Raw genomic sequence first — 85,044 nt, forward strand, 5'->3', positions numbered from 1 at the left:
CTCGCCGCCGAGGCCGCGTCCAAGAAGCTGACGCAGGGCCTGGCCCAGTTCGAGGACCAGTGGCAGGCGGCCCTGCGCAAGAGCACCGTAGCCACCGTCGTCTGCCCCGCCTGGATGGCCGGCCAGATCTCCACGTACGCCGGTGACGCCAACAAGGGCAAGTGGGACATCACCAGCGCCCCCGGCGCCACCGCCGCCAACTGGGGCGGCTCGTTCCTCGCCGTACCGAAGTCGGGGAAGAACGTCGAGGAGGCCGCCAAGCTCGTCAAGTGGCTGACCGCCCCCGAGCAGCAGGCCGCCGTCTTCAAGGCGATCGGGGTGTTCCCGTCCAACCAGGGCGCCTACGAGCTGCCCGACGTGAAGAGCGCCACCCTGCCGTACTTCAACAACGCGCCCATCGGCCAGATCTACGCGGACGGGGCGAAGTCCATCCCCGAGGCGGTGCTCGGCCCGAAGGACGGCGTGATCAAGGACTCGATCTCCACGCAGATCAACAACATGGAGCAGCGCGGCACGAAGCCGGACGCGGCCTGGGACGTCGCGGTCCGGACGATCGACAAGGCGATCGGCTGAGCTGAACGGGTCCCGGGCCGGGGCGGGCGGGTGACTCCGGGCGTGCCCGCCCCGGCCGGTCCCTGCCGCACCCGCCCGCCCCGGCCGGTCCCTGCCGCACCCGCCCGCCCCGGCCGGTCCCTGCCGCATCCGCCCGCCCCGGCCGGTCCCTGCCGCATCCGCCCGCCCCGGCCGGTCCCTGCCGCACCCGCCCGCCCCGGCCGGTCCCTGCCGCACCCGCCCGCCCCGGCCGGCCATGCGCCCGTACCGCCGCCCGATCACCCAGCCGCCCGCCCGACGCCCCCAGGGAAGGACTCCCGCCCGTGGCAACCTCGACCCCCACCCGGGACACGTACATCCCGCCGCCCCGCGAACCGCAGAAGGAACCACCGTCCGAGCGGCGGCAGTTGTGGCGCAGCCGGCTGTGGCGGTTCGACGACAAGGCGTCCCCGTACGCGTACATCGCGCCGTTCTTCCTGGTCTTCGGCGCCTTCGGCCTCTACCCGCTCCTCTACACCGGCTGGATCGCCCTGCATCGGGTGGAGATGACCGGCCTGGACACCATGGAGTGGGTGGGCTGGGAGAACTTCGACAAGATCCTGCACGACCCGGAGTTCTGGACCTCGGTCAGCAACACCTTCCTGATCGGCGTGATCTCCACCGTCCCGCAGCTCCTGGTGGCCCTCGGCCTCGCGCATCTGCTCAACTACCGCCTGCGCGCCAGCACGTTCTGGCGGACGATCATCCTCACGCCGTACGCGACCTCCGTCGCCTCCGCCGCCCTCGTCTTCGCGCTGGTCTTCCGGGCGGACGGCGGACTGCTCAACTGGACGCTCAGCCTGGTCGGCTTCGACCCCGTCAACTGGGCCAACGGGCACTGGACGTCGAAGCTCGCCATCTCCGTCATCGTGATCTGGCGCTGGACCGGCTACAACGCGCTGATCTACCTGGCGGCGATGCAGGCGGTACCCGACGACCTCTACGAAGCGGCCTCGTTGGACGGCGCGTCACGCTGGCAGCAGTTCCGCAAGGTGACCATCCCTTCGCTGCGACCGACGATCCTCTTCACGATCGTCATCTCGACGATCGGCTCCATGCAGCTGTTCGGTGAGCCGCTGCTGCTGGAAGGTGGCGCGCTCGGCGCCACCGGCGGCAACGAGAACCAGTACGAGACGCTCAGCATCTACCTCTACAACTACGGCTGGAACCTCGGCCATCTCGGCCCGGCCGCCGCCGTGGCGTGGGCGATGCTCGCGCTCCTGCTCCTCATCGCCGGCGCCAACTGGCTCATCGGCCGCTACGTCCGCACCTCCGATTCCGCGGTCCGACCGGGAGCGACGCCATGACCATGACCAGCCCCACCCCCACCGCCCCCGCGCGGCTCGCACCGGCCCCGAAGGCCGGCGCCCCGCAGCGCCCCGGCCGCTTCAGGATGGGCGCCGGCCAGCAGCTGAAGGGCGGCCCGTTCGCGTACATCGCGCTCGCCGTCGTCGGCTTCGGCTCGCTGCTCCCGTTGTACTGGACCCTGGTGGCGGCCTCCCGCACCCAGGACGAGGTCCTCGCCTCCACCCCGCCGTTCCTGCCGGGCGGCAGGCTGGTGGAGAACCTCCAGACGGCCTGGGAGCAGGCCAACCTCGGCAAGGCGATCCTCAACAGCGTCATCGTCTCGTCGTCCATCACGGCCGCGACGCTCTTCTTCTGCACGCTCGCCGGGTACGCGTTCGCCAAGATGCGCTTCCGGGGCCGGGGCTGGCTGATGACCGCCGTCATCGCCACGCTCACGATCCCGCCGCAGCTCAGCGTGGTCCCGCTCTTCATGATGATGTCCGGCCTGGGCTGGGGCGGGCAGCTCGAATCGGTGATCTTCCCGACGCTGGTGAGCGCGTTCGGCGTGTTCTTCATGCGCCAGTACCTGATCGAGGCGCTGCCGTACGAGCTCGTCGAGGCGGCCAAGATCGACGGGGCGAACAACTTCCGCATCGTGGTGAGCGTGGTGCTGCCGGTGGCCCGCCCCGCGATGATGGTGCTCGGGATGCTCACCTTCGTCCAGGCGTGGAACGACTTCTTCTGGCCCTACCTCGCCCTCAACCAGCAGAACCCGACCCTTCAGGTGGCCCTCGGCCAGCTCAGCGCCTCGTACACCCCCGACCAGTCCATCGTCATGGCGGGCGCGCTGATCAGCACGCTGCCGCTGCTGGCGGTGTTCGTGGTCTTCGGCAAGAAGATCGTGGGCGGGATCATGTCGGGCGCGGTCAAGGGCTGACCGCGCGAGCAGCTTGCCGGCCACCGCTCCACGCACCCCCCGCAGCGGAATCCGCTCGGCGGCCGGCGCGGCCATGCCTCTCCGGGCCGGGTGCGGCCGGAACCGGGCCGCACCCTCCCTCTCCTTCTCCGCCTTTCCCCTACCCCTCTCTGGGAGCGCTCCCACATGACACTCGTACGATCCGACACCGCCCCGCAGCAGGCCCCCACGGCCCCCGCGCCCTTCCCGACGGGCTTCGTCTGGGGCGCCGCCACGGCCGCGTACCAGGTGGAGGGCGCGGCCACCGAGAACGGCCGCACCCCCTCCATCTGGGACACCTTCAGCCACACCCCCGGCAAGGTCCTGAACGGCGACACCGGAGACGTGGCCGCCGACCACGTCCACCGCTACCGGGACGACGTGGCCCTGATGAAGCGGCTCGGCCTCAAGGCGTACCGCTTCTCCGTCTCCTGGTCCCGCGTCCAGCCCACCGGCCGGGGCCCCGCCGTCGAACGCGGCCTGGACTTCTACCGCTCGCTCGTCGACGAGCTGCTGGCGGCCGGCATCACGCCCGTCGCCACGCTCTACCACTGGGACCTGCCCCAGGAGCTGGAGGACTTGGGCGGCTGGCCCGAGCGCGCGACGGCTGAACGGTTCGCCGACTACGCGGCCATCATGGCCCGTGCGCTCGGTGACCGAGTCGGGCTGTGGACGACGCTGAACGAGCCCTGGTGCTCGGCCTTCCTCGGTTACGGTTCCGGGGTCCACGCCCCCGGCCGCACCGAACCGGCCGCCGCGCTGCGGGCCGCCCACCACCTCAACCTGGCGCACGGCCGGGCGACCGAGGCGCTGCGCGCCAACCTCCCCGCCACCACGCAGACCTCGGTCACCCTCAACCTCCACCAGGTGCGCCCGCTGACCGGCAGCGAGGCGGACGCGGACGCGGCGCGCCGGATCGACGCGGTGGGCAACCGGATCTTCACGGGCCCGATGCTGCGGGGCGCGTACCCGGCGGACCTGCTGACCGACACCGAACGCATCGTGAACTGGCGGGAGTTGGTCCGCGATGGAGACCTCGCGGCCATCGCCGCTCCGATCGACGTGCTCGGCGTCAACTACTACACGCCCACGATCGTCTCCACGCCCGCCGACGGCGCCGGCGGAGACACCCGCAACGACGGCCACGGCAGCAGCGACCACTCACCGTGGCCCGGCTCGGAGCACGTCGCCTTCCACCTCGCCGAAGGCAAGCCGCGCACGGCCATGAACTGGTCGGTCGACCCGAACGGCCTGTACGCCCTCCTGATGGACGTGGCCCGCGAGAACCCGGGCCTGCCGCTGATGGTCACCGAGAACGGCGCGGCCTTCGAGGACGTCCCGGACGCCGACGGCCAGGTCCACGACCCGGAGCGGATCGCCTACCTGCACGGGCACCTGGCCGCCGTACAGCGGGCGGTGGCCGACGGGGCCGACGTGCGCGGCTACTTCCTCTGGTCGCTGATGGACAACTTCGAGTGGGGATACGGCTACGCGAAGCGGTTCGGCGCGGTCCACATCGACTACGAGACCCAGCTCCGCACCCCGAAGGCGAGCGCGCACTGGTACAGCGAGGTGATCGCCCGCCACGGACTGCCGCCGGAGGCGTGACGCTTTGAGCGCTATGGGCCCCGGTGGCGGCATACCGGGGCCCATGCCTTCATCCGGCCTTGGGAGCGCTCCCAATACACTGTTCGTACGCTCGTCGGAGTGATCGATCCAGGACTTGGATTGACCGTACGGCTGTGAGAAATTGACCGGGAACGGGGAGGCAGCCATGGCGGCAGCGCGGGTACGGAACGGCGGGCGGCCCACGCTCGAAGAGGTCGCGGCCCGGGCCGGAGTCGGCCGCGGTACCGCCTCCCGGGTCATCAACGGCTCGCCCCGGGTCAGCGAGGCGACCCGCACGGCGGTCGAGACGGCCGTCGCCGAGCTGGGCTACGTCCCCAACCGCGCCGCCCGCGCCCTGGCCGGCAACCGCACCGACGCCATCGCGCTCGTGGTGCCGGAGCCGGAGACCCGCTTCTTCGCCGAACCGTACTTCTCCGCCATAGTGCGTGGCGTGGGAGCGGCCCTCGCCGACACCGAGATGCAGCTGCTCCTCACCCTCGCGGGCAACGACCGCGAGCGCCGCCGGCTCGCGCAGTACCTGACCGCGCACCGGGTCGACGGGGTCCTGCTGGTGGCGGTGCACGCGGACGACCCGCTGCCGGAGCTGCTGGAACAGCTCGGCATGCCCTGCGTGATCAGCGGCGCCCGGCACGCGTCCGAACCGCTGGCCTCGGTCGACTCGGACAACTTCGAGGGCGCGCGGGCCGCCGTGGACCATCTGATCTCCCGAGGCCGCCGCTCGGTCGCCACGATCACCGGCCGCCTGGAGGTCTACGGTGCCCAGCGCCGCCTGGACGGCTACCGCGCCGCCCTCGCCGCCGCGGGCCTGCCCCCGGACGAGCGCCTGATCGCCCCCGCCGACTTCACCGAGGAGGGCGGCGCGCGGGCGATGCGCGAACTCCTGGCCCGCCGCCCCGACCTGGACGCGGTCTTCGCCGCCTCCGACGTGATGGCGGCCGGCGCCCGCCAGGTCCTCCGCGAGGCGGACCGCCGCATCCCCGAGGACGTGGCCCTGATCGGCTTCGACGACTCGGTGGTCGCCCGCCACATGCACCCGGCCCTCACCAGCGTCCGCCAGCCGATCGAGGAGATGGGCCGCCGGATGGCCGAGCTGCTCCTGGAGGAGATCGCGGGGCGGGTGGGGGAGGAGAGACCTGCGGTGGTGCTTCCGACGGAGCTGGTGGTACGGGACTCGTCGTGAAGGCGCTGGGGCGGTCTGTCCGGCGGTTGTCCTTGCTGAGGTACAGGTCTGAAAGCATGTGCTCATGATGAGCGGGTCCGAGAGTCAAGGAATGGCAAACCTGCTCTGATGTCGCAGGTCAGGAGGAGTCCTCCCCGCGCGAGCGGGGGTGTTCCAGCCACTCGCCGCTGTCGCCGATGCCGGGGAGCGTCCTCCCCGCGCGAGCGGGGGTGTTCCAGACTCTGCGGACACCTCGCGGCGGTGGCGGCAGTCTTCCCTGTGCGAGCGGGGGTGTTCCGTCGATGGCCTGGGCTGTGACGGTCGTGCCGCGGTCTTCCCCGCGCGAGCGGGGGTGTTCCGCTCCACGAGGTCGGCCCGTGCCTCGTCGGCGCGTCTTCCCCGCGCGAGCGGGGGTGTTCCGCCGGTCCCCCCGCCCAAGCAGACGATGCCGTCGTCTTCCCCGCGCGGGCGGAGTATCCCCCGGCGTACGGCTATGCGGCGCTCGTCGGATGGCTCTACCAGGACGCCGGTGATATGGACGGTGCCGCGTTCTGGCGGGGCGTGACGCAGGAGATCGCGGTGCGGTCCCGCGACCCGCACCTCATCGGGTACTCACTGGTGAACCAGGCGCACGTTCGTACCGACCTGGGTGACGGGCACGCGGTCGTCGAGTTGTGCGAGGCCGTCCTCGACGACGCCGACCGGCTCGTGCCGAAAGTACGGGTCATGGCGATGCAGCAGCAGGCGCACGGGGCCAGTCTCACCGGAGAACGTCGCGCCGTCGATCAGCTCCTGGACCGGGCCGACCGCCTTCTGCCGAGCGTCGACGACGACCTGCCGTGGGGCAACGCGTGCCGTCGGACACCTGGATACCTGGAGGTGCAGCGGGCCACCTGCTACGGGCGGCTCGGCCCCGGTGCCGAGGCCGGTTCCCTGTGGACGCAGGTGCTCGCGGGGGTGCCGGAGACGGCCCGCCGTGATCGCGGGGTGTACATGGCCCGGCAGGCGACCGCCGCCGCAGCAGCTCGGGAGCCGGATCAGGCGGTGGATATCGCCCGCACCGCAGCCACCATCGCCGTCGAGACCCGTTCCGCCCGTATGCGCCGGGAACTCGCCACGCTGGAAAGGGCGATGCGCCCGTGGCACGATGCCCCGGTCGGCCGGGACCTTGCAGAGATCCTGGCGCCGGTGACCGAGGGGAGCTGACGATGGGCAAGGATCCGCTGTCGGACGGGGAGATCGCCGCGAAGCTGGCCGAGCTACCGGGCTGGGCACGGGAAGGGGACACGATCACCCGAACGTTCGGGATCCGATACCACGGTGGCGTCGCGTTGATCATGAACGTCGCAGACGTGGAACGGCTCATCGGACACCACGCGGATATCGACCTGCGATGGGACCACGTACGGTTCGGCATCACGACGCACGACGCCGGGCACCGGCTCACCGCAGCCGACTTCGATCTGGCCGCGCGGATCGACCGGATCGCTGCGGCACACCAGGCACAGTCTCACAACACGTGACCGGGCCATATGGATGTGTATACGCCCGACGGTGACGGGATACGCGCCCCACCCCTCTGCTCATGGGTGCTTGCAGTAGGTGGGCCAGGCCCACGGCTCGGGCGTGCTCTGTTCTATGGGGATGGGTGCGCAGGAGCACCGCGAGCCCTTGCTAATCGAACACCTGGTTGACTGCGGGCTGTACCTGGCGGGGTAGGTCTGACCGTCACGGCTGGGAGCACCGCACCGGCGGTCCCCATGGCGGGCTGATCTGTGCCGGAGGCAACCAGCGGTTCGCCGAGCTGGACGACCCGCGCGGCGGGAACTGGCCCGCCACCGCCGTTCAGGCCGGGCAGAGCCACACGTTCCGGTGGCGGATCACCGCCCGGCACGCCACCACCGACTTCCGGTACTACGTCACCAAGGACGGGTGCAACCCCGCGAAGCCGCTCACCCGCCCCGACCTGGAGCCGCAGCCCTTCCTGACCGTGCCGTTCGGCGGCCGGCAGCCGGGCGCCACGGTCACGCACGCGGGCGCCCTGCCGCAGAAGTCGGGCAAGCACCTGATTCTCGGATTCTGGACCATCTCGGACACCGGCAACGCCTTCTACGCCTGCTCCGACGTCACGTTCTGATCTGACCGGGGGAGCAGGCATGAAGAAGGGCCCCGGTCCGAAGACCGGGGCCCTTCCATCAGGGTGAGTAACGGGACTTGAACCCGCGACATCCTGGACCACAACCAGGTGCTCTGCCAGCTGAGCTATACCCACCATGTCGCCCGGTCGTTTCCGACCGGCCGAGAAAAAGTGTACAGGGTCCGGGAGGGTGCTCGCGCCCCCGTTTCCCGGAGCTCGGTCGCGGGCGTCGGAACGCCCGTGACCAGGGCTTTTCTACGGTGTGGTGCGGACCACGTGGCGCGCCGCGATCTCCTTGGCGCGCTCCGAGTCCGGGCCGGGCTGCGGGACGAAGACCGCTTCCCGGTAGTAGCGCAGCTCCGCGATGGATTCGCGGATGTCCGCCAGCGCCCGGTGGTTGCCGCTCTTGTCGGGGCTGTTGAAGTACGCCCGCGGGTACCAGCGGCGGGCCAGCTCCTTGACCGAGGACACGTCCACGATCCGGTAGTGGAGGTAGCTCTCCAGCTTCTGCATGTCCCGCGCCAGGAAACCGCGGTCGGTGGAGACCGAGTTTCCGCAGAGCGGGGCCTTGCCCGGCTCCTTCACGTGCTCGCGGACGTAGGCCAGGACCTGCTCCTCGGCGTCGGCCAGGGTGGTGCCCCCGGCCAGCTCGTCGAGGAGGCCCGAGGTGGTGTGCATCTGCCGCACCACCTCGGGCATGGTCTCCAGGGCCGCGTCCGGCGGGCGGATCACGATGTCCACCCCTTCGCCGAGCACGTTCAACTCCGAGTCGGTGACCAGGGCGGCCACCTCGATGAGTGCGTCGTCCGTCAACGAGAGCCCGGTCATCTCGCAGTCGATCCACACCATGCGGTCGTTCATACGCCCCACCCTACGGGGCGCTCCGCTGTCCCGGCAGGGCCGGGCGCCCGGGAACGTACGCGTCGGGGACCGGCAGCGAGTGCTCCGAGGAGCCCCCCGACGCCGATACGGAGACCGGGGCGCCGGACGGCACCGGGGTGCCCCTGCGGCCGGACGGCGAACCCTGGCTGGGCACGACCGTCTCCAGCACCGTCGCGGCGCTCTCCGCCACCCCCTGCGGACGACGGGCCCGGTAGGCGGCCCGGTACGCGGCGGGGGAGGAGCCGAGCTGGCGGCGGAAGTGCCCACGCAGCGCGACCGGTGAGCGGAAGCCGCAGCGGCCGGCGACCTCGTCGACCGAGTAGTCGGAGGTCTCCAACAGCCTCTGTGCCTGAAGCACCCGCTGGGTGATCAGCCACTGGAGCGGTGCGCTCCCCGTGAGCGAGCGGAACCTGCGGTCGAAGGTCCGCCTGCTCATGTAGGCGCGCGCCGCGAGCGTCTCCACGTCGAACTGCTCATGCAGATGCTCCAGCGCCCAGGCCACGACCTCGGCGAGCGGGTCGGAGCCGATCTCTTCAGGTAAAGACCTGTCCAGGTAGCGCTCCTGCCCGCCACTGCGCCGCGGCGGCACGACGAGCCTGCGGGCGAGCGCGCCCGCCGCCTCCGTGCCGTGGTCGGTGCGGACTATATGGAGGCAGAGGTCGATACCTGCCGCCGTACCGGCGGAGGTGAGCACATCGCCGTCGTCCACGAAGAGTTCACGCGGATCGACGTGCACCGACGGATAGCGCTTGGCCAGCGTCGGCGCGTACATCCAGTGGGTGGTGGCCGGCCGGCCGTCCAGCAGGCCGGCCGCCGCGAGCACGAAGGCTCCCGTGCACAGGCCGACGATGCGGGCCCCCTCCTCATGGGCGCGCCGCAGCGCGTCCAGTGCCTCGGCGGGCGGCGGCGAGGTGATCGACCGCCAGGCGGGCACCACCACGGTGCCTGCCCTGCTGATCGCCTCCAAGCCGTACGGCGTGGTCAGTTCCAGTCCACCCGTCGTGCGCAGCGGTCCGTCCTCGCCGCCGCAGACCAGCAGGCGGTAGCGGGGAACTCCCGCGTCCTGCCGGTCGATTCCGAAAACCGAGAGCGGGATGGAGCTCTCGAAGATAGGGCCGCCGCTGAAGAGCAGCACGGCAACGACTTCCCGGCGTCGCCGCCCGGTCAGCTTGCGTGCGGCCTCCGTCGCGGTGGCGGAGTCCTGGCTCATGACGCTAAGCCCCCCTCGGTGTTCGCGTCTCCCTGGTCCCTACGGGCCTGCCGCTCCTGCACGTTTCCCCTCGGTTTCGCACGGTTCCCCAGCCCCCGATTTTCAAGATCGAATCTACTGCGTCGCGTGGTCCCGCCGTGACACCTTCCCCCACCGGCGCTATGTCGATAAGGAAACGTGGCGTGAAGCGTTCGATCACGAAGCGTTTCACCCGCGAAGCGCACAGGGAAGTGCCCTTCACGAACGTGGCCCGTCCGCGTCGGGTGAAAGCGTACCGCGCGGTCTCTTCCTGCCAGGTGGGCGGTGGGTTGTCCGGCCATTCTGCGAAGGGTTCGGCCGAGATGTGAAGTTGGCTGAAAAGCAACGGTTGTGTGCGCCGGTTCCAGTCACGCCGGGCGCACAACTTCCGCCTGACGCCCGCCCCGATGCGCTCCCTCGGCCCGGTGAGACGTGGCGCGTTCGGGCCGCCGGGGCGCGGTACGGCGGGTCGTCGGGAGGCGTGCGGGACCCGGGGCGATGGCAACCGGATTACCGACCGATGGACCGCCGGTGCCGAGAACCGGCGGTACGGCCCGCCGGACGCGCCCCGCCCGGCCGGGCCGCTCCCGGTGGCCCGTACGTCCGCCGCGCGTCCCGGAAAACAGGGCGGTCACCCTCGTCCGGCCCCGTCCAGGCCCGTGTACGACACAACCGGCATTGCCATACCGGGCCGCCTCGGGCATGCTCCCTCCAACGTCCACGCGGGCTTTTGCGGGGGTCTGGGCAGTGGGGGAGTGACGCCGTACCCTTAGGGGTATGGGGTTGGGAAGATGATTCCCGGACAGAGCTCACCACCTGCAGACGCACCTCTCGAAACCGCTCCCTCCTCACGAGGACTCTCTTCGCCGAGACATCGATGGCCGGTCACGAAATCCCTGAACCCGCAGACCGCAAGCAGGTAGCCGACCCCCGGTCGGAGCCGCGGCCGGTCGAAGAAGCGCGCCCCGCGTGCGATCCCGCCTTCCGGCACGGAGTCGTGGTCGGTTTCGACGGCTCCACCTCCAGTGAGCGGGCCCTGGCCTACGCGATCGGCATGGCCGGCAGATCGGGCTCGGGCCTGATCATCGTCCACGTGGCCAACCGGCTCCCGACGACGGTCTGGGCGGGCTGTGAGCCCCCCGTCTTCGTGGACGTCCCCGATCACCGCACCGAGGTCCTGGGCCTGGAGCTGGCCTGCGCGGACTACCTCTCCGACGTCCCCTGGGTGCTGGTCGAGCGCGGCGGCGACATCTGCCACGAGCTGGAGGAGGTCGGCCGCGAGTACTGCGCCGACGCCATCGTCGTTGGCTCCACCCACGGCATCGTCGGACGGATCTTCGGTTCGGTGGCGGGCCGTCTCGCCCGCCGCGCCCAGCGCCCCGTCATCGTCATCCCCTGAGATCTCTGAGGGCCCTGAGGCCCCTGAGGTCTCTGAGGGCCCTGAGGCCCCTGAGAGCCCTGAGGCCCCTGAGACCTGGGGGGTTCCGAGGGTTCTGGAGAAGTCCTGATAGGCCCTGGAAGGCCCTGATGGGCCGCCAGGAAGCCTTTCCGCGCCACGAGTTGGGCCCCGCACCGTCATCACGACCGTGCGGGGCCCACTCATGCGACGTACGGCCGACTACTCGACCGTGACCGACTTCGCCAGGTTGCGCGGCTTGTCGATGTCCCGGCCCATCGCCAGGGCCGTGTGGTACGCGAAGAGCTGGAGCGGGATGCCCATCAGGATCGGGTCCAGCTCGTTCTCGTTCTTCGGTACGACGATGGTGTGGTCCGCCTTCTCCTGGACCTGGTGCGCGACCGCGAGGATACGGCCGCTGCGCGCCTTGATCTCCTCCAGCGCGGCCCGGTTCTTCTCCAGCAGGTCGTCGTCCGGCACGATGGCCACGGTCGGCATCGCGGGCTCGATCAGCGCGAGCGGGCCGTGCTTCAGCTCGGAGGCCGGGTAGGCCTCGGCGTGGATGTACGAGACCTCCTTCAGCTTCAGGGAGGCCTCGCGGGCCACCGGATAGCCGCGCACCCGGCCGATGAACATCATCGACTTGGCGTCCGCGTACTCCGCCGCCAGCCGCTTGATCTCGTCCTCGCCCGCCAGGATCTCGCTGATCTGCTCCGGCAGCCGGCGCAGTCCGTCGATGATCCGCTTGCCGTCGGCGACCGACAGGTCGCGGATGCGGCCCAGGTGCAGGGCGAGCAGCGCGAAGGCGACCACCGTGTTGGTGAAGCACTTGGTGGAGACCACGCAGACCTCCGGGCCCGCGTGGACGTACGTACCGCCGTCGGCCTCCCGGGCGATCGCGGAGCCGACCACGTTGACCACGCCGAGGACGCGGGCGCCCTTGCGCTTCAGCTCCTGGACGGCGGCGAGCACGTCGTAGGTCTCACCGGACTGGGAGACCGCGATGTACAGGGTGTCGGGGTCCACGACCGGGTTGCGGTAGCGGAACTCGGAGGCCGGCTCGGCGTCGGCGGGGATGCGGGCGAGCTCCTCGATCAGCTGGGCGCCGATCTGGCCCGCGTGGTACGAGGTGCCGCAGCCGAGGATCTTGATCCGGCGCACCCCGCGCGCCTCGCGGGCGTCCAGGTTGAGGCCGCCCAGGTGCACGGTGGAGAACCGGTCGTCGATCCGGCCGCGCAGCACGCGGTCCACGGCGTCGGCCTGCTCGGAGATCTCCTTGTGCATGTAGGTGTCGTGGCCGCCCATGTCGTACGACTCGGCCTCCCACTCCACGGTGGTCGGCGTGGCCGTCGTGGTAGAGCCCTCCGTGGTGTACGTACGGAAGTCGTCGGCCTTCAGGGTGGCCATCTCGCCGTCGTCCAGCGTGACGACCTGGCGGGTGTGGGCGACCAGGGCGGCGACGTCGGAGGCGACGAACATCTCCTTCTCGCCGATGCCGAGGACGACCGGCGAACCGTTGCGGGCGACCACGATGCGGTCGTTGAAGTCGGCGTGCAGCACGGCGATGCCGTAGGTGCCCTCGACCGAACGCAGCGCCTCGCGGACCTTCTCCTCCAGGGTGTCGGCCTGGGCGCGGGCGATCAGGTGGGTCAGCACCTCGGTGTCGGTCTCGGAGAGGAAGACGACGCCGTCGGCGGTGAGCTTGGCGCGCAGCTCGGAGGCGTTGTCGATGATCCCGTTGTGGACGACGGCGACCTTGTTCTCCGCGTCCAGGTGCGGGTGGGCGTTCTCGTCGCTCGGCGCGCCGTGGGTGGCCCAGCGGGTGTGCGCGATGCCGGTGGTGCCCGCGAACCGCTTGGGGACCTTGGCCTCCAGCTCACGGACCCGGCCCTTGGCCTTGACCATCTTGAGCGTGCCGGGCTTGCCCGCCGCGGCCTTGCCGGTGATGACGATGCCGGCGGAGTCGTACCCCCGGTACTCCAGCCGCTGCAGGCCCTCCAGCAGCAGCGGTGCCACGTCACGCTTTCCGATGTATCCGACGATCCCGCACATGTGTTCTCTGCCCCTCCATCGACGTACACGCATTCCGTTCGGCGCCCCGCACGGGCGCCCGGCTGCCGGCCGTGGCCGGTCAGCCGTAGACGATGCGGCGCAGCTGGCGGAGCGAGAGCTCCGGCGGCGCCACGGCGCGGTGCGGCAGCTCGGCCGCGATCCGCTCGAAGATCTCCGTGTTGACCAGGCCGCCGGACTGCAGTTCGCGGTGGCGGCGCCGGACGAAGCCGTCGGTGCTCTCGTCGAAGTACGCCAGCACGTCGAGGATCACCCGGGCCGCCTCACCGCGCTGGAGCGCGGTGGAGCGTACGAGGTGGTCGATGAGGTCGTCGTGCGACGAGCGGCGTTCAAGCACTCGTCGATATTGCGCGCCGGGACGCTTCAGCGCAAGAAATCTGCCCGATATCGGGCAGGGGGGTTCGGAAAAGGGGTGCGATCCGGTCGTGCGCCGGTCACATGCGGCTCAGGATCGCCTGCTTCGCCGTGCTGAACTCCTCGTCGGTGAGGACCCCGGCCCGGTGCAGCTCACCCAGCTCCCGCAGCCTCCGCAGCAGCACGTCGTGATCGTCGGCGGGCGGTAGGGCGGCGGGCGCGGTCGCGGGCGCCTTGGTGAGGGCCGGGGGGCCGGCGGGCCCGTCCACGGCCGTACGGGCCTGCGGCAGCCGGGCCAGCACCGCCGCCGCGACCACGACCGCCGTGTACTCCTTCCTGGACATCCCCCACAGCTCCAGGGAGTACGGGTCGTACTTCGGCGGGGCCGAGACCGGCCCGTCGACCGGCTCGAACCGCAGGTAGCCGTTCTCCAGGCCCAGCGCGGGCAGCCAGCGCACCCCCGAGATCCGGGCCAGCGGCAAGGTGGCCGGGCCGCTCGCGGTCTTGGACTCCTCGGCCTTCCAGTTCCAGGTGAGCCGCACGCTCTCGCCGTCGAAGGACGCCGTGCCGTCGCCGCCCCCGCCGGAGACCGGCAGCGCGGGCCCCGGCAGCAGGAAGCGGTCCACCGGGCCGTCGGGGACCTGCTCGATCAGCAGCGCGTTGCGGACCTCGTCCACGAAGTACTCCGCCACCCCCGTGCGGTCCTTCTCCACGGTCAGGACGTACGGGTCGGCGCCGTCCTTGAGCCGCCCGTCGGCGGCCCGCAGCACCGGGCAGGCGCCCCCGCGCAACCGAAGCCGCAGCCGGCCGCCCTTGCGCTCCGGCTCGAACGAGACGCCCGCCAAGGCCTCCACGGGCACGGCCAGTTCACCCAGTGCCAGCCGGACCGGATGCGCCTTGCCCCCCGGCACGACGCGTACCGTCTCCCCGTCGAACGTCCATGTGCCGTCGCGCTGGATTATTTCCGCCATGCCCGCGATTCTGCCAGCCGGTGGCCGGGGAGCGCCCTCGGTCCTTGACCCGTCCACGGCTCCGCGATACGGATGGTCGGCGTTCGGTTGCCCGGAGATCCACAGGTAGGACCCGTCGAAGGGACAGGCTTGTGCGACAGCGACGTACGGATCGGCAGAAGGCTCCGCGCGGTACGGCCCCACGCTTCCCGGCCCGGCACAGACCCCTCCCCAGGCTCCTGGCCACCCTGCTGGTCGTCGTGGCGGGCGCCCTCTCCTCCACCGCCGCGACCCCGTCCGTCGCCGCCGCCTCCGCGCCCCGCCCCCTCGGGCAGCTGCTGCCGGTCCCCGCCGATGTGGTGCCGGGCGGCTCCCCGTACGCCATCACCTCCACGACCCCGATCCGGGTGGCCGGTCACTCCGGCGAGGTGCGGCGGATCGGGACGTACCTGGCCGAGCTCCTGCGCCCCGCCACCGGCTACGCGCTGCCCGTCACCGACCGGCCGGGGCCCGGCGGCATCCGGCTGGAGCTCGGCTCCCGGGACCGGAGCCTGGGCGAGGAGGGCTACCGCCTGCGCTCCACCCCTGCCGCGCTCACCATCACCGCCCGCGCCCCGGCCGGGCTCTTCCACGGTGTCCAGACGCTGCGCCAGCTCCTGCCGGACCGGGTGGAGGCCGACAGTCGGCAGCAGGGGCCCTGGAGGGTCGCGGGCGGCACGGTCACGGACGCGCCGCGCTACGGCTACCGGGGCGCGATGCTGGACGTCTCGCGCCACTTCTTCTCGGTCGCCGAGGTGAAGCGGTACATCGACCAGCTCGCCCTCTACAAGGTCAACAAGCTGCACCTGCACCTCTCCGACGACCAGGGCTGGCGTATCGCCGTCGACTCCTGGCCCCGGCTCGCCACGTACGGCGGCTCCACCGAGGTCGGCGGCGGGCCCGGCGGGTACTACACGAAGGAGCAGTACCGCGAGATCGTCCGCCACGCCGCCTCCCGCTACCTGGAGGTCGTGCCGGAGATCGACCTGCCCGGCCACACCAACGCCGCCCTCGCCTCCTACGCCGAGCTGACCTGCGACGGGGTCGCCCCGCCCCTCTACACCGGCACCTCGGTCGGTTTCAGCTCGCTGTGCGTGCCCAAACCGGTGACGTACGACTTCGTGGACGACGTGCTGCGGGAACTCGCCGCCCTCACCCCGGGGAAGTACCTCCACATCGGGGGCGACGAGGCGCACGCCACCAGCCATCAGGACTACGTGACGTTCATGGCGAAGGCCCAGGCGGTCGTCGGGAAGTACGGCAAGACGGTGATGGGCTGGCACCAGCTGACCGGCGCGGTGCCGGTGAGGGGCGCGGTGGCGCAGTACTGGGGGTACGACCGCACCGGGGCCGCCGAGCGCAAGCAGGTGGCGGACGCGGCGAAGAACGGGACCCGGCTGGTGCTCTCACCGGCCGACCGGGTCTACCTGGACATGAAGTACACCAAGGACACGAAGCTGGGACTGAGCTGGGCCGGACTGGTGGAGGTGCGGCGGTCCTACGACTGGGACCCGGCGGGCTATCTGGAAGGAGCCCCGCGGGAGGCCGTCCTCGGTGTCGAGGCGCCCCTCTGGACCGAGACGCTCACCGACAGCACGGAGATCGAGCAGATGGCCTTCCCTCGGCTGCTGGGCGCCGCCGAGCTCGGCTGGTCACCCGCGGCGACCCACGACTGGGAGGCGTACAAGGTGCGCCTGGCCGCCCAGGGGCCGCGGCTGACCGCGCTGGGGATCGACTTCTACCGCTCCCCGCAGGTGCCCTGGGAGCGGTGAGGGAAGAGGTGAGCGCCCGGGGGACCGTCCTCGGGCGCTCACCGGTCTGTGCGGACCGCTCAGTACTTGGCGATCGGGTTGTTCAGCCGGCCAACCAACTGCAGCGCGCCGGCCGGGTCGTTGAGGTCGACCATCTGCTGGTTGTCGCGCAGCTGGAGGCGGTTGAGGCAGGAGAGCGCGAACTCCGGCTCGAAGAGGTCGTACTGCTGGAACTTGTCCGCGAGGTAGGGCGCCGACGCCTGGTAGTCGCGTACGCACGCGGCGACCGTCCGCCAGAAGGTGTCCTCGTCCAGGATTCCCTCGGTGGCGAGGCCCGCGCCCAGGAAGCGGAAGAAGCAGTCGAAGACATCGGTGAAGACCGACAGCAGCTTCATGTCCTCGGGGACCTCGGCGCGGATCCGGTCGACCGTCGGCGGCAGCACCGCGTCCGGGTCCATGACCGCGATCTCCTCGGCGATGTCCTTGAAGATCGTGCGGGTGACGATCCCGTCCTCCACGACCAGGATCACGTTCTCGCCGTGCGGCATGTAGACCAGGTCGTAGGCGTAGAAGCTGTGCAGCACCGGCACCAGGTAGGCGTCCAGGTAGTGCCGCAGCCACACCTGCGGGTCGAGCCCGGACTCCTCGATGAGCGCCCCGGCCACCGAGCGGCCCTCGTGGTCGGTGTGGAGCAGGGAGGCCATGGTGGCGCACCTCTCACCCGGCTCCAGGCCCGCGACCGGGCTCTCGCGCCAGAGCGCGGCCAGCATCTTCAGGTAGGGGGAGCCCTTGGCGGTGGCCGCCTCGTACGCCCGGTGGTGGTAGCCGATCGCGGCCCGCTCCCGGATGATCGAGAACCGGGCGCCGGTCAGCAGGCCGTCGCGCTCGATCAGAGCGGCCAGCCAGTCGTTGATGGCGGGCGTGGCCTCCATGTACGCGGCGGAGAGCCCGCGCATGAAGCCCATGTTCAGCACCGACAGGGCCGTCTTGACGTAGTGCTTCCCGGGATGGTCGGTGTTGAAGAACGTACGGATGGACTGCTGGGCGAGGTAGGCGTCCTCGCCCTCCCCGAGCACGACCAGATGGCGCTCGGCGAGCTCACCGGCGAAGGTGACGGCCAGCTTGTTCCACCACTGCCAGGGGTGGACGGGCAGCAGGAAGTACGCGTCCGGGTCCAGGCCCAGCGAGCGCAGGGTGGCGGCGAACCGCTCCCGGGTCTCCTCGCTCAACTCGCCCTCGACCAGAGTGTCGTAGTCAAGGCCGGCGCCCGCCGTGAAGGTGGCCCGGTCGCGGCGGGCGGCCAGCCACACCAGCCGGATCGGGGAGGCGGCCTCGGGGGCGTACGCGCGGTACTCGTCGACCCCGAAGCCGAGCCGGCCGTTGTTGGCCACGAAACAGGGGTGGCCCTCGGTCATCCCGGTCTCGACGGCCTGGAAGCCGGCCGCGACGAGCTGGCGGGAGGTGGCCGGTTCCTTGGTGAGTTTGTAGGCGGTTCCGGCCAGCGTGGAGGAGACCTCCTCCAGGTAGACCGGCAGGATCTCCTCGGTCAGCCCGAGCGCCACCCGCAGCTCGATGAAGAACTCCAGGGCGTCGACGGGTACTTCGGCCCCGTGCCGGTGGCGGGTGATCGACTCGGCCTCGATCTGCCAGTGGTCCAGCGCGAAGAGGTGTGCGGTGAAACGGTACTCCGTCGCCGCGTCGTCGCTACGGAGGGTGTAGCGGTCCTCGCCGAGGGGGGCAGGGCTCAGAAGGCGTTCGTGGCTGAATTCCGCCAGTGCTTTGCGGACCAGCAGTCGGTTTGCGGTGGCCCAGCGGGCCGGGGAGAGGTGGGCGACGCTGTCGGTGAGGGCGGTCGTCATCGGTCGGTTCCTCCGGTTGCTGCTTCGAACTGCTCGCGGGTGCAGGCGCTGAGCAGCGCGTCCTTCTCCGGTTTGGCGATCTCCCGCAGGACCTCGAAGCCGACCGCCTTGTTGAGGGCCTGCACGGCGCTGTTGGTGACATCGGGCTCGACGACGACCCGGCGCACCGAGGGGTCGGCGAAGAGGAACTCCATCACGGCGGTGATCACGGCACGGGTGAAGCCGTGCACCGGGGTGTCGGTCGGCGCGACCAGGAAGTGCATCCCGACATCCCCCGGCTCCGCCTCGTACAGCCCCTTCAACTCGACCTCGGTGGGGTCGTACCGCTCGATCAGGAACGCGGGTTCGCCCTCGTGCAGGCCGATGAACGCCTCGTGGTGCGGGTGGGCGGCGATCGCCATGTACTCCCGCTCCACGTCCTGGAGTTTCGCCTCGCCCATCAGCCAGAAGGCGGCCTTGGGGTGGGTGACCCAGCTGTGGACCAGCTCGGCGTCGGAGGTGGGATCGAGGGGGCGGACGGTGAAGGTGCCGAGTTCGCCGGGGGTGTTGCTGTGGGGGTGGTTCATACGGCGAACTCCTGGAAGGCGATGGACTTCTCGACCGGGTAGTACTCACGGCCGAGCAGTTCGCCGATGATGTACGCGTTGCGGTAGGCACCCATGCCCAGGTCGGGCGAGGTGATCGAGTGGGTGTGCACCCCGGCGTTCTGCAGGAAGATCCCGCGCCCGGTGGTGTCGATGCTGTAGTTGCGGGCCACGTCGAAGCGGCCCCGGCTGTCGTGGCGCAGCCGGCCGGCGACGGGTTCGAGGAAGGCGGGCGCCTCGTAGCGGTAGCCGGTGGCGAGGATGAGGCCCTCGGTGGTCAGGGAGTAGTCCTTGACCTGCTCCTCCTGGCGCAGTCCCAGGCTGTACGCGCCGCCCTCCTCGTCGTAACGCGCGGTGATGAGCGCGGAGTTGGTGAGCAGCCGGGTGGGCACCGGGCCGGGCAGGTTCTTCTGGTAGAGCAGGTCGAAGATCGCGTCGATCAGCTCCCCGTCGATGCCCTTGAACAGCCCCTTCTGCCCGGTCTCCAGCCGGTAGCGGGTCTCCTCCGGCAGCGCGTGGAAGTAGTCGATGTACTCCGGCGAGGTCATCTCCAGCGTGAGCTTGGTGTACTCCAGCGGGAAGAAGCGCGGCGAGCGCGTCACCCAGTTGAGCCGGTAGCCGTACACGTCGATCTCGGAGAGCAGGTCGTAGTAGATCTCCGCCGCGCTCTGCCCGCTGCCGACCAGGGTGATCGACTTCTTCTTCTGGAGGTCGGCCTTCCCCTCCAGATAACGCGAGTTGTGCAGGAAGTCCCCCCCGAGGCCGTGGCACGCCTCGGGGATGTACGGCGGGGTTCCGGTGCCGAGGACCAGGCGGGGGGAGCGCAGGACGGTCCCGGCGGCGGTGGTCACGGTGTAGAGCTCGGTGGACTCGTCGTACGTGACGCCCTCGACGGTCTCGTTGAACCGGATGCTGTTCAGTTTGGCGGCGGCCCAGCGGCAGTAGTCGTTGTACTCGGTCCGCAGCGGGTAGTAGTTCTCCCGGATGTAGAACGAGTAGAGCCTGCCGCGCTCCTTGAGGTAGTTCAGGAACGAGTAGGGCGAGGTCGGGTCGGCCATGGTGACCAGGTCCGACATGAACGGCGTCTGGAGATGGGCCCCTTCGAGGAACATCCCGGAGTGCCACTCGAAGTCCGGCTTGGACTCCAGGAAGACGCCGTTCAGTTCGTCGATCGGCTCGGTCAGGCAGGCCAGTCCGAGATTGAACGGGCCGAGCCCGATCCCGATGAAGTCGTGGGGTTCAGGAAGCGCGGTCAAGGGAGTCTCCCAGGTACTGCTCGGCGTGGCCGGAGATCAGGTCGAGGACCGCGGCGATGTCTTCCACGGTCGTTTCGGGGTTGAGGAGGGTGAACTTCAGGTACTGGCGGTCGCCGACCTTGGTGCCCGCGACGATCGCCTCGCCGGAGGCGAACAGCGCCTTGCGGACGTGCAGGTTGGCGAGGTCGATCCGGTCCGGGGAGGTGACGCCGGACGGGATGTGGCGGAAGACGAGCGTGGAGAGCTGCGGCTGGACCACCACGTCGAAGCGCGGGTCGGCCGCGAGCAGCTTCCACCCCTCGGCGGCCAGGTCGCAGACCTCGTCGAAGAGCTCGCCGATGCCGTCGGCACCCATGACGCGCAGCGTCATCCACAGCTTGAGCGCGTCGAACCGGCGGGTCGTCTGGAGGGACTTGTCGACCTGGTTGGGTATCCGCTCCTCGGCCATCCGGCGCGGGTTCAGATACTCCGCGTGGTACGTGGCGTGGCGCAGCGTCGCCCGGTCGCGGACCAGCAGGGCGGACGAACTCACCGGCTGGAAGAAGGACTTGTGGTAGTCGACGGTCACCGAGTCGGCGTGCGCGATGCCTTCGAGGAGGCCGCGGCGCTCACGTGAGGCCAGCAGGCCGCAGCCGTACGCGGCGTCCACGTGCATCCAGGTCGCGTACTGCTCGCAGAGTGCGGCGATCTCGGGCAGCGGGTCGATGGAGCCGAAGTCCGTGGTCCCGGCGGTCGCCACGACGGCCATCGGCACGGTGCCTTCGGCGACGCACCTCTCCAGGGCCTGGGCGAGGGCCACGGCCTGCATGCGCTTGTTGCTGTCGACAGGGACGGAGACGACCGCGTCCGGGCCGAGGCCGAGGAGTTTGGCGGACTTCTGCACGCTGAAGTGGCTGCACTCGGAGGTGAAGATCCGCAGCCGGGTGCAGTGCTCGGGCCGGATCTTCGCCTCCTCGCGGGCCAGCAGCAGGGCCTGGAGGTTGGACTGCGTACCGCCGCTGGTGAAGACGCCGTCGGCGGCCGGTCCGAGGCCGATGCGCTCGGTGGTCCAGTCGATCAGCCGGCGCTCGATGAGGGTGCCGCCGGCGCTCTGGTCCCAGGTGTCCAGGGAGGAGTTGACCGCGGAGAGCACGGCCTCGCCGAGGACGGCGGGGATGACCACCGGGCAGTTGAGGTGGCCCAGGTAGCGGGGGTGGTGGAAGTAGACCGCGTCGCGGAGGTAGACCTCGCCGAGCTCGTCGAGGGCGGCGCCGGCGTCGCCCAGCGGCCGGTCCAGGTCGATCGCGTCGACGACGGGGGAGAGCTCGTCGACACCGACCCCGCTGAAGGGGCGCTCGGTGGCGGCGAGTTTGGCCGCGACCCGTTCCACTCCTGCGGTGACGGTACGCCGGTAGTGCTCCGCAGTGGTGTTGTTGAGCAGGTGCGAACGCATGAAGGGGTCCTCCCGGGTGAGGGGAACTTCATCGCGTCCCTCCGGGCAGGGAAGGGGGGACGAGCGACGCGATGTCGAAGTGAGGTTAGCCTAACCTAACTCGATCAAGCGCTGTCCCTCGCCCCGGTGGATGTCGAGGCTGTCCGCTTTGCCGCCTGTTCCGGACTGTCCCGGGTGCCGGTGGAAGGGGTGAGCCGACTGGGGAAGGGGTGAGCCGGGTGGCTACCGCGCGGTCCCGGCCCGGGCGGTCGTCTCCGCCCGCAGCTGCTCCTCGCTGAGCCCGCGCCGCCAGTACCCGACGAAGGTGACCCGCTCGCGGTCGAAGCCGCGCTCCTGGACCAGGTGGCGGCGGAGCGCCCGCACCTGGGACGACTCGCCCGCGATCCAGACGTACGGGGTGCCCTCCGGCAGCTCGGCGGCCCGCACGGCCTCCACGGCGGGAAGCGCGCCCTCGCTCCGGACGAGCCAGCTGATCCGGGCCTTGGCCGCGGTGTTGAGGGCCTGCCGGTCCTCCGTTTTCGGTACCTCCAGCCAGACCCGGGCGGGCGTCCCCGCGGGCAGCCACTCCAGGGCGGCGGCCGCGGCCGGCAGGGCCGTCTCGTCGGCCCAGATCAGGACCCAGTCGGTGTCCTGCGGCGGCCGGAAGCGCACGGAGGTGTTGTCCTCGACCGCGGGCCCCAGCACCTTGAGCCGGTCGCCCGACGCGGCGGTGAGCGCCCAGCGGGAGGCCGGGCCGCCGTCACCGTGGAGCGCGAAGTCGATGTCCACCTCGGTGGAGCCGTCGGTCCGCACGCGCTGGGCCCGCACGGTGTACGACCGCATCACCGCCCGTACGTCCTCGGGCAGCGCCCGCCACTTCGGATACCAGGCCCCGTCCTCACCCTCCGGCACCACGGCCTCGCCCTGCCCGGGGTGCGGCAGGAAGACCGACAGGCTCTGGTCGCGGCCCCCGGCCCTGAACCCCTCGGCCCCGGGGCCGCCCAGGGTGATCCGGAGCATGGAGGGGCCGAGCCGCCTGGCCCGCAGGACGGTCAGGTCGAAGAACCGGAACGGGGCGACACGGGGAACGGCGGCAGTCGTCAACGAGGGCTCCTCCGGGCGGGCCGGAAGCGGCGGGCGGACGGGCCCGGCTGGCTCCGGCGAGGGCGTTTCGGAGGAAGGTGCCTAACCTTGCTACGTGGTCACGGTGCCGGGCGGGCCGGGCGCCGGAGCCGGCCCCGAGGAACGCCGGGGCGGGCACCCCTCGGCACCCCCGTCGCCGTCGGCGTCCCCCGCCGTGAGCGCCTCCGCCCCCCTGGGGACCCCGGGACCCCCTGGGAACCCGAGCCCCCCGGGACCCCGAGCCCCTGGGAACCCGAGCCCCCGGAGCCCCTGAGCCCCTGGGAACCCCGAGCCCCCCCGGGACCCCGAGCCCCTGGGAACCCCGAGCCCGGGACCCCGAGCCCCTGGGGACCCGAGCCCCCGGGGCCCGGAGCCCCCGCCCCCCCCCGAGTCCCCGGGACCTCACACCCCGAAGTCGGCACGGCAGGCGTCGAGCCCCTGCACGGTGACGTCGACGCCGCGGTGCTTCTCCCACGCCGTCCGGTCCAGCCGCAGCCGCTGCACGGTGACGGCGGCCCCGCGGACCACCGCCATCTCCAGGCCGTCCGGGCTGTACCCGAGCCGCCGCGAGACGCCGAGCGAGCGGGTGTTGTCCGTCAGGGCGTCGGAGACGGCGTACCGGGCGCCGAGTCCGTCGAAGGCCAGGTGGAGGGCGGCGGCCCGCATCTCCGTCCCGATGCCCTGCCCCTGATGGGCGATGCCGAGCCACGACCCGGTATGCACCTCGCGCCGTACACCGAACTCCCGGCCCGTCACGTCCTGCCGCCCCACGACCTTGCCCTCGTGGAGGACGGCGAGGGTCAGCGTCCACTCCTGGGCCGACCACCCGGCGACGGTGCCCAGCACGTGCTGGAACACGGCCCTGCCGACGGCGTCGGGCCCACCGTCCGTCCACGGCACGATGAACGGCATACGGTCCGGCGTGTGCACTCCGTCGGCCGCGACGGAGGCCAGGTCGTCGAGCAGCTCCTCGTCGGGCAGGCGCAGCTCGAGGCGGGGTGTGCGGACGCGGAGACCGCGGAGGGGCCAGTGCCGGTGGTTCATGCGGGGACTCTGCCGGATGGGCGGCCGGCTTGTCGAACCGATTCCGGGGCGGTGTCGAACGGGCTCCGTCGAGCAGCGCGGCCGGCGAAGTCCCCGCGGTCGCGGCGGTGTTGACGGCGGCGACGGAGGAGACGCCGAAGAAACGGTCTATCCGGTCGTGCCGCCGCGCGTCGAGTACGAGCTGACGCCGATGGGCGCGACCCCGCACACGACGATCCGGACCCTGGTCGACTGGACCGAGGACCACCAGCAGAAGATCGCATGGGCACGCGCGGAGTACGACGGCCGTCAGGGCTCGGAGAGCCCCGCAGCCTGAGGCGTCGGCCCTCGGCCCGTCCAGGGGGTGCCACCGCCGGTACCCCCGGAGGGCAACCGACCCTGTCCTCAGTCGTGGCCCTGGCGCCCTGCCGCCGCCGGGCGCGGCGCCCTAGCGTGGTCCTCTCCGCGCGCCTTCGCGCGGGATCGCCGTACCGAGGGGAGTGGCGCATGCGCACGCGGGAAGAGGCGGAAGAGGGCCCCCGATCGCCCGGCCGGCCGCCGTTGGCAACGCGTGGGGCACCCGCGTCCGTGTCCTCGGCGTCGGCGCAGGCGGCCGGCAGCGGCCTCATGCGGCTCCAGCGCTCGGTCGGGAATGCCCAGGTGTGCCGCATGCTGGACAGCCGGGCGGCGCTGCCGGTGCAGCGGATGCCGGGGGAGAACACCGAGGAGCCGTCGGCCGGCACGGGCAGCCGGAACTCCACCGTGCTCAGCGGCCACGGCCGGTTCGGCGACAACCAGCGGCTGCCCAAGAACCCCGACAATCCGCGTAGCCGTGCGCTCAAGGCGACCTTCACCGTGCCGGCGGGCATCGAGCTGGTCGTCTACGCCCCGCCCGGCGCGTGGCTGGAGAACGAGGTGGCGAAGCTCGTCGAGTCCGGGACGCCGCCGGCGTCGGAGGATCTCGAACTGGTCGGGAACAACAACAAGCGCAAGCCGATGCCAGCCGACTTCCCCAAGACCTACACCGCGGGTGACGAAGTCATCAACTACAAGCTGATGCCTCTGGACGCCAAGCACCTGGCCGAGGGCGCGACCTCGGTCGAGGGCGGCACCCTGCGCGACAAGGTGGCCGAACTCGCGGCGGCCCACGCGGAGCAGGAGGACGACGAAACCCCCCTGACCGTGCACTACGCCTGCTGCGGGGTGGGCTCCTCCAGCGTCCCGGAGATCGACCGCCTCTTCGAGCACCGCAACTACACGGTCATGCTCCGCGCCACGTCCACGTCCCCGAGCCCGGAACCCGAGAAGCCGCCGAAGCGGCGCAGGTAGTCCACGGCGCCACCGCGCCCCGACCGCCGTGGAACGCACCACGGCGGCCGGGACGACGGCACTCAGCGCACCGGGCCGGGCATCAGCGCACCGGGCCGGGCATCAGGGCAGCGGCCCGGCAGTCAGGGCAGGGCAGGGCAGGGCAGCGGTCAGGGGATCGGGCAACGGCCCGGGGATCGGCAACGGGCGGCGTGGATCAGCCCGGAAGCCCCAACTCGCGTGCGATCAGCATCCGCTGCACCTCGCTCGTCCCCTCGCCGATCTCCAGGATCTTCGAGTCCCGCCACATCCGCGCCACCGGGTACTCGTTCATGAAGCCGTAGCCGCCGTGGATCTGCGTCGCCTCACGGGCGTTGTCCACCGCCACCGTGGAGGAGTACAGCTTGGCGATCGCCGCCTCCTTCTTGAACGGTTCGCCCGCCACCAGCCGCGAGGCCGCGTCGCGCCAGCCCACGCGCGCCATATGGGCCCGCATCTCCATGTCGGCGATCTTGAACTGGATCGCCTGGTTCGCGCCGATCGGCCTGCCGAACGCGTGGCGCTCGGCCGCGTACTTCACCGACTCGTCCACGCAGCCCTGCGCCAGGCCCGTGGCCAGGGCCGAGATCGCGACCCGGCCCTCGTCCAGGATCCGCAGGAACTGCGCGTAGCCGCGGCCCTCCTCGCCCAGCAGGTTCGCCGCCGGGACGCGGACGTCGGAGAAGGACAGCTCGCGGGTGTCGGAGGCGTTCCAGCCGACCTTGGAGTAGGGGGCCGCGACCGTGAAGCCGGGGGTGCCGGAGGGGACGATGATCGCGGAGATCCGGGGGCGCCCGTCCTCCTTGCGGCCCGTCACCGCCGTCACGGTCACCAGCTCGGTGATGTCCGTACCGGAGTTGGTGATGAAGCACTTCGAGCCGTTGATCACCCACTCGTCTCTCGCCTCGTCCAGCACCGCCGTCGTCCGCGTGCCGCCCGCGTCCGAGCCGCCGTCCGGCTCGGTCAGGCCGAACGCGCCCAGCGCCTCGCCCGCACAGAGCTTGGGCAGCCACTGGCGCTTCTGCTCCTCCGTGCCGAAGAGGTGGAGCGGCATCGCACCCAGCGAGACCCCGGCCTCCAGGGTGATAGCCACCGATGAGTCGACCCGGGCCAGCTCCTCCAGGGCGATCCCGAGCGCGAGGTAGTCGCCGCCCATGCCGCCGTACTCCTCCGGGAACGGCAGCCCGAACAGGCCCATCCGCCCCATCTCGCGCACGATCTCGTACGGGAACTCATGGCGCTCGTAGAAGTCGCCGATCTTCGGCGCGATCACCTCGTGCGCGAACTCCTCCACCGTGCGGCGCAGTTCCTCGTGCTCGGCGGTCAGCCGGTGGTCCAGGGACATGGTGTGACTCACTCCTTGTGGGAGGCGGGGGAAGAGGAAGGGGAAAGGGCGCGGACCGTGCGGGACGGGCTCGGCCGGCCCAGCTGTCCGGCCAGCCAGATGCTGGTGGCGGCCAACTCGTCGAGGTCGACGCCGGTTTCGATGCCCAGGCCGTCGAGCATCCACACGAGGTCCTCGGTGGCGAGGTTGCCCGTGGCGCTCTTCGCGTACGGGCAGCCGCCCAGGCCGCCCGCCGAGGCGTCCACCGTCGTCACCCCGTGCTGGAGGGCGGCCAGGGTGTTGGACAGCGCCTGGCCGTAGGTGTCGTGGAAGTGCACGCCGATGGCGGCCGTCGCCACGCCCGCCTCGTTCAGGGCCGTCAGCAGAGCCGTTACGTGTCCCGGCGTCGCCACCCCGATCGTGTCGCCGAGCGACAGCTCGTCGCAGCCCAGCTCCATCAGGGACTTGGCGACCCCGACCACCTGCGCCACCGGCACCGCGCCCTCCCACGGGTCGCCGAAGCACATCGACAGATACCCGCGCACCCGCACCTTCTCGGCCCTGGCGCGGGCCACCACCGGCGCGAACATGGCCAGCGACCCCTCGACGGTCCGGTTCAGGTTGCGCGCGGCGAACGTCTCCGTGGCCGAGCCGAACACCGCGATCGACCGGGCCCCGAGCGCCAGCGCCCGGTCCAGACCGCGTTCGTTCGGTACGAGGACCGGGAGGGTGACGTCGCCGATGTCCGCGACCTCGCCGAGCAACGGGAACAGCTGCTCGGCGTCGGCCAGTTGGGGCACCCACTTCGGGTGCACGAAGCTCGTCGCCTCGATGGTGGTGAGCCCGGCCACGGCCAGCCGGCGGATGAACTCCGCCTTCACCTCCGTCGGCACGACCCCCTTCTCGTTCTGCAGGCCGTCCCGCGCCCCCACCTCGTGGATACGGACCCGGGCCGGCAGCCCGGGGGCCGGGACCTTCATGGGCAGTGCTCGCGTGGTCATGCGTCCTCCCCGGGGGCCACGACCGCCAGGATCTGGTCCATGGCCACCGTCGAGCCCGCCGTGACGTCCAGCTCGGTCACGGTCCCCGCGTGCGGGGCGGAGATCACGTGCTCCATCTTCATCGCCTCCACCACGAGCAGGCTCTGCCCCGCCACGACCTCGTCCCCGACGGCCACCTTCACCACCGTGACCGTGCCGGGCATCGGTGCCGCCAGCGTGTCCTTCCCGCTGCGGCCCGCTCCGCTCAGGGAGGCCTCCACCGGGTCGTGGTCCTGGACGTGCCAGGTGTCACCGTCCCGGCCGAGCCAATCGCCGCAGCGGTGGAAGTGGCCGACCGTGCCGTCGGCTTCCACCGTGACCCGGTCCGCCGTGACGGTCGCGGAGACCGGGGAGCTCCGCGTGACGGGTTCACGTGCCCCGACGCGCAGGGGGAAGAGCAGCGGCGCCGGCGCACCCCCCGTCCGCCACCCGCTCGGCACCGAGAACGGGTCCGTCCAGCCCTCCGCGTCCGGCCGGGGCTCCAGCGCCTCCCGGCGGACCGCCGCCGCCGCCGCGTACACCTCGTCCGGAACCCCGTCCGGCACCAGGCCCTCCGCCTCGCGCTCCACCAGCCCCGTGTCCAGTTTCCCGGCGACCACGTCCGGGTGGGCCAGCAGCCGGCGCAGGAAGCCCGCGTTGGTCGGGACTCCCAGGATCACCGTGTCCGCCAGGGCCGCCCGCAGCTTGCGCAGGGCACTCGCGCGGTCGGGGCCGTACGCGATGACCTTCGACAGCATCGGGTCGTACAGGCTGCCCACCGGCACGCCCTCGCTGAGCCCCGAGTCCGTGCGCACCCCGCCGCCCTGCGGCTCGCGCAGCGCCAGCACCGTACCGCCGGAGGGCAGGAAGCCGCGGGAGGGGTCCTCGGCGCAGACCCGGGCCTCGATGGCGTGGCCCGTCAGGCTGATGTCCTCCTGCACGTACGGGAGTTGCTCGCCCGACGCCACCCGCAGCTGCCACTCCACCAGGTCCAGGCCGGTGATCAGCTCGGTGACCGGGTGCTCGACCTGGAGGCGGGTGTTCATCTCCATGAAGTAGTACGACGCCGGGTCGTTGCCCGGGACGATGAACTCCACGGTCCCCGCGCCGACATAGCCGCAACTGCGTGCCGCCTGCACGGCCGCCTCGCCCATCGCCGCCCGGGTCTCCTCGTCGAGCAGGACCGAGGGCGCCTCCTCGATGATCTTCTGGTGGCGGCGCTGGAGCGAGCACTCCCGCTCGCCCAGGTGGATCACGTTGCCGTGGGCGTCGGCCAGCACCTGGATCTCGATGTGGCGCGGGCGGTCGATCCACCGCTCCACCAGGAGCGTGTCGTCGCCGAACGAGGCCTGGGCCTCGCGGCGGGCCGCCGCGATCTCCTCGGCCAGCACCGCCGCGTCACGGACCAGGCGCATGCCCTTGCCGCCGCCGCCCGCCGAGGGCTTCAGGAGGACCGGCGTGCCGATCTCCCGTGCCGCGGCGTCCAGTTGGGCATCGGTCAGACCGCTGCCCGAGGAGCCCGGGACCACCGGGACGCCGGCCGCCGCGACCGTCTCCTTGGCCCGGATCTTGTCGCCCATGAGGGAGATCGCGGAGGCGGGCGGGCCGATGAAGACCAACCCCGCGTCCGTACAGGCCTGCGCGAAGGCCGCGTTCTCCGCGAGGAAGCCGTAGCCGGGGTGCACGGCCTGCGCACCCGTGCGGCGGGCCGCCTGAAGGATCTTCTCCACGGACAGGTAGCTCAGCGCGGCCGGCGGCGGGCCGATCCGTACCGCCGTGTCCGCCTCCCGGACATGCCGGGCGTCCGCGTCCGCGTCGCTGAAGACCGCGACCGAGCGCACCCCCAGCTCGCGCAGGGTCCGGATCACCCGGACGGCGATCTCGCCGCGGTTGGCGACCAGAACGGTGTCGAACATCGTCATCTGTTCCTCACATCCGGAAGACGCCGAAGCCGGGCCCGGCCGGGTCCTTCTGGGGCAGCGGGGCATTGGCGCAGGCGGTCAGGGCGAGGCCCAGCACCTGCCGGGTGTCCACCGGGTCGATCACGCCGTCGTCCCAGAGCCGGGCGGTGGCGTAGTACGCGTTGCCCTGGGTCTCGTACTGGGCGCGGATCGAGTCCCGGAACGTTTCCTCGTCCTCGGTGGGCCACGCGTCGCCGAGCTGGTCGCGCTTGACGGTCGCCAGGACCGACGCGGCCTGCTCGCCGCCCATCACCGAGATCTTGGCGTTGGGCCACATCCACAGGAAGCGCGGGCTGTACGCCCGGCCGCACATGGAGTAGTTGCCCGCCCCGTACGAACCGCCGACCACGACCGTCAGCTTCGGCACCCGCGTGCAGGCCACCGCCGTGACCATCTTCGCGCCGTGCTTGGCGATGCCGCCCGCCTCGTAGTCCCGGCCGACCATGAAGCCGGAGATGTTCTGGAGGAAGACGAGCGGGATGCCGCGCTGGTCGCACAGCTCGATGAAGTGCGCGCCCTTCTGGGCCGACTCGGCGAACAGGATGCCGTTGTTCGCCACGATCCCGACGGGGTGGCCGTGGATACGGGCGAAGCCGGTGATCAGCGTCGTACCGTACTCCGCCTTGAACTCCTGGAACCGTGAGCCGTCCACCACCCGGGCGATGACCTCGCGTACGTCGTAGGGAGTCCGGGAGTCGACCGGCACCACCCCGTACAGTCCGGCCGGGTCCACCTTCGGCTCCTCGGCCGGCTCGACCGACCAGGGGAGCGGGGCGCGGTCCGGCAGGGTGGCCACGATGTTGCGGACGATGCGCAGAGCGTGCGCGTCGTCCTCCGCGAGGTGGTCGGTGACCCCCGACGTACGGGAGTGGACCTCGCCGCCGCCCAGCTCCTCCGCCGTGACGACCTCACCGGTCGCGGCCTTCACCAGTGGCGGGCCGCCGAGGAAGATCGTGCCCTGGTTGCGGACGATCACGGCCTCGTCGCTCATCGCCGGGACGTACGCCCCGCCCGCCGTGCAGGAGCCCAGCACGGCCGCGATCTGCGGGATGCCCGCCCCCGACATGCGGGCCTGGTTGTAGAAGATCCGCCCGAAGTGCTCCCGGTCGGGGAAGACCTCGTCCTGCATCGGCAGGAAGGCGCCGCCCGAGTCGACCAGATAGAGGCAGGGGAGCCGGTTCTCCAGCGCCACCTCCTGCGCGCGCAGGTGCTTCTTCACCGTCATCGGGTAGTACGTGCCGCCCTTGACGGTCGCGTCGTTGGCGACGATCACGCACTCGCGCCCGCTGACCCGGCCGATCCCGGCGATCACCCCGGCCGCCGGGGCGGCGCCCCCGTACAGCCCCTCGGCCGCCAGCGGGGCCAGCTCCAGGAACGGGGAGCCCGGGTCGAGGAGGGTGTCGACCCGGTCCCGGGGGAGCAGCTTGCCGCGGGCCTCGTGGCGGGCGCGCGCCTTCTCACCCCCGCCCAGCCGTGCCGTGGCGAGCCGTGCCGCCAGCTCGTCGGCGAGCGCGAGATGCGCCGCCTCGTTGGCCTGCCAGGCCTCCGAGGCGGGATCGCCCGCGCTCGCCAGGACCGGTGCCTGCTGCATCGTGTCGAGCCCCCTTGCCCGTGCCGCGCCCGTCAGCTGCTGTTGACGACGGTGAGCTGTTGTTAATGGCCGTTAACGCGTTTCCCTCAGGTTAACGACCGCTAACGACCCTGTCTAGAATGAATCCTCATGAGCACCCATGCCGCCGCCCGCGTCGCGGCCCCCACCCGCCGCGAGCAGATCCTGCGGGAGGCCGCACGCCTCTTCGCCGAGCGCGGCTTCCACGGTGTCGGCGTCGACGAGATAGGCGCCGCCGTCGGCATCAGCGGCCCCGGCCTGTACCGCCACTTCCCCGGCAAGGACGCGATGCTCGCCGAACTGCTGGTCGGCATCAGCGAACGGCTGCTGGCGGGCGGCCGCCTGCGGGTGTCGGAGGACGCCGCGCGCGGCCACGGCTCCCCGGAGGCCCTCCTGGACGCGCTCATCGAGGGCCACATCGACTTCGCCCTCGACGACCGCCCCCTCATCACCCTCCACGACCGCGAGCTCGACCGGCTGCGCGACACGGACCGCAAGCGGGTGCGCCGGCTCCAGCGCGAGTACGTGGAGGTCTGGGTGGGCGTCGTCCGCGCCCTCTACCCCGGCCTGCCCGAGAACGAGGCCCGTGTCACCGTGCACGCCGTCTTCGGCCTGCTGAACTCGACCCCGCACCTGGCCCGCCCGGAGGCCCGCCCCGGCCGCGAGGCCACCGCCGCGCTGCTGCACCGGCTGGCGCGGGGGGCGTTCGCGGCCGCCGAGGACCTATCCTGAGCAACGTCTTCCTCTCCTGTTCCTCTCCTGAGCAGAGATTTCCTCTCCTGAGGAACCTGGAGCGGGATCGGCACGTCTGTCCGGTCAGGACGAAGAGATACGGGAGTGCCTGACCATGGCCGTCTCACTGGGCGAAGAGATCATGCTGCTGTCGCTGGACGACACGACCGGCGCGGCGAAGGGGGAGTCGGCGGCGCGCTGGGGCGTGGCCGCGGGCATGCTCCTGGAACTGGTCATGGCGGGCCGCGTCACGGTGAAGGGCGGCCGTGTCGAGGTCTTCGACCCGTCCCCGACCGGCGACGCCCTCCTGGACGGACGGCTCGACCGGCTGGCGCGCTGGGTCCACGGGGCCTCCAGCAGCCGCAAGGTGGTCGACTGGCTGAGCCGCGACCACGCGAAGGGCTCGCAGGACGTCGTGGCCGGCCTCTGCGCCCGCGGCCTGGTGACCGAGGAGAGACACCGGGCCCTCGGCGTCTTCCCGGTGCGGCGCTACCCGGAGGCCGACGGATCCGTGGAACGGGAGCTGCGCGAACGGCTGTCCGCCGTGGTGCTGCACGGGGCCGAGCCGGACGTCCGCACCACCGCGCTGGTCGCCCTGCTGCACGCCACGGGGATGCACGCGCAGGCCTTCTCCGGCCTGCCGAAGAAGCAGGTGGCCCCGCGCATGTCGGAGATCGCCGACGGCCACTGGGCGGGGGTCAGCGTGCGGGAGGCGATCCGCAACCTCCAGGCGGCGATCTCGACGGTGACCGTGGTGACGGTGCTCTCCGTCGTGCCCTGAGCCCGGGTCCACGGGCACCGCACCGCAAGTCGCGCCGGCGGCCGTGTCCGCCGTCCGGGACGCCGGGCGCGCCCCGCACCCCGGACGGCACAATGGGCCCATGCCGATACCCAGCCGCGCCGCCCTCGTCGACCACCTCGTCCGTTCGCGTATCGCGGGGGACGTCGCCACCCCGCGCGACAACAACCTCTCCCACTACCGCAAGCTCGCCAACGGTGACCGCCACTACTGGCTGGGCCTGGAGCTCGGCGACCGCTGGACCGACGAGCAGGACGTGCTCGCGGTGATGGCCGAGCGCTGCGGAGTGAACGACGACCCCGCGCACCGGACGGGCCAGGACACCATCGACCCGGAGCTGACCGTGGACGGCCTGGAGCGGATGGCGGCCCGCCTGCGCAAGGCCGCGGCCGGCCGTGAGCGGGTCCTTTTCGCCACCGGCCACCCCGGTGGCCTGCTGGACGTGCACCGGCAGACGGCGGACGCCCTGCGCCGGGCGGGCTGCGAGACCGTCCGCGTCCCCACCGGGCTGATGGCCGACGAGGGCATGGTCTTCCAGTTCGCCGATGTGGCGATGCTGGAGCGCGGGGCGACCCTCTGGCACACCCACTCCCCGGCCCCCATGGCGGCCATCCTGGACGCCATGGAGCACCTGGGCCGCCCGCTGCCCGACCTCGTCGTCGCGGACCACGGCTGGGCGGGATGCGCCGGCCAGCGCGGACTGGACGCGATCGGCTACGCGGACTGCAACGACCCGGCCCTCTTCCTCGGCGAGTCGGAGGGCACCCTCCAGGTCACCGTGCCGCTGGACGACCACGTCACCGACCCGCGCTTCTACGACCCGATGACCGAGTACCTGCTGCACGCGGCGGGGCTGCTGGAGGAGGGGCCCGCGGAGCCGGAGGCGGACGGGTCCGCCGCGTAGGCTCCCCGGCCGCGGTGTCTTCCCGGGCCCAGCGGCAGGGGCAGGGGCTGGGCTGCCGGCCACGCCGGGCCCGGGGTCTCAGAGGCTGGGTTGCCGGCCACGCCGGGCCCGGGGTCTCAGAGGCTGGGTTGCCGGCCACGCCCCGGCGTCGGGTCCAGATATACCCGCTGGATCGAAGGGAACCGCTCCCGCAGCCGCGCCTCCGCCTCCTCGCAGGCCCACTCGACCTCCTCGGCGGTGGCCATGTCCCGGAAGTCGACCTTCGCGGCGATCAGGATCTCGGTCGGCCCCTGGATGAGTGTGGTCAGCTCCAGTACGTCGACGATGTGCGGGACGGACATCAGCTCGTCCCGCACCCCCGCCCGCACCGCCGGGGGCAGCGGCCGGCCGATGAGCAGCTGGGCGTTGGACCGACCGAGCACCCAGGCCACGTACACGAGCAGCAGGCCGATCAGGCAGGACGCGATCCCGTCCCACACCCCCGACCCCGTCAGCTGCCCGCCGAGCAGCCCGCCCGCCGCCAGCAGCAGCCCGATCATGGCCGCCGAGTCCTCCATGACAACGGCCTTCACGGCGGTGTCGGGGGTGTGACGCAGGTAGTACGTGTCCGGCACCCGCAGCCGTGACGCCTCACGCCGCACCTGCTTGACGCCGGTGCGCAGGGAGTAGCCCTCCAGGAGGAAGGCGACGCCGAGGACGACGTAGGAGACGACCGGGTTGCCCAGCTCCTCGCCCGCGACCAGGGTGTGCACCCCGTCGTAGATCGAGAAGACCGCACCGCCGACGAAGGTGGCGATGGAGGCGAGCATGGCCCAGATGTACCGCTCGGGGCCGTAACCGAGGGGATGGTCCTCGTCGGCCGGCTTCCCGCTCCGCTTGAGCGCGGCGAGGAGCATGACCTCGGTGACGGTGTCCGCGACCGAGTGGGCCGCCTCGGAGAGCATCGCGCTCGATCCGCTGATCAGCCCCGCGACGGCTTTCGCCACGGCGATGCCGAGATTGGCGAGGGCCGCCACGATCACCGTGAAGGTGGACTCCCCGCCCTCGGTTCCGCTCTCCACTTGCGCGTCAGTCATGCAGGGGAGTATGTCCGGAACGCCGCGTCACATGCCGTTCATCCCCGGGGGACGCGGACGACGCCCTCCTGGATGACGGTGATGGCGAGGCGCCCGTCGGCGGTATGGATGCGGGCCTGGCCCAGGCCACGTCCGCCGGAGGCCGACGGCGACTCCTGGTCGTACAGCAGCCACTCGTCCGCCCGGAAGGGCCGGTGGAACCACATCGCGTGGTCCAGGCTCGCGCCGACCACGTCCCCCACCGCCCAGCCGCCCCGCCCGTGGGCCAGGAGCACCGAGTCCAGCAGGGTCATGTCGGAGACGTACGTGGCCATGCAGACGTGCAGCAGCGGATCGTCCGCGAGCTTGCCGTTGGTCCGGAACCAGACCTGCGAGCGCGGCTCCCGCGCCTGGCCCACCGTGCCGAACGGCGGCGCGTCCACGTACCGCAGGTCCACCGCGGCCCGCGCCTCGATCAGCCGGTCCACCATCCCCGGGTCGCTGAAGCGGTCCGCGTACCGGGGCAGCATCTCGGCGGCCGTGGGCAGCGTCTCCGGATCGGGGGAGTCCGGCATGTCCGCCTGGTGCTCCAGCCCCTCCTCGTGACTCTGGAAGGACGCGGAGAGGTGGAAGATCGGCTGCCCGTGCTGCACGGCGACGACCCGGCGGGTGGTGAAGGACCTCCCGTCGCGGATGCGGTCCACGCTGTAGACGATCGGCGCGCCCGGGTCGCCCGCCCGCAGGAAGTAGGCGTGCAGGGAGTGGGCCGCGCGTTCGGCGGGGACGGTACGGCCCGCGGCGACCAGCGCCTGGGCCGCGACCTGTCCGCCGAACACCCGGGGCACGACCGCGCTGCGGCTCGTGCCCCGGAAGATGTCCCGCTCGATCTGCTCCAGGTCGAGCAGATCGAGCAGGGAATCGAGTGCTGCGCTCATGAAGAGAACGTCGTCCTTACAGTCCTTACAGTCCTTGCAGAAGCGCGCGCTTCTCTACAGACCCATCGACTTGGCGATGATCGACTTCATGACCTCGCTGGTGCCGCCGTAGATGCGGTTGACGCGGTTGTCCGCGTACAGGCGGGCGATCGGGTACTCGTTCATGAAGCCGTAGCCGCCGTGCAGCTGGAGGCAGCGGTCGATCACGCGGTGGGCGACCTCGGTGCAGAACAGCTTGGCGGACGCGGCCTCCGCCGCCGTCAGCTCACCGGCGTCCAGCGCCTCCAGCGCGCGGTCGGCGACGGCCTGGGCCGCGTCCACCTCGGCCTGGCAGGCGGCCAGCTCGAACTTGGTGTTCTGGAACGAGGCGACGGTCTTGCCGAAGACCGTGCGCTCCTGGACGTACTCCTTGGCGAACCGGACGGCGGCCGCGGCCTGCGCGTACGCGCCGAAGGCGATGCCCCAGCGCTCGGAGGCCAGGTTGGTGCCGAGGTAGCCGAAGCCCTTGTTCTCCTCGCCGAGGAGGTCCTCGGCCGGGACCTTGACGTCGACGAACGCCAGCTCGGCGGTGTCGGAGGTCTTCAGGCCGAGCTTGTCCAGCTTGCGGCCCACCGAGTAGCCCGCGGACTTGGTGTCGACGGCGAACAGGGAGATGCCGAAGCGGCGGTCGTCCTCGCGCGGGGCGGCGGTGCGGGCGCAGACGATCACGCGGTCGGCGTGGACGCCACCGGTGATGAAGGTCTTCGCACCGTTGAGGACGTAGTGCGTGCCGTCCTCGGAGAGCTTGGCGGTGGTCTTCATGCCCGCGACGTCGGAGCCGGTGCCCGGCTCGGTCATCGCCAGGGCCCACATCTCCTCGCCGGTGGCGAACTTCGGCAGCCAGCGCTTCTTCTGCTCGTCGGTGGCGAGCATCTTGACGTAGGGGAGGCCGAGCAGCGTGTGCACGCCGGAGCCGCCGAAGGAGACACCCGCGCGCGCGGTCTCCTCGTAGATGACGGCCTCGTACTTGTGCGAGTCGATGCCCGCGCCGCCGTACTCCTCGTCGACCTCGATGCCGAAGATGCCCAGCTCACCGAGTTTGAGGTAGAACTCGCGCGGCACCACACCCGCGGCGAACCACTCGTCGTACACCGGCACGACCTCGGCGGCGATGAAGGCGCGGATGGTCTCCCGGAACGCCTCGTGGTCCTCGTTGAATACCGTACGGCGCACGGGGTGCCTCCTTGGTCGGCTGGTGTGGTCGCTCACCGGGCATGGCTAAGCGCTTGCTCATTCCCTCTCGAAGTTACCGGTCGGTCACGGAGCTGTCCAGGGTGATGCTGAGCACGCGCGGGAGGCCGAGCCGGTGGTGGGCCTACGCCTTCACGTGATGCGGACGCGCATGCGGCCCCGCACCCGCGGAGGTCAACCCGTACGCCGCGCCGGTCCGGCGTCCGGTGGGCGTTCCGCGCCGGAGGGCGCTGGGCGTTCCGCGCCGTAGCCTGGCGGGCGCTCCGTGGCGGAGGGCGAAGGGCGTCGTTCCGTGGCCGGGTCGGAGGCCGGCGGTTGTGCCTGGGCGGCGGTGAGTGCGGCGCGGATGGCCGCCACGGCCTCCATGAGCCGCGCCCGCGAGGCCGGCGACGCCCGGGCCAGGGCGGCTGCCAGCCGCTCCTCGCGCCGGGCCCGCAGCCGTTCGAGGTGCGCCCGCCCCTGCACGGTCAGCCGTAGCTCGACCTCGCGCCGGCTGGCCGGGCTGGAGGACCGCCGTACGAAGCCGAGGGCTTCCAGCCGGTCGCACAGTCGGCTGACCGACGACGGTGCGGCATCGAGGTCCGCGCCCAACTGCCGCAGATTGATGCCCTCCCGGCGTTCGATCACGTACATGACCCGAAGCTGCGGAGCGGAGACGGTGACGGGCGAGAACCCGTCGGGAACCCGTGTCCAGTAGACCTCCAGCAGCTCGATGATCCCGCGCATCGCCTCCGCCACTTCGCGGAGACCGTGGTCAGGGCCGGAATGCTCTTCGCCCATGCTGGGACACCCTTGGTCGAGCTTGCGGCCCTGTGCCGCGCCGTGCGGGTGGTCCAGTGCGCGGCCACCGCCGCTACGGCACAGCTCAGGGCGGGTCTTCCCTAGCGTTGACGCCCCAGCCGTTCCGAAACCTACGATTCTTCCCGGCCACCCGAAATGGTGCGTGTCCGCGAGCCGCGCGGCGGCATCGAATTCCCCCTAAACGGATCGGAAAACACACGAGTTCGCAGACATGGGGGCCGTAGTGCGGGGCACGAGGCTGTCAGCGGTTGCCCAGCGATGGAGCAGCCCGCCGGGATCGCTGGTGAGAGCGCGGTCCACCTGACGGCAGACCGGTCGGAGCGCATGCGCTCCGGGCTCCTGCTTTCCCGGCACCTGACTTTCGGAATCCTGGAAGTGGGCACGGTGGAATGCACACCTTTTCGGAGGTGTGCGGGCCGCCGAGTCAATAGACATTCATTGTGCGATCGAAGGAGTTTTCATGAGTGAGAACCTGTGGGGCTACCAGCCGACCGCCGGCCACACCGCTGGCACCGACCTGATCGGTTACAAGGTCGAGGCGACCGACGGCAGCATCGGCAAGGTCGACAAGCACTCCGACGACGTCACCTCCTCGTACCTGGTGGTCGACACCGGCGTATGGATCTTCGGCAAGCACGTCCTGCTCCCGGCGGGCACGGTGAACCGGATCGACTCCGACGACAAGAAGGTCTACATCGACCTCACGAAGGACCAGATCAAGGACGCCCCGGAGTTCGACAAGGACAAGCATGTCGCCGACGCGGACTTCCACCGCACGACCGGTGAGTACTACGGCCGCCACCGTCGCGTCTGATTCGACGGCGACGCCGGCGGAACAGCCGTAGCAGCGGGCGGGGCGGGACGCGAACGATCGCGTCCCGCCCCGCCCGCGTGCGCGTGGCGGGGCGGCTGCAACGGCCGGTTGCCTTCGCCCGCCCGCCGATCGGGGGCCGCCTAACATCATCTGCCATGACGACTCTGATCGTGACCGTCGCTCTGGCACTCGTCGGCTACTTGGCGACGTACCTCAACGGTGTGCGACTGGCGCAGCGGCAAGCTCGTCTGGAACGCGTCAACCTGCAGTTGAGCGACTTCTACGGGCCCTTGTTCGCGCTGATGGAAGCCAACAGCAGGACCTACGACACCTTCGCCGAGCGGCATGCCCGGCCCGACGGCCGCGACCCCTTCGATCACGACATACCGCCCACGGAGCAGGAACTCGCCGAGTGGCGCACGTGGGCCGGCACGGTCTTCATCCCCAACATCCGGGCGATGCGCGATGTGGTGGTCACCAAGGCGGATCTCCTCATCGAGCAGGAGATGCCCCCGGCCCTGCTCCAGCTCTGCGCCCACGTCTCGGGTTACGAGATCACCGCTGCGCGATGGGCACAGGGCCGCTACGAGGAGCACCTGTCGGTCATACCCTTCCCCGGCCGGGAGTTGCTGGACTACACCCGTGACAGGTTCACGCGGCTCAAGAAGGAACAGGCGGTTCTCCTCGGCCGCGCCGCAACGGAGGGCCGTCGGGCGGGGCTGTTCGGCCGCCCGCGATGAAACCCGCTTCCCCTGAGGTGGGTTCGTCGGCCGGCCGGGCCCTGCCGGTCTCCTTCATCGCGGTGGGCAAGGGGGTGCGGCGTCAGCTGTCCGGGGCCGTACCCCGTCGTGGTTCTCGCGGACGACGGTGAAGCCGGCCGAGCGGTAGAGCGCCACCGCCGCCTCGTTCCTGGCCGGGGTCAGGACCGCGACCGCGCTCGCGCCCCGGTGGGCCAGTGCCTGGCAGGCGCCCAGGACGGCGTCGCGGCCGTAGCCGTGGCCGTGATGGTCCGGGTGGGTGCCGACCGGTTCGAGCAGCCCGCACCTGCCTTCGCCGGCGAACCATCCGGTCGCGGTCGCCGCCGGGTCCCCCGAGGGGGTGCGTACCCGTCGGACCAGTCGTTGCCGGGTACGAGCAGGTCTTCGGCATCCGCCGCGAGCGCCCCGGCATCGGCGCCGGGAGCGGCGGTCACCCGCAGTACGGGGCCGTCGAGGAAGCCGACCGCCACGGGTGTCCCCGCATCGGCCCAGAGATGGACGGTCGCGTCGTCGAATCGCAGGAGCCAGCCCACGTCTCCTGGATGGAGGCCGCCGCCCGGGGCATCGGCCGGCGGCCACTCACCGAGTGCGCGCAGTGCCGGGGCGGTTTCGGCGGGGGACAGGCGGTGTCGCGCGAGCGAGGTCATGGGTGGCACGGTAGCGAGCGCGGTCGCGGTGGTGCGAACGTATTTCCCCACTCCTCGCGCAGCTACTCCCGTCGCAGCGCGAGCCACAACTCCGCCCTCACGTCCATGTCGTTCAGGTCTGCGGCGAGCAACTCCGCACATCGCCGGATGCGTTGGCGGACGGTGTTGCGGTGGACGGCCAGCGCCACCGCCGTACGGTCCCAACTGCCGTGCAGGGAGAGCCAGCAGCGCAGGGTGTCGGCCAGGGGTGGGGTCAGCGGGTCGAGAAGCAGGCGGGCGTGGGCGGCCGCCTGGTCGGGTGGGATCAGGGCGGCCAGGCCGGTGAGGGGGGTGTCCACCGCCAGGGGGGTGCGGGTCGCCTCCGCGTGGGCGAGGGCGCGGGCCGCCCGGAGGTCGGCGGCGCCGAGGGCGGCGAGCGGGGTGGGGGTGGAGACGCCCAGGGTCCAGCCCGGTTGCGGGGTGACGGTGGGGGCGGGCGGGGCCGGGTCCGTCTGGTCGCCGTCCGGTCGGGGCGTCGCGTGGTCGCCGTCCGGTCGCTGGGTTGCCTGGTCGCCGTCCAGGCGCGGGGTCGCTTCGCGGTCGTCCGGTCGCCGGGTCGCCGTCTCGCTGTCCGGTCGCCGGGGCGCCGTCTCGCTGTCCGGTCGCCGGGTCGCCGCCGCGCTGTCCGGTCGCCGGGTCGCCGCCGCGCTGTCCGGTCGCCGGGTCGCCGTCCCGCCGCCCGGTCGCCGGGTCGCCACCTCGTCGGCGGGGAGCAGTACCCGTACCGCGTCCGCGTCCTCGCCCGCGTCCACCAGTGCCGAACCGAGCGAGGCTCCGAGCGCCCCGGCGGTCAGGGCGTCCGCCCTCATGCCGTCCGTGCGTCGGGCGTGGACCACCGTCCACGAGGCGGCCGCCCCTTGCGCTCCGCCCGCCCCCAGCAGCGGGGCCACCTCGGCCGGGGACGCGCCGAGCAGCAGCCGTACCAGCGCCGCCGAGCGGTCCGCCGCGCCGGCGCCCTGGTGCGGGGCGGCCAGCAGGGAGAGCAGAACCACCGCGATCCCGGCCACCGTGTGGTCGCCCGCCTCCCGCCGCCGGGTCGCCAGGGCCAGGACGAGGCCCTCGCCGCCGCCCAGCGCGTACGCCCACAGGTGTGCCTCGCCGTGGGTGTCGGTGGCCGAGGCGGGGGCGCCGGGGCGTTCTCGGGCGACCACCCGGGCCAGCCGCGCCAGTGCCGCCGCCGCCTCCGGGGGCGGGCGGCGGCCCGCCGCGTGGACCTCCTCGCCCCTCGCCGTCAGCAGCGCCGCCCGGCCGCTCAGCTGCGTGGCGAGCTGGTGCAGGACCGCCGGTACGGGGTCGGGGCGCGCCGCCGCCGTCGCCAGGGCCTGCTGGGCCCGGGTCACCCGGCGCAGCTCCCGGTGGCGGGCCTCGGCCATCAGGCGCCACACCGCCCGCGCGATCGTGGTGAACGGGGTCTCGGGCGGCACCTCGACCAACGGCAGCCCATGCCGGTCGCACGCCTCGACCAGCGCCTCCGGGACGCTCTCGTGCACCGGCCGCACCCCGAAACCGAGCGCCGCCGCCCCCGCCTCCACCAGCCGCGCCACGTAATGGTCCGGGTCCGTGAGCAGCACCCCGGCGCTCAGCAGCAGCTCACCGCCGAGGAGGTACGGGTAGGGGTCGGCCATCTCCGAGGTGTGCACCCAGAGGAGGTCGGCGTCGGCCGGGCCGGCGATCCGGCGCAGGCCCAGCTCCTCCCGGGCCAGGAGTTCGGCAAGGGGGATCGGCGGTGCTGGTGGGCCCGGGGTCCGCGGTCCGGTGGCGGGTGTCGGCATGGACGGTTCATCCATTCGGTGCGGCGGAAGTGGAGGAAACGTACACTTCAGCGTCGCCTTCCGGCCACCTACCGTCTTCCTCGCACCTACATCTGCGCGAGACGGAGGGAAGCCCATGGCTGTCGACTACGCCGTGATCGTCGTCTACCTGGCCGGCATGCTCGCCATGGGCTGGTGGGGCATGCGCCGCGCCAGGTCCAAGAGCGAATTCCTGGTCGCCGGCCGCCGCCTCGGGCCCTGGATGTACTCCGGCACCATGGCCGCCATCGTCCTCGGCGGCGCGTCCACCATCGGCGGTGTCGGCCTCGGCTACCAGTACGGGCTCTCCGGCGCCTGGATGGTCTTCACCATCGGCCTCGGCCTGCTGGCGCTCTCCGTCTTCTTCTCCGCGCGCATCGCCCGGCTGAAGGTCTACACCGTCTCCGAGAGGCTCGACCTGCGCTACGGCGGGCGGGCCGGGATCATCTCCGGCGTCGTCATGTGGGCGTACACGCTGATGCTCGCGGTCACCTCGACCATCGCGTACGCCACCATCTTCGACGTCCTCTTCGACGTGAACCGCACGGTGGCCATCGTCCTGGGCGGCGCCATCGTCGTCGCGTACTCGACGCTCGGCGGCATGTGGTCGATCACGCTCACCGACATGGTCCAGTTCGTCGTCAAGACCATCGGGGTGCTGCTGCTCCTGCTGCCCATCGCGGTGGTCAAGGCGGGCGGCTTCAGCGAGATGAAGGCCCAGCTGCCCACCGAGTACTTCGACCCGCTCGGCATCGGCGGCGAGACGATCTTCACGTACGTCCTGATCTACACCTTCGGCATGCTCATCGGTCAGGACATCTGGCAGCGGGTGTTCACCGCGCGCAGCGACCGCACGGCGCGGTGGGGCGGGACGGTCGCCGGTACGTACTGCCTCGTGTACGCCATCGCCGGAGCCGTCATCGGCACGGCCGCCAAGGTGATGTACCCGAACCTGGCGAGCGCGGACGCGGCCTTCGCCACGATCGTCAAGGACGAGCTGCCGGTGGGGGTGCGGGGGCTGGTGCTGGCCGCGGCCCTGGCCGCCGTGATGTCGACCTCGTCCGGGGCGCTGATCGCCTGCGCGACCGTCGCCAACAACGACATCTGGTCGCGGTTGCGGGGGGCCGTGGTGAGCGGTGGAGGCGGTGGCGAGCCGCATGACGAGGTCAAGGGGAACCGGGCGTTCATCCTCATCATGGGGATCGCGGTCATCCTCATCGCCATCGCGCTGAACGACGTGGTCGAGGCGCTGACCGTCGCGTACAACCTGCTGGTGGGCGGCCTGCTCGTGCCGATCCTGGGCGGACTGCTGTGGCGGCGCGGGACGGCGGCGGGGGCGCTGGCGGCGGTGTGCGTGGGCGGGGTCGCGGTGATCGGGCTGATGGCGTACTACGGGATTCTCGCCAACCAGCCGATCTACTACGGGCTGCTGTCGTCGCTGGCCGTGTACGTCGTCGTCTCGCTGGCCACGCCGCCCACGGACGCGGCCGTGCTGGCCGCCTGGCGCGAGCGGCTGGCGGGGCGCGAATCCAGCCCGTCCGGCGTTTGAGGAAGGAACCCTCGCGCCCGGGTCCGGCGGGCGCGAAAGATGCCCTCGATCGCCGGTCGGGCTGAGTTCGACGGAGCCGGCCACCCCCTGACCGGTTCCGTCCTCAAACGCCGGACGGGCCTGAGGTGACGGGCCGGGTCCGAGGGTCCCGCACACTTGACACCGTACGAAACCCGTACGAATTCTGAAACGAAAGGCTCCCCACCCCCATGAGCAGCACCGAATCGCCGCGCGGTCCCGTCGACTCCTCCCGCGTCCCGCGGTACGCCGGGCCCGCGACGTTCGCCCGGCTGCCCCGGCTCGACGAGGTCGGGCGCACCGATGTCGCCGTCGTCGGCGTGCCCTTCGACAGCGGGGTCTCCTACCGGCCCGGCGCCCGGTTCGGCGGCAACGCCATCCGCGAGGCCTCCCGGCTGCTGCGCCCGTACAACCCGGCCCAGGACGCCTCCCCGTTCGCCCTCGCGCAGGTCGCGGACGCCGGGGACATCGCGGCGAACCCGTTCAACATCAACGAGGCCGTCGAGACCGTCGAGGCAGCCGCCGACGACCTGCTGAACACCGGCGCGCGCCTGATGACGCTCGGCGGCGACCACACCATCGCCCTGCCCCTGCTGCGCTCCGTCGCCAAGAAGCACGGGCCCGTCGCCCTGCTCCACTTCGACGCGCACCTGGACACCTGGGACACCTACTTCGGCGCCGAGTACACCCACGGCACCCCCTTCCGCCGGGCCGTCGAGGAGGGCATCCTCGACACCTCCGCGCTCTCCCACGTCGGCACCCGCGGCCCGCTCTACGGCAAGCGGGACCTGACCGACGACGAGAAGATGGGCTTCGGCATCGTCACCTCCGCCGACGTCATGCGGCGCGGCGTCGACGAGATCGCCGACCAGCTGCGCCAGCGCATCGGCGACCGGCCGCTCTACATCTCCATCGACATCGACGTCCTGGACCCGGCGCACGCTCCCGGCACCGGCACCCCCGAGGCCGGCGGCCTCACCTCCCGCGAGCTGCTGGAGATCCTGCGCGGCCTGGCCTCCTGCCACCTGGTCTCCGCCGACCTGGTCGAGGTGGCCCCCGCGTACGACCACGCCGAGATCACTTCCGTGGCCGCCTCCCACACCGCGTACGAGCTGACGACGATCATGTCCCGGCAGATCGCCGCCTCGAAGGACGCCAAGGACGCCAAGGACACGAAGTGAGCCACGATCACGACGACCGGCCGCAGCTGACCCCCGCCCAGGCCGCCGCCGTACTGAACCCGCCGCCCGGCCGCAACGGCGGTGACCTCGTCGTCGAGTCCCTCCAGGGGCTCGGCGCGACCACCGTCTTCGGGCTGCCCGGCCAGCACGCGCTCGGCATGTTCGACGCGCTGCGCCGCTCCTGCCTGTCGTACGTCGGACTCCGCGTCGAGAACAACGCGGGCTTCGCCGCCGACGCGTACGGCCGGATCACCGGCGAGGTCGCGCCGCTGCTCCTGTCCACCGGGCCCGGCGCGCTCACCTCGCTCGCCGCGCTCCAGGAGGCCGCCGCCGCCTCCGCCCCCGTCCTCGCGATCTCCAGCCAGATCCCCACGGCGGGGCTCGGCGGCGGGCGGCACGGCTATCTGCACGAGCTGCGCGACCAGCAGGCCTCCGTCCGCGACATCGTCAAGTCCGTCCACACCGTGCGCAGCGCTTCCCAGATCCCCTCCGCGATCGCCGCCGCCTGGGAGTCCGCGCTGACCGCCCCGCACGGGCCGGTCTGGGTGGAGATCCCGCAGGACGTGCTGCTGGCCGGGACGACCCTGCCGGTCGTCAGCGCCATGGACGCCACCCCGCGCGAGCTCTACCCGCGCCCCGAGCTGACGATCGCCGCAGCCCACCTGCTGTCGAACGCCGAGCGGCCGGTGATCATCGCGGGCGGCGGAGTCGTACGCTCCGACGCCTCCGGCAAGCTGCTCGCGCTGGCCGAGAAGATCGACGCGCCCGTCGTCACCACCTTCGGCGGCAAGGGCGCCTTCCCCTGGGAGCACCCGCTGTCGCTCCGCTCCTGGCTGGAGGACCGGCGCACCACCGACTTCCTGGAGGACGCGGACGTCCTGCTCGTCGTCGGCTCGGGCCTCGGCGAACTCTCCTCGAACTACCACACCTTCCGGCCACGCGGCCGGGTGATCCAGATCGAGGCGGACGCCGGGAAGCTGGAATCCAACCATCCCGCCCTGGGCATCCACTCCGACGCCCGGGAGGCGCTGGCCGACCTGCTGGAGGCCGTGGAGCCGCGCGAGGACGCGGGGGCGGCGGAGCGCGTACGCACGGTGCTGGAGAAGGTACGGGTCCGGATCGACGCCCAGGAGCTCACCCTGGAGCAGCAGGTCCTCGCCGCCGTCCGCGAGGCGCTGCCCGACGCGTCGCCCAGCTTCTGGGACATGACGATCCTGGCCTACTGGGCGTGGTCCGCGTTCGACGCGCGGCGCCCCAACACCATGCACTCCGCCCAGGGCGCGGGCGGTCTCGGCTACGGCTTCCCGGCGGCCATCGGCGCCGCCTCCGCCGACCCGACGACCCCGGTGCTCGCGGTCTCCGGCGACGGCGGCGCGATGTACTCCATCGCGGAGCTGGCCACCGCCCGCCAGTACGACCTGCCGCTGACCTGGCTGATCGTCGACGACGGGGGCTACGGCATCCTGCGCGAGTACATGACGGGCGCCTTCGGCGAGGCCTCGGCCACCGAACTGTCCCGCCCGGACTTCGTCGCCCTGGCCGAGTCCTTCGGCGTGCCGGCCGTCCGTACGACACCGGAGTCGCTCGCCGCGGATCTGGGCAAGGCCCTGGCCGAGCCCGGACCGTCCGTCGTCGTGCTCCCGGCCCTGCTCCGGATGTTCGAACCGACGCATCTGTAGGCCGCTACGGCGGGGCCCTCGGCCCGTGGCCGCCGCCCTCCCCGCGCTCGCGTCCGCTTCCGCCTCCGCTTCGGCGGCGGAGGCGGAGGCGGGTGCGTCGGGTTCGATCTCGATCACCTAGGGCGTATCCATATATCGAAACGCACAGATGCTCCAGTGTTCGCCGCCCTGTCTTCGCCGCGCAGTCACCCGAAGGGGTGATCTCCTCTCGGCGGTCGTCGTGGTGCCGAAGCGCCTCCTTCTTTGTTGCGGAGGGATGAAATCCGCTCCCCGCCGTGTTGGTGCCTTCCGGAAGATCAGGTCGGACGGCTCGGAAGCAGGAGGCAACGCGTGACGGGCGCAGAGCAACAGGGGTGGGGCCGACGGCTGACCGGGTACGCGTGGCGGTACCGGCGCAACGTCGTGCTCGCGCTCGGTTCCTCGCTCGCCGGGATGGCGGTCATGGCCCTCGTCCCGCTGATCACCAAGGTGATCATCGACGACGTGGTCACCGACCACACGCGCTCCCTCGCGCTCTGGACCGGCCTCCTCGTCGGCGCCGCCGTCCTCGTCTACATCGCCACCTACATCCGCCGCTACTACGGCGGCCGGCTCGCTCTCGACGTGCAGCACGACCTGCGTACGGACATGTACACGACGATCACCAGGCTCGACGGCAAACGGCAGGACGAGCTCTCCACCGGACAGGTCGTCGGCCGGGCCACCAGCGACCTCCAGCTCATCCAGGGGCTGCTGTTCATGCTCCCGATGACCATCGGGAACGTCCTGCTCTTCCTGCTCTCCCTGGTGATCATGGCGTGGCTCTCCCTGCCGCTCACCCTGGTCGCCCTCGCCGTCGCCCCCGCCCTCTGGTTCATCGCCCGCCGTTCAAAGACCCGCCTCTTCCCCGCCACCTGGTACGCCCAGGGCCAGGCCGCCGCCGTCGCCGGGGTCGTCGACGGGGCCGTCTCCGGGGTCCGGGTCGTCAAGGGGTTCGGCCAGGAGGACCAGGAGACCGGCAAGCTCCGCGAGGTCAGCCGGCGGCTCTTCGCCGGGCGGCTGCGCACCATCCGGCTGAACTCCCGCTACACCCCCGCCCTCCAGGCGGTCCCCGCGCTCGGCCAGGTCGCCATGCTCGCCCTCGGCGGCTGGCTGGCCACCCGGGGCGAGATCACGCTCGGCACGTTCGTCGCCTTCTCCACCTACCTCGCCCAGCTCGTCGGCCCGGTCCGGATGCTCGCCATGGTCCTCACCGTCGGCCAGCAGGCCCGCGCCGGTGTGGAACGCGTCCTGGAGCTCATCGACACCGAGCCCTCCATGCAGGACGGCACCAAGGAACTGCCCGCCGACGCCCCGGCCGGCATCGAGTTCGACGACGTACGGTTCGGCTACGCTCCGCTTCGCTCCGCCTCCGCCACAGACACAGACCTCGGAAGCGGAGCCTCGGACCGCCCGGTCCTCGACGGCTTCTCGCTCACCGTCGAACCCGGCGAGACCGTCGCGATCGTCGGCGCGTCCGGCAGCGGCAAGTCCACCGTCTCGCTCCTGGTGCCCCGCTTCTACGACGTCTCCCACGGCGCCGTCCTGATCGGCGGCCACGACGTCCGCGAGCTCACCCAGGCGTCCCTGCGCTCCGCCATCGGCCTCGTCCCCGAGGACAGCTTCCTCTTCTCCGACACCGTCCGCGCCAACATCGCCTACGGCTTCCCCGAAGCCACCCAGGACCAGATCGAGCAGGCCGCGCGCGCCGCCCAGGCGCACGGCTTCATCGCCGCGCTGCCCGACGGGTACGACACCACCGTCGGCGAGCACGGCCTCACCCTCTCCGGCGGCCAGCGCCAGCGCGTCGCGCTCGCCCGCGCCATCCTCACCGACCCCCGCCTCCTGCTCCTGGACGACGCCACCTCCGCCGTCGACGCCCGTGTCGAGCACGAGATCCACGAGGCACTCAAGCAGGTGATGCGGGGCCGGACCACGCTCCTCATCGCCCACCGCCGCTCCACCCTCCAGCTCGCGGACCGCATCGCCGTCCTGGACGGCGGAAAGCTCGCCGCCCTCGGCACCCATGAGGAGCTGGAGCGCACCTCCCCGCTCTACCGCCGCCTGCTCACCGACCCCGACGAGCTCGGTGGCACCTCCCCGGGCCATCGGCCGCTGCACACCGAAGCGGACCCCGACGGCGACCGCGCCCTCCAGAAGGAGTTGGACGCCGAGTTCGACGCCGAGCGCGGGGTCACGCCCGAGCTGTGGATCCGCAAGGAGGAGGGGCGGGACGCCACGGTCGCCGGGATGCCCGCCACCCCCGAGCTGCTCGCCCAGGTCGAGGCGCTGCCGCCCGCCACGGACACCCCCCGGGTCGACGAGGCGCGTGCCGTGCGGTCCGAGGACTCCTACGGGCTGCGCCGGCTGCTGGGCGGCTTCGGCGCCGCCCTGCTCATCAGCCTCGGGCTCGTCGCCGTCGACGCCGGGATGGGCCTGCTGCTGCCGGTCCTGATCCGGTACGGGATCGACGAGGGCGTCAACCAGGTGGCGATGGGCGCGGTGTGGGCGGCCTCCGCGATCGCCCTGGCCGTCGTGGTCGTCCAGTGGGTGGCCCAGACCGGCGAGATCCGGATGACCGGCCGGACCGGCGAGCGGGTGCTCTACTCGCTCCGCCTGAAGATCTTCGCCCAGCTCCAGCGGCTCGGCCTCGACTACTACGAGCGCGAGCTGACCGGCCGGATCATGACCCGGATGACCACGGACGTGGACGCGCTCTCCACGTTCCTCCAGACCGGCCTGGTCACCGCGTTCGTCTCGGTCGTCACCTTCTTCGGCATCATGGTCGCCCTGCTCGTCCTGGACATCCAGCTCGCCCTGGTCGTCTTCGCCACCCTGCCCGTGCTGGTCGTCGGCACCTTCTTCTTCCGCCGCAGCAGCGTCAAGGCGTACGAACTGGCCCGCGAGCGCATCAGCGGGGTCAACGCCGACCTCCAGGAGTCCGTCTCCGGCCTCCGGATCGTCCAGGCCTTCGGCCGGGAGCACGCCGGCGCCGCCCGGTACGCCGAGCGCAGCGACAGCTACCGCCAGGCCCGGGTACGCGGCCAGTGGCTGATCTCCGTCTACTTCCCGTTCGTCCAGTTGCTGGCCTCGGTCGCCGCGGCCGCCGTGATCATCGTCGGCGCGGGCCGGGTCGACGACGGCACGCTGACCACCGGCGCCCTGGTCGCCTACCTCCTGTACATCGAGCTGTTCTTCGCCCCCGTCCAGCAGCTCTCCCAGGTCTTCGACGGCTACCAGCAGGCCACCGTCTCCCTCGGCCGCATCCAGGAGCTGCTGCGCGAGCCCACCTCCACCGCCGACCCGGACGAACCGCTCGACGTGCTCTCGCTGCGCGGCGAGATCGCGTTCGAGGACGTCTCCTTCTCGTACGACAGGGAGGACGCGGCGGAGGAGGCCCTCACCGGCATCGACCTGCGCATCCCGGCCGGACAGACGGTCGCCTTCGTGGGCGAGACGGGCGCGGGCAAGTCGACCCTGGTCAAGCTCGTCGCCCGGTTCTACGACCCCACCAGCGGCCGGGTCACCGCCGACGGCACGGACCTGCGCCGGCTCGACATGACCGCCTACCGCCACCGCCTCGGCGTCGTCCCCCAGGAGGCGTACCTCTTCGCCGGCACGGTCCGCGACGCCATCGCCTACGGGCTGCCCGACGCCACCGACGCGCAGGTGGAGGCCGCCGCCCGCGCGGTCGGCGCGCACGAGATGATCGCCACGCTGGAGGACGGCTACCTCCACGAGGTCGCCGAGCGCGGCCGCAACCTCTCCGCCGGGCAGCGCCAGCTCATCGCGCTCGCCCGCGCCGAGCTCGTCGACCCGGACATCCTGCTCCTCGACGAGGCCACCGCCGCCCTCGACCTCGCCACCGAGGCCCTGGTCAACCAGGCCACGGACCGGCTGGCCGGTCGCCGCACCACGCTGGTGGTGGCCCACCGCCTGACCACCGCCGCCCGCGCCGACCGGGTCGTGGTGATGGACCAGGGGCGCGTCGCCGAGGACGGCACGCACGACGAGCTGCTGGCGCTGGACGGCCGGTACGCCCGGCTGTGGCGCGCGTTCATAGGAGAGGACATAGGCGAGGACGAGCCTGCGGGCGTCTGAGCTTCCTCCCGAGGCAACCTCCCGACGCAACCTGCCGGACGCAACCTCCCGGACGCGGCCTCCCGGATGCAACCTCCGGGAGGTCTGCTGCGTCGTAGCCAGGAGCGCACCGGTGCGTACAGATGTCAGGTGGGGGCGAAAGTGTTCGACAGGGCGGCGGAATCCCGGGGGCCGCGGGCGCGGTCCCGACCCGAGCGGGCGGCGGTACCGGTGCGCCCGGTGCTGGCGCGGCTGCTCGTCCTGCCGCTGCTGGCCGGCCTCGTACTCCTGCTCGGCGCCCCGGCCACCGCGGCCCAGGCCGCCCCCGCCTGCGCCGGCCGCCCGGCGAAGACCGTGGCGTTCGCGACGGGGGAGCTGCGCGTCTACAAGAGCCGCGCCCACGTGTGCGCCGTCACGGTGGCCAAGAAGCCGGGCCGGAAGCGGGCGATGAGCGTCACGCTCCAGCCGCGCGGCGGACGCGTGGTCAGGGACAGCGGTTCGTTCACCAAGATGGCCGGTCCGGTGACGGTGAACGCCCTCAACCGCTGTGTGCGGGCCACCGGAGCGGTCGCCGGGAAATCGGGCTCCACCGGCTGGATCCTGTGCTGACCGCCCGGTAGGCGAACGCGTGCGGAATACAGGACACGCGCAACTGGGTCTGGCGCTCACTGTGTTGCCCTCGCTAAGTTCACGGCGACTGTTGTGAATCAAGGGGAGGGTGCATGCGCAAGGCGCTCACAGGGGTTCTGTCGCTCGCGGTGCTCATCGGCACGGTGGGAGCGGCGGGAGCCTCGGCCGGTGCGGCCACCGCCGCGGAGCCGGACACGAAGCGGAGCCATGGCGCCGCCGCGATCGGCGGCGAGGCGAGCAACGAGGACATCAAGGACCGCATACTGGCGATCCCGGGAATGAGTCTGATCGAGGAGAAGCCGTACGCGGGCTACCGCTACTTCGTCCTCAACTACACCCAGCCGGTCGACCACCGGCGGCCGTCCAAGGGCACGTTCCAGCAGCGCATCACCGTGCTGCACAAGGACACCGCCCGCCCGACGGTCTTCTCCACCAGCGGCTACAACGTCTCGACCAACCCGAGCCGCAGCGAGCCGACACAGATCATCGACGGCAACCAGGTCTCCCTGGAGTATCGCTTCTTCACCCCGTCCCGCCCGGCACCCGCCGACTGGACCAAGCTCGACATCTGGCAGGCGGCCAGCGACCAGCACCGGGTGTTCACGGCGCTCAAGAAGATCTACCCGAAGAAGTGGCTGGCCACCGGCGGCTCCAAGGGCGGCATGACCGCCACCTACTTCGAGCGGTTCTACCCGAAGGACATGGACGGCATCGTCGCGTACGTCGCGCCCAACGACGTCGTCGACCACGAGGACTCCGCGTACGACCGGTTCTTCCGGAACGTCGGCACCAAGGAGTGCCGCGACACGCTGGCCGGGGTGCAGCGCGAGGCACTCGTCCGCCGGGCCCCGCTCCAGGAGAAGTTCAAGGAGTTCGCCGCCGCCAACGGCCTCACCTTCACCACCGTCGGCTCGCTGGATCGGGCCTACGAGGCCACCGTCATGGACTACGTGTGGGCGTTCTGGCAGTACAGCCTGCTCGCCGACTGCGCGGACCTCCCGGCCGACGCCGGGAAGGCCACGGACGACGACATCTGGAACTCCGTCGACGCCATCTCCGGCTTCGCCGCCTACTCCGACCAGAGCCTGGCGACGTACACCCCGTACTACTACCAGGCGGGCACCCAGCTCGGGTCGCCGGACATCGAGCAGCCCTGGCTCGGCAACCTGAGCCGCTACGGCTACCAGCCCCCGCGCAACTTCGTGCCCCGCTCCATCCCCATGAAGTTCGACCGGGGTGCGATGCGGGACGTGGACCGCTGGGTCCGGAACAACGCCCGGCAGATGATGTACGTCTACGGGGAGAACGACCCGTGGGGCGCGGAGCCCTTCCGCCTCGGCCGCGGCGCCAAGGACAGCCACGTCTACACCGTCCCCGGCGGCAACCACGGTGCGCGGGTCTCCGGCCTCGTCGAGGACCAGAAGGCGCGGGCCACCGCCGCGATCCAGCGCTGGGCGGGGGTCGCACCGGCGGCCGTCCAGGCGGACCCGGGCAAGGCGAAGCCGCTGGCGAAGTTCGACATGAAGCTGGACCAGCGCAACGGCGAGATCGAGCGCGACGAGACGGTCCTGCGCCCGTAACGGCCCGAGCGGCCTCTGGCAGCGCGAGCGGCCCGAGCAGCCCGAGGCCCGAGCGGCCTCTGGCAGCGCGAGCGGCCCGAGCCGCCCCTGGCAGCCCGAGCCGCCCGTATCAGCCGGTAGCAGCCTCGAACCGCCCGCAGCCGCCCGTAATTCCGGAGCGATCCGTGCCCGCCGACTCCTTCGCAGGAGTCGGCGGGCACGGCGCTGCCGGCAGAACGCGTCAGTACGACAGCCCGTGGCCCACCGGGTACAGCACCCGCGCCGGGTCGTCCGCCCGCTGGACCGGGACCGGGAGCGTGCCCTCCGGACGGGCGCGGCCCGCGATCACCCGGGCGGCGGCGCGGAGTTCGACGTCCGTCCAGGAGTAGGACGCCAGGATCGCGGCGACTCCCCGGCCCGTGAGGTGGGCGGCGTCGTACGGGTTGCGGACCGCGACGGCGACCACCGGGACGCCGGTCGCCACGAGGGCGTCGACGAGGGTCCGCTGCGGACTGGCCGCCGTGATGTTGTACGTGGCCACGACCACCGCGTCCCTGCCCTGTGCGGCGGCGACGGCTTCGGCGATCTTCGCCTGGTTCGGGGCCGTACCGGTGGACAACGCCGTTGCCGCGAAGCCCAGTTCGGTGAAGGCGCCCGCCAGGGTGCTGGTCGGCGGGCCCGTCGTGCCGGACGGGGACGCCGGGTCGGCGCCCACCACCAGCAGCCGGCGGTGGGTGCGGCGGGAGAGCGGGAGCAGGGCGCCGGGGTCGGCGAGCAGGGTCGTCGTGCGCTCGGCGATCCGGTCGGCGTCGAGGAGGTGCTTGCGGACGCCGACCACGCGGTCGATGTCCCGGGTGCTGACGAACGGGTCGCGGAACAGACCGAGTTTCGTCTTGAGCCGCAGAATGCGCAGGACCGACTCCTCGATCCGCGCCTCGCCGATCTCACCGCCCCGCACCGCCGCCAGCACGGCCTTCCAGGCGACGGAGAGGTTCGGCGGGTTCAGCAGCTGGTCCACCCCGGCCAGCAGCGCGAGGACCGGGACGCGGTCGTCGCCGTACTTCGTCCGCACCCCCTCCATGCCGAGCGAGTCCGTGACCACCACCCCGTCGTAGCCCAGCTCCTCGCGGAGGATGCCGGTGAGGATCGGCCGGGAGAGGGTGGCCGGGTCCTCGGTGGGGTCGAGCGCCGGGACCACGATGTGCGCGGTCATGATCGAGTCGATGCGGGCCCGGATCGCGGCCCGGAACGGCGGGGCGTCCAGCTCCTCCCACTGCGCCCGGGTGTGCGCGATGACGGGCAGCCCGGTGTGGCTGTCGGTGCTGGTGTCGCCGTGGCCGGGGAAGTGCTTGGCGGTGGCCGCGATCCCGGCGCCCTGAGCCCCCTTCACCTGCGCCGCGACCAGCTCGGCCACCGACTCGGGGTCGGAGCCGAAGGAGCGGACGCCGATGACGGGGTTGGCCGGGTTGACGTTGACGTCGGCGTCCGGTGCGTAGTTCTGGTTGATGCCGAGCGCGGCCAGTTCGGCGCCCGCGATCCAGGCCGCCCGCCGGGTGTCGGAGCGCGAACCGCCCGCACCGAGCGCCATCGCGCCCGGCAGCAGCGTGGCGGGCTCGCCGACCCGGCAGACGATGCCGTGTTCCTGGTCGGTGGAGATGAGCAGCGGTACGCGGGAGCGCCCGGCCAGGGCGGCGTGCTGGATGCCGTTGGAGAGGCCGGCGATCTGGTGCGGGTCGCGGGTGTTGTGCGCCCAGGCGAAGTAGATGATCCCGCCGACGTGGTACGTGGAGACCAGCTCGGCCGCCGTACGGACCCCGATCTCCTTGAGGTTCGCGTCGATGTCGGCCTGGTCGGGGTCGGTGGCGGAGTGCCCGTACACCCGCATCACGAAGAGCTGGCCGACCTTCTCCTCCAGGCTCATCCCGGCGATGATCCGCCGCAGCCGGCGGTCGGTGGCGGCGTTCGTGGGGTGTGCTGAGGCGGTGCCGGTGGCGGGGAGGACGCCGGTGGCCGCGGCGGCGGTGGCGGCGGCCGAGGCGGTGAGGAGGGTGCGTCGTGAGGTGCGGTGGGGCACGTGAGCTCCTTCCCTGGAGTGAAAGAAACTTCCAAGGAAGTACGCTTATAGGGAAAGTAACTTCCGGTCAAGGGTCCGGGCCGCCGCCGCGACGGCTGGAACGCGAACGGGCGGCCCCGGAACCCCTACCCCCGGCCCTCCCGCGGACCCCGCCGGCTACTGCTTCGGCGCCCCGAGCCGCAGCAGGTGGTCGCGGCCCGCGCTCAGCAGCTCCGGCAGCTCCGCCGCCCGCGGGTGCCAGCGCTTCTCGTACTCCCAGCACACCCACGTCTGCGGGTCCAGCGGCTCCAGGCAGGCCGCCAGCGGCAGCACCCCCGCCCCCAGCGGCAGCGGGGTGAGGTCGTCCGCCGACGCGACGTCCTTCACCTGTACGTAGCCGAGGTGCGGGGCGAGCACCGCGTGCCCGGCGGCGGGCTCCTCACCGGCCAGCCAGGTGTGCAGGACGTCCCAGACGGCCCCGATCCGGGGGTGGCCGACCGTGCCCACCACCCGGGCCACGTCGGCGCCCGCGCGGTGCGAGTCATGGGTCTCCAGCAGGATGCCGACGCCCATGTCGGCGGCGGCCGGCGCGGCGGCCCCCAGCCGGCGGGCGGCGCTCGCGTCGGCGTCCGCCGGGTCCTGGTCGCCGCCGCCCGGGAAGACGCGGACGTACCGGGCGCCCAGGTCCCGGGCGAGCTTCACCAGCTCGGCCAGTTCGGCGGAGACGGCCTCGTCGTCGCCCTCGGATGCCACCTCCACGTACCCGGCCACGGCCAGGATCTCCACCCCGGCCGCCTTGAACTCCTCGACCACATCGGCCCGCTCCAGCGGCGAGAGCCCCAGGTGTACGGGCTCCTCGGGGTGGGCGCGCAGCTCCACGCCCCGGTAACCGTGCTCGGCGGCGAGCCGGACGACCTCGGCCACCGGCATTCCCGGCACCCCGAGAGTGGAGAAAGCGAGCTTCACGTGCGTGTCCTTCCCATCGTCACCGCGCGGGAGCGTCTCCGGCGCCTTGTCCGGGCTCCTGCCCGCCGCACCGGCCGCTACGCGTACGGGAGGAGTCTGTCAGCCGGTGCCCCGCAACACCTGCTCCAGGCTGCCGAGCAGCCGCAGCGCGTCCTCCCGCGCCGCCGCCTCCAGCGCCCGCCCGGCGGAGGCGGCGGCCACCGGCTCCGGGGTGATCACCCGCAGGGCCGCCGCCGCCTGCCGGGCGAACATCGCCAGCAGGTCCAGCTCGGCCACCCCGGAGCGGGCCTGCGGTGAGGCGTCCAGCACCTCCAGGACGCCCAGCACGCGGGAGTCGCTGATCAGCGGCGCCGCCATCAGGGAGTTCGGGACGTACGCGGTCGACTCGGCCAGCGACCGGTCGAAGGACGGGTCGGCGGCCAGGTCGTCCACCACCATCGGCTCGCCCGAGGTCGCCACCCAGCCGGCGATGCCCCGCCCGGCGGGGAACCTGCGGCCCACCAGGAACTCCTGGCCCTCCCCGGAGACCGCCCGGAAGACCAGCTCGTCCGCCTCCTCGTCGAGCAGGAGGACCGAGCCGGCCGCCGCGCCGAAGATGGCGCGGGCCACATCGACGACCGACTGGAGCAGCTCGTTGCGGGGTGCGTCGAGAGAGGCCGGGGCGGACAGGGGGGCGGATTCAGTTCTCGGAGTCATCGCGGTTGTCTCCTGCCGCTGTTGAGGGACGCGGGTGTGAAGGGCTCGGGTCGTGCCGCACATTGGCCGCCGACAGATAGAGGGCGTTCTTCAGCTGGAAGGCCGTCATCCGGGGATGCTCGGACAGGATGCGCGCGCAGAGCCCGGCGACGTACGGCGTGGCGAAACTGTTCCCGGTGGTGCGGATCGTCCGGCCGCCCAGCCACGGCACGGACACGTTCTGGCCCGGCCCGAAGAACTCCACGGGCGGGTCCGGGTTGTAGAGGTGCAGGGCCGGGTCGTCCTCCTGGTGGCTGCCGACGGAGATCACCGAGGCGAACCGCCAGGGGAAGCTCTCCACCGGGGTGTTGTGGGCCGAGGCGACGATCACCGTACGGGCGAAGTAGGCGCTGTCGGCGAGGGAGTGCAGCTCCTGCGCGAACCGGGTGCGGGTGGTCGACAGGCTCAGGTTCACCACGTCGAAGCGCTGCTCGACCGCCCAGCGCAGACCGGCCATCAGGATGTCCCCGGTGCCGGAGAACCGCTCGCCCAGCACCCGGACGCTGTGGATCTCGCACTCCGGCGCGGTCCGGCGGATGATGCCCGCGCACGCGGTGCCGTGCCCGCAGGTGTCGCCGGTGGTCGTCGGCTCAACCGTGATCTCGCCGCTCTCCTCGTCCTTGACGACCACCCAGGAACCGGCCGGCTCCCCGACCAGCGGATGGTCGCGCTCCACCCCCGAGTCCACCACGCAGACGCGTACGCCGCGCCCGGTGGCGGGCCCGGCGGGATGTCCGCCCGGCGGCCCGGGGTCGCCGAGGACGGGTACGTCCTCGGGGCCGCGCCCGCGCAGGCTCCAGGTGAGGCCCAGCCCTGGGGCGGGTCCCGGGCCGGCTGTCGCTGCTGTCTCTCCCGCGGTGCCCATCGGTCAGCTCCCTTCCCTCGTCGTGACCATGGCGGTGGGTACCGGTGTGGTCCTGGTCTGTGTCGTGAGGAAGGCGGCCACCCGGCGGGCGCCCGGCAAGTGCCCCTTGCCCGCGAAGTGCTCCCCGGCGTTCCGGGCCGCAGCCTCGGCCGCCGCCGGGCGGTCCAGCGCGGCGAGCGTGCGGGCCCGGTCGAGCTCGGCGGACGCCTGCACCAGCGGCGAATCGGTGAGCAGGGAGGCGCGTACGGCCCGCTCGGCGTGGTCCAGCGCCTCGTCCGGGCGGTCCCGGGCCGTCAGCCGCCCCCGCAGCCCTTCCAGGTCGATGGCGTCCGCGCGGCTCAGGCCCGAGGCGTCGTCGATCGCGGCCAGCCAGTTCAGGGCCCGCTTGGCGCGGCCCGCGTCCAGCTCCAGCCGGGCCGCGTCCAGCGCGAGCGCCGTCCGCATCCCGGCCGCCCCGATGCGCCGGGCCGCCGCGTCCGCCCGGCCCAGCAGGTCCAGGGCCTCCGCGTCCCGGCCCAGCAGCGCCTCGACGGTCGCCCGGAACACCGGCAGGAACACCTCCGCCTCCGCGAACCCCAGCTTCCCCGCCAGCCGTTCCGCCTCGGCCAGGCACCCGTACGCCTCGCCGGGCCGGTCCTGGAGCGCGTACAGCACGGCCAGCGGGCAGTTGAGGGTGGTGCGGACCGTCGGCCGGCCGGTCCCGTGCGCCGCCAGCAGGGCGCGGCAGCGCTCCACCGCCCGGTCCACCGGCACCGGGCCGCGCCAGAGCGAGATCCCGATCGCGCCCAGGGCCCCGGCCCGCTCCGGCTCCACCCCGGCCGCCACCGCGTGCTCCAGGGCCCGCGCGTGGTCGCGCTCGGCCTCCTCGTGCCGGCCCGAGCGCTGGAGCTGCTGGGCGAGGCGCAGATGGGCCCGGGCCCGGCCGACCGCGTCCCCGGCCGCCTCGAAGACCGGCAGCACCGAGCGGGCCGTGGCGGCGGGTCCGGGGTCCGCCGCCGGGTCCAGCACCGCCAGCGCCAGCCGGGCGTGCGCGGCCTCCACCGGGGCCGAGTCCATGTCCCGGACCCTGCGCAGGAGTTCGGCGCCCTCCTCGACCCGGCCGAGGGCCACCCGTACCTCACCGAGCCCCAGCACCGCCCGCGCCGTGTCCGGCCGCAGCTCCACCGCCCGCTCCAGCAGCCCGTGCGCCCAGTGCAGGTCGGACCGGGCGGCGGCCTGCGCCCCGGCCCGGCCCAGCGCGGCGGCAGCGCGGTCCCGCAGCAGCCGGGCCCGGTCGTCCAGCAGCCCCAGCTCGGCGCGGTAGCGGTAGGCGCGCTCCAGGTGGCCCCCGACCGCGCCGTCCCCGGTCCGCTCCACGCTCGGCAGCCCGGCCGCCCACGCGTGGCGCTCCGCCTTGGCCCGCTTGGACAGCGAGGCGTAGGCGACCTCGTGCACCAGCCCGCTGCTGAACCGGTACGCCGAGGACTCCCCGGCCCCCGAAGGCGCGGGCTCCACCAGGCGCCGCCGGGTCAGCGCGGCGAGCGCCGCGTCGACCCGGTGGCGCTCCTGGGACCCGTACGCCTCGGCGGAAGCCCCCGACCCGGGCTGCTCCGCCGTCCGTACCGCCAGCTCCAGCCGCACCAGCTCCGCCGCCGCGAACTCCCGGCCGATCACCGCCGCAAGATCCACCACCGCGCGCTCGGCCCGGGCCAGCGCGCCGATCCGGGCGCCCAGCAGGGCCTGGAGCGTGGGCGGCAGCTCACCCTCCGCCGCCGGGCCGACAACGGCCGCGCGCTCGCCGACCAGGAGCTGTTCCAGATAGAGCGGGTTGCCCTCGGCGCGGGTGAGGAGCCGGTCGTCGGCCGGGGCGGGGCGTCCGTCGAGCCGCGCCAGGCCGGCGGCGAGCCGGGCCGCCTCCTCGCGGGGGAGACCGGTGAGCTGGAGGTGCCCCTGTTTCCGGTACGCCGCGCCTGGTGCGGCCGGCCCCTCCGGGCGGCCCGCGCAGATCACCAGCGCCCGGCCAGGACCGGACCCGCTCGTGAGCCGGTCCACCGTCCGGACCAGCAGGGGCGCCGCCGCGTGCCAGTCGTCGAGCACCAGGACCACCGGCCGGGCCCCGGCCGACCGCTTCAGGACCACCGTCAGCGCGGCGCACATGTCCTCGAAGGACGCGTTCGGCGTGCCGTCGCGCAGGAGGCCTCCGGAGAGCAGGGCCATCGCGTCGTCGGCCGCCTCATCCACCGGGGCGTCGGCGTCGGGGAGCAGGGGGCGGACGGCGTCGGCGAGGGGGGCCAGGGTGCCGTGGTCCCCGTAGGTGCGGCAGCGGCCCGCCCCGTACGCGAGGGCGCCCGCCCCGCTGCGGCGCGTCAGCCACTCCCGTACCAGCCGGGTCTTGCCGATGCCCGCCTCGCCGGTCACCCGCAGCAGACCGGGGCGTTCACCTCGCACGGTCTGCTCCAACGCCTCTTCCAAGGCGTCCAGTTCGAAGATGCGGCCGACGAAGGGGGCGTCGAAGCGGCGCAGCAGCTCGGGGTCGTCCGCCCCCAGCCCGAGCAGCCGGTACGCCGCCACGCTCTCGCGCTTGCCCTTCAGCCGGAGCGGGCCGGTGGCCTCGGCCTTCACCGTGGGGCCGGCGGCGAGGAGGGTCTCGGGGCCGATGAGGATCTCGCCGGGGCCGGCGTTCTGTTCGAGGCGGGCAGCGATGTTGACGACCTCCCCGGAGACCAGGGCCTGCCGTGCCGTGGCATCCGAACCGGCCACCACCTGACCGGTGTTGACCCCGACCCGGGTGGTCAGCCGGATGCCGAGCGAGGCGTGCAGCTCCTCGTTGAGGGCGTCCAGCGCCCGGCGCATCCCGAGCGCGGCCGCTAGGGCCCGCCGGGCGTCGTCCTCACGGACCACCGGCACGCCGAACACCGCCATGACCGCGTCCCCGATGAACTTCTCCGGGGTGCCGCCCCGCGCCGTGATCTGGGCGCTCATCGCCTCGAAGTACCGCAGGGTCACCGTGCGCAGGGTCTCCGGGTCCAGCACCCCCGACAGCGCGGTCGAGCCCACGAGGTCGCAGAACAGCACGGTCACCGGCTTGCGTTCGTCCTCGGCGGGGGGCGGCACGGGGGCGGGGGCCGCCGCTGCCGGACCGGCGCAGGGCGTCCCGCAGGACGAGCAGAACCGGGCCGTGGCGGGAAGCTCCTGTCGGCACGAGGGGCAGATCATGGCGGGTCCTCAACTCTTCCGGTCCAACTCTTCCGATCCGGGCGGCAGGCGCCCGCGCCGGACCCCCGTCCTGGCGCGGGCACCCGCACGCCCTGCGAACGCCACGCCTGGCGCGGCACGCCTAGAACAGCGCGCCACCGGCGATCTCGCCGTGGGCCTGGACCTCGGGACCCACCGCGTCCAGTCGGCTCTTGACGTCGAGCAGCAGGGTGAGCTCCTGCGGTGTCAGCTCGCTCAGCACCGAACGCTGCTCCTCGGTGAGCAGGTCCACGGCGAACCCCGCCTCGTACAACACCGCCTCCGTCGGCGGCCGTTCGGGATCGGTCGGTGGTGGTCCGGTCATCGGGTGACTCCCGTCGGTGGGGTGGGTCCGGCTCCCCGCAGCGGCGGCGCCGGTGCGGAGCGCCCGAGCCGGACGAACAGCCGGGTGAGCGCGTCGAGGGTGTGCAGCGCGCTGACCGCGAGGGCCGCTTCCTGGTCCCGGGTCAGCGGCAACCTCTCCAGCAGCGCGTACAGCTCGTCCAGGTGGTCCGTGTCGAGCGCCGCGTGCTCCCGTACGGTCCGCAGGGCGGCGGCGGGCAGCCCGGTCAGGCCGGCGATGCGGTCGGTGAGCCCGGGGGCGGGCGCGTACCCCTCCAGCACCGCGATGTAGCCGAGCAGGACCACCGGGTGGTGGTGCTCGATCCAGTAGTACTGGGGGCCGACGAGGGCGGCCACGTCCGGCGGCGGCAGCGGACCGAGCGCGTCGTGCGGCGCCGCGCCCGCCGCGAGCAGGTCCTCCAGCAGCCAGCCGTCGTGCCCGGCCTCCTCCTGGATGTGCTGCGCCAGATACGCGGCCAACGGCTCCGACAACGGATCGCCGCGCCGTCGGGACGTACGCCGCAGGGCGAGCTCCATCAGCGGAACGGAGGCCCGGATCACGGCATGCATGGCGCACAGGTACGCCCGGTAGCGCGGCGACAGCCCCTCCGGGCGCCACATGTGGGCGGTCGCACCCCGGAACTCCGGTTCCAGGAGCAGCAGTTTGGTCCGCAGGCGCGCCGGGACGCCGGTGACGGCGGTGCTCATCCCGCGCTCCGGGTGCCCACCAGCGGGGCGTACGCCGAGCAGCCGTGCCGCCGGACGACCCCCTCAGGCCCGCCCCGCGCACCGCGCTCGGCGGCGGCCAGGTCGAGCAGCGCACCCGCCGGTCCGGCCGCCACCGCACGCGCCCCGGCCGCCACCCTCTCGTCGCCACCCAGCGCCCGGCACCCGTCGCAGTAGGAGCCCGGCCGGGGCGCGGCACCGGAGCGGGCGGCCAGATAGGCCGGCCCGACCGTACGGATCATCCGCAGCACCGGTGATTCCAGGGCCCGTCGGCGTACGGTCCCCCAGTCGTCGGAGCCGATGTGCCCGAGGTCCAGATGGGCCGGGGCGGGCCGCCGGTCGACGGTGTCCTGGTTGCAGCAGGCCAGCACCGTGCCGTCGAACGCGACCACCGGCCAGGCGGCCATCGAGCAGGGCGCCGCCGCCGACGGGTCGGGGCCGGTACGCGCCGGCCGGGCCCAGGAGGCGGCCCGGCCGAACGGCCGCACCTCGTTGACCAGGGACGGCACCCGGCCGCCGAACTCCCGGTCGATGGCCCGGGTGATGTCGGCCAGGTACGGGTCGTCCGCCCCGGTCCCGGTGAGGTGGAAGCTGACCGGGACGCCCGAATCCCGGATGCGGTGCAGGGCCCGGAACACGTCGGCGCGCGCCACCTCCCGCTCGTGGTGGACGTCCAGGCTCGCGGAGAAGTGGTCGACCTGGGCGATCGCGCGCAGGATCGCGGGCGGGATCTCCTTCGAGCGGGCGAAGAACATGCCGCTCAGCACCGCCGTACGCGATCCGGCGCGGCGCGCCAGGAAGCTCAGCTCGCCGGCGAGCGTGGGCAGGAGCAGCGGCTCGCCGCCCGTCAGCAGCACGACGTCCGGCCGGTTCTCCTCGGTGAACGAGCCCACGAACCGCAGCAGGTGACCGGCGTCCGGTTCCTCCCGCACGGTCAGGTCCGACCCGGTGGAGCAGTGCCAGCACCGCAGGGGGCAGCGGCGGGTGAGGCCGAGCAGCAGACCGGCGGCCGGGAAGGGCCGCAGTCCGACGAGTTCGGCGAGTTCCATTCGGGCCGCCTCCTTCGGGGGCTGGGGCGCGCCCGGACTCCGAGGGGCGGTGCGCGCCCGCCCAGGCTGTGCCGTACCGGTTCGCCGGCGGTCTGCCGGCGCTTCAGCGGCGGTATGGGCGCAGGTCAGGGCGGGGTCCGGAGAGCGCCGGGCGGTCCGGGGCCACGGTTCCGGAGCCGTCGAGCTGGCCCTATACCGCCGCCATACCCGTGCCGAAGCGTCCGCCAGGCCGGCCCTCCTAACTTTCTCGGCAACGGCAGGCACCGGCCAGCCGCACCGGAGACCGCGGTACACAGCCGACGGATTCCGGGTCCAGCAGTGACGAGTGGACGGAGACCACCATGTCCGAGAACACGAAGCCCGCGGCCGACGACAACAACGAGACCGAGACCCCCGAGGTCGAGGCGCACTCCGTGCTGGACCTCCAGGAGACCTCCGTCGACAAGGTCGAGGTGCCGGGCAGCTGCGTCAGCGTGCTCAGCGTCGTCCTGGAGAACTGACCGGGCGCACCGGGGCGGCGCCACGGAGGCTGAGGCAGACCTCCCCGCCGTGGCGCCCGGCCGGCCGGTGATGTGGGGCGGTTCCGTCACGACGGAACCGCCCCGCCGTCGATTCCGGCCCCGGACGAGCAACGCCCCCCCGCTGAACGGACCTCGCCCCCGGCCACCCGGGCTCCCGGCCACCCGCGCCCCCGGCCGCTACCGACCCGCCCATCACCTCACCGACCCACCCATGACCGCCCCCGACCGCCACCGACCCCGCCCATCACCGGGAGACCACGATGACCAAGCCGCTACGCGATAACCGGGACTTCCGGCTGCTCTGGCTGAGCGGCCTCTTCGCGGTCCTCGGAGGGCAGATGAGCGCCCTCGCCCTTCCCCTGCTGGTCCTGGGGGAGACCGGCTCCGCCGTGCAGGCCGGGGCCGTCGGAATGGTGTCCGTGGGTGCCGTCCTGATCACCATGCTGCCCGGCGGGGTGATGGCGGACCGGATCGAACGCCGCCGGCTGATGCGGCTGTGCGACATCGGCAGCCTGAGTGTCGTCACCGCCCTGACCATCGCCGTCTTCTCCGGGCACGCCCCCATGGCCCTCGTCCTGCTCGTCGCCGCGGCGGGCGCGGTGATCAGCAGCGTCTACGCGCCGGCCGTCTTCGGCCTGATGCGCGCCGTCGTGCCCGCCGACCAGATGGGCACCGCCACCGCACGGCTCCAGGCGCGCACCCAGACGGCCCGGCTGGTCGGGCCGCTCGTCGGGGGCGCACTGTTCGGCCTCCACCCGGCCCTGCCGTTCGCGGTGGAGGCGCTGGGCCTGCTCGCGTCGACCGTCTGCGTCGCCCTCGTACGCACCCGCTCCCGGGCCCGGACGACGGCGGGCTCCGCGTTCAGCAAGCGCGAACTCACGGCGGGCCTGGCGTTCCTGTGGAAGATGCCCTATCTGCGGACGGTCCTCCTCATCTTCGGCCTGGGCATGAACTTCGCGTTCGGGGCCCTCACCTTCATCGCCCTGACCGCGTTCTCCGACGGGGGCCGGTCCGGTATCGGCGGCGGCTTCGTCATCAGCTGCGTGTCCGCGGGCGCCCTGGCCGGGGCACTGTTCGCACCGCGGATCAGCCCCGACCGGCACTCCCGGACCCTGATCGTCGCCACCTGCTGGACCTGTGTGGCCGCCGCCGGGGTGATGGCCTGGCTCAGCCGGCCGGTGGTGGCCGGGCTGATGTGCGCGCTGTGCATGTTCCTGTCGACGGTCGCCAGCATCGGGTTCCTCTCGAAGCTGCTGGTCGTGACCCCGGAGGAGAAGGTGGGCCGGGTGCAGAGCGCGGCCGGCTTCCTGTCCTCCATGGTCCAGCCGTTCGGGCCGCTGGCCGGGGGTGCCCTGCTGATGTCCTTCGGCGCCCGGTGGGCCTTCACCCTGACCGGCTGCGTGCTCGCCGCGTCGGCCCTCGTGGTGACCTTCGCCCCCTCCGCGCGCGCCGAGCCGGCCCCGCCCCGGCGGCCCGCCCCGCCCCAGGAAGCGGAACCAGCGGACCGAGCGGGACCAGCGGACCGTGCGGAACCAGCGGACCGAGCGGCACCCGCCGCCGGGCGCGAGGAGCACGTCGCCCCCGGAGCCTGACCCCCGCACCGGGAGTCCCGAGTCCCGAGTCCCGAGCAGCCCCACCCCCCGAAAAGAGGCCGAGCGTGCCAGGCGTCCAGGAAACCCAGCTCTACTGCCTCGCCGACCGTACGTACTACGACACCCCGGCCCGGCTGCCCGACGAGGACTCCCGCTACCGGCTCGACACCGACCCGCCCCCGGCGGGCTGGCGGCGCGAGGCCGTGGGGCTGTGGACCTCACTCGTCCCCGAGCACGCCCGGCTCGCCGAACAGGGCTGGAAGATCCATGTCTCCACCGTCCCCGACGAGGCCGAGGCCACCCTGCGGGACACCGCGCGCGTCTGTCTGTCCCACGGCGTGCCGTTCAAGTTCCTGCGCAGCGCCCGGGCGTTGTCACTGATGGCGGACAAGCACATGAACCGCAGCGGCGCGGGCAAGTTCATCGCGGTCTACCCGCCCGACGACACCGCCTTCCAGTCGATGGCCGAGGAACTCTCCCAGGCCCTGGCGGGGCGCAGCGGCCCCTACGTGCTCAGCGATCTGCGGATCGGTGACGCCCCGGTCTACACGCGCTACGGCGGCTACGTGCCCCGCTGGTGCGGCGACGCCGAGGGCCGCCGGGTCCTCGCCCTGCGGGACTTCTCCGGCGCTCTGGTCCCGGACGAGCGCGGCGTCGTCTTCCGTACGCCCCCCTGGGTCGAGGTGCCGCCGTTCCTGCGCCCGCACCTCGCGGCCCGCGCCGCCGCCCGCGACGACACCTTCCCCTACACGGTCACCGAGGCCCTCCAGTTCTCCAACGCGGGCGGGATCTACCTGGCCACGGACCGGGAGACGGGCCGGCGCGTGGTGCTGCGGGAGGCGCGTCCGCACTGCGGCCTCGACGGCGCGGGCGACGACGCCGTCACCCGCCTGCACCGCGAGCACCGGGCGCTGACCACACTGGCCGGACTGGACTGCGTACCCGAGGTGTACGGCGTACGGACCGTCTGGGAGCACCACTTCCTGATCGAGGAGCACATCGAGGGGAACACCCTCCTGGAGGAGATCGTCGCCCGCTTCGCCCTCGTCCGCGGGGCGGTGACGGCGGACGAACTCGCCCCGTACGTCGCCTGGACCGACGCGATGGTGGGGGAGCTCTCCCGGGCGCTGGAGGCGATCCACGCGCGCGGGCTGCGCTTCGGCGATCTGCACCCCTCCAACATCATCGTCCGGCCGGACGGGCGGATCGCCCTCGTCGACTTCGAGTACGCCACCGGGCTCGACGACCAGGACACCCCGCTGGCCGGTGCCCAGGGCCTCCAGGCACCTCCCGGCACGCCCGGTGCGGAGGCCGACGCGTACGCGCTCTGGGCGACCTGGCTCACCATGCTGATGCCGCTCACGGAGATGGCCGGGCTGGAGCGGGCGAAGGCGCTGACCCTGGAGCGCTGGGCCCGCCGGCGGTACGGTCTGCCGGCCGACGCGGGCCCGCGCAGGCCCGCACTCCTTTACGGCCTGGACGCCTCACGGCGGCGCGAGGCCGAGGTGGCCGCCCTGTTCGACGGGCCGGAGGTGGACTGGGCGGGCATCCGTACCGGCCTGCTGGCCGGCCTGCACGCCGGAGCCACCCCCGAGCGGACGGACCGCCTCTTCCCGGGCGGGCCGGGCCTCTTCGCCACCGGTGGGACCGACCTCGCCCACGGCGCGGCCGGGGTCCTGTACGCCCTGCACCGCACGGGCGCCCCGGTCCCGGAGGAGTGGACCGACTGGCTCGCGGCCACGGCGTTCCGCAGGGACCCCGCCGAAGCCGGCGGCCTCTACGACGGGCTGCCGGGCACGGCCCTGGTGCTCACGCTCCTGGGCCGCGCCGACCAGGGCCGGGAGCTGTGGGACCGGGCGCGGTCCGCCGCGCCGTCTGTTCCCTCGGCGGACCTGTTCACCGGGCGCGCGGGCCTCGCCCTCGCCGCTCTTCGGATGGCCCGGGCTGGTTCCGCGACCCCGGACGAGCGGCTGACCGACACCGCCCTGCGCACCGCCCGGGAGCTGGACCGGCTGGTGCGCGGCGAGCACGTGGACGGGGTGCGCCTCCCGGAGTCGGCGGGACTGCTGCGCGGACTGTGCGGAGCCGCCCTGCTCCACCTGGAACTGCACGCGCTGACCGGCGAGGGGTGGCTGCGCGAGGCCGCCCGCACCGCCCTGGAGCGTGAGGCCGGACACCTCGTCACCATGGACGACGGCACGGTCCAGGTGAGGGACGGGGTGCGTCATCTGCTCTACCTGAACCAGGGCAGCGCGGGCGTGGCGCTGCTCGCCCAGACGTACACGGCGCGGCACGAGGACCCCGCCCTGCGCGCCCTGATCCCCGGCGTACGCAAGGGCTGCGCCATGGAGTTCGTCCGGGAGCCAGGGCTGTTCACGGGGCGGGCGGGACTCGTCGCCACGGCGGGACAGCTGTCACCCGACGGCCGTACGGGGCCCGAGGTGCTGGCCTCCGTACGGAACCTGACCTGGCACCTGGTCGCCGACGAGGACCGGCTGCTCGTCCCGGGCGCCACGCTGCGGCGCTGCTCCGCCGACCTGGCCACGGGGGCGGCCGGACTGCTGCTGTCCCTGGACTTCCTGTCGGGCGGAACGGACGGGACCGGTGGGACGGACGAGACCGCCAGGACCGCCGGCCCCGGCATGCTCGGCCCCGGCCTGCTGGACCTGCTCACCCTGGGGTGAGGGCCGGCTCACGCCCCCTCCAGCCCCGCCCGCTCCCGGGCGTACAGGCAGAGCAGCCGCGGCACTTCGTACAGCGCGGCGTGCGCGGTGACCTCCCCGGCCGGCGAGGTCACCGCCCCCGCGTCGATCAGCGACTCGACGGTACGGATCGCGGCCCGCTCCTCGCACCCCAGCGCCTCCATCGCCCCGTCCAGGGTGAAGCCGCCCGCCTGAGCGGGACCGGCCAGCCGCCCCAGCGCCCGCCGGTCGTCCGGGGCCAGGTCCTGCCAGCCGCACGCCATGCGCAGCCGTACGGAGACGTCCCCGGCGACCAGCTCGTCCAGGGCCGCCGACGGGTCGCCGAGCCGGTCCGCGTACTCCGCCAGCGGCAGATGGCGCAGCACCGCCAGCCGCATCCCGCTCACCCCCACCCCCAACGGCAGCGCCCCGCAGGCCCGCACGATCCGCAGGGCCGCCCCCGGGTCCGTCCGCAGCCGCCCGGGCCCGATCAGCCGGCCCAGCAGCTCCAGCGCCTCGCCGTCCGCCAGGGCGGCCAGGGCGATCCGGTGCACGGGGGCGAGCCCCGCCAGCTGCCCGCGCGCCGTGAGCACCACCGAGGACGGCCCGGACCGGGGCAGCAGCCCGCGTACGGAAGCCTCGTCCGGTACGTCGTCGAGGACGATCAGCGCCCGGTGCAGCGACAGCCACTCCTGCCAGGCGTCCTCCGCCTCCTGCGACACCGCCGCGGCCGGCCCGCCCTCCGCCCCGGCCGGCCCCGCCGGAACCACCGGGACCCGCACCCCGCACAACCGCCCCAGCTCGCCCAGGACTTCGGCCGGGGTGCGGGCCGTGCCGTTCTCGCGCCGGACCTGGACGTGGAACCGGCCGTCGTGGAAACCGTCGCCGAGCAGATGGGCCGCCCGCAGGGCGAGGGCCGACTTGCCGGAGCCGGCGGGGCCCGAGACGACCACCACGCGTTCGTCCGGGGAGCCCAGCACCGCGAGCAGGTCGCGCAGTTCCTCGCGGCGGCCGGTGAAGTCCCTGGGGGCGGCGGGCAGCGCCGTACCGCGCGCGGTGTCCCGGGAGGTCCCGGCGGACCGGGGCGCACGGCCCCGGCCGAGCATCGCCTTGTACAGGGACGCCATCGCCGGACTCGGCTCCAGCCCCAGCTCCCGCGCCAGGAGCTGCCGGTAGTCGTCGTACACCGCCAGCGCCTCCGCCTGCCGCCCGGACTGGTGCAGCGAGTTCATCCAGGCCGCCCTCAGCCGCTCCCGCAGCGGATGGCGCTCCACCAGATCCCGCAGGCCGTCCACCGCGACGGCGGCCCGGCCGAGCTCGATCTCGGTCTCGGCCCAGTCCTCGTACACGGTCAGACAGCGGGCCTCCAGCCGCTCGGCCTCCTCGGCCACCCCGGTGGAGTCCCGCAGGTCGTTCAGCGGCGGCCCCTCCCACAGGTCCAGCGCCTCGCGCAGCAGCCGGGCCGCCGTCCGCAGGTCACCGCGTTCACCGGCGGCCCGCCCGGCGCGGGCCAGGGACCGGAAGCGCAGGGTGTCCAGCTCGCCCTCGTCGATGCTGAGCCGGTAGCCGCCGCAGCCGTGCACGACCCGGTCGCCGCCCCCGGTGCTGCCCAGCAGGGCGCGGGCGGCGCTCACATAGACCTGGAGGTTCTTGCGCGCGGTGCGGGGAGGGTCGTCCGGCCACACCGCGTCGGTCAGCACATCGACCGGGACCGGGGTGTTGGGGCGGGAGAGCAGCGTGGCGAGGACGAGGCGTTGTTTGCGCGGCCCGAGCGGGAGCGGACGGCCGTCCCGTACGGCGGTGAGCGGACCGAGCAGCGAGAAGTACACCGCACCGGCGGGGGCCGGACGGGCGGGAGGTCGGGTCATCAGCGGGCCTCCGGAAGCGGGGACGGGCGGCAGACTGCCGTACGCACACCTCGATCCTGGCGCCCTACGGGCACCGGCACATCGGGGGACTGCCCGCATGTTCCGCCCGCACACCCGACCGAAACCGCCCCGCGCCCCCATGTTGTGGGGGCAGACCCCCGGCCCGCGGGCCGCCCCCGCCTACGCCCCCGCAGGCCGCCCCCGCCTGCCACCCGCGGCGCTCAGGCCACCTGTCGCCCTTGTCCCCGCCCCCGCAGGCCGCCCAAACCCCCGCCCCCGCAGGCCGCCCACGTCTGCCGCTCGCGGCGCTCAGGCCACCTGTCGCCCCCGTCCCCGCCCCCGCAGGCCGCCCAAACCCCCGCCCTCGCAGGCCGCCCACGCCTGCCACCCGTGGCGCTCAGGCCGGTTCGACCGCGCACTCCGCCGCGAACTCGCACAACGCCGAGCGGTCCGCCCGGCCCGTCTTGCTGAGCAGGCTGGCCATGTGCTTCTCCACCGTGCGCGGCGAGATGGAGAGCCGCCGGGCGATCTGCTGGTTGCCCGGCCGCTCCGGGAGCAGCACGAACACCTCGTACTCGCGCGGGGTCACCCCACTGGTCCGCAGCGTCAGCGGGATGCGGTCCCAGCCGCCCCGGTGCTGGGTGACGCTCGCCCCCGCCTGCCGCAACGCCGCCCGGCACGCGGAGGCGACCGGCTGCACCCCGACCCCGTAGAAGAACTCCTCCGCCCGGCGCAGCCAGGCCACCGGCTCCCCCCACCCGTCGGCGCCCGCCGCGTCCGCGACCAGGCGCAGGCCGAGGTGGCGGGCGACCGGGAAGGGCGCGGCCCGGGCGTCGAAGGAGGCCACCAGACGGGCGGCCCCCGCCGGGTCGCCGGCCCGGCCCAGCAACACCGCGTCCGCCAACTCCAGGAACTGCCCGTTCCACGCCAGACCGGCCCCGGGCGAGGCGCGTACGGCGTCGAACTCGTCCCGGTCCGCCGCACCCGACAGCACCCGCAGGAAGGGGCGCAGCCCGTAACTCCCGCTCAGGTAGAAGTAGCTGGGGTGGTCCCGCTCCCAGGCCAGCACCGCGTCCAGCCCCAGGAGCGCCCGCTCCCGGTCCTCCTCCAGCAGGGCGCCGATCGCCTTGCACAGCCCCAACTGGTGCGGCACGAGCAGGGACTGCTCACCGCCCGCCCGCCGGAACGCGGCCAGCGCCCGCTCCATGTCCCGCCGCCGACCCCGGTGCGCGGCCATCGTGGCGGCGGAGAGCAGCAGATAGCGGTGGGCGGAGAGGTTGCCGACCCGGGCGCTGGCCTCCAGCGAGCGGTCGATGATCTCCTGCGCCTCGTCCCAGCGGGCGCAGAGCACCGCGTTCATCGCGAGCAGCCCGTCCACCGTCTGCGTCAGCAACAGCGCGCCAAGCTCGGTGGCCGCGGCCCGCGCCGAGCGCAGCCGGGAGGCGTCCCCCGTCCGCATGAAGGCGTTGGCCCCCAGCCGCACCAGCGCCTCCACCCGCCAGACGGGCAGGGCATGTTCGGTGGAGAGCGCGAGCATCCGCTCCAGGCAGGCGTCCGCCGCGTCGAACCCCCGTTCCCGCAGCAGCAGCGCCAGCAACTGCCAAGCCTGGCAGGCGACCACGGGCAGCCCTTCGGCCTCGGCGATCTCCGCGGCCTCCCGGGCGGCCCGCTCGGTCTCCGAGGGGCACCGGTGCTCCTGTCCGGGCAGCAGCGCGAGGTGGGCGTCGGCGACGGCGAGCGCGGCCCGGCGGCCGGGGGCCGGTTCGTGGCCGAGCAGGGTGCGGGCGGCGTCGATCTGGCGGGCCGCGTCGGCCGCCCGCTCGGCCATGACGGCCACCCACGCGATCTTGATGTGGACCTCGCCGCGCCGGTCGGCGGCCTCGGTGCGGGCCGGGACGGGAGGCAGTGACTCCGCCAGCTCCAGTGCGGCGTCCAGATCGCCGCCCTCGGCCCGGGCGACCGCCAGGGACTCGGCGATGGCGGCCCGGTCGGCGTCGGCGGCCAGGGGGCAGGCCCGCTCCAGCAGCACCACGGCCGAGCCGTGGGCCCCTGAGGCGAGCATCCGTCTTCCGGCCTCCGCGAACCGCAGCGCGGCACCCGCCCGGTTGCCCGCGGCCAGGTGGAGGGAGGCGGCGAGCTGCTGGCCGTCCTCGTCGAGCGGGTGGCCGGAGTGCTCGATCGCCCCGGCGGCGCGGCGGGCGAGCGAGGCGCGCTCGGCGGGGGCCAGGGAGGAGATCAGGGCCTCGGCGGTGAGCGAGTGCCGGAAGGCGTAGCGGTCGGGGGCGGCGCCGTCGGGGGCGATCACGCCCGCCTCGACGGCGGACCGCAGATGGGTGAAGAGGGCCCGGTCCTCGAAACCGGTGACGGTCTGGAGCACCGAGACCGAGAACTGGCCGCCCAGGGTGGCCGCCGCGAGTAAGAGGTCCCGGACCGGCTCGTCCAGCCGGTCGAGTCTGCGGGTCCAGCTCCGCACGATGCCCGAGGGGACCGGCCCGCCGGGATCGTCGGCCGCCTCCCAGCCGCCCTCCGCCCGGCGCAACTGGCCGGTGTCGAGCAGATCCGCGAGCAGCACCTCCACCAGGTACGGGTTGCCGCCCGCGCGTTCGGCCAGCCGCTGGTGCACCACCGGGGGTATCTCCTCCGGCGGCGCCTCCAGGCAGGCGCCGGTCAGCGCCTGCGTCTGGTCGTCGCCGAGCGGCTTCAGCTCACCGACGACAGCGGCCTGGCGGCGCTCGGCGGACCGTACGAGGTCGAGCGCGGCCCCCGGCTCCGGGCGCAGGGTGCCCAGCAGCAGGATCGGCAGGTCGGCGAGGTTGTCGATGACGTACTCGACGACCGCGACGGTCTCCGTGTCGCTGTCGTGGAGGTCCTCCAGCAGGATCGCGCAGCCGGACTCCCGGCCCAGCACGGACAGCAGCCGCAGCAGCGCCTCCGCCAGCTCGACGACGGTCTCCGGATAGCCGGGGGAGGCCTCCTGGCGCCACTCGGGGACCAGCCGGGCCAGCGCGGGATGGTACGGGGCCAGCTCGGGGTCGGTCGGTGTGCCGGCGGCCCGGAAACGGGAGGAGAGCGCTTCCACCAGCGGCCGGAACGGCACGACGAGGCCGGTCGAGGTGGCCCGGCCCCGCAGCACCGGCATGCCCAGTCCATAGGCGCGGTAAGCGCATTCACCCGTCAGCCGGGACTTACCGATCCCCGCCTCACCGACGAAGAACAAGGCGCGCCCCGAACGCCGTCGTACGGCGTCCAGGGCGCTGCTCAGCAGGCCGATCTCCTCGTCCCGCCCGACGATGACCGGCGAAGTGGCACGCATGGCCGCAGGCTACTTGAGTCGTAACTCATGCGGCAGTGGTCCAATGCGCCACAATGCGGCCCTAGGGTGGCTAAAGGGGAATCATGGTGGTCCACGGCAGGTCGATGGTGTTGCCCGTCTCGCCCTCCGAAGCGCTCAGGAGCCTGCTGCGCATCCCCAGCCCGCCGCCGATGCCGAGGGATATCTGACCGGCCGGGTGGTCGTAGGAGCCCTCGTGCGCGGGCTTGCCGGATCCCTGCATCGCCGATTCGCCGATGTGCGTCATCTCTGCCTCATTCTCTGCCGGAGTTTCTGACGGTAGGTCAACACAGTGCTGCGGTACGGGTGGAAAGACTGACCGGCCACGGGCCCGAGGGATCACGCGGCCCCCGCGGACGGGTTGAGCAGCAGCGCGGAGCCGATCCGGTCGGGGAACCCCGCCCGCAGCAGTCCGTGCCCGATCCCCGAGAGGCCGGTGAGCAGCCCCGGGTGCGGAACGTGTCCGGGGGCCCCGCAGCGCGGGCCCGTCCGGTCGGCGGCGGCCAGCAGGGTCCCGGCCCGGCGCACCCACGGTGTGCGGTCGCCGGTCAGGGCGCTGTGGCCGAGCAGTTCCAGCAGGCCGAGCTCACCGTGGCAGAGGCTGTCGTCGGCGAGCGGGGCGCAGTCCGCCAGCTCACCGGCCTGCTCCGCCAGCCAGCCGGACAGGTCCGGATCGGCGAGCGCGTCCGGGCTGTCCGCGACCGCGAGGGCCACCCCGGCGGCCCCCTCGCACCAGGCCCGGCCACCGGTCACCTCGACGGTCGCCCGGCGCAGGGCCCGCAGCCCCGCCGTACGGTACTGCTCACCACCCCCCGCCGCGGCGAAGCGCAGCAGCGCCCAGCCGACGCCCGCGGCCCCCTCCGCGAAGCCCCCGGCCACCGGGAGCGGGGCGACGGAGATCCGCTCGGCGCACCGCTCGGCCCCCCGCCAGGCCTCGGGCCGGCCGGTGGTGCGGTGCACCGCGAGCAGACAGGCCAGCCCGCCGGCCGCCCCGCCGCGCACCCCGTACCCGTCCTCGGCGGCGCTCGCCGCGCAGGCCAGCCGGGTGGCCGGGCCCGCCAGGTCGCCCACCGTACGGTCGCCGAGCAGCGAACCCACCTCGGCCAGGGCGTACGCGATGCCGCCGAGGCCCGCGAAGGCCCCCGAGCCCAGCACCGCGAGGTCGTCCACCCGGCCGTGCAGCGCGTCCAGCAGTCCGGGCACCGGGGCCAGCGCCTCGCGGGCCGTCTCGGCGTACCGCTCGGCGCCGGTGAGGGCGGCCAGCTGGGCGAGGAAGAGCGCGGGGCCGGTGTAGCCGCCGGCGAGGTCGGCCGCCATCGGCGTGAGGCGCCAGTAGCGTTCGCCGAGGAGTTCCAGGCCGATCCAGTTGGTGCGGTCCTTGTGCCGGTAGGCGAGGGAGACGAGCTGGTCGCCCACCGAGCGTGCGGCGGAGAGGAGTTGCTCCGGCTCGGGCGCGGTGGCGGCCGTCCGGGCCCGCGCGGTACCGCCCGCCCGGTGCGGCGGCTCGGGCGAGGTGGACACCATGGCGGCCCGGATGATCCGTTCCTGGTCCTGGCGGTCCACCGTGTCCATGGCCCGCACCTTCTCCTCGACCCGGACCAGCCCGGTGGGCCCCGGTGCGACCGGCACCCCGCGCCCGGTGCCGCTCCACAGCTCCGTGGCGCCCGGCCGGGTCAGGAAGACCGGCACGTCACCGGCCCACAGCTCCTCGATCTCCTCGTCCTCCAGACCGGGCAGCGCGGGCACCCCCAGGGCCGGGGTGCGCAGCAGGGACAGGACCTGGTGGCGCTCGGCGGCGTCCCGCATCAGGTCGGGGTGGGTCGACTCGTCGAGCAGGGTGGTGTAGGTCCAGGTCGGCCGGAGCACCACCCGTACCTCGTCCTGCGCGAAGGCGGTCAACAGGCCCCGTTGGCCTAGAAGTTCGTCACGGTAGTCGCTGATCGCGGTGTAGCCGGCCCGGAACCCCTCGCACAGGGAGTCGGTGTACGCGGACGGGTCGGCCGCGACCCCTTCCAGCCGGGGCCGGTTGGCGGACTCGGTGAACCGCGCCGAGCGCCGCACCAGCCGCATGGTGTCCGTGCCCGCGTCCGCCCAGTCGGCCGTCTCGATCGGGGAGGAGGCGGCCCGGCCGCCGCCGATGGCGGAGACGTCGAGCGCGGCCGAGTCCCCGACCAGCAGCTGGGGCAGCAGCCCGACCCGGTGGACCGAGGCGTGCAGGGCACGGGCGGCGGGGTCGGCGGAGTGCGCCTGGGAGAGCGGCGGGTGGAACAGGGTCTCCACGTCCACCAGGACCGGGTGCGCCCCGCAGGCGATCAGGTTCTCCTGGTGCAGATCGGTCCCGTCCAGCAGGTGGAGCAGGGCCAGCAGCGCGCCTTGGCGCCGGTAGAAGAGATGGGTCTCGGCCGGCGAGGTGCAGGGCCGCTCCTCGACGAACTCCACCCACCCGTAGTCGCCCCGGTCCAGCACCCGCAGCGCCCGCGGCGACGGTGTCCCGGGCAGGGAACCGAACCACTCCAGGACGGTGTTGAAGTGCCGGTGCGCCGCGAGCGGGCGCGGCTTGTAGACGAGCCGGGTGCCGTCGGTGAACCGCAGCAGCATCACCGAGCGGCCCCCGCGATGGCTGTCACCCGCACCGGCCTCGACGCCGGTCAGCGACCCGGGCCCCCGCCCGCCGCCGAGAGCCCCCGGCGCGCCCCCCGCCCCCCGGTCGCCGAGCACACCGGAGGCGGCCAGCAGCTCCCGGTCGTCGGCGAGCCGGCCCAGCATCTCGGTCAAGGCGTCGGCGGCGGCCAGGCTCGCCCGGGCCAGGACACGGGCCAGTACGGGATAGCCGGTGAGGAAGGCCGCGAGCCCGTCCCGCCCGGCCGTCAGCCGCAGGAAGTCCCGGAACCGCTCCTTCGGCCCGTCCCCGGCCAGCCGCCCCGCCCGCCGCGCCTTGTGCAGCTCCAGCACGAGCGTCCGCGCCGCGAGCCGGGCCAGCCGCCGGGTCAGATGGGACCGGAAGTCCTCCAGTACGGGGGCGAGCCCGACGGCGGTCCCGGCCCGTACGGCGTTGTTCGAGGGCGAGGTCAGCAGCCGCGCGGCGGCCCGTTCGGCGAACGGGGCCACGACGAGGGCGAATCCGGAGAGTCCGGGGTAGTCCCGCGCGGGGACGACGGCCCGGGGCGGTGCGTCGGCGATGACGTCCCGGACGAAGCACACCCAGTCGGGCTCACCCAGGGGCAGTTCCCCGACGACTCCGGGAAGCCACCAGGGACCGTTACCGGTGTCGGGGCCGGTGGCGGGGCAGGCGCCCGGGCCGGTGGTGGCGCGAGCACACCCGCCGACGGTGTGGGCTCCGCCCGTCCCGTTCGTACGTACCGCCGCCGCGGTCCCGTTCGCGGCCGGGGGAGCGAGACGGGCAGCAGCCCCCGTACCGCCGCTGCCGATCAGTTCCTTCTCCACCGCACCTCCCAGGTCGGGAGCGGCCCACCGGACCGCTCGCGTCCATCCTGGTGGGGGAGGCGCCCGGGGCGCATGGGGGAGTTGCCCCCATCTTTCGCCCCCCGGCCGGCCGAGCCCTCCCGGAGCAGCCCCCCCCGCCGGCCTCAGCCCACCCGGGGCGGGGCCGTCGACCCCCGGATCATCAGCTCGGCCGCGATGGTGGCGATGCCGCCGGGCGGCGGGTTCTCCTTTCCCATGGCGAGCCGGCCCGCCCGCGCGCCCGCCTCGAAGAGCGGCAGCCGCACGGTGGTCAGAGCGGGCACGGCGTCCACCGAGAACGGCAGGTCGTCGAAGCCCGCCACCGAGATGTCCTGCGGGATGCGCAGCCCCTGGTCCCGTACGGCGGCGCAGGCGCCCAGCGCGACGGTGTCGTTGGCGGCGACGACGGCGGTCACGTCCGGGTCCCGGCGCAGTATGTCGAGGGTGGCCTCGTACCCGGAGCGCCGGTCGTAGGGCCCGTGCACGGTCAGCCGCTCCTGGTCACCGGCCTCCGCCTGGAGTCCCGCGCCCCGCAGGGCCGCGCGGTGGCCCTCCAGCCGGTGCCGGGTGGTGGTGCGCTCCGGGGGCCCGGCGACGTACCCGATCCTGCGGTGGCCCAGCGAGATCAGGTGCTCGGTCAGGCGCCGGCCGCCGCCCCGGTTGTCGAAGGCGAGCGCGGCGACGAGGGCGTCCCCCTCGGGCAGCGGGGGCCGGCCGCAGAAGACGATCCGGGTGCCGGCGTCCGCGAGCTTGGCCAGCTTCGCGGCCATCGCGGCCTGGTGCGCCGGGTTCTCGACCGCGCCGCCGGTGAGCACGACGGCGGCGGCGCGCTGGCGCTGGAGGAGGGTGAGATAGGTGAGTTCGCGTTCGGGGGAGCCGCCGGTGTTGCAGATGACGGCCAGCTTCTCGCCGCCCGCCCGCCCGGAGCCGTCCCCGGGCCCGCCGATCTGGGTCTGGGCGGCCCCCGCCATGATCCCGAAGAAGGGGTCGGCGATGTCGTTGACCAGGATGCCGACCAGGTCCGATGTGGCGGCCGCCAGGGAGCTGGCCGGCCCGTTGAGCACGTAGTCCAGGTCGTCCACCGCCCGCAGGACCCGCTCCCGGGTCGAGGCGGCGACCGGGTAGTTGCCGTTCAGCACGCGGGAGACGGTGGCCGGGGACACCCGGGCGCGAGCCGCCACGTCCGCCAGGGTGACTGTCATCGCTGTCCTCCGTGAGGGTGCCGTGCGGCGACCTCTTGTCCGGCCGCTGTCGGCAGGCTAGCGTCATCTCGTATAGAAAGCGCTTGCTACGGCTGTATGGAGGGACTTTCGTGACACGCAGGACAGTGCGCATCGCCATGAACGGCGTCACCGGACGCATGGGGTACCGGCAGCACATGGTGCGTTCGATCCTGGCGATCCGCGAACAGGGAGGCCTGGATCTCGGCGGGGGCGAGGTGCTGTGGCCCGAACCCGTGCTCGTCGGCCGGCGCGGTCACGCCTTGGCGGAACTCGCCGAGCGGCACGGCCTGACCGAGTGGTCGACGGACCTGGACGCGGTGCTCGCGGACGACACGATCGACCTCTACTTCGACGCCCAGGTCACCTCGGCCCGGGTGGAGGCGGTCAAGAAGGCGATCGCGGCGGGCAGACACGTCTACACCGAGAAGCCGACCGCCACCGATGCCGCGGGGGCCCTCGACCTGGCCCGGCTCGCCCGGGACGCGGGCATCAAGCACGGCGTGGTCCAGGACAAGATCTTCCTGCCGGGCCTGCTGAAGCTGAAGCGCCTGATCGACGGCGGCTTCTTCGGCGAGATCCTGTCCGTACGCGGGGAGTTCGGCTACTGGGTCTTCGAAGGCGACTGGCAGGAGGCCCAGCGCCCCTCCTGGAACTACCGCGCGGAGGACGGCGGCGGCATCGTCGTGGACATGTTCCCGCACTGGGAGTACGTGCTCCACGAGCTGTTCGGCCAGGTCACCTCCGTAACGGCCCATGTGCGGACGCACGTTCCGCGGCGCTGGGACGAGCACGGCAAGCCGTACGAGGCGACCGCCGACGACGCCGCGTACGGGATCTTCGAGCTGGCGGGCGGGGCGGTCGCGCAGATCAACTCCTCCTGGGCGGTCCGGGTCAACCGCGACGAGCTGGTGGAGTTCCAGGTCGACGGTACGCACGGCTCCGCCGTGGCGGGCCTGCGCAACTGCCGCGTCCAGCACCGCTCCTCGACACCGAAGCCGGTCTGGAACCCGGACCTCCCGGTCACCGAGTCCTTCCGCGACCAGTGGCGGGAGATCCCCGACAACCAGGAGTTCGACAACGGCTTCAAGGCGCAGTGGGAGCTGTTCCTGCGCCATGTCGCCCTGGACGAGCCGTACACGTGGGACCTGCTGGCGGGCGCGCGGGGCGTCCAACTCGCCGAACTGGGACTGAAGTCGTCCGCCGAGGGCCGCCGCTTCGAGGTGCCGGAGCTACGCTGTGACCCGCCACCTCCGCGAGGGCGCGGGCCCCGCGACGGTGACCCGCCACCTCCGCGAGGGCGCGGCCCCCGCGACGGTGACCCGCCACCTCGGCGAGGGCGCGGCCCCCGCCGCTGTCCCCTCCGGCCGACGGAACGCCGGGGAGCCGCGGCCATGACGATGACCATCCACCTGCCCCAGGGCCCCTACACCCCCCGCGCCACCCCGCTCGACCTCGCCCCCACCGCGCTCCCGCCCACCTCCCGTACGGTCTTCTCGGCGGCCCACGTGGTCGCGGACCCGTACGCCGACATCAGCCCCGACGACGCGGCGGCCGTCGACTGGGAGGCCACGCTGGCCTTCCGCCGCCACCTCTGGGCGCACGGCCTGGGCGTCGCGGAGGCGATGGACACCGCGCAGCGGGGGATGGGCCTGGACTGGGCGGGCGCGGCCGAACTGATCCGCCGCTCGGCGGCGGAGGCCAAGGCGGTGGGCGGCAGGATCGCCTGCGACGTCGGCACCGACCAGCTGCGGCCGACCGGCGGTCCGGCACCGACGGATGCCGGGCCGACCGGCGGACCAGCACTCGCCGACGTCCGCACGGCCTACGAGGAACAGCTGGCCCTCGCCGAGGAGAACGGCGTACAGCCGATCCTGATGGCGTCCCGCGCCCTGGCCCGCGCGGCGCGGGGCCCGGAGGACTACCTGTCCACGTACGCGCACCTCCTGCGCCAGGCGTCGGAGCCGGTGATCCTGCACTGGCTGGGCCCGATGTTCGACCCGGCCCTGGAGGGCTACTGGGGCAGCACCGACCTGGACGAGGCGACGGACACGTTCCTGGAGGTCATCGCCGGGCACCCGGACAAGGTCGACGGCATCAAGATCTCCCTGCTGGACGCGGCCCGCGAGATCGACGTCCGCCGCCGCCTCCCGAGCGGGGTGCGCTGCTACACCGGTGACGACTTCACCTACCCGGAGCTGATCGCGGGCGACGAACGCGGCTTCAGCCACGCGCTGTTGGGCATCTTCGACCCGCTGGGCCCGCTGGCGGCACACGCGGTACGGGTACTGGACACAGGCGACACCGCAGGCTTCCGCGCCCTCCTCGACCCCACGGTCGAACTCTCCCGCCACCTCTTCCGGCCACCCACCCGCTTCTACAAGACGGGCGTGGTGCTCCTGGCCTGGCTGGCCGGCCACCAGAGCCACTTCACGATGGCGGGCGGCCTCCAGTCGGCGCGCTCGCTGCCGCACCTGGCGAAGGCGTACGAACTGGCGGACGGGCTGGGCCTGTTCCCCGACCCGGACCTGGCGGCACACCGTATGCGAGCGCTCCTCGCGGTCCACGGACGAACACCATGACGACGACCCCACGGCCACCCGCGCCCGATCCCCTCTCCCGCCTCTCGCTCAACCAGGAGACCGTCAAGCAGTGGTCGCTGCCCGAGCTGGCGCAGGGCTGCGTCAAGGCGGGCATCGGCAAGGTCGGCCTGTGGCGGGCTCCGGTGCAGGCGTACGGCGTCGAGCGCACGGCGACGCTCCTCGCGGACGCCGGGCTCACCGTCACCAGCCTCTGCCGGGGCGGCTTCTTCACCGTCCTGGACCCGGCCGGGCGGACCCGCGCCCTGGACGACAACCGGCGGGCGGTGGACGAGGCGGCGGCCCTGTCCACGGACACCCTGGTCCTGGTCTCCGGCGGCCTCCCGCCCGGCAGCCGCGACCTGTACGGCGCACGGGAGCGGGTGGCCGACGCGCTGGCCGAACTCGCCCCGTACGCGACGGAGCGCGGCGTACGCCTGGCGGTCGAACCGCTGCACCCCATGTTCGCCTCGGACCGCTGCGTGGTCTCGACGCTCGGCCAGGCCCTGGACCTGGCCGAGCGCTTCCCGGCCCACCAGGTGGGTGTGGTCGTCGACACCTACCACGTCTGGTGGGACGACCGGGCCCCCGCGCAGATCGCTCGCGCCGGAGCGGGAGGCCGCATCCACTCCTTCCAGCTGGCCGACTGGATCACCCCGCTCCCGGCGGGCGTTCTGCTGGGCCGGGGCCAACTGGGCGACGGAAGCGTGGACCTCCGCTCGATCCGCCGGCAAGTGGAATCCGCAGGCTACGACGGCCCGATCGAGGTGGAGATCTTCAACGAGGAGCTCTGGGCCCGTGACGGGGCCGAAGTCCTGGCCGAAGTGGCGGACCGCTACCTGCAACATGCCTGCTGAGAGCGTTGACCGAGGCCGAAGGTAAAGAGATCGTAAAGGGCTGCAACCTTTGCGTACCCTCCCGGGTCACACATGGCGTCGGGACTTCCGGGGAGGGGTCCGGGGGGAACGGGAAGACCCGACGGGGGGAAAGCGAGGGGGGTCCGGCCGCGAGGCCGGGCCCCATTCTTGCTTTCCGGCCCCCGCTTTCGGACCGGTGGCTCTCTGGGACCGTTGGCTGACGAACCACGGTTCCGGGGGCCGCCCGGCAAACACCGGACGGCCCCAGTCACGCACTCTTCCCGCACTCTTCGCGGATCACAGGGCGAGCATGACCCGCGCGGGGATACCGGCGTCCGCGAGCGGCCGCAGCGCCAGCCGGATCAGGGCCAGCGCGTTGTCGTCGCCCGCGATGCGATTGGCACTGAGTTCGCCGCAGGTCAGGCAGAGGTGGATGAGCATCCACTCCCCGTCCTGCCGCACCGACAGGCTCAGCGCCGTCATCCGTCCGCCGCAGCCCGCCGCCCGGTCACCCGGCACCCGCCGGTCGACGTCCAGGCTGACCAGGCAGGACGGGCAGTGGTTGCGGTGGGCGGTGCCGGGCGCGACCAGGGAGACATCGAGTCGGCAGCCGACACACCGGAACGCGTCGCCGCGCGCCCCGGCCGGCCCGTGGAGGACGTCCTTCGCCCGCTGGGGCCGGCGCTGCCCGGTCGGCCGGGCTCTGCGCCGCGTCACAGGTCACCGAATGCTTCGAGCGGGAACGGCGGCTGCGCGAGGGGACGTACGGCCATCCGCATCAGGATGAGCTGGTTGTCGTCCCCGCAGACGGGGTTCGAGGTCAGCTCGTCGCAGCGGACACAGCGGTGGACGACCATCCAGTCACCGGTGCGGAGCACCGCGATGGAGATCGGGGTCATCCGGCCCTCGCAGTCGGAGGGGCCGCCCTCGACGTGGTCGACGAGGTGCTGGGAGTGCAGGCAGCTGGGGCAGTGGTTGCGCCGGCTGCTGTCGGGAGCGAACGCGGCGACGGTCAGTCCGCAGCGGACGCAGGTGAAGGTGGAGAGGGAGGACATGGCTGAGCGGTGCTGGAGGTGGTCGTGTGACACCCGGATACTCCTTGCCGAAGGTGAGGAACAAAGCAGCAGGGAAGTACCGAGCACCCCTCGCGGCGGAGGGCCGGAGCGTCCAAGGGCGTGGGGAAGGGCCGTAGGCCGTGGAGCGTCAGCAGACGGTGAACGTACGGCTGCGCATGCGGTCAGGCCCGGTCGTCCCGGCGCCACAGGCGCGACGAGGGAGGCTCGGAATCACTGGCCGGGGCATACATCAACTGCTTTCCAGGGCTGACGCCCAGAGGTCACCTGCGGTCGGCACCGCGGCGGAGGTGCGGACACCGTAACCACGGAGGCTACGGACGGACCACCGAATTACGCCCGGCGGCACGCTCGCCCGTACGAGGCGAATTCCGTAGCCCCGAGGTTCGCCCGGCACCGCACCGCCTCGTCCGCGCCGCTCGGAGTGGGGAAGTCCCGAGTCATCGTGGCCCGGAAGCGCCGGCCCGAGTACGTCGTGCCCGAGAGCGTGGAGACGGTAGCCGTCCAAGCGTCCGTTCTGCCAGCAGGTGGCTGCCGGTGCGGCGTTGTGGGTCGGTTTGCCTCGCGGAGGAGGGCGGACGTCCGGGTGAGGCGGGTCAGCCGGGTGACAGGCGCGGTGAAGCACGCCTTCCGGCGCGTGGGCGGGCGCCGGTTGGGTATCAGCCATCCATGGCCTTCATGAAGCGTGTAGCTCTCGCCCCTCGCGCTGTACGCCAGCTCCGGCGCGTCCGCTCGGTGTACCTGGTCGGAATGATGCTCTCCCTGCTGGGTCTGGTCCTCCAACTGGACCGTGAGGCCGGCGCGGGCCGGCAGCTCGGGATCGCGGCGATCCTGCTCGCCGCCTTCACCGCCCTGTTCGGGCTGGCGGTCGTCCAGCTGTGGCGCCACACCCGGACCAGCCACTGCAGTACGTCGAAGAAGCTGACCCGGGCCGTCTGACCTACGCCTGCGAACACGGCCCCGCGGCCCTACCGCCTTGACCTGTACGTCAGCGGGGTCCGCGCTGCCCGCCCCCCTCCGTACCCTCAGGGAAGAGATGCGGGTACTGGCTCGCGAGGAAGGCCGTCTCCGCTGTGAGGACCGGGTCGGAGACGTCCCAGTCGTGCGCGGAGGGGTGCCCGGCGAACAGCCCGCACGCGTCCTCGCCGCGCGCGTCGAAGGCGGGGCATCAGGCCAGTCCGGCGAGGGTCGCGCGACCTGCGTTCCAGCGCACCCAGACGCCCTCGCCGGTCGTGTCGTCGTCCCAGAGCAGGGCCGCGTGCTGGCCATCATGCCCGTCTCCCAGTTCGCACAGGACGTACCCGGCCTCCGGACGGCTGCCGGGAGCGGCGAGCCGGACCACGTGCTCCGGAGGCGGCAGCAGAGCTACGGCGGTGCAGGGGTTCATGGGGCGGAAGACCTCCGTTCTCCGTCAGAGCTCGTCGGCGTCGGCGTCGGTATCGGTATCGGTATCTGCATCGGAAACCCGCCGTTGGACCTCGCCGTGGATGTGCTCGGTGATCAGGTCGCCGAGGGGGTCGGTCACGGAGAAGGAGTGCGGACCGGGGTGGTGGTCGTAGTACGCACACGAGGTGATGGTGCGGGTGACCAGGTGGCGGAGGACGGCCGGGCACAGGGGGAGGACGTCGAGCCGGTAGACGCGGTGGGCGCAGGTCCCGGTCCACACGAGCCACAGGTCCCGGTCGTCGGGGGTGTCGGCCGCCCAGAGGTGGGCGGCGTGCTGGGCGGACTCGTCGTGCTCGCCCAGCTCGCAGAGCAGGAACTCGTCCTGGTCGAGGACGTCGGGTGGGCGCACGGGCCGGCCTTCCATGGTGGCGAGCGCGAGGAGCGCCTCGGCGTACGGAACGTGGGTCACGGCGGTGCATTGCAGCACGTCTTCCTCGCGGGAGTTCTCGTGGTTCCGATGACGTGGCCCGTCCGGCTCTCGGACCGGGCACGGTAGGGCCGGCGCCTCGGCCCGGTGCTCATCGCTCATGCCCGGCCCTCCGCCCCCACCGGCCAGCCGGCGAGGGTGACGCGCAGCCCGACGGCGGGGTCGGCCACGGTGAGCAGGGCGGGGAGCCCGCACTCCAGGGCGCGCAGGGCCTCGTCCTGGCTTCGGTCGTCACCGGCCCACGCCCGCAGCCCTTCCGGGGCATCGGACCCGTGGAAGGTGACCGGCCGGACGTCCCGCGCCCGGAGCCAGGGGGAGGCGGGTGGCAGATCGCGCCCGTGCCCGTCGGCCAGCCGCAGCGCCTGCCGCTGGAGCCAGCGGAGCAGGAGGCGGCGGTTCGGTACGGCGACCCCGCCGAGCCAGACGGTGCGCCCGCCGCCGGTGGCGGTGACGGCGGCGACGTACTCCAGATCCCTCATGCGGCACCCACGCGCGCTCTCACAGCACTTCCCCCCGACTGCGGGCGTTGAGCCATGCGGTACGGGCCCGTAGCTGCTCCATGGGGAGTGCGGGCCGCACGTGCCGGGGCTCGGCCTCCCACTCGCGCCCGCCGCCCACGGGACGGAGGGCCCAGCGGGCGCCGGCGACCCCTCGGAACTCGCCCACCCGGTCGGCGCGGCTGGTGTCGACCATGAGAGCGCCGGGCGCGGGGAGAGCCGGAAGGTCAGGAGGCTGCTGGGTATTCGGACGCACGTTCTCGTCGTACACCGATAGCTCCTCTCCGTAGTTGATTGACTACCGGGGCGGCTCAGCGTGACCTAGCGTTGAGGCAGGCATCAACGTTTCGAAGCTGGGGGGTACGTTGGTAAACCGTAAGGAACTCAACCCGCTGGGGGGCCCGGAGGCGGCCTACGGCGCACGGCTGCGCGGTGCGCGCGAGGCTCGGGGCTGGAAGCAGGACGATCTCGCCAGGCGGATCGGGTACACCGGGCGCCACATCTCCGGGGTGGAAACATGCAACAAGTCCCCAACTCGCAAGTTCTCGATCGCCGTTGATGTCGCACTGGGGTTCACGGAAACCGTCGATTCGTTCGAGCGCGAGTGGCGGAAGATCAAGCACGGGGTGCTGTTGCAGGGCTTCCCGGAGTACGTGGCGTTGGAGGGCGGGGCGGCGGAGATCAGGCTGTTCGAGTCGGGCCTGATCCCTGGTCCCCTTCAGACGAAGGAGTACGCGCAAGCGCTGGCTGACAGCGCCGTCGAGCGAGGGGTCATCACGCGTGAACAGGCCGACGAGCGCGTCTCGTTCCTCATGGAGCGGCAATCCGCCTTAGTACGGCCCGTGCCGCCGGTCCTGATCGGGGTACTGGACGAGAGCTGCATCCGCCGACCGGTCGGCGGCCCTGTGGTCATGGACGCGCAGTTGCAGCATCTGGTCGACTTCGCCGCGCAGCCCGACACCACGCTTCAGATCGCCCCCTACAGCATCGGCGAACGCCGCCCTTTCGATAGAGCGGTGAACCTGCTGACGCTGGAGAACCGGTCCGTGGTCTCCTATGTCGAGTCCGAGACGCAGGGCTATCTGGACCGTGAAATCGGCTCTGTACTGCCGCTGGTGAGGGCCTACCATCAGTTGCAGACCGTGTCTCTGTCGCAGACAGACTCCGTGGACGTGATCCACCAGCTTCGAAAGGGCATCTCGTGACGACCGAAACGACGACCCAGCAGTGGGTCAAGTCCTCCTACAGCAACAACGGTGGCACCTGCGTCGAGTGGGCCCCGGGCACCGCGTCCACCACCGGCATCGTCCCCGTACGCGACTCGAAGAACGTGAACGGCCCGGTGCTCAGCCTCCCCGCTGCCGCGTTCACCGCCTTCGT

69 protein-coding genes, 1 tRNA gene, 4 pseudogenes and 1 CRISPR repeat array (1 of these 75 running past the window's edge) are annotated in these 85,044 nt (G+C 72.8%); of the genes and pseudogenes, 33 read left to right on the forward strand and 41 right to left on the reverse strand.

Annotated elements, in window-relative coordinates:
- The 8 genes and pseudogenes from ACIQAK_RS06625 to ACIQAK_RS06660 all read left to right on the forward strand — a co-directional run.
- On the forward strand, window positions 1-573 hold the 3' portion of the coding sequence (locus tag ACIQAK_RS06625) for an extracellular solute-binding protein (RefSeq protein ID WP_366387195.1). Its footprint begins 753 nt before the window's first position; only the last 573 of its 1,326 coding nucleotides appear in the window; its start codon lies beyond the left edge, outside the window; it ends in the stop codon at window positions 571-573.
- Between the two features lie 302 nt (window positions 574-875).
- Window positions 876-1,898: a sugar ABC transporter permease gene (locus ACIQAK_RS06630; RefSeq protein ID WP_366387196.1), complete on the forward strand. Its 1,023-nt coding sequence runs from the start codon at window positions 876-878 to the stop codon at window positions 1,896-1,898.
- Complete coding sequence (locus ACIQAK_RS06635; protein ID WP_366387197.1) at window positions 1,895-2,815, forward strand: carbohydrate ABC transporter permease; 921 nt, start codon at window positions 1,895-1,897, stop codon at window positions 2,813-2,815. The genes ACIQAK_RS06630 and ACIQAK_RS06635 overlap by 4 nt, the downstream gene beginning before the upstream one ends.
- Window positions 2,816-2,980: 165 nt before the next feature.
- Complete coding sequence (locus ACIQAK_RS06640; RefSeq protein ID WP_366387198.1) at window positions 2,981-4,441, forward strand: family 1 glycosylhydrolase; 1,461 nt, start codon at window positions 2,981-2,983, stop codon at window positions 4,439-4,441.
- Window positions 4,442-4,607: 166 nt separating this feature from the next.
- On the forward strand, window positions 4,608-5,642 hold the full coding sequence (locus ACIQAK_RS06645) for a LacI family DNA-binding transcriptional regulator (protein WP_366387199.1): 1,035 nt from the start codon (window positions 4,608-4,610) through the stop codon (window positions 5,640-5,642).
- Window positions 5,643-5,769: 127 nt separating this feature from the next.
- Window positions 5,770-6,102: a CRISPR direct-repeat array (repeat unit 24 nt; unit sequence TCCCCGCGCGAGCGGGGGTGTTCC).
- A 53-nt stretch (window positions 6,103-6,155) separates the two neighbouring features.
- Complete coding sequence (locus tag ACIQAK_RS06650) at window positions 6,156-6,827, forward strand: hypothetical protein (protein ID WP_366387200.1); 672 nt, start codon at window positions 6,156-6,158, stop codon at window positions 6,825-6,827.
- Between the two features lie 2 nt (window positions 6,828-6,829).
- Window positions 6,830-7,144 (forward strand): 4a-hydroxytetrahydrobiopterin dehydratase, encoded by a 315-nt coding sequence (locus tag ACIQAK_RS06655; RefSeq protein ID WP_366387201.1) that lies wholly within the window; start codon window positions 6,830-6,832, stop codon window positions 7,142-7,144.
- Between the two features lie 227 nt (window positions 7,145-7,371).
- Window positions 7,372-7,758, forward strand: a pseudogene (locus ACIQAK_RS06660) (lytic polysaccharide monooxygenase); the annotation flags it as partial.
- A 62-nt stretch (window positions 7,759-7,820) separates the two neighbouring features.
- Here ACIQAK_RS06660 and ACIQAK_RS06665 read toward each other — a convergent pair.
- The 3 genes from ACIQAK_RS06665 to ACIQAK_RS06675 all read right to left on the reverse strand — a co-directional run bounded on the left by ACIQAK_RS06665 (window position 7,821) and on the right by ACIQAK_RS06675 (window position 9,850).
- Window positions 7,821-7,893, reverse strand: a tRNA-His gene (locus ACIQAK_RS06665).
- Window positions 7,894-8,013: 120 nt separating this feature from the next.
- Complete coding sequence (orn, locus tag ACIQAK_RS06670) at window positions 8,014-8,619, reverse strand: oligoribonuclease (protein WP_366387202.1); 606 nt, start codon at window positions 8,617-8,619, stop codon at window positions 8,014-8,016.
- A 10-nt stretch (window positions 8,620-8,629) separates the two neighbouring features.
- A complete protein-coding gene (locus ACIQAK_RS06675) occupies window positions 8,630-9,850 on the reverse strand; it encodes a helix-turn-helix domain-containing protein (protein ID WP_366387203.1) in 1,221 nt (406 codons plus the stop codon).
- A gap of 182 nt (window positions 9,851-10,032) precedes the next feature.
- Here ACIQAK_RS06675 and ACIQAK_RS06680 point away from each other — a divergent pair, with 182 nt between their 5' ends.
- On the forward strand, window positions 10,033-10,197 hold the full coding sequence (locus tag ACIQAK_RS06680) for a hypothetical protein (protein ID WP_366387204.1): 165 nt from the start codon (window positions 10,033-10,035) through the stop codon (window positions 10,195-10,197).
- 548 nt (window positions 10,198-10,745) lie between these two features.
- Window positions 10,746-11,267: a universal stress protein gene (locus ACIQAK_RS06685; protein WP_366387205.1), complete on the forward strand. Its 522-nt coding sequence runs from the start codon at window positions 10,746-10,748 to the stop codon at window positions 11,265-11,267.
- Window positions 11,268-11,486: 219 nt separating this feature from the next.
- Here the strand turns inward: ACIQAK_RS06685 and glmS are convergent, their stop codons facing one another.
- From glmS to ACIQAK_RS06700, 3 genes are all read right to left on the reverse strand, one after another.
- Window positions 11,487-13,316 carry a glutamine--fructose-6-phosphate transaminase (isomerizing) gene (gene glmS, locus ACIQAK_RS06690; RefSeq protein WP_366387206.1) on the reverse strand — a complete coding sequence of 610 codons (1,830 nt, stop codon included), beginning with the start codon at window positions 13,314-13,316 and terminating at the stop codon, window positions 11,487-11,489.
- Window positions 13,317-13,395: 79 nt separating this feature from the next.
- Window positions 13,396-13,671: a hypothetical protein gene (locus ACIQAK_RS06695; RefSeq protein WP_366387207.1), complete on the reverse strand. Its 276-nt coding sequence runs from the start codon at window positions 13,669-13,671 to the stop codon at window positions 13,396-13,398.
- Window positions 13,672-13,768: 97 nt separating this feature from the next.
- Complete coding sequence (locus tag ACIQAK_RS06700; protein WP_366387208.1) at window positions 13,769-14,659, reverse strand: DUF4429 domain-containing protein; 891 nt, start codon at window positions 14,657-14,659, stop codon at window positions 13,769-13,771.
- Between the two features lie 131 nt (window positions 14,660-14,790).
- Here ACIQAK_RS06700 and ACIQAK_RS06705 point away from each other — a divergent pair, with 131 nt between their 5' ends.
- Complete coding sequence (locus tag ACIQAK_RS06705; protein ID WP_401847775.1) at window positions 14,791-16,449, forward strand: beta-N-acetylhexosaminidase; 1,659 nt, start codon at window positions 14,791-14,793, stop codon at window positions 16,447-16,449.
- A gap of 59 nt (window positions 16,450-16,508) precedes the next feature.
- On the opposite strand, the gene ACIQAK_RS06710 is transcribed toward ACIQAK_RS06705, so the two are convergent.
- The 6 genes from ACIQAK_RS06710 to ACIQAK_RS06735 form a co-directional block, all read right to left on the reverse strand.
- On the reverse strand, window positions 16,509-18,287 hold the full coding sequence (locus tag ACIQAK_RS06710) for an IucA/IucC family siderophore biosynthesis protein (protein ID WP_366387209.1): 1,779 nt from the start codon (window positions 18,285-18,287) through the stop codon (window positions 16,509-16,511).
- Window positions 18,284-18,853, reverse strand: a complete 570-nt coding sequence (locus ACIQAK_RS06715) for a GNAT family N-acetyltransferase (protein ID WP_366387210.1) — start codon at window positions 18,851-18,853, stop codon at window positions 18,284-18,286. Before ACIQAK_RS06715 ends, ACIQAK_RS06710 begins: the two co-directional genes overlap by 4 nt.
- Window positions 18,850-20,127 (reverse strand): SidA/IucD/PvdA family monooxygenase, encoded by a 1,278-nt coding sequence (locus tag ACIQAK_RS06720; RefSeq protein ID WP_366387211.1) that lies wholly within the window; start codon window positions 20,125-20,127, stop codon window positions 18,850-18,852. The genes ACIQAK_RS06715 and ACIQAK_RS06720 overlap by 4 nt, the downstream gene beginning before the upstream one ends.
- The gene (locus ACIQAK_RS06725) at window positions 20,111-21,559 is read right to left on the reverse strand and encodes an aspartate aminotransferase family protein (protein WP_366387212.1); all 1,449 of its coding nucleotides are present in this window, start codon (window positions 21,557-21,559) and stop codon (window positions 20,111-20,113) included. The genes ACIQAK_RS06720 and ACIQAK_RS06725 overlap by 17 nt, the downstream gene beginning before the upstream one ends.
- 222 nt (window positions 21,560-21,781) lie before the next feature.
- Window positions 21,782-22,642: a siderophore-interacting protein gene (locus ACIQAK_RS06730; RefSeq protein WP_366387213.1), complete on the reverse strand. Its 861-nt coding sequence runs from the start codon at window positions 22,640-22,642 to the stop codon at window positions 21,782-21,784.
- 420 nt (window positions 22,643-23,062) lie between these two features.
- Window positions 23,063-23,704, reverse strand: coding sequence for a GNAT family protein (locus ACIQAK_RS06735; RefSeq protein WP_366387214.1), 642 nt, complete (start codon window positions 23,702-23,704; stop codon window positions 23,063-23,065).
- Here ACIQAK_RS06735 and ACIQAK_RS06740 point away from each other — a divergent pair.
- Together ACIQAK_RS06740 and ACIQAK_RS06745 are read left to right on the forward strand one after the other, a co-directional pair.
- Entirely contained in the window at window positions 23,703-24,020 is a 318-nt protein-coding gene (locus ACIQAK_RS06740) for a winged helix-turn-helix transcriptional regulator (RefSeq protein WP_401847776.1), read from the forward strand. The two genes, ACIQAK_RS06735 and ACIQAK_RS06740, sit on opposite strands and share 2 nt — an antisense overlap.
- A 332-nt stretch (window positions 24,021-24,352) precedes the next feature.
- On the forward strand, window positions 24,353-25,012 hold the full coding sequence (locus ACIQAK_RS06745; protein ID WP_366387215.1) for a putative adhesin: 660 nt from the start codon (window positions 24,353-24,355) through the stop codon (window positions 25,010-25,012).
- A 196-nt stretch (window positions 25,013-25,208) separates the two neighbouring features.
- On the opposite strand, the gene ACIQAK_RS06750 is transcribed toward ACIQAK_RS06745, so the two are convergent.
- Genes ACIQAK_RS06750 through ACIQAK_RS06765 form a run of 4 tightly spaced genes read right to left on the reverse strand, consistent with a single transcriptional unit; the run spans window position 25,209 to window position 30,925 of the window.
- Complete coding sequence (locus tag ACIQAK_RS06750; protein ID WP_366387216.1) at window positions 25,209-26,375, reverse strand: acyl-CoA dehydrogenase family protein; 1,167 nt, start codon at window positions 26,373-26,375, stop codon at window positions 25,209-25,211.
- Between the two features lie 8 nt (window positions 26,376-26,383).
- A complete protein-coding gene (locus ACIQAK_RS06755) occupies window positions 26,384-27,355 on the reverse strand; it encodes a hydroxymethylglutaryl-CoA lyase (protein WP_366387217.1) in 972 nt (323 codons plus the stop codon).
- A complete protein-coding gene (locus ACIQAK_RS06760) occupies window positions 27,352-29,295 on the reverse strand; it encodes an acetyl/propionyl/methylcrotonyl-CoA carboxylase subunit alpha (RefSeq protein WP_366387218.1) in 1,944 nt (647 codons plus the stop codon). Before ACIQAK_RS06760 ends, ACIQAK_RS06755 begins: the two co-directional genes overlap by 4 nt.
- Before the next feature lie 7 nt (window positions 29,296-29,302).
- Complete coding sequence (locus tag ACIQAK_RS06765; protein ID WP_366387219.1) at window positions 29,303-30,925, reverse strand: carboxyl transferase domain-containing protein; 1,623 nt, start codon at window positions 30,923-30,925, stop codon at window positions 29,303-29,305.
- 129 nt (window positions 30,926-31,054) lie between these two features.
- Between ACIQAK_RS06765 and ACIQAK_RS06770 the strand changes: the two genes are divergently transcribed.
- From ACIQAK_RS06770 to ACIQAK_RS06780, 3 genes are all read left to right on the forward strand, one after another.
- The gene (locus ACIQAK_RS06770; protein ID WP_366387220.1) at window positions 31,055-31,675 is read left to right on the forward strand and encodes a TetR/AcrR family transcriptional regulator; all 621 of its coding nucleotides are present in this window, start codon (window positions 31,055-31,057) and stop codon (window positions 31,673-31,675) included.
- A gap of 115 nt (window positions 31,676-31,790) precedes the next feature.
- A complete protein-coding gene (locus tag ACIQAK_RS06775) occupies window positions 31,791-32,456 on the forward strand; it encodes a GPP34 family phosphoprotein (RefSeq protein ID WP_366387221.1) in 666 nt (221 codons plus the stop codon).
- Between the two features lie 100 nt (window positions 32,457-32,556).
- Window positions 32,557-33,378 (forward strand): phosphatase, encoded by an 822-nt coding sequence (locus ACIQAK_RS06780; protein ID WP_366387222.1) that lies wholly within the window; start codon window positions 32,557-32,559, stop codon window positions 33,376-33,378.
- 116 nt (window positions 33,379-33,494) lie between these two features.
- Here ACIQAK_RS06780 and ACIQAK_RS06785 read toward each other — a convergent pair whose 3' ends face one another.
- The 4 genes from ACIQAK_RS06785 to ACIQAK_RS06800 all read right to left on the reverse strand — a co-directional run bounded on the left by ACIQAK_RS06785 (window position 33,495) and on the right by ACIQAK_RS06800 (window position 37,378).
- Window positions 33,495-34,454 carry a cation diffusion facilitator family transporter gene (locus ACIQAK_RS06785; RefSeq protein WP_366387223.1) on the reverse strand — a complete coding sequence of 320 codons (960 nt, stop codon included), beginning with the start codon at window positions 34,452-34,454 and terminating at the stop codon, window positions 33,495-33,497.
- A gap of 38 nt (window positions 34,455-34,492) precedes the next feature.
- Complete coding sequence (locus tag ACIQAK_RS06790) at window positions 34,493-35,368, reverse strand: acyl-CoA thioesterase II (RefSeq protein WP_366387224.1); 876 nt, start codon at window positions 35,366-35,368, stop codon at window positions 34,493-34,495.
- Between the two features lie 54 nt (window positions 35,369-35,422).
- Window positions 35,423-36,580: an acyl-CoA dehydrogenase family protein gene (locus tag ACIQAK_RS06795; protein ID WP_073873291.1), complete on the reverse strand. Its 1,158-nt coding sequence runs from the start codon at window positions 36,578-36,580 to the stop codon at window positions 35,423-35,425.
- 192 nt (window positions 36,581-36,772) lie between these two features.
- Entirely contained in the window at window positions 36,773-37,378 is a 606-nt protein-coding gene (locus ACIQAK_RS06800) for a MarR family winged helix-turn-helix transcriptional regulator (RefSeq protein ID WP_366387225.1), read from the reverse strand.
- Window positions 37,379-37,859: 481 nt separating this feature from the next.
- Between ACIQAK_RS06800 and ACIQAK_RS06805 the strand changes: the two genes are divergently transcribed.
- Both ACIQAK_RS06805 and ACIQAK_RS06810 read left to right on the forward strand, forming a co-directional pair.
- Window positions 37,860-38,213: a PRC-barrel domain-containing protein gene (locus tag ACIQAK_RS06805; RefSeq protein ID WP_366387226.1), complete on the forward strand. Its 354-nt coding sequence runs from the start codon at window positions 37,860-37,862 to the stop codon at window positions 38,211-38,213.
- Between the two features lie 155 nt (window positions 38,214-38,368).
- Window positions 38,369-38,953 carry a hypothetical protein gene (locus tag ACIQAK_RS06810; protein ID WP_366387227.1) on the forward strand — a complete coding sequence of 195 codons (585 nt, stop codon included), beginning with the start codon at window positions 38,369-38,371 and terminating at the stop codon, window positions 38,951-38,953.
- A gap of 54 nt (window positions 38,954-39,007) precedes the next feature.
- Here the strand turns inward: ACIQAK_RS06810 and ACIQAK_RS06815 are convergent.
- Window positions 39,008-39,618 (reverse strand): annotated as a pseudogene (locus tag ACIQAK_RS06815) (GNAT family N-acetyltransferase).
- 62 nt (window positions 39,619-39,680) lie between these two features.
- Window positions 39,681-41,444 carry a PucR family transcriptional regulator ligand-binding domain-containing protein gene (locus ACIQAK_RS06820; RefSeq protein ID WP_366387228.1) on the reverse strand — a complete coding sequence of 588 codons (1,764 nt, stop codon included), beginning with the start codon at window positions 41,442-41,444 and terminating at the stop codon, window positions 39,681-39,683.
- 100 nt (window positions 41,445-41,544) lie between these two features.
- On the opposite strand from ACIQAK_RS06820, the gene ACIQAK_RS06825 reads away from it, so the two are divergent.
- From ACIQAK_RS06825 to ACIQAK_RS06850, 6 genes are all read left to right on the forward strand, one after another.
- A complete protein-coding gene (locus tag ACIQAK_RS06825) occupies window positions 41,545-42,996 on the forward strand; it encodes a sodium:solute symporter (protein WP_366387229.1) in 1,452 nt (483 codons plus the stop codon).
- Between the two features lie 209 nt (window positions 42,997-43,205).
- A complete protein-coding gene (speB, locus tag ACIQAK_RS06830) occupies window positions 43,206-44,195 on the forward strand; it encodes an agmatinase (RefSeq protein ID WP_366387230.1) in 990 nt (329 codons plus the stop codon).
- Window positions 44,192-45,874 (forward strand): thiamine pyrophosphate-binding protein, encoded by a 1,683-nt coding sequence (locus tag ACIQAK_RS06835; protein WP_366387231.1) that lies wholly within the window; start codon window positions 44,192-44,194, stop codon window positions 45,872-45,874. The genes speB and ACIQAK_RS06835 overlap by 4 nt, the downstream gene beginning before the upstream one ends.
- Window positions 45,875-46,204: 330 nt before the next feature.
- Window positions 46,205-49,993, forward strand: coding sequence for an ABC transporter ATP-binding protein (locus tag ACIQAK_RS06840; protein WP_366387232.1), 3,789 nt, complete (start codon window positions 46,205-46,207; stop codon window positions 49,991-49,993).
- A 219-nt stretch (window positions 49,994-50,212) separates the two neighbouring features.
- Window positions 50,213-50,581: a hypothetical protein gene (locus ACIQAK_RS06845; RefSeq protein ID WP_366387801.1), complete on the forward strand. Its 369-nt coding sequence runs from the start codon at window positions 50,213-50,215 to the stop codon at window positions 50,579-50,581.
- A gap of 113 nt (window positions 50,582-50,694) precedes the next feature.
- Entirely contained in the window at window positions 50,695-52,182 is a 1,488-nt protein-coding gene (locus ACIQAK_RS06850) for a S28 family serine protease (protein ID WP_366387233.1), read from the forward strand.
- Between the two features lie 220 nt (window positions 52,183-52,402).
- On the opposite strand, the gene ACIQAK_RS06855 is transcribed toward ACIQAK_RS06850, so the two are convergent.
- The 8 genes from ACIQAK_RS06855 to ACIQAK_RS06890 all read right to left on the reverse strand — a co-directional run bounded on the left by ACIQAK_RS06855 (window position 52,403) and on the right by ACIQAK_RS06890 (window position 62,110).
- Window positions 52,403-54,235, reverse strand: coding sequence for a glycoside hydrolase family 3 protein (locus ACIQAK_RS06855; RefSeq protein ID WP_366387234.1), 1,833 nt, complete (start codon window positions 54,233-54,235; stop codon window positions 52,403-52,405).
- Between the two features lie 156 nt (window positions 54,236-54,391).
- Complete coding sequence (locus ACIQAK_RS06860; protein ID WP_366387235.1) at window positions 54,392-55,180, reverse strand: sugar phosphate isomerase/epimerase family protein; 789 nt, start codon at window positions 55,178-55,180, stop codon at window positions 54,392-54,394.
- Between the two features lie 99 nt (window positions 55,181-55,279).
- Window positions 55,280-55,876 (reverse strand): GAF domain-containing protein, encoded by a 597-nt coding sequence (locus ACIQAK_RS06865; RefSeq protein ID WP_366387236.1) that lies wholly within the window; start codon window positions 55,874-55,876, stop codon window positions 55,280-55,282.
- Window positions 55,860-56,780: a S8 family serine peptidase gene (locus tag ACIQAK_RS06870; protein WP_366387237.1), complete on the reverse strand. Its 921-nt coding sequence runs from the start codon at window positions 56,778-56,780 to the stop codon at window positions 55,860-55,862. Before ACIQAK_RS06870 ends, ACIQAK_RS06865 begins: the two co-directional genes overlap by 17 nt.
- 3 nt (window positions 56,781-56,783) lie before the next feature.
- Window positions 56,784-59,975, reverse strand: a complete 3,192-nt coding sequence (locus ACIQAK_RS06875) for an adenylate/guanylate cyclase domain-containing protein (RefSeq protein WP_366387238.1) — start codon at window positions 59,973-59,975, stop codon at window positions 56,784-56,786.
- Between the two features lie 121 nt (window positions 59,976-60,096).
- Window positions 60,097-60,318, reverse strand: a complete 222-nt coding sequence (locus ACIQAK_RS06880) for an aroma-sacti cluster domain-containing protein (protein ID WP_366387239.1) — start codon at window positions 60,316-60,318, stop codon at window positions 60,097-60,099.
- The gene (locus tag ACIQAK_RS06885; protein WP_366387240.1) at window positions 60,315-61,043 is read right to left on the reverse strand and encodes an iron-containing redox enzyme family protein; all 729 of its coding nucleotides are present in this window, start codon (window positions 61,041-61,043) and stop codon (window positions 60,315-60,317) included. The genes ACIQAK_RS06880 and ACIQAK_RS06885 overlap by 4 nt, the downstream gene beginning before the upstream one ends.
- Entirely contained in the window at window positions 61,040-62,110 is a 1,071-nt protein-coding gene (locus ACIQAK_RS06890; RefSeq protein WP_366387241.1) for a radical SAM protein, read from the reverse strand. The genes ACIQAK_RS06885 and ACIQAK_RS06890 overlap by 4 nt, the downstream gene beginning before the upstream one ends.
- Before the next feature lie 341 nt (window positions 62,111-62,451).
- Here ACIQAK_RS06890 and ACIQAK_RS06895 point away from each other — a divergent pair, with 341 nt between their 5' ends.
- The 3 genes from ACIQAK_RS06895 (at window position 62,452) to lanKC (ending at window position 66,907) form a co-directional block, all read left to right on the forward strand.
- A complete protein-coding gene (locus tag ACIQAK_RS06895) occupies window positions 62,452-62,610 on the forward strand; it encodes a hypothetical protein (protein ID WP_366387242.1) in 159 nt (52 codons plus the stop codon).
- Between the two features lie 281 nt (window positions 62,611-62,891).
- Complete coding sequence (locus ACIQAK_RS06900; RefSeq protein ID WP_366387243.1) at window positions 62,892-64,223, forward strand: MFS transporter; 1,332 nt, start codon at window positions 62,892-62,894, stop codon at window positions 64,221-64,223.
- A 65-nt stretch (window positions 64,224-64,288) separates the two neighbouring features.
- On the forward strand, window positions 64,289-66,907 hold the full coding sequence (gene lanKC / locus ACIQAK_RS06905; protein WP_366387244.1) for a class III lanthionine synthetase LanKC: 2,619 nt from the start codon (window positions 64,289-64,291) through the stop codon (window positions 66,905-66,907).
- Between the two features lie 8 nt (window positions 66,908-66,915).
- On the opposite strand, the gene ACIQAK_RS06910 is transcribed toward lanKC, so the two are convergent.
- The 5 genes from ACIQAK_RS06910 to ACIQAK_RS06930 form a co-directional block, all read right to left on the reverse strand.
- Complete coding sequence (locus tag ACIQAK_RS06910) at window positions 66,916-68,772, reverse strand: BTAD domain-containing putative transcriptional regulator (protein WP_366387245.1); 1,857 nt, start codon at window positions 68,770-68,772, stop codon at window positions 66,916-66,918.
- 397 nt (window positions 68,773-69,169) lie between these two features.
- On the reverse strand, window positions 69,170-72,085 hold the full coding sequence (locus ACIQAK_RS06915) for an AAA family ATPase (protein WP_366387246.1): 2,916 nt from the start codon (window positions 72,083-72,085) through the stop codon (window positions 69,170-69,172).
- Between the two features lie 70 nt (window positions 72,086-72,155).
- Window positions 72,156-72,350 (reverse strand): hypothetical protein, encoded by a 195-nt coding sequence (locus ACIQAK_RS06920; protein WP_366387247.1) that lies wholly within the window; start codon window positions 72,348-72,350, stop codon window positions 72,156-72,158.
- A 92-nt stretch (window positions 72,351-72,442) separates the two neighbouring features.
- Window positions 72,443-75,547 carry a type 2 lanthipeptide synthetase LanM family protein gene (locus ACIQAK_RS06925; RefSeq protein ID WP_366387248.1) on the reverse strand — a complete coding sequence of 1,035 codons (3,105 nt, stop codon included), beginning with the start codon at window positions 75,545-75,547 and terminating at the stop codon, window positions 72,443-72,445.
- Between the two features lie 143 nt (window positions 75,548-75,690).
- On the reverse strand, window positions 75,691-76,767 hold the full coding sequence (locus tag ACIQAK_RS06930) for a LacI family DNA-binding transcriptional regulator (RefSeq protein WP_366387249.1): 1,077 nt from the start codon (window positions 76,765-76,767) through the stop codon (window positions 75,691-75,693).
- 110 nt (window positions 76,768-76,877) lie between these two features.
- Here ACIQAK_RS06930 and ACIQAK_RS06935 point away from each other — a divergent pair.
- From ACIQAK_RS06935 to ACIQAK_RS06945, 3 genes and pseudogenes are all read left to right on the forward strand, one after another.
- A pseudogene (locus tag ACIQAK_RS06935) lies at window positions 76,878-78,020 on the forward strand (Gfo/Idh/MocA family protein); the annotation flags it as partial.
- 165 nt (window positions 78,021-78,185) lie between these two features.
- Window positions 78,186-79,367: a dihydrodipicolinate synthase family protein gene (locus ACIQAK_RS06940; RefSeq protein WP_366387802.1), complete on the forward strand. Its 1,182-nt coding sequence runs from the start codon at window positions 78,186-78,188 to the stop codon at window positions 79,365-79,367.
- Complete coding sequence (locus ACIQAK_RS06945) at window positions 79,364-80,221, forward strand: sugar phosphate isomerase/epimerase family protein (protein WP_366387250.1); 858 nt, start codon at window positions 79,364-79,366, stop codon at window positions 80,219-80,221. Before ACIQAK_RS06940 ends, ACIQAK_RS06945 begins: the two co-directional genes overlap by 4 nt.
- Before the next feature lie 297 nt (window positions 80,222-80,518).
- Here ACIQAK_RS06945 and ACIQAK_RS06950 read toward each other — a convergent pair whose 3' ends face one another.
- Complete coding sequence (locus ACIQAK_RS06950) at window positions 80,519-80,938, reverse strand: RNHCP domain-containing protein (protein ID WP_366387251.1); 420 nt, start codon at window positions 80,936-80,938, stop codon at window positions 80,519-80,521.
- Entirely contained in the window at window positions 80,935-81,276 is a 342-nt protein-coding gene (locus ACIQAK_RS06955) for an RNHCP domain-containing protein (RefSeq protein WP_366387803.1), read from the reverse strand. Before ACIQAK_RS06955 ends, ACIQAK_RS06950 begins: the two co-directional genes overlap by 4 nt.
- A gap of 687 nt (window positions 81,277-81,963) precedes the next feature.
- Between ACIQAK_RS06955 and ACIQAK_RS06960 the strand changes: the two genes are divergently transcribed.
- Complete coding sequence (locus tag ACIQAK_RS06960) at window positions 81,964-82,233, forward strand: hypothetical protein (RefSeq protein WP_366387252.1); 270 nt, start codon at window positions 81,964-81,966, stop codon at window positions 82,231-82,233.
- A 49-nt stretch (window positions 82,234-82,282) separates the two neighbouring features.
- On the opposite strand, the pseudogene ACIQAK_RS06965 reads toward ACIQAK_RS06960, so the two are convergent.
- From ACIQAK_RS06965 to ACIQAK_RS06980, 4 genes and pseudogenes are all read right to left on the reverse strand, one after another.
- Window positions 82,283-82,681, reverse strand: a pseudogene (locus tag ACIQAK_RS06965) (hypothetical protein).
- Window positions 82,682-82,705: 24 nt separating this feature from the next.
- A complete protein-coding gene (locus ACIQAK_RS06970; protein WP_366387253.1) occupies window positions 82,706-83,167 on the reverse strand; it encodes a hypothetical protein in 462 nt (153 codons plus the stop codon).
- Window positions 83,168-83,265: 98 nt separating this feature from the next.
- On the reverse strand, window positions 83,266-83,646 hold the full coding sequence (locus tag ACIQAK_RS06975) for a hypothetical protein (RefSeq protein WP_366387254.1): 381 nt from the start codon (window positions 83,644-83,646) through the stop codon (window positions 83,266-83,268).
- 19 nt (window positions 83,647-83,665) lie between these two features.
- Window positions 83,666-83,935 (reverse strand): hypothetical protein, encoded by a 270-nt coding sequence (locus tag ACIQAK_RS06980; protein ID WP_366387255.1) that lies wholly within the window; start codon window positions 83,933-83,935, stop codon window positions 83,666-83,668.
- 94 nt (window positions 83,936-84,029) lie between these two features.
- On the opposite strand from ACIQAK_RS06980, the gene ACIQAK_RS06985 reads away from it, so the two are divergent.
- Window positions 84,030-84,869, forward strand: coding sequence for a Scr1 family TA system antitoxin-like transcriptional regulator (locus ACIQAK_RS06985; RefSeq protein ID WP_366387256.1), 840 nt, complete (start codon window positions 84,030-84,032; stop codon window positions 84,867-84,869).
- A partial coding sequence (locus ACIQAK_RS06990) for a DUF397 domain-containing protein (RefSeq protein ID WP_401847863.1) occupies window positions 84,866-85,044 on the forward strand: 179 nt, incomplete at its 3' end. The genes ACIQAK_RS06985 and ACIQAK_RS06990, both read left to right, overlap by 4 nt.

The sequence above is a fragment of the Streptomyces sp. NPDC088706 genome (assembly GCF_044752765.1).
In the GTDB taxonomy this organism is placed as follows: Bacteria; Actinomycetota; Actinomycetes; order Streptomycetales; family Streptomycetaceae; genus Streptomyces.

Excerpts from the sequence above, each read along its gene's own strand:
- ACIQAK_RS06760 (WP_366387218.1), bottom strand. The coding sequence starts at position 29,295 with ATGACGATGTTCGACACCGTTCTGGTCGCCAACCGCGGCGAGATCGCC.
- ACIQAK_RS06735 (WP_366387214.1), bottom strand. The coding sequence starts at position 23,704 with ATGAACCACCGGCACTGGCCCCTCCGCGGTCTCCGCGTCCGCACACCC.
- ACIQAK_RS06915 (WP_366387246.1), bottom strand. The coding sequence starts at position 72,085 with ATGCGTGCCACTTCGCCGGTCATCGTCGGGCGGGACGAGGAGATCGGC.
- ACIQAK_RS06810 (WP_366387227.1), top strand. The coding sequence starts at position 38,369 with ATGACGACTCTGATCGTGACCGTCGCTCTGGCACTCGTCGGCTACTTG.
- ACIQAK_RS06930 (WP_366387249.1), bottom strand. The coding sequence starts at position 76,767 with ATGACAGTCACCCTGGCGGACGTGGCGGCTCGCGCCCGGGTGTCCCCG.
- ACIQAK_RS06975 (WP_366387254.1), bottom strand. The coding sequence starts at position 83,646 with ATGAGGGATCTGGAGTACGTCGCCGCCGTCACCGCCACCGGCGGCGGG.
- ACIQAK_RS06640 (WP_366387198.1), top strand. The coding sequence starts at position 2,981 with ATGACACTCGTACGATCCGACACCGCCCCGCAGCAGGCCCCCACGGCC.
- ACIQAK_RS06780 (WP_366387222.1), top strand. The coding sequence starts at position 32,557 with ATGCCGATACCCAGCCGCGCCGCCCTCGTCGACCACCTCGTCCGTTCG.
- ACIQAK_RS06900 (WP_366387243.1), top strand. The coding sequence starts at position 62,892 with ATGACCAAGCCGCTACGCGATAACCGGGACTTCCGGCTGCTCTGGCTG.
- ACIQAK_RS06650 (WP_366387200.1), top strand. The coding sequence starts at position 6,156 with ATGGACGGTGCCGCGTTCTGGCGGGGCGTGACGCAGGAGATCGCGGTG.
- ACIQAK_RS06870 (WP_366387237.1), bottom strand. The coding sequence starts at position 56,780 with ATGGGCACCGCGGGAGAGACAGCAGCGACAGCCGGCCCGGGACCCGCC.
- ACIQAK_RS06710 (WP_366387209.1), bottom strand. The coding sequence starts at position 18,287 with ATGACGACCGCCCTCACCGACAGCGTCGCCCACCTCTCCCCGGCCCGC.
- ACIQAK_RS06740 (WP_401847776.1), top strand. The coding sequence starts at position 23,703 with ATGCGGGGACTCTGCCGGATGGGCGGCCGGCTTGTCGAACCGATTCCG.
- ACIQAK_RS06635 (WP_366387197.1), top strand. The coding sequence starts at position 1,895 with ATGACCATGACCAGCCCCACCCCCACCGCCCCCGCGCGGCTCGCACCG.
- ACIQAK_RS06745 (WP_366387215.1), top strand. The coding sequence starts at position 24,353 with ATGCTGGACAGCCGGGCGGCGCTGCCGGTGCAGCGGATGCCGGGGGAG.
- ACIQAK_RS06785 (WP_366387223.1), bottom strand. The coding sequence starts at position 34,454 with ATGACTGACGCGCAAGTGGAGAGCGGAACCGAGGGCGGGGAGTCCACC.
- orn (WP_366387202.1), bottom strand. The coding sequence starts at position 8,619 with ATGAACGACCGCATGGTGTGGATCGACTGCGAGATGACCGGGCTCTCG.
- ACIQAK_RS06945 (WP_366387250.1), top strand. The coding sequence starts at position 79,364 with ATGACGACGACCCCACGGCCACCCGCGCCCGATCCCCTCTCCCGCCTC.
- ACIQAK_RS06895 (WP_366387242.1), top strand. The coding sequence starts at position 62,452 with ATGTCCGAGAACACGAAGCCCGCGGCCGACGACAACAACGAGACCGAG.
- ACIQAK_RS06825 (WP_366387229.1), top strand. The coding sequence starts at position 41,545 with ATGGCTGTCGACTACGCCGTGATCGTCGTCTACCTGGCCGGCATGCTC.
- ACIQAK_RS06775 (WP_366387221.1), top strand. The coding sequence starts at position 31,791 with ATGGCCGTCTCACTGGGCGAAGAGATCATGCTGCTGTCGCTGGACGAC.
- ACIQAK_RS06960 (WP_366387252.1), top strand. The coding sequence starts at position 81,964 with ATGGCCTTCATGAAGCGTGTAGCTCTCGCCCCTCGCGCTGTACGCCAG.
- ACIQAK_RS06725 (WP_366387212.1), bottom strand. The coding sequence starts at position 21,559 with ATGCGTTCGCACCTGCTCAACAACACCACTGCGGAGCACTACCGGCGT.
- ACIQAK_RS06800 (WP_366387225.1), bottom strand. The coding sequence starts at position 37,378 with ATGGGCGAAGAGCATTCCGGCCCTGACCACGGTCTCCGCGAAGTGGCG.
- speB (WP_366387230.1), top strand. The coding sequence starts at position 43,206 with ATGAGCAGCACCGAATCGCCGCGCGGTCCCGTCGACTCCTCCCGCGTC.
- ACIQAK_RS06805 (WP_366387226.1), top strand. The coding sequence starts at position 37,860 with ATGAGTGAGAACCTGTGGGGCTACCAGCCGACCGCCGGCCACACCGCT.
- ACIQAK_RS06820 (WP_366387228.1), bottom strand. The coding sequence starts at position 41,444 with ATGGATGAACCGTCCATGCCGACACCCGCCACCGGACCGCGGACCCCG.
- ACIQAK_RS06885 (WP_366387240.1), bottom strand. The coding sequence starts at position 61,043 with ATGAGCACCGCCGTCACCGGCGTCCCGGCGCGCCTGCGGACCAAACTG.
- ACIQAK_RS06770 (WP_366387220.1), top strand. The coding sequence starts at position 31,055 with ATGAGCACCCATGCCGCCGCCCGCGTCGCGGCCCCCACCCGCCGCGAG.
- ACIQAK_RS06940 (WP_366387802.1), top strand. The coding sequence starts at position 78,186 with ATGACCATCCACCTGCCCCAGGGCCCCTACACCCCCCGCGCCACCCCG.
- ACIQAK_RS06920 (WP_366387247.1), bottom strand. The coding sequence starts at position 72,350 with ATGACGCACATCGGCGAATCGGCGATGCAGGGATCCGGCAAGCCCGCG.
- ACIQAK_RS06865 (WP_366387236.1), bottom strand. The coding sequence starts at position 55,876 with ATGACTCCGAGAACTGAATCCGCCCCCCTGTCCGCCCCGGCCTCTCTC.
- ACIQAK_RS06715 (WP_366387210.1), bottom strand. The coding sequence starts at position 18,853 with ATGAACCACCCCCACAGCAACACCCCCGGCGAACTCGGCACCTTCACC.
- ACIQAK_RS06910 (WP_366387245.1), bottom strand. The coding sequence starts at position 68,772 with ATGACCCGACCTCCCGCCCGTCCGGCCCCCGCCGGTGCGGTGTACTTC.
- ACIQAK_RS06755 (WP_366387217.1), bottom strand. The coding sequence starts at position 27,355 with ATGACCACGCGAGCACTGCCCATGAAGGTCCCGGCCCCCGGGCTGCCG.
- ACIQAK_RS06700 (WP_366387208.1), bottom strand. The coding sequence starts at position 14,659 with ATGGCGGAAATAATCCAGCGCGACGGCACATGGACGTTCGACGGGGAG.
- ACIQAK_RS06890 (WP_366387241.1), bottom strand. The coding sequence starts at position 62,110 with ATGGAACTCGCCGAACTCGTCGGACTGCGGCCCTTCCCGGCCGCCGGT.
- ACIQAK_RS06675 (WP_366387203.1), bottom strand. The coding sequence starts at position 9,850 with ATGAGCCAGGACTCCGCCACCGCGACGGAGGCCGCACGCAAGCTGACC.
- ACIQAK_RS06645 (WP_366387199.1), top strand. The coding sequence starts at position 4,608 with ATGGCGGCAGCGCGGGTACGGAACGGCGGGCGGCCCACGCTCGAAGAG.
- ACIQAK_RS06850 (WP_366387233.1), top strand. The coding sequence starts at position 50,695 with ATGCGCAAGGCGCTCACAGGGGTTCTGTCGCTCGCGGTGCTCATCGGC.
- glmS (WP_366387206.1), bottom strand. The coding sequence starts at position 13,316 with ATGTGCGGGATCGTCGGATACATCGGAAAGCGTGACGTGGCACCGCTG.
- ACIQAK_RS06955 (WP_366387803.1), bottom strand. The coding sequence starts at position 81,276 with ATGTCCTCCCTCTCCACCTTCACCTGCGTCCGCTGCGGACTGACCGTC.
- ACIQAK_RS06790 (WP_366387224.1), bottom strand. The coding sequence starts at position 35,368 with ATGAGCGCAGCACTCGATTCCCTGCTCGATCTGCTCGACCTGGAGCAG.
- ACIQAK_RS06875 (WP_366387238.1), bottom strand. The coding sequence starts at position 59,975 with ATGATCTGCCCCTCGTGCCGACAGGAGCTTCCCGCCACGGCCCGGTTC.
- ACIQAK_RS06750 (WP_366387216.1), bottom strand. The coding sequence starts at position 26,375 with ATGTCCCTGGACCACCGGCTGACCGCCGAGCACGAGGAACTGCGCCGC.
- ACIQAK_RS06765 (WP_366387219.1), bottom strand. The coding sequence starts at position 30,925 with ATGCAGCAGGCACCGGTCCTGGCGAGCGCGGGCGATCCCGCCTCGGAG.
- ACIQAK_RS06655 (WP_366387201.1), top strand. The coding sequence starts at position 6,830 with ATGGGCAAGGATCCGCTGTCGGACGGGGAGATCGCCGCGAAGCTGGCC.
- ACIQAK_RS06685 (WP_366387205.1), top strand. The coding sequence starts at position 10,746 with ATGGCCGGTCACGAAATCCCTGAACCCGCAGACCGCAAGCAGGTAGCC.
- ACIQAK_RS06880 (WP_366387239.1), bottom strand. The coding sequence starts at position 60,318 with ATGACCGGACCACCACCGACCGATCCCGAACGGCCGCCGACGGAGGCG.